This is a genomic window from Streptomyces hypolithicus, from assembly GCF_052934925.1.
Genome location: NZ_CM128811.1, coordinates 962,081 through 1,077,423, shown reverse-complemented (window position 1 = coordinate 1,077,423; position 115,343 = coordinate 962,081). Strand labels below are relative to the sequence as shown.

The 115,343-nt window shown below is 71.4% G+C and carries 69 protein-coding genes, 5 pseudogenes and 1 riboswitch (1 of these 75 cut by a window edge); of the genes and pseudogenes, 44 read left to right on the top strand and 30 right to left on the bottom strand.

Annotated features, from left to right (window positions below):
• The 4 genes from argH to ACU6WZ_RS04955 form a co-directional block, all read left to right on the top strand.
• A protein-coding gene (gene argH, locus ACU6WZ_RS04970) for an argininosuccinate lyase (RefSeq protein ID WP_447031893.1) crosses the window boundary here: on the top strand, positions 1-379 show its 3' portion. Its footprint begins 1,163 nt before the window's first position; only the last 379 of its 1,542 coding nucleotides appear in the window; its start codon lies beyond the left edge, outside the window; the stop codon is at positions 377-379.
• 46 nt (positions 380-425) lie between these two features.
• Positions 426-1,598 carry an argininosuccinate synthase gene (locus ACU6WZ_RS04965; protein ID WP_447031892.1) on the top strand — a complete coding sequence of 391 codons (1,173 nt, stop codon included), beginning with the start codon at positions 426-428 and terminating at the stop codon, positions 1,596-1,598.
• Positions 1,599-1,624: 26 nt separating this feature from the next.
• Complete coding sequence (locus ACU6WZ_RS04960) at positions 1,625-3,397, top strand: class I adenylate-forming enzyme family protein (RefSeq protein ID WP_447031891.1); 1,773 nt, start codon at positions 1,625-1,627, stop codon at positions 3,395-3,397.
• Positions 3,398-3,882: 485 nt separating this feature from the next.
• Entirely contained in the window at positions 3,883-4,521 is a 639-nt protein-coding gene (locus ACU6WZ_RS04955; RefSeq protein WP_447033865.1) for a helix-turn-helix domain-containing protein, read from the top strand.
• Here the strand turns inward: ACU6WZ_RS04955 and ACU6WZ_RS04950 are convergent.
• A pseudogene (locus ACU6WZ_RS04950) lies at positions 4,484-4,579 on the bottom strand (IS5/IS1182 family transposase); the annotation flags it as partial. The gene ACU6WZ_RS04955 and the pseudogene ACU6WZ_RS04950 overlap by 38 nt on opposite strands.
• A gap of 81 nt (positions 4,580-4,660) precedes the next feature.
• Between ACU6WZ_RS04950 and ACU6WZ_RS04945 the strand changes: the two are divergent.
• From ACU6WZ_RS04945 to ACU6WZ_RS04910, 8 genes and pseudogenes are all read left to right on the top strand, one after another.
• The gene (locus ACU6WZ_RS04945) at positions 4,661-5,992 is read left to right on the top strand and encodes a DUF4192 domain-containing protein (RefSeq protein WP_447031890.1); all 1,332 of its coding nucleotides are present in this window, start codon (positions 4,661-4,663) and stop codon (positions 5,990-5,992) included.
• A pseudogene (locus tag ACU6WZ_RS04940) lies at positions 5,989-6,327 on the top strand (glycogen debranching N-terminal domain-containing protein); the annotation flags it as partial. The gene ACU6WZ_RS04945 and the pseudogene ACU6WZ_RS04940, both read left to right, overlap by 4 nt.
• A gap of 81 nt (positions 6,328-6,408) precedes the next feature.
• A pseudogene (locus ACU6WZ_RS04935) lies at positions 6,409-7,452 on the top strand (glucosidase family protein); the annotation flags it as partial.
• A gap of 108 nt (positions 7,453-7,560) precedes the next feature.
• Positions 7,561-8,328, top strand: coding sequence for an NUDIX hydrolase (locus tag ACU6WZ_RS04930; RefSeq protein WP_447031889.1), 768 nt, complete (start codon positions 7,561-7,563; stop codon positions 8,326-8,328).
• 100 nt (positions 8,329-8,428) lie between these two features.
• On the top strand, positions 8,429-10,159 hold the full coding sequence (locus ACU6WZ_RS04925; RefSeq protein ID WP_447031888.1) for an ATP-binding cassette domain-containing protein: 1,731 nt from the start codon (positions 8,429-8,431) through the stop codon (positions 10,157-10,159).
• Positions 10,160-10,319: 160 nt separating this feature from the next.
• Positions 10,320-11,207, top strand: a complete 888-nt coding sequence (locus tag ACU6WZ_RS04920; protein WP_447031887.1) for a FadR/GntR family transcriptional regulator — start codon at positions 10,320-10,322, stop codon at positions 11,205-11,207.
• Positions 11,208-11,571: 364 nt separating this feature from the next.
• Positions 11,572-13,140 carry an RNA polymerase sigma factor gene (locus ACU6WZ_RS04915; RefSeq protein ID WP_447031886.1) on the top strand — a complete coding sequence of 523 codons (1,569 nt, stop codon included), beginning with the start codon at positions 11,572-11,574 and terminating at the stop codon, positions 13,138-13,140.
• Positions 13,141-13,294: 154 nt separating this feature from the next.
• The gene (locus ACU6WZ_RS04910) at positions 13,295-14,125 is read left to right on the top strand and encodes a S1 family serine peptidase (protein ID WP_447031885.1); all 831 of its coding nucleotides are present in this window, start codon (positions 13,295-13,297) and stop codon (positions 14,123-14,125) included.
• 107 nt (positions 14,126-14,232) lie between these two features.
• Here ACU6WZ_RS04910 and ACU6WZ_RS04905 read toward each other — a convergent pair whose 3' ends face one another.
• A complete protein-coding gene (locus ACU6WZ_RS04905; protein ID WP_447031884.1) occupies positions 14,233-14,463 on the bottom strand; it encodes a DUF7455 domain-containing protein in 231 nt (76 codons plus the stop codon).
• 432 nt (positions 14,464-14,895) lie between these two features.
• Here ACU6WZ_RS04905 and ACU6WZ_RS04900 point away from each other — a divergent pair, with 432 nt between their 5' ends.
• The 3 genes from ACU6WZ_RS04900 (at position 14,896) to ACU6WZ_RS04890 (ending at position 19,278) form a co-directional block, all read left to right on the top strand.
• A complete protein-coding gene (locus tag ACU6WZ_RS04900; RefSeq protein WP_447031883.1) occupies positions 14,896-17,016 on the top strand; it encodes a DNA gyrase/topoisomerase IV subunit B in 2,121 nt (706 codons plus the stop codon).
• 181 nt (positions 17,017-17,197) lie between these two features.
• Positions 17,198-17,674 carry a DUF485 domain-containing protein gene (locus ACU6WZ_RS04895; RefSeq protein ID WP_447031882.1) on the top strand — a complete coding sequence of 159 codons (477 nt, stop codon included), beginning with the start codon at positions 17,198-17,200 and terminating at the stop codon, positions 17,672-17,674.
• Positions 17,675-17,685: 11 nt separating this feature from the next.
• A complete protein-coding gene (locus tag ACU6WZ_RS04890; protein WP_447033863.1) occupies positions 17,686-19,278 on the top strand; it encodes a monocarboxylic acid transporter in 1,593 nt (530 codons plus the stop codon).
• A gap of 5 nt (positions 19,279-19,283) precedes the next feature.
• Here ACU6WZ_RS04890 and ACU6WZ_RS04885 read toward each other — a convergent pair whose 3' ends face one another.
• A complete protein-coding gene (locus ACU6WZ_RS04885; RefSeq protein ID WP_447031881.1) occupies positions 19,284-19,961 on the bottom strand; it encodes a response regulator in 678 nt (225 codons plus the stop codon).
• A complete protein-coding gene (locus tag ACU6WZ_RS04880; RefSeq protein WP_447031880.1) occupies positions 19,958-21,604 on the bottom strand; it encodes an ATP-binding protein in 1,647 nt (548 codons plus the stop codon). Before ACU6WZ_RS04880 ends, ACU6WZ_RS04885 begins: the two co-directional genes overlap by 4 nt.
• Positions 21,605-21,678: 74 nt before the next feature.
• On the opposite strand from ACU6WZ_RS04880, the gene ACU6WZ_RS04875 reads away from it, so the two are divergent.
• Positions 21,679-22,755, top strand: a complete 1,077-nt coding sequence (locus ACU6WZ_RS04875; RefSeq protein WP_447031878.1) for a CobW family GTP-binding protein — start codon at positions 21,679-21,681, stop codon at positions 22,753-22,755.
• Positions 22,756-23,199: 444 nt separating this feature from the next.
• On the opposite strand, the gene ACU6WZ_RS04870 is transcribed toward ACU6WZ_RS04875, so the two are convergent.
• A complete protein-coding gene (locus ACU6WZ_RS04870; protein ID WP_447031877.1) occupies positions 23,200-25,653 on the bottom strand; it encodes a DNA gyrase/topoisomerase IV subunit A in 2,454 nt (817 codons plus the stop codon).
• A 273-nt stretch (positions 25,654-25,926) separates the two neighbouring features.
• Between ACU6WZ_RS04870 and ACU6WZ_RS04865 the strand changes: the two genes are divergently transcribed.
• The 4 genes from ACU6WZ_RS04865 (at position 25,927) to ACU6WZ_RS04850 (ending at position 30,872) form a co-directional block, all read left to right on the top strand.
• The gene (locus ACU6WZ_RS04865) at positions 25,927-27,312 is read left to right on the top strand and encodes a M16 family metallopeptidase (protein ID WP_447033861.1); all 1,386 of its coding nucleotides are present in this window, start codon (positions 25,927-25,929) and stop codon (positions 27,310-27,312) included.
• Positions 27,313-27,332: 20 nt separating this feature from the next.
• Positions 27,333-28,715 carry a M16 family metallopeptidase gene (locus ACU6WZ_RS04860; protein WP_447033859.1) on the top strand — a complete coding sequence of 461 codons (1,383 nt, stop codon included), beginning with the start codon at positions 27,333-27,335 and terminating at the stop codon, positions 28,713-28,715.
• Positions 28,716-28,944: 229 nt separating this feature from the next.
• Positions 28,945-29,115, top strand: a riboswitch (cyclic di-AMP (ydaO/yuaA leader).
• 13 nt (positions 29,116-29,128) lie between these two features.
• On the top strand, positions 29,129-29,986 hold the full coding sequence (locus tag ACU6WZ_RS04855) for a M23 family metallopeptidase (RefSeq protein ID WP_447031876.1): 858 nt from the start codon (positions 29,129-29,131) through the stop codon (positions 29,984-29,986).
• 196 nt (positions 29,987-30,182) lie between these two features.
• Complete coding sequence (locus tag ACU6WZ_RS04850; RefSeq protein WP_447031874.1) at positions 30,183-30,872, top strand: GntR family transcriptional regulator; 690 nt, start codon at positions 30,183-30,185, stop codon at positions 30,870-30,872.
• A gap of 187 nt (positions 30,873-31,059) precedes the next feature.
• On the opposite strand, the gene ACU6WZ_RS04845 is transcribed toward ACU6WZ_RS04850, so the two are convergent.
• Entirely contained in the window at positions 31,060-31,341 is a 282-nt protein-coding gene (locus ACU6WZ_RS04845; protein WP_447033858.1) for an HPr family phosphocarrier protein, read from the bottom strand.
• A gap of 149 nt (positions 31,342-31,490) precedes the next feature.
• Between ACU6WZ_RS04845 and ACU6WZ_RS04840 the strand changes: the two genes are divergently transcribed.
• The 8 genes from ACU6WZ_RS04840 (at position 31,491) to ACU6WZ_RS04805 (ending at position 41,848) form a co-directional block, all read left to right on the top strand.
• Complete coding sequence (locus tag ACU6WZ_RS04840) at positions 31,491-34,427, top strand: bifunctional acetate--CoA ligase family protein/GNAT family N-acetyltransferase (protein WP_447031873.1); 2,937 nt, start codon at positions 31,491-31,493, stop codon at positions 34,425-34,427.
• A gap of 205 nt (positions 34,428-34,632) precedes the next feature.
• Entirely contained in the window at positions 34,633-35,220 is a 588-nt protein-coding gene (locus tag ACU6WZ_RS04835) for a DUF5998 family protein (protein WP_447031872.1), read from the top strand.
• Complete coding sequence (locus ACU6WZ_RS04830) at positions 35,220-36,410, top strand: alkaline phosphatase family protein (protein ID WP_447031871.1); 1,191 nt, start codon at positions 35,220-35,222, stop codon at positions 36,408-36,410. The genes ACU6WZ_RS04835 and ACU6WZ_RS04830 overlap by 1 nt, the downstream gene beginning before the upstream one ends.
• 122 nt (positions 36,411-36,532) lie before the next feature.
• On the top strand, positions 36,533-37,192 hold the full coding sequence (locus ACU6WZ_RS04825; protein ID WP_447031870.1) for a thymidine kinase: 660 nt from the start codon (positions 36,533-36,535) through the stop codon (positions 37,190-37,192).
• 400 nt (positions 37,193-37,592) lie between these two features.
• Positions 37,593-38,600 carry an AfsR/SARP family transcriptional regulator gene (locus ACU6WZ_RS04820; protein ID WP_447031869.1) on the top strand — a complete coding sequence of 336 codons (1,008 nt, stop codon included), beginning with the start codon at positions 37,593-37,595 and terminating at the stop codon, positions 38,598-38,600.
• Positions 38,601-38,724: 124 nt separating this feature from the next.
• Positions 38,725-39,144: a type II toxin-antitoxin system RatA family toxin gene (locus tag ACU6WZ_RS04815; RefSeq protein WP_447031868.1), complete on the top strand. Its 420-nt coding sequence runs from the start codon at positions 38,725-38,727 to the stop codon at positions 39,142-39,144.
• A gap of 11 nt (positions 39,145-39,155) precedes the next feature.
• Positions 39,156-40,403, top strand: coding sequence for an aspartate aminotransferase family protein (locus ACU6WZ_RS04810; RefSeq protein WP_447031867.1), 1,248 nt, complete (start codon positions 39,156-39,158; stop codon positions 40,401-40,403).
• Between the two features lie 215 nt (positions 40,404-40,618).
• Positions 40,619-41,848 carry an SDR family oxidoreductase gene (locus ACU6WZ_RS04805; RefSeq protein WP_447031866.1) on the top strand — a complete coding sequence of 410 codons (1,230 nt, stop codon included), beginning with the start codon at positions 40,619-40,621 and terminating at the stop codon, positions 41,846-41,848.
• 119 nt (positions 41,849-41,967) lie between these two features.
• On the opposite strand, the gene ACU6WZ_RS04800 is transcribed toward ACU6WZ_RS04805, so the two are convergent.
• The 4 genes from ACU6WZ_RS04800 to ACU6WZ_RS04785 form a co-directional block, all read right to left on the bottom strand.
• On the bottom strand, positions 41,968-44,841 hold the full coding sequence (locus ACU6WZ_RS04800; RefSeq protein ID WP_447031865.1) for a helix-turn-helix transcriptional regulator: 2,874 nt from the start codon (positions 44,839-44,841) through the stop codon (positions 41,968-41,970).
• Positions 44,842-45,263: 422 nt separating this feature from the next.
• Positions 45,264-47,018: an ABC transporter ATP-binding protein gene (locus ACU6WZ_RS04795; protein WP_447031864.1), complete on the bottom strand. Its 1,755-nt coding sequence runs from the start codon at positions 47,016-47,018 to the stop codon at positions 45,264-45,266.
• Positions 47,015-48,811: an ABC transporter ATP-binding protein gene (locus ACU6WZ_RS04790; protein ID WP_447031863.1), complete on the bottom strand. Its 1,797-nt coding sequence runs from the start codon at positions 48,809-48,811 to the stop codon at positions 47,015-47,017. Before ACU6WZ_RS04790 ends, ACU6WZ_RS04795 begins: the two co-directional genes overlap by 4 nt.
• A gap of 182 nt (positions 48,812-48,993) precedes the next feature.
• A complete protein-coding gene (locus tag ACU6WZ_RS04785; RefSeq protein WP_447031862.1) occupies positions 48,994-51,183 on the bottom strand; it encodes an MMPL family transporter in 2,190 nt (729 codons plus the stop codon).
• 262 nt (positions 51,184-51,445) lie between these two features.
• Here ACU6WZ_RS04785 and ACU6WZ_RS04780 point away from each other — a divergent pair, with 262 nt between their 5' ends.
• Complete coding sequence (locus tag ACU6WZ_RS04780; RefSeq protein WP_447031861.1) at positions 51,446-52,039, top strand: TetR/AcrR family transcriptional regulator; 594 nt, start codon at positions 51,446-51,448, stop codon at positions 52,037-52,039.
• A gap of 69 nt (positions 52,040-52,108) precedes the next feature.
• On the opposite strand, the gene ACU6WZ_RS04775 is transcribed toward ACU6WZ_RS04780, so the two are convergent.
• From ACU6WZ_RS04775 to ACU6WZ_RS04710, 14 genes are all read right to left on the bottom strand, one after another.
• Positions 52,109-54,619, bottom strand: a complete 2,511-nt coding sequence (locus tag ACU6WZ_RS04775; protein WP_447031860.1) for an SDR family NAD(P)-dependent oxidoreductase — start codon at positions 54,617-54,619, stop codon at positions 52,109-52,111.
• Positions 54,616-56,034 carry a cytochrome P450 gene (locus tag ACU6WZ_RS04770; RefSeq protein WP_447031858.1) on the bottom strand — a complete coding sequence of 473 codons (1,419 nt, stop codon included), beginning with the start codon at positions 56,032-56,034 and terminating at the stop codon, positions 54,616-54,618. The genes ACU6WZ_RS04775 and ACU6WZ_RS04770 overlap by 4 nt, the downstream gene beginning before the upstream one ends.
• On the bottom strand, positions 56,031-58,868 hold the full coding sequence (locus tag ACU6WZ_RS04765) for a KR domain-containing protein (protein ID WP_447031856.1): 2,838 nt from the start codon (positions 58,866-58,868) through the stop codon (positions 56,031-56,033). The genes ACU6WZ_RS04770 and ACU6WZ_RS04765 overlap by 4 nt, the downstream gene beginning before the upstream one ends.
• Complete coding sequence (locus ACU6WZ_RS04760; RefSeq protein ID WP_447031855.1) at positions 58,865-61,951, bottom strand: SDR family oxidoreductase; 3,087 nt, start codon at positions 61,949-61,951, stop codon at positions 58,865-58,867. Before ACU6WZ_RS04760 ends, ACU6WZ_RS04765 begins: the two co-directional genes overlap by 4 nt.
• Positions 61,948-63,327, bottom strand: coding sequence for an acyltransferase domain-containing protein (locus tag ACU6WZ_RS04755; RefSeq protein ID WP_447031853.1), 1,380 nt, complete (start codon positions 63,325-63,327; stop codon positions 61,948-61,950). Before ACU6WZ_RS04755 ends, ACU6WZ_RS04760 begins: the two co-directional genes overlap by 4 nt.
• Positions 63,328-63,368: 41 nt before the next feature.
• Positions 63,369-64,160, bottom strand: coding sequence for a 4'-phosphopantetheinyl transferase family protein (locus ACU6WZ_RS04750; protein WP_447031852.1), 792 nt, complete (start codon positions 64,158-64,160; stop codon positions 63,369-63,371).
• On the bottom strand, positions 64,153-65,538 hold the full coding sequence (locus ACU6WZ_RS04745) for a 3-deoxy-7-phosphoheptulonate synthase class II (protein ID WP_447033856.1): 1,386 nt from the start codon (positions 65,536-65,538) through the stop codon (positions 64,153-64,155). Before ACU6WZ_RS04745 ends, ACU6WZ_RS04750 begins: the two co-directional genes overlap by 8 nt.
• Before the next feature lie 26 nt (positions 65,539-65,564).
• Positions 65,565-67,445 (bottom strand): anthranilate synthase family protein, encoded by a 1,881-nt coding sequence (locus ACU6WZ_RS04740; RefSeq protein ID WP_447031851.1) that lies wholly within the window; start codon positions 67,443-67,445, stop codon positions 65,565-65,567.
• Entirely contained in the window at positions 67,442-68,110 is a 669-nt protein-coding gene (locus ACU6WZ_RS04735; protein WP_447031850.1) for an isochorismatase family protein, read from the bottom strand. The genes ACU6WZ_RS04740 and ACU6WZ_RS04735 overlap by 4 nt, the downstream gene beginning before the upstream one ends.
• A 120-nt stretch (positions 68,111-68,230) precedes the next feature.
• Entirely contained in the window at positions 68,231-69,019 is a 789-nt protein-coding gene (locus ACU6WZ_RS04730; RefSeq protein ID WP_447031849.1) for a 2,3-dihydro-2,3-dihydroxybenzoate dehydrogenase, read from the bottom strand.
• Complete coding sequence (locus ACU6WZ_RS04725) at positions 69,016-70,500, bottom strand: amidohydrolase family protein (protein ID WP_447031848.1); 1,485 nt, start codon at positions 70,498-70,500, stop codon at positions 69,016-69,018. The genes ACU6WZ_RS04730 and ACU6WZ_RS04725 overlap by 4 nt, the downstream gene beginning before the upstream one ends.
• On the bottom strand, positions 70,500-70,823 hold the full coding sequence (locus tag ACU6WZ_RS04720) for a phosphopantetheine-binding protein (RefSeq protein ID WP_447031846.1): 324 nt from the start codon (positions 70,821-70,823) through the stop codon (positions 70,500-70,502). The genes ACU6WZ_RS04725 and ACU6WZ_RS04720 overlap by 1 nt, the downstream gene beginning before the upstream one ends.
• Before the next feature lies 1 nt (position 70,824).
• Positions 70,825-72,444 (bottom strand): (2,3-dihydroxybenzoyl)adenylate synthase, encoded by a 1,620-nt coding sequence (locus tag ACU6WZ_RS04715; RefSeq protein ID WP_447031845.1) that lies wholly within the window; start codon positions 72,442-72,444, stop codon positions 70,825-70,827.
• Between the two features lie 10 nt (positions 72,445-72,454).
• The gene (locus ACU6WZ_RS04710; protein WP_447031844.1) at positions 72,455-73,528 is read right to left on the bottom strand and encodes a ketoacyl-ACP synthase III family protein; all 1,074 of its coding nucleotides are present in this window, start codon (positions 73,526-73,528) and stop codon (positions 72,455-72,457) included.
• A gap of 285 nt (positions 73,529-73,813) precedes the next feature.
• Between ACU6WZ_RS04710 and ACU6WZ_RS04705 the strand changes: the two genes are divergently transcribed.
• Both ACU6WZ_RS04705 and ACU6WZ_RS04700 read left to right on the top strand, forming a co-directional pair.
• On the top strand, positions 73,814-75,124 hold the full coding sequence (locus ACU6WZ_RS04705) for a phenylacetate--CoA ligase family protein (RefSeq protein WP_447031843.1): 1,311 nt from the start codon (positions 73,814-73,816) through the stop codon (positions 75,122-75,124).
• A gap of 103 nt (positions 75,125-75,227) precedes the next feature.
• Positions 75,228-80,357, top strand: coding sequence for a type I polyketide synthase (locus tag ACU6WZ_RS04700; protein WP_447031842.1), 5,130 nt, complete (start codon positions 75,228-75,230; stop codon positions 80,355-80,357).
• 110 nt (positions 80,358-80,467) lie between these two features.
• Here ACU6WZ_RS04700 and ACU6WZ_RS04695 read toward each other — a convergent pair whose 3' ends face one another.
• Positions 80,468-81,157, bottom strand: coding sequence for a TetR/AcrR family transcriptional regulator (locus tag ACU6WZ_RS04695; protein ID WP_447031841.1), 690 nt, complete (start codon positions 81,155-81,157; stop codon positions 80,468-80,470).
• Between the two features lie 212 nt (positions 81,158-81,369).
• On the opposite strand from ACU6WZ_RS04695, the gene ACU6WZ_RS04690 reads away from it, so the two are divergent.
• From ACU6WZ_RS04690 to ACU6WZ_RS04640, 11 genes and pseudogenes are all read left to right on the top strand, one after another.
• Complete coding sequence (locus tag ACU6WZ_RS04690) at positions 81,370-82,920, top strand: MFS transporter (RefSeq protein ID WP_447031840.1); 1,551 nt, start codon at positions 81,370-81,372, stop codon at positions 82,918-82,920.
• A 249-nt stretch (positions 82,921-83,169) separates the two neighbouring features.
• Positions 83,170-83,229: pseudogene (locus tag ACU6WZ_RS04685) on the top strand (hypothetical protein); the annotation flags it as partial.
• An 81-nt stretch (positions 83,230-83,310) separates the two neighbouring features.
• The gene (locus ACU6WZ_RS04680) at positions 83,311-84,987 is read left to right on the top strand and encodes an AfsR/SARP family transcriptional regulator (RefSeq protein ID WP_447033854.1); all 1,677 of its coding nucleotides are present in this window, start codon (positions 83,311-83,313) and stop codon (positions 84,985-84,987) included.
• A 269-nt stretch (positions 84,988-85,256) separates the two neighbouring features.
• Entirely contained in the window at positions 85,257-85,523 is a 267-nt protein-coding gene (locus ACU6WZ_RS04675; RefSeq protein WP_447031839.1) for an acyl carrier protein, read from the top strand.
• A gap of 276 nt (positions 85,524-85,799) precedes the next feature.
• A complete protein-coding gene (locus tag ACU6WZ_RS04670) occupies positions 85,800-92,420 on the top strand; it encodes an SDR family NAD(P)-dependent oxidoreductase (RefSeq protein WP_447031838.1) in 6,621 nt (2,206 codons plus the stop codon).
• Positions 92,421-92,522: 102 nt separating this feature from the next.
• A complete protein-coding gene (locus tag ACU6WZ_RS04665; RefSeq protein ID WP_447031837.1) occupies positions 92,523-100,148 on the top strand; it encodes a beta-ketoacyl synthase N-terminal-like domain-containing protein in 7,626 nt (2,541 codons plus the stop codon).
• A 41-nt stretch (positions 100,149-100,189) separates the two neighbouring features.
• The gene (locus ACU6WZ_RS04660) at positions 100,190-101,824 is read left to right on the top strand and encodes a PfaD family polyunsaturated fatty acid/polyketide biosynthesis protein (RefSeq protein ID WP_447031836.1); all 1,635 of its coding nucleotides are present in this window, start codon (positions 100,190-100,192) and stop codon (positions 101,822-101,824) included.
• Complete coding sequence (locus tag ACU6WZ_RS04655) at positions 101,821-103,524, top strand: acyl-CoA dehydrogenase family protein (RefSeq protein WP_447031835.1); 1,704 nt, start codon at positions 101,821-101,823, stop codon at positions 103,522-103,524. Before ACU6WZ_RS04660 ends, ACU6WZ_RS04655 begins: the two co-directional genes overlap by 4 nt.
• Positions 103,521-105,314: an acyl-CoA dehydrogenase family protein gene (locus ACU6WZ_RS04650; protein WP_447031834.1), complete on the top strand. Its 1,794-nt coding sequence runs from the start codon at positions 103,521-103,523 to the stop codon at positions 105,312-105,314. Before ACU6WZ_RS04655 ends, ACU6WZ_RS04650 begins: the two co-directional genes overlap by 4 nt.
• Positions 105,315-105,345: 31 nt before the next feature.
• A complete protein-coding gene (locus ACU6WZ_RS04645; RefSeq protein ID WP_447031833.1) occupies positions 105,346-106,095 on the top strand; it encodes a 4'-phosphopantetheinyl transferase family protein in 750 nt (249 codons plus the stop codon).
• 66 nt (positions 106,096-106,161) lie between these two features.
• Entirely contained in the window at positions 106,162-107,451 is a 1,290-nt protein-coding gene (locus ACU6WZ_RS04640; protein ID WP_447031832.1) for an NAD(P)/FAD-dependent oxidoreductase, read from the top strand.
• Positions 107,452-107,552: 101 nt separating this feature from the next.
• Here ACU6WZ_RS04640 and ACU6WZ_RS04635 read toward each other — a convergent pair whose 3' ends face one another.
• Complete coding sequence (locus tag ACU6WZ_RS04635; RefSeq protein WP_447031831.1) at positions 107,553-108,500, bottom strand: AfsR/SARP family transcriptional regulator; 948 nt, start codon at positions 108,498-108,500, stop codon at positions 107,553-107,555.
• Between the two features lie 230 nt (positions 108,501-108,730).
• A complete protein-coding gene (locus tag ACU6WZ_RS04630; RefSeq protein ID WP_447031830.1) occupies positions 108,731-109,351 on the bottom strand; it encodes a MerR family transcriptional regulator in 621 nt (206 codons plus the stop codon).
• An 86-nt stretch (positions 109,352-109,437) separates the two neighbouring features.
• On the opposite strand from ACU6WZ_RS04630, the gene ACU6WZ_RS04625 reads away from it, so the two are divergent.
• Positions 109,438-109,863: a DUF3291 domain-containing protein gene (locus tag ACU6WZ_RS04625; RefSeq protein WP_447031829.1), complete on the top strand. Its 426-nt coding sequence runs from the start codon at positions 109,438-109,440 to the stop codon at positions 109,861-109,863.
• A 128-nt stretch (positions 109,864-109,991) separates the two neighbouring features.
• Here ACU6WZ_RS04625 and ACU6WZ_RS04620 read toward each other — a convergent pair.
• Together ACU6WZ_RS04620 and ACU6WZ_RS04615 are read right to left on the bottom strand one after the other, a co-directional pair.
• Positions 109,992-111,448 (bottom strand): annotated as a pseudogene (locus tag ACU6WZ_RS04620) (NF041680 family putative transposase).
• 475 nt (positions 111,449-111,923) lie between these two features.
• Complete coding sequence (locus ACU6WZ_RS04615; RefSeq protein ID WP_447031828.1) at positions 111,924-112,700, bottom strand: VOC family protein; 777 nt, start codon at positions 112,698-112,700, stop codon at positions 111,924-111,926.
• 239 nt (positions 112,701-112,939) lie between these two features.
• On the opposite strand from ACU6WZ_RS04615, the gene ACU6WZ_RS04610 reads away from it, so the two are divergent.
• On the top strand, positions 112,940-113,785 hold the full coding sequence (locus ACU6WZ_RS04610) for a sulfurtransferase (RefSeq protein ID WP_447031827.1): 846 nt from the start codon (positions 112,940-112,942) through the stop codon (positions 113,783-113,785).
• Positions 113,786-113,859: 74 nt separating this feature from the next.
• Here ACU6WZ_RS04610 and sepH read toward each other — a convergent pair whose 3' ends face one another.
• Positions 113,860-114,933, bottom strand: coding sequence for a septation protein SepH (gene sepH, locus ACU6WZ_RS04605; protein ID WP_447031826.1), 1,074 nt, complete (start codon positions 114,931-114,933; stop codon positions 113,860-113,862).
• Positions 114,934-115,343 lie beyond the last annotated feature (410 nt).

The following is a 115,343-nucleotide window of genomic DNA, read 5'->3' as shown; positions in this document are numbered from 1 at the left end:
CCACATCAGCGGTTCGCTCGTCTCCGCCCTGCTCAAGCGCGGTGCGACGCTGCGCGACACCGCTGCGGGAGCCGAGATCCTCGCCGAACTCGGCCATCCCGTCGAGGAGTCGGTCCTCGCCCACATCTTCTCCCCAGTGACCGCGGTGACCAGCTACACAAGCCCCGGTGGCACCTCGCCACAGAGCGTCGAGGCCGTCCGCGCCGAGCTGCGCCGTGCCGTGGACGGCCACGGCGAGTGGCTGGACGCGACGCGCCGGAAGCTCGACACCGCGCATGGCGCCACCTTGCGGGCCGCCCGCGAGATCGCCGCGGGCGCGGACCTCGCCAAGGTGCTCGAGTCCGTCGCGGCCGAGCTGCCCGCCCCCGCCCAGCAGTAGCTGCCAGGTCCTCACCCGCCACCCGACCCCGTACCCAGGAGAACCCATGAAGATTGTGCTCGCCTACTCCGGCGGCCTCGACACCTCCGTGGCCCTGCACTGGCTCAAGGAGCGCTACGACGCCGAGATCATCGCCTTCTGCGCGGACATCGGCCAGATCGAATCCCTGGAAACCGTCAAGGAACGCGCGCTGCGCACCGGCGCCTCCAAGGTCTACGTCGAGCCGCTGTCCGACCGGTTCCTCCGGGACTTCGCCCTGCCCGCCCTGCAGGCGCACGCCCGCTACGAGAACAAGTACCTGGTGGCCGCTCCCCTCTCCCGCCCGCTGATCGCCCAGCGCATGGTCGAGATCGCGCACGCCGAGGGCGCGGACGCGGTCGCCCACGGCGCGACCGGCAAGGGGAACGACCAGGTCCGCTTCCACACGAGCGTGACCGCGCTCGACCCGAAGCTGAAGGTGCTCGCCCCGGTCATCGACTGGGAGCTCACCACCCGCGAGTCGGAGATCGCCTATGCGCGTGAACACGGAATCGAGGTGTCGGTCAGCAAGGAGAACCCGTACAGCATCGACACCAACATCTGGGGCACGAGTATCGAATGCGGTGAGCTGGACGACATCGAGCAGGCGCCGCCGGCCCACGCCTGGCAGCTGACTGCCGACCCCAAGTCGGCGCCGAACCAGGCACAGCTGGTCACCATCGGTTTCGAGGCCGGTACGCCGGTCTCCCTCGACGGCGAGAAGCTGGAGCTGACCGAGCTGGCCGGCCGCCTGAACACGATCGCCGCCGCGCACGGCGTCGGGCGGATCGACATCGTCGAGAGCCGCATCGTCGGGTTCAAGACCCGCGGTATCTACGAGGCGCCCGCCGCTTCCGTGCTGATGAGCGCGCATGAGGAGCTCGAAGCGATCGTCCTGGACCGCGAGACGCTCCACCACAAGCAGGCCATCGCCGCCCGCTACGCCGAACTCGCCTACTACGGCTACTGGTTCTCCGACCTGCGCCGCGCATTCGACGGCTTCATCGCCAGCCTCCAGCCGCAGGTGACGGGCGAGATCACCATGGAGCTCTACAAGGGCTCCTGCACGGTCGTCAGCCGCCGCTCGCCGTTCTCCCGCTACAGCGCCGCGCTGGCCACGTACGAGGCGGGCGACGCCTTCGACCACAAGGCGGGCGCCGGCTTCGCCTACGTATGGTCCCTTCCGCTCACGCGTCCGTAACCCCTCAACCGGAAAGGCAGCACATCATGCGCGTCGTCTTCATGGGCTACCAGACCTGGGGTCACACCGTCCTCGAGGCGCTGCTGGCGTCAGAACACGAGGTCCCGCTCGTCATCACGCACCCGACGAGCAACCACGCCTACGAGACCATCTGGAACGACTCCGTCGTCCACCTCGCCGAGCAGCACGGCATACCCGTCCTGGAGCGCAAGTACGCCAACGACGACGAGGTCGCCGAGCGGCTGCGCGAGCATCGACAACCAGCGGACACTGCACGGCCGTACGGCGATCAGCGCGGGCGGCACCAGGGTCCTGTTCCGTGGCCAGCTGACGCTGTCCGAAGGGGCTGCCGGATGATCTACGAAGCGTTCCTGCGCCAGGCCGGCGCCCGACCGGACGGGACGGCGGTCCGTACGACGGGCGGCGACGTCCTGACGTACGGCGAACTCGCCGACCACGCCGAGCGCACAGCGGCCGGGCTCGAAGAGGCCGGGGTACGCCCGGGCGACACGGTGGCCACCTGGCTGGACAACGGCATCGGCTACGTCGTCACCATCCTGGCCCTGTGCCGGCTTGGGGCCGTCCACCTGCCGATCAGCCGGCAGGCCGACGGCCCGAGGATCCAGTGGCTGCTCGACCGCACCCGGGCGGGCTTCCTGGTGACGGAGGGCGCCGGTCCGGCCGTCGGCAGGCTGCCCCGGGTGGTACGGCTGGGCACACTGGCGGACGGCTCCGCGCGCGGCGACAGGGCGCCGCATCCCGGCGTGTTCCGCCTGCTGGAGACGTCCGGCTCGACCGGCACCCCTCGGCTGGTGAGCTGGCGGCAGGACGACCTGCTGACGGACCGGCGCAAGTGGATCCGGTGGACCGGTCTCTCCGCCCAGGACCGGGTGTGCTGCATGCACCCGCTGGACGTGGCTCACGGGACCGACGTCCACCTCTTCCCGGCACTGCTCTCCGGTGCCGAGCTGATCCTGGTGGAGTCCGCCACGCCCGAGACCGTGCTCGACACGCTCGCGGGGCACGGGGTGACGGTCTTCAGCGCGCTCCCGCGTCATTACGAGCAGCTGGTCGCGGTGTCCGAGACGCGGGGCGGGGTACGGCTTCCCTCCCTGCGCCTGCCGCTGTGCGGCGGGGCCTATCTGAGCGGCGCGACGGTACGCCGGGCGGCAGAGGTGCTCGGAATCCGCATCCGGCGGATCTACGGCTCCACGGAGTTCGGGATCGTCTTCGGCAACCTCGACGACGCCCCTCAGGAAGCCCGGGGCATGCGGCCGCTTCCCGGAGTGGAGGTGCGGCTGGACCCCCTCGACGCCGCGCATCCTCAGCAGGGCGAGATCGTCGCCCGGTCCTCCGCCACGAGCGTGGGGTACCACGATGACTCCGAGGCGACCGCCCGGGCGTTCCGGGACGGGTGGTACCGGACGGGCGACGTGGCGGAACTCGGGCCCGACGGTGAGTACCGGGTCGTCGGGCGTACCGGGGACGCCATCCCCGTGGACGGCCGCCCGCTCTTCGCCCCCGTGGTCGAGGAGCAACTGGCGGGAGCCCACCCGGTGGACGAGGTCGTGGTTGTCGCGGGTGCCGGGTCCGACATCCTCGTTCTCGCAGTGCCGTCGTCCGGCGCGGATCCGGATGCGGTCCGGGAGGGCATACGCGCGGCCATGAAGGCGTGGGGCGTGGCGGCGAGGGTCCAAGTCGTGGACGCGATACCGCACACTCCCGTGGGTAAGGCGGACCGTCCTCGTATTCGCCGGATGTACTCCACCGACCAGGAACCGGTGGCGACGGCACACTAGGCCGGCCGCGCTCCAGGCAGACGACGCGGGACGAAGGGCTGCGGCCTCTTCGTCCCGTTCGGCGTCGGGGAGGCCGAACGGCTCCAGGGCGTCCGGCGTCGGCTGCGCGAGGCGACCGCCATGGAGGAACGCCGCGCCTGCACCCGGGTCCTCGCCTCGTGGGACCCCCGGCAGCCCGGCCCGCCTTCCCCGACCTCGCGGCGCTGCTCGGAACGGACGCGGAGGAAGGGGTACCCGACGCCCTGATCGCGCTCAACTCGGGCGAGGCGCGGAGCATCGCGCTCCCCGACGTCGTCGCGGAACTCGGAGCGGCGGCACCCCGGTTCGATGAACATGTGCGCGGCCTGACCAAGCCGGGACCGGTCGGCTCGACACCGCGCCGTAGGAGGCGGTGGGGACCAAGCCATCGGGCGTGCTCAGCTGTCCCAAGTACTACCTGCCGGCGCTTGCGCCACACCTGTCGGCGCCTGGGCGTGACCCAGTTCATGGGCCGTGTCGGGTCGTACTTTGACGACGCTGTCAGCGAGGCGTTCACAGTGTGCTCAAGGTCGAGTACGTCCACCGGCACAACTTCGCTGCCCGCACCGGCCCGCTTGAAGATCGCGACCTGGCTCACCAGGTTCTACACCACGCACCGACTGCACAGCGTGGTGGGTTCCGAAGCCCGGTCGACTACGAACACGACCATCGAGCCAACTCCGGTCCGGGGCTGGCCGCTTAGAACATCTCTACGTTCGAGGGGATTGACAGTGATACGAGAACCAGCGCATGCCTCGAACGCAACCCAGCCTTCCCGCGAGGGTACCGACCGCAGACCAGCTGTTGGCGCTCCAGCGACGTTCGGGCAGTTGCTCCGGGCTCGCCGTCAGCAGCTGGGGCTGTCGCTCGCGCAGCTGGCCTCGCGGGTGCACTTCGACCGAGGTCACGTCAGCAAGGTCGAGACGGACAAGCGACCGCCCTCGGTGAGTTTCGCGGAGGCTTGCGACCGAGCGCTGAACGTCGGCGATACCTTCACAACCATCGCCACAGCTCTGGAAGCAGCCGCTCGTCAACAGCAAGGATGGATTCATCGAGCCTTTTCCAACCTCACGTTGAGGCGTGGTGAAGGGCCACTACGGCCTTGACGATGTCGGTGATGCGGTTGGTGCTGCAGCGGAGCTTGCGTAGCAGGCGCCAGCCTTTGTGCGAATGCGACCCCAACCCTGTGGATAACTTTATCCACAGGGTTGGCGGACCAGGCGGTGTATGCGGGACCGTCGAGCCATGAACAAGCACCACGAACCCACAGGCCCTTCCTCCGGCGACCAGATCACCCTGCGTGGTCCCGCGGAACTTGCAGACGCCCTCCCGTACCTCATGGGCTTCCACCCGAACGACAGTGTGGTGATGGTCGCGCTGCACGGCCGCCGGGGCCGGTTCGGCGGGCGCCTCAGGCTCGGCATCCCGGGCTCGCCGAGGGAATGGGCGCCGGTCTCCGACCAGCTCGCCGAGTGCCTGGTGACCGGTAGTGAGCGCCGCGGCCCCCGCCCCGAGGGCATCGTCGTCTTCCTCTGCCAGGACCCGGCGGACGGAGAGTCGGGCAGGCAGGTGATGGAGCGGCTGCGCCCCTTCGCACAGAGGTTGCGTACCGCGTGCGGCGCGCTTGACGTCCCTGTGGTGGAAGCGCTGTGCATCTCCGACGGCCGGTACTGGAGTTACTGCTGTCCGGACGACCGCTGCTGCCCGCCCGACGGCAACGCGCTGGCGCTGCCCGGCACCTCCGTCATGGCGGCGGCCGCCGCCTACGCCGGTATCCAGGTGCGCGGATCCCTGCGGCAGATGGAGGAGCGGCTGTCACCCCACCGGGATCCGGTCGACGAGGAGCAGGTACGGGCACTGGACGCGGCGGGCCTGGCGCTCGTGCCGAGGATTCTCGCCGGGGCAGAGCGTGAGCAGGTCGGGGCCGAGACGCTCGGCCTCGCGCGGACGCTGATCCGGCGTCTTGGCGAGTGCCGTCCGGCAACGGCGAGCGCTCCCGACGCGGACGCGGCCGACGACCGGCTCATCAACTCTGACGAGGCGGCGGCAGTCATCCTCGGGCTTCAGGACCGGGAGACCAGGGACCGCGCCGCCGAGTGGATGGAGGGCGCCGACGCCGAGCCGGCTCTGCGGCTGTGGCGGGCGCTGGCCCGCCGGTGCGCCGGAGCGTACGACACCCACGCCGCCGCCCCGCTCACCCTCGCCGGCTGGGTCGCGTGGTCGACCGGGGACGAACCGGCCGCCAGGGTCGCTCTCGGCCTTGCCCTGCGGATCGACCCGGAGTACACCTTCGCGCAGCTCCTCCATCAGGCGTGCAACGAGGGCATCGACCCGGAAGCCTTGCGGCGCTGTCTGCGGCAGGAGCGCGCGCAACGCAAGCGGACCCACCCTTCGCGCCCCGTCGGCAGGCGGTCCGCCACGAGCTCGGCGTCGCGGACGCAGGCCGCCCGGCACGTTTCCCCGCCCGCCGGGGCTCGGCCCGGCGCGGCCGCCCGCACGCGCACCCGCACACGGCGACGCGGCGGTCAGGCGGGTCAGAGCGGTCGCAGCAGTCACGGTGAAAGGAGCGGCCAGTGACAGCCGTGACCAGGGCGCCCGCGTGCGCGTTCACACGAGTGGCGGTACCGCCAACGCCGCGCGCCGCCCCGACCGGTGCCGTCGGCACGAGCGCACAGGAGGCACCGTATGACTGTCGCCGTCACCGCCCCGTCCGTTGCCTCACGGAGAAAACCTTGGTGGGAAGGGGCGCGGGCCCGGCTGAGTTGCCTGCCGCACATGCCCTCCTGGTCGCCGTGGACCTGCCCGGGCTCGCACTCTCGGCAGCGCAGGGGCAGCTGATTAGTGACGGGCTCGAGGGCTTCTACCGCTCCGGCCGCCGGCTGCTCTCCCGCTGCCACCTGCGGGTGGCGGGGCGGGAACCCGTCGCGGTACAGGGACGGCTGGTCTCGGCCGGGCGTGACCGCTTCGTGGGCGTGGTGCGTACACCGGCCAGTCCGGGCCCGCTGAGGGACGCGGGACCGCACCTCCCGCCCAGCTGCACAGGGGTGGAGGCGACGCTGGCCTTTCCCGTGGTGCTGGCCGAGGCGCGGCGCTGGGGCCTCGCGGACAGGGACCTGGAGGAGCTGCTGCCTGCGGCGGAAGGATGCCTGCGCTGGCTGAGTGCGGCAGCGGACGCCGACTGCTCTCTGCCGGAACAGGGCCCCTCCCGTCTCCGTCGCAGCGAGACCCAGGCCCACGCGCACCCTGCGGCGGTGCTCGGCGCCGACCTCCTGGCGGAGTGCGGCAGGCCGGGGGCCCAGGGCTGGCGGGAGTGGGCGGCCGCGGCGCGCCGTACCTTCCGGGACGACTTCTGGGTCGACGACCGCGCCGGCGGTCGGCCTGCCGCAGCCGCAACCGCCGCCGGGCGGCGCGTGCCGCACCTGGGCGGCGCGGTAGCGCACCTCCTGGACACCGGCTTCCTGGGCGCCGGCCGGCTGGCACCTGGCCTGCTGGACAAGGCGCAGACCGAGCAGGTGGCCAGACTCCTGGGCGGCCCCGCGATGGACTCCGGCTGGGGGCTCAGGAGCCTCGGCACCAAAGAGCCCGGCCACAACTCGTTCGGCCACCGCGGTGGCGCGGTGCGTGTCCACGAGACGGCCGTCGCCGTCTCGGGACTCTTCGATGCTGGGTACGAGCGGGAGGCGACCAGCCTGCTGCGCGGCGTCCTCGATGCCGCGCAGTCGTTCGGGTACCGGTTGCCCGAGATGTACGCCGGCGAGCAGCGTACGGCCGGCAGTGCTCCGGTACCGCACCCGTCCGCGTGCAGACCCGCCGCGGTGGCCGCCGCAGCCGGGATCCATCTGCTCACCGCTCTGGCGGGCGTCCGCCCCGACGCCCCGGCGGGCACCGTGGCGCTCTTCCCGGTGCGCGGCGCCCCGCTCGGCGAGGTCCAGCTCCGCGGACTGCGTGTGGCCGGGGAGCCCTTCGCCGTACGGATCAGCAGGCTGGGCCTCGGCATGGTCGAGGAAGCCGCCGCCCGGCTCCAGTTGGGCGGCTGAACCATGGACGTCCACGAGCGGTTCGAGGGGCGCGACAACGGTGCGGCGGGCAGCGGTTTCCCCGTGGGAGGGACTGTTTATCGTCAAGGAGACGACTATGATCGCGGCATGTCGCCCTACGACCCATCGGCCTTTCCCCCCTTCGCCGTCACCGTGGATCTGGTCGTGCTCACCGTGCGACGGCACGCACTCTGCGCCCTGGTGGTGCGCCGCGGCGAGCAGCCGTACCAGGGAAGGTGGGCGCTGCCTGGCGGCTTTGTGCGGCCGGAGGAGGACCTGGGGGCGGCGGCGGCGCGCGAGCTGTCGGAGGAGACCGGGCTCTGCGCGCACGACCCCACCGCGCCCTCGACAGTAAACGGAGCGCATCTCGAACAGCTTGCCACCTACGGAGCCCCCAAGCGTGATCCCCGTATGCGGGTGGTGAGCGTCGCCCATCTGGTGCTCGCTCCCGACCTGCCGGCGCCCCGCGCAGGCGGGGACGCGCACAGCGCGCGCTGGTCGCCGGTGGAAGCCCTGCTCGGCCAGGAGGAGGGTGGTTACGCCCGCGAGGACGAGCACCCGGCGCAGCTCGCCTTCGATCACGCCCGGATTCTCGCCGACGGCGTGGAGCGCGCACGCTCCAAGATCGAGTATTCGTCTCTCGCCACCGCCTTCTGTCCTGCGGAATTCACGGTCGGTGAGCTCCGCAGGGTCTACGAGGCCGTCTGGGGCGTCGTTCTCGATCCCAGGAACTTCCATCGCAAGGTGACGGGCACGCCGGGCTTCCTCGTCCCATCCGGCGGAACCACGACCAGACAGGGCGGCCGGCCCGCCCAGTTGTTCCGGGCCGGCGGGGCGACGCTGCTCAACCCGCCGATGCTCCGCCCCGAGGTCTGACACCCGGCAGTCCCTCGATGCGCCGAAAGTCCGATATGTCGCGCTATCTTGCTGCGGTACGCCCTGCCGCCGAGCGGTCTCACCTTCCGCGAGAGAAGCGATGCTCCAGGCCATCGGACTCACCAGCGCCCCCCGCCGACAACTCCCGCCCGCCGTCGACGATCTGACCTTCGAGGCCAGGCCGGGACACGTCACGGCCCTGCTCGGCGCCGCCGGTTCCGGCAAGTCCGCGGCACTCAGGCTGATGCTCGAACTCGAACCCGGGCGCGGTGTCACGTACTTTCGAGGCCGCCCCCTGCACCGGATCGCACACCCGGCCCGCGAGGTCGGGGCGCTGCTCGGTGATGTGCCCGGCCATCCAGCGCGCACGGCCCTCGGCCAGCTCCGGATGCTCTGCGCCGCGGCCGGTGTGCCCGTCGTCCGTGCGGGCGCCATGCTCGAACTCGTCGGCCTGGCCGGACTCGGGGACCAGCGTCTGAGCGTGCTCTCCCTCGGCATGGACCGCCGACTCGGCCTCGCGTCGGCCCTGTTGGGCGACCCGCACACACTGCTCCTCGACGAACCGGCCAAGGGGCTGACGCCGCGCGAGAACGGCTGGCTCTTCGGGCTGCTGCGCGGCCACGCCGCCCAGGGCGGCACCGTGCTCTACACCACCAGTGACGCCAAGGAGGCCGCCCGCGCGGCCGACCGGGTCATCACCCTCGTTCAGGGCCGGATCGTCGCCGACCAGGACGCCGCCGACTTCGCCAGGACCAGGCTCCGCCCCCGCGTCGCCGTGAGAACACCGCACGCTGCCCGCCTCGGGGCCGTCGTCACCCGCGAGGCTCGCGCTGCCCGGCGCTCCCTCGAGGTAGTGGCCGAGGACGGCAGCCACCTCTCCGTGTACGGCAGCGACTGCGCGCAGATCGGCGAGACCGCCTTCCGGCACGGCATCCCGGTCCACCGCCTCGCCGACGAGATCGGCGACACGGGTCCCACCGCCGTCCGGGAACGGCCGACCGCGCCCGCCGCCCCACCGGCCGGGCAGCAGCCCCTGCCCCGGCTGCCCCTCCGCCCGGTCCGCAGCCCCCTGCGTCCGCTGCGCTACGAACTGCGCCGCCTTCTAGGTACGAGGACGACCGCCACCGTCGCCGCCGCCGCCCTCGTCGCCTCCGTGGTGATCTCCGTGGTGCTCGCCCGCACAGGCAGCACCCCCTTGCCGAGCCTGCTCGCCGCGTGGCCGGACATCCTCCCCCTGCCGCCCGCCGCGTTCGGGGCCGGAGTGCTCGGTGCGCTCGCGTTCGGCGACGAGTTCCGGTATCCCGCTCTGGCGGCAGCCCGCGGAACGGTTCCCCGCCGCGTCGGCCTGCTGCTTGCCAAGCTGGCCGTCTCCGCGGCCGCCGCGCTGCTCCTGGCGTTGGCGGCCGTACTGGCCGACGCTGAGGCCCTGCGCCTCCTGTACGGCCACGACTTGTTGCAGGTGCCGGACAAATGGGTCTCCATGGCCGCCAGTTGGTCCGGGCTCTCGGTCGGTTGCGCCTGGGCCGGGCTCCTCGGCGCCGGGGTGTTCCGAGCCACGGCGCCCGGCGTGGCCGCGGTGCTCGCGGTTCCGGTTCTGGTGGCCCCGGTCGTCCAGCAGATGGTGGTGAGACCGTCCGCGCGTTCGATCGTCGGACTCCCGAGCCGCCTGCGCGACGTGGCCTGGCTGCAGTGGCCCGACGAGATCGACCGGTTGGCGGTGGCGGTGATGAGGGTCGTGGCGCAGCCGGTCGGCACGGCGCTGGCGTTGTCACTTGCTGCCCTGCTGTGCGCGTATCTGTTCACTGGCCTTCGCCGCAGGGCGCGTTGGTGACCGACGTGTGAGCGAAGGTCGCCCATCAGTTCGCAACTCCCCTGAGTACGCCCCTCTATTTCCGATAAGTCGTCAATTGGGGAGTGAGCGGCGATCACCCTTTCGTGTGCTTTTCACCAAAGACCTCAAGGGGCGCCTGAGTCACGCCGACAAAGGATCCGTGAGTACCCTTGCGCACACCATGATGACCGCCGCCCGCCCCGCCGACTCCGGCCTCGCCGGGCCGGGTGAGCTCGACCGCTACCCCTACGCAGAGGCGCCCGGCGCCGATCGTGTCGGCGTGCCCGCCTGGGACGGCGCCGATACGGATCTGGGCCGGATGGGCCGTCGCTCGGCGGGCAGCCGTGGCCGGGGGCTGCACGGCCAACTCGTCCAGCAGCTCGGCCAGATGATCGTCTCCGGCGACCTGGGCGCCGACCGGCCGCTGGTCCCCGAGGAGATCGGCCAGCGCTTCGAGGTCTCCCGCACCGTCGTACGCGAATCACTGCGCGTCCTCGAAGCGAAGGGCCTGGTCAGTGCCCGTCCCAACGTCGGGACGCGGGTCCGTCCCGTCAGTGACTGGAACCTGCTGGATCCCGACATCATCGAATGGCGGGCCTTCGGTCCGCAGCGCGACGACCAGCGGCGCGAACTGGGCGAACTGCGCTGGATGATCGAGCCGCTCGCCGCCCGTCTCGCGGCCGGGCACGGACGCGAAGATCTGCAGCAGCGCCTCAGCGACATGGTCGAGATCATGGGCCACGCCCTCACTCAGGGCGACTCCCTGACCTTCTCGCGAGCGGACGCCGAATTCCACTCCCTGCTCATCCAGCTCGCAGGCAACCGCATGCTCGAACACCTCTCCGGGGTCGTCTCCGCCGCCCTTCAGGTGTCCGGCGGCCCTGTCACGGGCTGCGACCACCTCACCGAGGCCGCGCTGGTCCACCACTCCCGCACCGTCGACGCGCTCGCGGCGGGTGACGCCATGGCCGCCGAGAGGGCCATGCGTCAACTGCTCATCGTGCACCCGGAAGTGGAGCGTGTGGTGCCGGCGCCCCGCGAGCACTGACCGCGGACCACGGCGGTGTGCGATGTGCCGCCCAAATGCTCGGATGAATTCGTGTCGCCGGCCCCCAAGGGGCCGGCGACACGGCTGTGAACAGCCGTCCGCGGCCAGCAGGCCGGGGGCAGGCGCGGTGCCTGGTGGGCACATCGTGTGACTCGGGCCACGGAGATTGGGCGTAACACTCCACGGAACTGTGCGATGACCTAAGAGGTGACAGCCGAAGAGGGAATACAGTCGCCGAGCCCGGCGCTGTAATCAGTCCGAGGTTCAACCTGCGCCGTCGGTACATCCCCAGCCGATGTCGTCGGTCGTGGCCCGTACTCAGGGCGAGGCCGGAAGCCGTTTCCATCGTTCCGAGAGGTTGTTCGTGTCGGCCAGCACATCCCGTACGCTCCCGTCGGAGATCGCCGAGTCCGAGTCTGTGATGGCGCTTATCGAGCGGGGAAAGGCTGATGGGCAGATCGCGGGCAACGATGTGCGTCAGGCGTTCTTGGCCGACCAGATTCCGGCAGCCCAGTGGAAGAACGTTCTGCGCAGCCTCAACCAGATCCTCGAGGAAGAGGGTGTGACGCTGATGGTCACTGCCGCGGAGTCGCCCAAGCGCCCCCGCAAGAGCGTCGCAGCGAAGAGCCCGGCCAAGCGCACCGCGACCACGTCCGTCGCGGCAGGCCAGGCCCCTGCCAAGACTGTCGCGGCCGCAGCCGCCGCACCGGACTCCGTGGACGCCACGACCGACGCCGTCGCCGCCCCCGAGCCCGCGAAGAAGCCGGAGCCGGCGAAGAAGACCACGGCCAAGAAGGCCACGGCGAAGAAGGCCGCGGCGAAGAAGGCCGCGGCCAAGAAGACGACCGCGAAGAAGACCGCGGCCAAGAAGGACGGCGACGAGGCCCCGGAGGGCGAGGAGCCCACCGAGGAGACCTCGGTCAAGGCCGGCGGCGAGGAAGAAGAAGGCGGAGAGAACAAGGGCTTCGTCCTCTCCGACGACGACGAGGACGACGCCCCCGCGCAACAGGTCGCCGTCGCCGGTGCCACCGCGGACCCGGTCAAGGACTACCTGAAGCAGATCGGCAAGGTGCCGCTGCTCAACGCCGAGCAGGAGGTCGAGCTCGCCAAGCGCATCGAGGCGGGTCTCTTCGCCGAGGACAAACTGGCCAACAGCGACAAGCTCGCGCCGAAGCTCAAGCGCGAGCTGGAGATCATCTCCGAGGACGGCCGCCGCGCGAAGAACCACCTGCTCGAGGCGAACCTGCGCCTGGTGGTCTCGCTCGCCAAGCGCTACACGGGCCGCGGCATGCTCTTCCTGGACCTGATCCAGGAGGGCAACCTCGGCCTGATCCGCGCGGTCGAGAAGTTCGACTACACCAAGGGCTACAAGTTCTCGACGTACGCCACCTGGTGGATCAGGCAGGCGATCACCCGCGCGATGGCCGACCAGGCCCGCACCATCCGTATCCCGGTGCACATGGTCGAGGTCATCAACAAGCTGGCCCGCGTGCAGCGCCAGATGCTCCAGGACCTGGGCCGCGAGCCCACCCCGGAGGAGCTGGCCAAGGAACTCGACATGACCCCGGAGAAGGTCGTCGAGGTCCAGAAGTACGGCCGCGAGCCCATCTCGCTGCACACCCCGCTCGGTGAGGACGGCGACAGCGAGTTCGGTGATCTCATCGAGGACTCCGAGGCGGTCGTGCCGGCCGACGCGGTCTCCTTCACGCTCTTGCAGGAGCAGCTGCACTCGGTGCTCGACACCCTCTCCGAGCGGGAGGCGGGCGTCGTCTCCATGCGCTTCGGTCTCACCGACGGTCAGCCGAAGACGCTGGACGAGATCGGCAAGGTCTACGGCGTGACGCGTGAGCGCATCCGCCAGATCGAGTCGAAGACGATGTCGAAGCTGCGCCACCCGTCGCGCTCGCAGGTCCTGCGCGACTACCTCGACTAGCACGCCGGGTGGGACGGATCCGCCGTCCGCCGTCCGGTCCGAGGGCCCGGAGTCTCCCTGGGAGGCTCCGGGCCCTCGGCGTTGTGCGGGTGCGGCCCGCGCGGGTCCGGCCGACTCTGGGGGTGTCATGTGCAGCACTGAGTCAGGAGGCCGTATGCGTCGCTCTTTTGCCAGATCACTGACGGGGATGCTCGCCCTGACATCTGCGGCCCTTGTGGTGCCGCCGACCGGGGGTGGGCAGGCCCTCGCGGACAGTGTGGTCATCGGAGGACGCCCGGTGCAGGCGTCGGAGACTCCCTGGGTGGTGGCACTGTCCAGCCGTGACCGGTTCGGGGGTAAGCGGGCGGGGCAGTTCTGCGGGGGAGTGGTGGTGGCGCCGGACAAGGTGCTGACAGCTGCCCACTGCCTGAGCCGGGAAGTACTGGGCGCACCGCACAGCCGGGTGCGCGACCTGGAGGTCATCTCGGGCCGCAGCGAGCTGCTGGGCTCCGGAGGCCGGGAGATCGCGGTGAGCGCCGCACGGATCAACCCCGCATACGACACCCTGACCAATTCGGGGGACTTCGCCGAGCTGACCCTGGCGATGCCGTTGCCTGCGGATCACGTCATCATGGCGGCCCAGCCCGGTGACGCCGCGTACGCGGCGGGCACCGCCGCGTACGTCTACGGCTGGGGCGATACGACCGGGACCGGGACCTACGCCACGGACCTTAGGGCGGCGCCGGTCGAGGTACTGCCGGACAGCGCCTGTGAGCGGGCCTACCCAGGGGGCGTGAACGGGACGTACAGCGCCGACACGATGCTGTGCGCCGGGGATCCCGCTGGGGGCCATGACGCCTGCCAGGGGGACAGCGGGGGGCCGCTGGTGGCCGACGGGCGGCTGATCGGGCTGGTCTCCTGGGGGACCGGCTGCGGGCAGGCAGAGAATCCGGGCGTGTACGCGCGGATCTCGGCAGCTCTGGTTCTTGGGGCCGCCGACCGCTGATTACGCTGACAGCGTACGAGAACGGGCGGTCTACCCCGGGGTGCCGGGATAGACCGCCCGTCGACCGGTTGATAACCGGCCCTTGGCTCGTCGTGGGTCGCGAGGTGTCAGCGTTCCTCGTCGTCCGGGGACGGGGGAACGGGGGTCAGCCGGTCTGTCTCGTCCTGTATTTCAGCGGCGATCTTCTTGAGTTCCGGCTCGAACTTGCGACCGTGGTGGGCGCAGAAGAGCAGTTCGCCGCCGCTGGCCAGGACGACACGCAGGTAGGCCTGGGCGCCGCAACGGTCGCATCGGTCAGCGGCCGTCAGCGGGCTCGCGGGGGTCAGAACAGTAGTCACGTCGCCTCTTCTCTAGCTCGACGAGCTGTCGTACCAGGGTCAACATCCAACCAGGCCGAAAACGTTCCCGCTCGCGGCTTTTCCTTGAAAATTCTTCCGAGGTGGCTGTCTGTTGCCGGTTAGCGGCGAAGGAGCCGTATTGCGTCGCTCTACGGTTTCGCGTCGATTATTGGGGGTTTGCCCTCCCGGCTGGCTGCCGGTTGTTGAGGAGGACGTGCCCGGAGCCTAAATGGTTCATGCGCGGAAGGGAACGTGATGTGTCTGTCACCCCTTCGAGGGATCGAACGTGCATACGACTCTGGACTAGCATGAGTTTGCGTGAGGGTGGCGTTACATCGGCTCTACCAGGCCTCGGTACCCTCTGAGCGGCGACCGACGCCGGTCCCGTTTCCCCACCGGGACACAAATGAAATTCAGCGAGGAGCGAACTGCGTGACCGCCGAGACGTCCGTGCCTTCCACTGCGCTTCTGACGGGTGCAGACCGTGACGGCTCCAACTACACAGCGCGGCACCTGCTCGTACTCGAGGGGCTCGAAGCTGTCCGTAAGCGACCCGGCATGTACATCGGGTCCACCGACAGCCGCGGCCTCATGCACTGCCTCTGGGAGATCATCGACAATTCCGTCGACGAGGCCCTGGGCGGTTACTGCGACCACATCGAGGTCATCCTCCACGAGGACGGCTCCGTGGAGGTCAGGGACAACGGCCGCGGCATCCCGGTCGATGTCGAGCCCAAGACCGGGCTGTCCGGCGTCGAGGTCGTCATGACCAAGCTGCACGCAGGCGGCAAGTTCGGCGGCGGCTCGTACGCCGCCTCCGGCGGTCTGCACGGCGTCGGCGCCTCGGTCGTCAACGCGCTCTCGGCCCGGCTGGACGTCGAGGTCGACCGCAACAGCGCCACGCACGCCATCAGCTTCCGCCGGGGCGTCCCCGGCATGTTCACGGAAGCGGGCCCCGACGCTCCCTTCGACCCGGCCAACGGCCTGATCAAGGGCAAGCGCGTACCCAAGGCACGTACCGGCACCCGGGTCCGCTACTGGGCCGACCCGCAGATCTTCCTCAAGGAAGCCAAGCTCAACCTGGAGACGCTGTACCAGCGCGCCCGCCAGACGGCCTTCCTCGTGCCCGGCCTGACCCTCGTCGTCCGCGACGAGCGCGCCCTGGGCGGCGAGGGCAAGACGGAGGAGACCTTCCGCTTCGACGGCGGCATCAGCGAATTCTGCGAGTACCTGGCGCAGGACAAGGGGGTCTGCGACGTGCTGCGGCTGACCGGTCAGGGCACCTTCAAGGAGACCGTGCCCGTCCTCGACGACCGCGGCCACATGACGGCCACCGAGGTCACCCGTGAACTGGGCGTGGACATCGCCCTGCGCTGGGGCACGGGGTACGACACCACCGTCCGGTCCTTCGTCAACATCATCGCCACCCCCAAGGGCGGCACCCACATCAGCGGCTTCGAGCGATCCGTCACCAAGACCGTCAACGAAGCCCTGCGCTCGGCCAAGCTGCTGCGCGTCGCCGAGGACGACGTCGTCAAGGACGATGCCATGGAGGGTCTGACAGCGGTCGTCACGGTCCGGCTTGCGGAGCCGCAGTTCGAGGGCCAGACGAAGGAAGTCCTCGGCACGTCTGCCGCCGCGCGCATCGTCGCCAATGTGGTCGCCAAGGAGCTCAAGACCTTCCTGACCTCCACGAAGCGCGACGCCAAGCAGCAGGCGCGCTCGGTCATGGAGAAGATCGTCGCGGCCGCGCGCACCCGCATCGCAGCCCGCCAACACAAGGACGCGCAGCGTCGTAAGACCGCACTGGAGTCGTCGTCGCTGCCGGCCAAGCTCGCCGACTGCCGCAGCGACGACGTGGAGCGCAGTGAGCTCTTCATCGTCGAGGGAGACTCCGCTCTCGGTACGGCCAAGCTCGCCCGGAACTCCGAGTTCCAGGCCCTGCTGCCCATCCGGGGCAAGATCCTCAACGTTCAGAAGTCGTCGGTCTCCGACATGCTCAAGAACGTCGAGTGCGGCGCCATCATCCAGGTCATAGGGGCGGGATCGGGGCGGACCTTCGACCTCGACGCCGCTCGTTACGGAAAGATCGTGCTGCTCGTCGACGCCGATGTCGACGGGGCGCACATCCGCTGCCTGCTGCTGACGCTGTTCCAGCGTTACATGCGGCCGATGGTGGAGGCTGGACGCGTCTTCGCCGCCGTACCGCCGCTGCACCGGATCGAGCTGATCCAGCCGAAGAAGGGCCAGGACAAGTACGTCTACACCTACTCGGACAGCGAGCTGCGGCAGACGCTTCTGGAGTTCCAGCGCAAGAACGTCCGCTTCAAGGACTCCATCCAGCGCTACAAGGGCCTCGGTGAGATGGACGCCGACCAGCTCGCGGAGACGACGATGGACCCGCGTCATCGCACGCTGCGCCGGATCAACATCGGAGACCTGGAATCCTCCGAGCAGGTCTTCGATCTCCTGATGGGCAACGAGGTCGCGCCCCGCAAGGAGTTCATCACCAGCTCGGCGGCGACGTTGGACCGCTCGCGCATCGACGCCTGAGCTTTCGGCTACCGAACTTTCGGGCGCCCGAGTTTGCAGTCTCTCGCCGGCTCCCGGGCTCCCGTTCCCAGATCCGTCACCTGATGGGGTGAAGAGACGGGATTGAAGAGTCCGGGATCTTCCCACTCTGTCCATCCTTGGGTACGCGAACAATTCGTTCGCGGACAAGGAGAGTTGTTCGGTGGAGAAGCACGAAGGGCGTGAGGCCGCAGCGGTGCGGTTCGACGATCCCTGGTACGACGCGCTCGCTTCCGGGTGGGGCGAGCTGGACGGCACGGGCGCCCCCGCGCCCCTCACGCCGCCCGCGCCCGGAGGCCCCGAGCCCGGTCGCAGCGCCGCCGAGATCTACCTGGAGGTGCAGCGCAGCGCCGCCTTCCAGGAAGTGCGCAGCCGCTACCGGCGATTCGTCGTCCCCGCGACCCTCGCCTTCTTCGCCTGGTACGTCGTCTACGTCGTCGCGGCGACCACCGCGCACGGCCTGATGGCCCGTCCCGTCGTGGGCGCGGTGAACGTCGCGATGCTGGCCGGGCTCGGACAGTTCCTCACCACCTTCCTGCTGACCTGGGCGTACGCCCGCCATGCGCGGCTGCGCAGGGATCGCGCGGCGCTCGACCTGCGCTGGGACACCCAGGAACTGACGCGGGGGATCAACAGATGACCGGCGAGACCATGACCACGCAGCACCAGACACTGGCGCTCGTGCTGTTCAGCGTGTTCGTCGTGACCACGCTGGCGATCACCACGTGGGTGAGCCGCAAACGGCACGGCTCCGCAGAGGAGTTCTACGCGGGCGGACGCCTCTTCTCGCCCATGGAGAACGGTTTCGCCATCGCCGGCGACTACATGTCCGCGGCCTCCTTCCTCGGTATCTCGGGGCTGATCGCACTCTTCGGCTACGACGGCATGCTGTACTCCGTCGGCTTCCTCGTCGCATGGCTCGTCGTCCTGCTGCTCGTCGCCGAACTGGTGCGCAACTGCGGGCGCTTCACCCTCGCCGATGTCGTCGCCGCCCGGATGAGCGAACGGCCGGTCCGTATCGCCGCGGGAACTTCTTCGGTCACCGTGTCCGTTCTCTATCTGGTGGCGCAGATGGTCGGGGCGGGCAGCCTGGTCGCGCTGCTGCTGGGCGGGAGCAGCGAGGCCGCGCGCACCTGGACGGTCATCGGCGTCGGCGCGCTGATGGTGATCTACGTGTCGCTGGGAGGGATGCGGGCCACCACCTGGATCCAGATCGTCAAGGCAGTGCTGCTCATGGCCGGCACGGTCGCGCTCACCGTGCTCGTACTCGTGCGCTTCCACGGCGACTTCAACCAGCTGTTGCTCAAGGCCGCGGAGCGCAGCGGCCACGGACTGGACTTCCTTTCGCCCGGACTCAGATACGGGGGCGACTGGATCGCCCGCTTCGACTTCATCAGCCTCGGTCTCGCGCTCGTCCTCGGCACCGCGGGCCTGCCGCACATCCTGTCCCGCTTCTACACGGTGCCGACCGCGCGGGCCGCCCGCCGTTCGGTCGTCTGGTCCATCGGGCTGATCGGCAGCTTCTACCTGATGACGATCGTCCTCGGCTTCGGCGCTGCGGCCGTCGTCGGAACGGCCGAGGTGCGGGCGTCGAGCGCCGCGGGGAACACGGCCGTTCCGCTGCTCGCGCTCGATCTCGGGGGCGGCGCCGGCTCCGCCGGCGGAACGGTTCTCTTCGCCGTCGTCGCGGCCATCGCCTTCGCGACCATCCTCGCGGTGGTGGCGGGCATCACGCTGGCTTCGTCGGCGTCCGTCGCCCACGACCTGTACGCCTCGCTCAGGCGCCGCCACGCCAAGCAGCGCAGCGAGGTCGCTGTGGCCCGGGTGGCGGCGGCCGGTATCGGGGCCGTGGCCATCGCACTCGGACTGCTCGCGCGCGACCTGAACGTCGCCTTCCTGGTCGGCCTGGCCTTCGCGGTCGCAGCCTCCGCCAATCTGCCGGTGTTGCTCTACTCGCTGTTCTGGCGCAACTTCACCACCCGCGGCGCGGTCTGGTCCGTGTACGGCGGCCTCGTCCCGGCCGTGCTGCTCGTGCTGCTCTCACCCGTCGTCTCCGGCAGCCCCGAAGCGCTGCTCCCGAGCGTCGATTTCCAGCTCTTCCCGCTGCAGAACCCCGGCCTGGTCTCGATCCCGCTGGGCTTCCTCGCGGGCTGGGTCGGCACGGCGCTGTCGCCCGAGCCCCCGGACGGGGCCAAGCACGCGGAGACCGAGGTACGTGCGCTGACGGGCGCGGGGGCGGTCTGACGGCCTCAGCGGCGGGCCGTCCACGCGTACCGGTGCTCCGGGCGGCCTGTCTCGCCGTACCTGAGGCCGAGCCGCACCCGGCCCGTCCGCTCCAGCAGTTTCAGATACCGCTGCGCGGTCTGCCGGCTGATGCCGCCCCGCTCGGCGATCTCCTGGGCGGACAGTGGCCCCTCGGCGGCCAGCAGCACCTGGCGGACGACTTCAGCCGTGGTCGGCGAGTGCCCCTTGGGGAGGTCGGGGGAGCCGGGCACCGACAGCGCTCCGAAGATCCGGTCCACTTCGGCCTGTTCCGCCTCCCCGCCCCCGTCCAGCGTGGCGCGCAGTGCGGCGTACGCCTCCAGCTTGGTCCGCAGTCCGGCGAAGTTGAACGGTTTCACGAGGTACTGGAGCGCGCCCTGGCGCATCGCCGCCTGCACGGTGGCGATGTCCCGGGCCGCCGTCACCATGATCACGTCGGTCTGGAGGCCCAGCCCGCGCAACTCCCGCACGAGGGCGAGCCCGTTGCTGTCGGGCAGGTAGTGATCGAGGAGCACCAGGTCGACGCGGCCGGCCCGCAGCGCGGCCAGTGCCTCGGCCGCGCAGTGCGCGACCCCCACGACGCGGAAGCCGGCGACCTTGGCGACGTAGGCGGCGTTGATCTCCGCGACGCGGACGTCGTCGTCCACCACCAGCACGTCGATCATCGAGGCTCTCCCGCTGTGTCGAGCTCCGCCGCGGTCAGGGCTTCCGGCAGTACGACGCTGAACTCGGCGCCGCCCCCGGCCCCTTCGCCGACCCGCGCGCTCCCGCCGTGGCGCTCAGCGAGCCTGCGGACCATCGCGAGCCCCAGGCCGCGCCTGCCGTGCGCGGGCAGTTCCTTGGTCGACCACCCCTCCGTGAAGATCACGTCGCGCTGGTCGGCGGGGACCCCCGGCCCGCTGTCGCTCACCCGTAGCTCGACCGTACGCCCCTGGGCCCGCAGCTCGACCTCGATCCGGGCGTCGGCGGACCCGGCCGAGGCATCGAGGGCGTTGTCGACGAGGTTGCCTACGACGGTCACCAGACCGCGCGGATCCACCAGACGGTCGGGCAGGAGGGCCGAATCCGCCAGCCGCAGCGTGACCCCGCGTTCCGCGGCGACGGTGGCCTTTCCGACCAGCAGCGCCGCGAGCAGCGGGTCGTGGATCCTCTCGGTGATCTGCTCGGCGGTGGCCCGGTGCACCTCCGCGACCTCCGTCACGAACGCGACCGCGTCCTCGTACATGCCCAGCTCCAGCAGCCCCAGGAGCGTATGCATCCGGTTCGCGTGCTCGTGGTCCTGGGCGCGCAGGGCGTCGATCAGGCCGCGGGTCGAGTCCAGCTCGCGCCCCAGCTGCTCCAGCTCGGTACGGTCGCGCAGAGTGGCCACGGCGCCGCCGTCGTCGGTCGGCATCCGGTTGGTGACGAGCACCCGCCGCCCGCGCACCGTCAGCAGGTCGTCGCCGGTCACCCGCCCCGCGAGCACATCGGCGGTACGGCCCTCGCCCAGCATCTCGTCGAGCGCCCGCCCGGTCGCCTCGGCGCCGAGGCCGAGCAGCCGCTGGGCCTCGTCGTTCATCAGCCGGATCCTGCCCTGGGCGTCGAGCGCCACAACGCCCTCCCGGATGCCGTGCAGCATCGCCTCGCGTTCGGCCAGCAGCGCCGAGATGTCGGAGAAGGCCAGGTCATGGGTCTGACGCTGAAGTCTGCGGGAGATGAGATACGCCGCCACCGCGCCGACGGCCAGCGCGCCGCCCGCGTAGGCCAGCAGCCCGGGGATCGCGGCCAGCAGCCGGGCGCGGACGCTGTCGTACGCGATACCCACCGACACCGCGCCGGTGATCTCCCCTTCCGGCCCGCGGAGCGGGACCTTGCCGCGGGCGGAGCGGCCGAGCGTACCGTCGTCGATCTCCATGACCTCACGGCCGGCGAGGACCTCGCTCGGGTCGGTGGACACGACCCTGCCGATGCGGCGGGCGTCGGGGTGGGACCAGCGGATGCCGCGCTCGTCCATGATCACGACGTATTCGGCGCCGGTGGAACGTCTGATGCGGTCCGCCTCGGCCTGTACGGGGCCGCTCGGTGCCGGCCCGGACTCGTTCAGCGCGCTGGCGAGCCGCGGCTGGGCCGCGGTGGTCTGCGCGATCGCGAGCGCGCGGCGCATCGCCTCCTGGTCGAGCTGGGCGCTGAGCGGGGCGAGGAAGAGCCCGGTGGCGAGTACGGCGACCCCGGTGGCGATGGCCAACTGCATCAGGAGGACCTGCGAGAAGACGCGCTGGGGCCAGCCCAGGCGAAGGCGTCTGCCGGAGGAGGTCGGTGCGGCGCTCATGGATACCGACGGTAAGGCGCCGGGAGCGACATCCCGAAATCCCGGTCCCTGCGGGGGCCGCCTACGATCGGGCCATGGCCAGGCAACCGATTCCAGTCATCATCCTCGCGGGCTTCCTGGGCTCAGGTAAGACCACCCTGCTCAACCATCTGCTGACGCGGAGCAGGGGCACGCGGATCGGGGCGATCGTCAACGACTTCGGCGCCATCGAGGTCGACGCCATGGCGGTGGCCGGGCAGCTGGGGGACTCCACCGTCTCGCTCGGGAACGGGTGTCTGTGCTGCGCCGTCGACGCGAGTGAACTCGACGAGTATCTGGAGAAGCTGACCAGGCCCGCCGCCCGGCTCGACGTCATCGTGATCGAGGCGAGCGGCCTCGCCGAGCCGCAGGAGCTGGTTCGGATGATCCTGGCGAGCGAGAACGAGCGGATCGTCTACGGAGGGCTGGCGGAGGTCGTCGACGCGGCCGAGTTCGAAGCGACGCGGGAACGCCATCCCGAGATCGATCGCCATCTGGCCGTCGCCGACCTCGTCGTCCTGAACAAGACGGACCGGGTGGGGGAGGAGCGGCTGGAGGGGGTTCTTGCCCTGCTGAAGACGCTCAGCGGCAGTACGGCCCTGGTGCGGGCGGCGTACGGGCGGATCGATCCCGAGCTGCTCTTCGACCCCGTGGTGCGGCCGGACGGGGAGGAGAAGGCGCGGCAGCTGTCGTTCGACGACCTGCGGAGTGCGGAGGGCTCGGTGTGTGGTGGTCATGGCGGTGGCTGTGACGGCGAGCATTTGCACGCGGCGTACGAGAGCGTGTCCTTCGCCTCGGACGTGCCGATGGATCCGCGGCGGCTCATGGGTTTCCTCGACACCAGGCCGGAGGGGCTCTACCGGATCAAGGGGTACGTCGACTTCGGGGCGGCCGACGCGCGCAACCGGTACGGGGTGCATGCCGTCGGGAGGTTCCTGCGGTTCCACCCGGAGCCCTGGGGGCGTGATGAGGCGCGGGTCACGCAGCTTGTGCTCATCGGGTCCGGGACCGATGCGGGGGCGTTGCGGGAGGAGCTGGCGGGGTGTCGGGGCGGGGGTGGTGCGGATGGGGGTGCGGGTGCGGATGAGCGTGGGATGTGGGGCGTGCTGCGGTATGTGCAGGGGGTGGGCTAGCGGGCACCCTGCGGGGCTGTTCCCCTACCCGCCCCTTCCCGAACCGGGGCTCCGCCCCGGACCCCGGTCCTCAAACGCCGGACGGGCTGAGTGGGGGCTCCGCCCCGGGGCCGGGTCCTCATGCGCCGGACGGGTTTGAGTGGGGGGTTGAAATGGGGCGCCGGACTTGCGCGCTTGGCCGCGGGGGCCTGCGGGTGGGCTCCGGGAGTGGGAGCCTGCCCGCAGGGGCGGGTTTGCCGTTAGAAGCCTGTTGTCCAACTCCCGCTGGATCAGCTCGGGGCGTCTGGTGCGGTCGATCGCAAGGCGCCCGAGTGTCCTCAGGTGGGGTCTCCCCTGCTCGAACGGAGTTGAGAGCTTGGGGAAGGAGCTATTAGGGCATTTCGGCAACGCCGCGAGCGGCCGTGCCAGACGCCCCGAGCCCAGCGGGAGTTGGACAACAGCTTCTTACACCGGGCCCGCCAGGGCTGAGACCGCTGTGGTGAGCGGGGTGCCCGAGCCGTCGCGGCGGGGGTCGGGCTCCGGCAGGTCGACCGGGGCGCCGTTCTTGCCGGCCGCCCGCGCCGGGGCCGTGCCCGACCAGGCCAGGACGAGGATGTCCTCACCTCTGAGGAACCGCTGGCAGCGCACGCCGCCCGTGGCCCGCCCCTTGCGCGGGTACTGGTCGAACGGTGTCAGCTTCGCCGACGTCTCCGAGTCTCCGAGCAGCGTGCCCGCGGCGCCGGCCACCGTGAAGACCACGGCGTCCGCCGCCGGGTCCACGGCCGAGAACGAGATCACCTTCGCGCCGTCGGCCAGCTTCATGCCCGCCATGCCGCCGGCCGGCCGGCCCTGCGGCCTGACCTGCGCCGCCGGATAGCGCAGCAACTGGGCGTCGTCCGAGATGAAGACCAGGTCCTCATCGCCGGTGCGCAGCTCGGCCCCGCCGACGATCCGGTCGCCGTCCTTGAGGGTGATGACCTCCAGCTCGTCCTTGTTCGCCGGGTAGTCCGGGACGACCCGCTTGACCACACCCTGCTCGGTGCCGAGCGCCAGGCCCGGCGAGGACTCGTCGAGGCTGGTGAGGCAGACCAGCGACTCGTCCACCTCCAGGTTCAGGAACTCCGCGACCGGCGCCCCGCCCGAGAGGTTGGGCGCCGAGGCGGTGCCCGGCAGCTGGGGCAGGTCGATCACCGCCAGCCGCAGCAGCCGGCCGGCGGACGTCACCGCGCCCACGTCCGCACGCGCCGTCGCCGCCACCGCGGAGACGATCACGTCGTGCTTGGCGCGCCGGGCGTCGTCCGTCGCCAGCGGTTCGCCGGTCGCCGTGCGGGCCAGCAGCCCGGTCGACGACAGGAGCACGCGGCAGGGGTCGTCCGCGACCTCCAGCGGTACGGCCGCGAGCGGCGAACTGCCCGACTCCAGCAGCACCGTGCGCCGGTCCGTGCCGAACTTCTTCGCCACCGCCGCCAGTTCGGCCGAGACCAGCTTGCGCAGCTCCGTGTCCGAATCCAGGATCCCGGTGAGCTCGTCGATCTCGCCGGTCAGCCGGTCGCGCTCGCTCTCCAGCTCGATCTTGTCGAACTTGGTGAGCCGGCGCAGCGGGGTGTCCAGGATGTACTGCGTCTGGATCTCGCTCAGCGAGAAGTGCCCGATCAGCCGCTCCTTCGCCTGCGCCGAGTTGTCGCTGGAACGGATCAGACGGATGACCTCGTCGATGTCGAGCAGCGCGACGAGCAGGCCCTCGACCAGGTGCAGCCGGTCGCGCCGCTTGGTGCGGCGGAACTCGCTGCGACGGCGCACGACCTCGAAACGGTGGTCGAGGTAAACCTCCAGCAGCTCCTTGAGACCGAGCGTCAGCGGCTGGCCGTCCACCAGCGCCACGTTGTTGATGCCGAAGGTCTCCTCCATCGGCGTGAGCTTGTAGAGCTGCTCCAGGACGGCCTCGGGTACGAAGCCGTTCTTGATCTCGATGACCAGCCGCAGGCCGTGCATGCGGTCCGTGAGGTCCTTGACGTCCGCGATGCCCTGGAGCTTCTTCGAGGAGACCAGATCCTTGATCTTCGCGATCACCTTCTCCGGGCCGACGCTGAAGGGCAGTTCAGTGACGACCAGGCCCTTGCGGCGCGCCGTCACGTTCTCCACCGTCGCCGTGGAGCGGATCTTGAAGGTGCCGCGGCCGTTCTCGTACGCGTCCTTGATGCCGGCCAGTCCGACGATCCGGCCGCCGGTCGGCAGGTCGGGCCCGGGTACGAAACGCATCAGCGTCTCCAGGTCCGCGCCGGGGTGCTTGATCAGGTGGCGGGCGGCGGCGACGACCTCGCCCAGGTTGTGCGGCGGCATGTTCGTGGCCATGCCGACGGCGATCCCGGACGCGCCGTTGACGAGCAGATTCGGGTACGCCGCCGGAAGCGCGACCGGCTCCCGTTCCTGGCCGTCGTAGTTCGGTGAGAAGTCGACCGTGTCCTCGTCGATCGACTCGGTCATCAGCGACGTGGCGTCGGCCATCCGGCATTCCGTGTACCGCATGGCGGCCGGCGGATCGTCGTTGCCCAGCGAGCCGAAGTTGCCGTGCCCGTCGACCAGCGGCAGCCGCATCGAGAAGGGCTGTGCCATGCGCACCAGGGCGTCGTAGATCGACGCGTCGCCGTGCGGGTGGAGCTTGCCCATCACCTCACCGACGACCCGGGCGCACTTCACATAGCCGCGGTCGGGGCGCAGCCCCATCTCGTTCATCTGGTACACGATGCGGCGGTGCACCGGCTTCATGCCGTCGCGGGCGTCGGGCAGCGCTCGCGAGTAGATCACCGAGTACGCGTACTCGAGGAAGGAGCCCTGCATTTCGTCGACGACGTCGACATCGAGGATCTTCTCCTCGAACGCATCGTCCGGCGGCGGGGTCTTCGTGCTGCGGCGGGCCATCGCGGCTGCGGCTCCTTCGGCATTCTGTGGGGCGAGTCTGAGGGGTCTGGGGTGCGGTCTGGGGTGCGGTCTGTGGGGTGAGTGGGTGGGGCGGGATCCGGGTGTGACGCCGACCATTGTGGACCGGGCCACTGACAACGCCGACCTCGACCCGTCCGTAGCGCCCGCCTCGGGCGTTCCCCGAGGGCGTACACCGGCCGGGAACTTCGCCAGGTGTCAGTGCGCTTGCATACAGTGGCAGGACTTCTCCACATCGCGATCGAAGGGACGTACATGCCCATGGGTCACACGGCCACAGCGCAGGCCGGTTCCGGCGGCCTGACAGCGACAGAGCACCGGCTGGCCAACGGCCTGCGCGTGGTGCTCTCCGAGGACCACCTGACCCCGGTCGCCGCGGTCTGCCTCTGGTACGACGTCGGTTCGCGCCACGAGGTCAAGGGCCGTACCGGCCTTGCTCACCTTTTCGAGCACCTGATGTTCCAGGGCTCAGGACAGGTCAAGGGCAACGGCCACTTCGAGCTGGTGCAGGGTGCGGGCGGTTCGCTCAACGGCACGACCAGCTTCGAGCGCACCAACTACTTCGAGACGATGCCCACCCACCAGGTGGAGCTGGCCCTGTGGCTGGAAGCCGACCGGATGGGCTCGCTGCTCTCCGCGCTCGACGAAGAGTCCATGGAGAACCAGCGCGACGTCGTCAAGAACGAGCGCCGCCAGCGGTACGACAACGTGCCGTACGGCACGGCGTTCGAGAAGCTGACCGCCCTCTCCTACCCCGAGGGCCACCCGTACCACCACACGCCGATCGGCTCGATGGCCGACCTGGATGCCGCGACCCTCGAAGACGCCCGCGCCTTCTTCCGTACGTACTACGCGCCGAACAACGCGGTGCTCTCGGTCGTCGGCGACATCGACTCCGAGCAGACGCTCGCCTGGATCGAGAAGTACTTCGGCTCCATCCCCTCCCACGACGGCAAGCAGCCGCCGCGCGACGGCTCCCTGCCGGACATCATCGGCGCGGAGCTGCGCGAGGAGATCCGCGAAGAGGTCCCGGCCCGCGCGCTGATGGCCGCCTACCGGCTGCCGCACGACGGCACCCGCGAGGCCGACGCCGCCGACCTGGCGCTCACCGTCCTCGGCGGCGGCGAGTCGTCCCGGCTGCACAACCGCCTGGTCCGCCGCGACCGGTCGGCCGTCGCCGCCGGCTTCGGCCTGCTGCGCCTGGCGGGCGCGCCCTCGCTCGGCTGGCTGGACGTCAAGACCTCCGCCGGCGTGGAGGTGCCCGACATCGAGCGCGCCGTCGACGAGGAGCTGGCCCGCTTCGCCGCCGAAGGCCCCACGCCCGAGGAGATGGAGCGCGCGCAGGCCCAGTTGGAGCGCGAGTGGCTCGACCGGCTCGGCACGGTCGCGGGCCGCGCCGACGAACTCTGCCGGTACGCCGTCCTGTTCGGCGACCCGCAGCTGGCCCTGACCGCCGTCCAGCGGGTCCTCGACATCACGGCCGACGAGGTCCAGGCGGCCGCGAAGGCCCGGCTCCGCCCCGACAACAGGGCGGTCCTGGTGTACGAGCCCACGCCCGCCGATGCCGAAGAGGCCGGCGCCGACGACGACACCGTAGCGGCCGCCGCCCAGGCCGGCCCGCAGGAAGGGGCGGACAAGTGACCGACACCGCAGCCGTGAGCATGACGTTCCACCCGCAGCCGCAGGCCGGCACCCCGACGCCGTGGGCCTTCCCGGCCCCCGAGCGCGGCTCGCTGCCCAACGGCCTGACCGTGCTGCGCTGTCACCGCCCCGGCCAGCAGGTGGTGGCCGTCGAGATCTTCCTCGCCGCGCCCCTGGAGGCCGAGCCCGAAGGCCTCGACGGCGTCGCCACCATCATGTCGCGGGCCTTCTCCGAGGGCACCGACAAGCACTCCGCCGAGGAGTTCGCCGCTGAACTGGAGCGCTGCGGCGCCACCCTCGACGCGTACGCCGACCATCCGGGCGTGCGGGTCTCCCTGGAGGTCCCCGTCTCCCGGCTGCCCAAGGCGCTCGGGCTGCTCGCCGACGCCCTGCGCGCCCCCGCCTTCGCCGACGGCGAGGTCGACCGGCTGGTGCACAACCGCCTCGACGAGATCCCGCACGAGACGGCCAACCCGTCCCGGCGGGCTGCCAAGCAGCTCTCCAAGGAGCTCTTCCCGGCCACCTCGCGCATGTCGCGGCCGCGCCAGGGCACCGAGGAGACGGTGGCTCGTATCGACTCCGCGGCCGTGAAGGGCTTCTACGCGGCGCACGTGCGCCCCGCGACCGCCACCGCCGTGGTCGTCGGCGACCTTGAGGGCACCGACCTGGACGCCGTCCTGGCCGACACCCTGGGTGCCTGGAAGGGCGACACGGCCGAGGCGCGTCCCGTACCTCCCGTGACGGCCGACGACTCTGGCCGTGTGGTCATCGTGGACCGTCCCGGCGCGGTGCAGACGCAGCTGCTCATCGGCCGGGTCGGCCCGGACCGGCACGACCGTGTCTGGCCGGCCCAGGTGCTCGGCACGTACTGCCTGGGCGGCACGCTCACCTCCCGCCTGGACCGGGTCCTGCGCGAGGAGAAGGGCTATACCTACGGCGTGCGCGCCTTCGGCCAGGTGCTGCGCTCCACCTCCCCTTCCTCCCCAGAGGGGGCGGCAGGCGCCGCGATGCTCGCGATCAGCGGCTCGGTCGACACCGAGTCGACCGGACCGGCCCTCGAAGACCTGTGGACGGTTCTGCGCACTCTGGCAGCCGGCGGCCTCACGGACGCCGAGCGCGATGTCGCCGTGCAGAACCTGGTGGGGGTGGCGCCGCTCAAGTACGAGACGGCTGCCGCCGTCGCCGGCACGCTCGCCGACCAGGTCGAGCAGCACCTGCCCGACGACTTCCAGGCCCAGCTGTACGCCCGCCTCGCCGACACGGGCACCGTGGAGGCCACCGCGGCGGTCGTCAGCGCCTTCCCCGAGGACCACCTGGTCGCGGTCCTCGTCGGGGACGCGTCGCAGATCGAGGAGCCCGTCAGGGCGCTCGGTATCGGCGACGTGACGGTGGTCACCGGCTGACTGGCCGACCGGCCGGTCAGGCTGCACACATCCCGCAAAGCGGGAGAAAGGAGGACCCCGGGGCCCATCGGGTCGCCGGGGTCCTTCCCGTATGTCCCCTTTGTTGTGGAGGCTGCCCGTCTGACCTGTGGGGTGCGTTACAAAGCCTCGTGTCTATTTGGTGATTGAAAGATGATCCGTTTAGCGTCTGTCCGGCTGTCCGTCAGCAGTGAGCCGTATCCGCGGCACCGGGCAGCCATCGCCGAGTCCCCGTCAGGCGCGAGCCTGGGGAGCCGGGGACCCGTGCAGTCCCTGGGGTGAATCGGACGTCCTGCGTGCGTACGTACTACGCAGGGGGTCCGTAGGAGACCTTCCTGCTCCGAACCCGTCAGCTAACCCGGTAGGCGAGAAGGAAGGAAAGGATCAGCCACTTCATGGCGTTCACCCGTGCCACCGGGAAGCACCGTCGTCCCAGCCGCCTGACGCGCACGAGCGCGAACATCGCGGGTGTCGCGGCCCTCACCACGACCGGCGTCATCGGCGGCCTCGCCGCGCCTGCTCTCGCCACCCCCACCGACGTCAGCGCCGAGGCGGCGCACTCGGTCGAGGACACCGGACTGACCCAGGCCATCGTCATCGGCGACTCCCTCGCCGACCAGATAGGCGCCCAGGCCGCGGCCCAGCAGCAGGCCGCCGACAAGGCGGAGGCCGAGCGCAAGGCCGAGGCGAAGCGCAAGGTGGAAGCGAAGCGCAAGGTGGAAGCGAAGCGCAAGGCCGAGGCGAAGGCCGCTGCGCAGGCGAAGAAGGAGCGCGAGGAGCGCGAGGAGCGCGAGGAGCGTGCCGCGGATGAGCGCGCGGCCCGCGCCGCCGAGCGCGAGCGCCTGGGCGGCTACACCCTCCCGGTGGCCGGCTCGGCGGTGACCACCGGCTACAAGTCCGGCGGCTCGCTCTGGTCATCCGGCAGCCACTCCGGCGTCGACTTCCGCGCCGCCTCGGGGAGTTCCGTCGTCTCCGTGGGCGCGGGCACCGTCGTCGAGGCCGGCTGGGGAGGGGCGTACGGCAACAACGTCGTCATCAAGATGAACGACGGCACCTACACGCAGTACGGCCACCTGTCGTCCATCGGTGTCTCCGTCGGCCAGGCCGTCACCAGTGGCCAGCAGATTGGCCTCTCGGGCTCGACCGGCAACTCCACCGGACCGCATCTGCACTTCGAGGCCCGCACCTCCGCCGAGTACGGCTCCGACCTGGACCCCACGGCCTACCTGCGCGGCCACGGCGTGAACGTCTGACGCATCGGCAGCACCTCTGCCACGAAGGCCCCGGCTCTCCTCTCTCCGGATGTGGATCGAGCCGGGGTCTTTCGGCGTGTCCGGAAGCCGACCGGGAATTCCCGCACGCCGTCGGAATTTCGGCACCCTTGCAATAGAGTCACCGCACAGGCTTCGATCGACCGCGTTTCGCGGGGATCAGTGCGGAGGTTCGGTCATGCGTATTCCCGCGCAATCGGTGTGCACGGCGATCCGTGACGACATCGTCTCCGGTGTCTTCGAGCGCGGAAGCAGGCTCACCGAGGAACTGCTGGCGCGTCGGTACGGTGTCTCGCGCGTCCCCGTGCGCGAGGCCCTGCGCACGCTGGAGTCCGAGGGGTTCGTCACCACCCGCCGACACGCGGGCGCCTGCGTGGCCGAGCCGACCGAGCGGGAGGCAGCCGACCTGCTGGAGATCCGTGCGCTGCTGGAGCCGCTGGGCGCGGCCCGCGCCGCCCAGCGCCGTACCGAGGCACACCTCAAGGTGCTCCGCGGCCTGGTCAGGCTCGGTCAGGACCGGGCCCGCCGGGGCGAGGGCGAGGACCTGCGGTCCCTCGGCGGCTGGTTCCACGAGACGCTGGCCCAGGCGTCCGGCAGCCCGGGCCTCACGACGCTGCTCACCCAGCTCAGGCACAAGATCGCCTGGATGTACGCCGTGGAACAGCCGGCCCGCCCGGCCAAGTCCTGGGCCGAACACGGTGCGATCGTCGATGCCGTGGCGCGCGGTGACGCCGAGCGGGCCCGGTCGCTGACGGCGCTGCACGTCGAACGGGCTGTGGTGGCACACCGGTTGCGCGGGTCCGGCCGGCAGCGCGCTCAGGTGAGGACTTCGCAACATCCCGTAAACACCATGGGTGGCCTTTATTAACAGCCGGGCCGTATACAAAGAAGGTGAATCGGCGGGGCTGCTTCTTGCTGCCAGAATTCCGCCACCAGAATTCCGCTGCCCGCATTCTGCCGCCCGAATGTCGGCCTCATCAACAAATAACCGCGGCGCCCGATTTCTTTCGGGCGCCGCGGTTCTTCGCGAGTACGGGAAGGTGTCGCCGGAGTCGTCAGACGGTCTCGGGAAGCTCGTCGAGCCCCTCGGAGACCAGCTTCGCCAGACGGTCGAGGGCGGCGTCGGAGCCGGCTTCCTCGGAGGCGAGCACGATCTCTTCGCCACCCTGCGCGCCCAGGCTGAGCACCGCGAGCATGGAAGCGGCGTTCACCGGCTTGCTGTCGGCCTTGGCGATCGTCACCGGGACGCCAGAGGCGGTCGCCGCGCGAACGAAGATGGAGGCGGGCCGGGCGTGCAGGCCCTCGGCCCAGCCGACGGTGACACGGCGCTCAACCATGGTGTTGCCCTTCATATGCTTACGGTTGTCTAGACCATTCTCTCATGTCGTCACGGCAGCCCCGACCCTGCCTCCCGCGCCCGGGGCGCCCACCGGCCATCCTCAGCCTGCCCCGCCCGCACCGCGCCCGCGACCCGTAGGCTTCCGTCATGCAGCCCCCGATGGAGCAGGCAGCGGTCGATGGGCACGGGAACCACGCGTACCCGGCTCACTGGGAAGCAGACGTCGTGCTGCGCGACGGGGGCACGGCGCGGATCCGCCCCATCACCGTCGACGACGCGCAGCGCCTGATCAGCTTCTACGAGCAGGTGTCGGACGAGTCGAAGTACTACCGCTTCTTCGCGCCGTACCCCCGCCTCTCCGACAGGGACGTGCGCCGGTTCACCCACCACGACTACGTGGACCGGGTGGGCCTCGCGGCGACGGTCGGCGGGGAGTTCATCGCCACCGTCCGCTTCGACCGGATCAACGCGGACGGGCGCCCCGCGTCCGGACCGGGCGCCGACCTCGCCGAGGTCGCCTTCCTCGTCCAGGACGCCCACCAGGGCCGTGGCGTGGCCTCCGCCCTCCTCGAACACATCGGGGCGGTCGCCCGCGAGCGCGGGATCCGGCGCTTCGTGGCGGAGGTGCTGCCCGCCAACAACAAAATGATCAAGGTGTTCACGGACGCCGGCTACACCCAGAAGCGCAGCTTCGAGGACGGCGTGGTCCACCTCGAATTCGACCTGGAACCGACCGACCGCTCCGTCGCCGTGCAGCGCGCCCGTGAGCAACGCGCCGAGTCCCGCTCCGTGCAGCGCCTCCTCGCGCCCGGCTCCGTCGTGGTCGTCGGGGCGGGGCGCGCGGAGGGCGGGGTGGGCCGGACGGTTCTGCGCAACCTGCTCGCCGCGGGATTCACCGGGCGTACGTACGCCGTGAACCGAGCCTTCCCCGAGGACGTCGACGCGCTCGACGGCGTGCCCGCGCACCGCTCCGTCGCCGGGATCGGTTCGCCCGTCGACCTCGCGGTGCTGGCCGTGCCCGCCGACCGGGTGCCGGAGGCTGTCGCCGACTGCGGTGAGAGCGGGGTCCAGGGACTGGTCGTCCTGTCCGCCGGATACGCCGAGAGCGGCGCGCAGGGGCGGGCGCGCCAGCGTGAACTGGTGTGCCAGGCGCGGTCGTACGGCATGCGCATCATCGGCCCGAACGCCTTCGGGGTCATCAACACCTCCGCGGCGGTACGGCTCAACGCCTCGCTCGCGCCGGAGCCGCCCGCGCGCGGGCGCATCGGCCTGTTCACCCAGTCGGGCGCGATCGGCATCGCCCTGCTGTCCGGCCTCTACCGGCGGGGGGCGGGTCTGTCCTCGTTCATCTCGTCCGGCAACCGGGCGGACGTGTCCGGAAACGACTTCCTCCAGTACGGGTACGAGGATCCGGACACCGATGTCGTCCTGCTCTACCTGGAGTCCATCGGCAACCCGCGCAAGTTCACCCGCCTTGCCCGGCGCACGGCCGTGGCGAAGCCTGTCGTCGTGGTGAAGGGCGCGCGGCACAGCGGGAGCGCGCCGCCGGGGCACGCGGTGCCGGTCACGCGCATCCCGGATGCGACGGTTTCGGCACTGCTGCGGCAGGCCGGGGTGATCCGGGTCGACACGGTCACCGAGCTGGTCGACGCGGGGCTGCTGCTCGCCGGGCAGCCGTTGCCGGCCGGGCCGCGGGTCGCGATCCTGGGCAACTCCGAGTCGCTCGGGCTGCTGACGTACGACGCGTGCCTGGCGGAAGGGCTGCGGCCGCTGCCGCCGCGTGACCTGACGACGGGGGCCACACCCGCCGATTTCCGCGCGGCGCTGGCTCAGGCGCTGGCGGACGGTTCGTGCGACGCGGTCGTGGTCACGGCGATCCCCTGGGTCGGGGAGAACGGTGCGATGGAGTCCGGCGACGGTGAGGTGCTGGCGGGGGCGCTGCGGGCGGCGGCCGGGGCGGGGCCGGCGAAGCCGGTGGCGGTGGTGCATGTGGAGATGGGCGCGCTGGCGGATGCGCTGGCCGCGGCGACGAGTACGGCCCGTCCGGGGACGCGGCGGCCCGTTCCTGGGGCGGGGACCGCGGACCCCGGTCCGCAAACTCGCCCAAGGCCTGAAGGACACGGGAGGGACCCCCTCGACGGGCCGGAAGCGGCCCCAGCTCCGGAAGCGACCCCAGCTCCGGAAACGCCCCCGGGGCCCGACGTGGCCGCCGGGCGGCGGATTCCTGCCTATCCCGCCGCCGAGCGCGCCGTCCGTGCGCTCGCCGAGGCCGTGAAGTACGCCCAGTGGCGGCGGCAGGCCGCCGAGCCCGGGAGGGTGCCCGAGTACGACGACATCGACGAGAGCGGCGCCGCCGCCCAGATCCGCGACCTGCTCGGGGAGCACACCGACCCCCGCGGCGCGCCCCTGACCGGCGAAGCCGCCCGTACGCTCCTCGCGCGGTACGGCATCGACGTGCACCCCACCCTGCCCGCGCCCGGCCCTGACGCCGCCGTCGCTGCCGCCGGGCGGCTCGGGTATCCCGTCGCGCTCAAGACGACCGCCCCGCACCTGCGCCACCGCCCCGATCTCGGCGGCGTACGGCTCGATCTCGGCGGCGAGCAGCAACTGCGCCGGGCCTACGGGGAACTGACCGGCGTTCTCGGCAAGCCGGAGGAACTCCAGCCCGTGGTCCAGGCCATGGCCCCCCGAGGCGTCGACACCGTCGTACGCGCGTCCATCGACGCGGCTGCCGGCGCCGTGCTGTCCTTCGGGCTGGCCGGGGCCGCGTCGGAGCTGCTCGGGGACACCGCGCACCGGCTGGTTCCCGCCACCGACCGGGACGCCGCCGAACTGATCCGGTCGATCCGGACCGCCCCGCTCCTCTTCGGCTGGCGCGGCTCCGACCCCGTGGATACCGCCGCGCTCGAAGAGCTGCTGCTGCGCGTCTCGCGCCTGGTCGACGACCACCCCGAGGTGGTCGCGGTCGCCCTGGAACCCGTGGTCGTCGCCCCGCACGGCCTGTCGGTGCTCGGCGCGACCGTACGCCTGGCCCCGCCACCCGCCCGCGACGACCTCGGCCCCCGCCGCCTCCCCAGCTACTGAGAAGCTGTTGTCCAACTCCCCCTGGGCTCGGAACGTCTGGCACGGCCGCTCGCCGCGTTGCCGAAATGTCCTAATAGCTCCGCTATGGGGACACTCCGGCGCCTTGCGATCGACCGCACCAGACGCCCCGAGCTGATCCAGCGGGAGTTGGACAACAGCTTCTGACCCGGCAAGGCGCCTCCCAGAGCCCCGTAGGATGGAGGGCATGGCGAAGACCGGTACGACGACCCAGGGGCTGCGCGCGGCGATCGAGCGCAGCGGCTACTACCCGGCCCTTGTGGCCGAAGCGGTGGAGGCCGCTGTCGGCGGCGAGCCGGTCGCTTCCTACCTGGTGCACCAGGAGACGACGTTCGACTCCAACGAGGTCCGCAGGCACGTCACGGTTCTCGTCCTCACCGGTGACCGCTTCATCGTCAGCCACACTGACGAGCAGGCCGCCGACACCACCTCCCCGGCGCCGTACGCCACCACCTCCACCGAGTCGGTCAAGCTCGACCGGATCTCCTCGGTCGTGGTCAGCCGGGTCGTCGCCAACCCGGAGAAGTACGTCCCGGGCACGCTGCCCCGCGAGGTCGTCCTGACCATCGGCTGGGGTGCGGTCTCCCGCATCGACCTGGAGCCCGCCGCCTGTGGCGACCCCAACTGCGAGGCGGACCACGGCTACACCGGCACCACCACCGCCGACGACCTGAGCCTTCGTGTCAGCGAGGCCGGCGACGGCCCGGACACGGTCCGCCAGACGCTCGCGTTCGCCCAGGCCCTGTCCGAGGCGACCGCCGCGGCCGACCGCTGATGGCGCAGCCCGCCGCCTGGTCCGACCCGGTTCCGCTCCCGCTCGACTCCGCGCCCGTGCCCGAGTACGGCAGCGGCTCGCTCGCCGACCTGCTGCCCACCCTGGCGGCCGGCATGGACGTACCCGGTATGAAAGCCGCGATCCCCGAGCTGACGCCCGCCGACCGGAACTGCGTCTTCCTGATAGACGGTCTCGGCTGGGAGCAGATCAAGGCCCACCCGGACGAGGCGCCGTACCTGCACTCCCTGCTCGGCAGCTCGCGCGGCGGTACGGGCCGCCCGGTCACCGCAGGCTTCCCGGCCACCACCGCGACGTCGCTCGCCTCCGTCGGCACCGGCCTGCCGCCCGGCGCGCACGGCCTGCCCGGCTATACCGTCCGTGACCCGGACACCGGCGCGCTGATGAACCAGCTGCGCTGGAAACCGTGGACGGACCCGCACGTCTGGCAGCCGTATCCCACGGTCTTCCAGCTCGCGGACGCCGCCGGGGTGCACACGGCGCAGGTGTCGTCCCCCGACTTCCAGCACACCCCGCTCACCAAGGTCGCGCTGAGCGGCGGCACCTTCCGCGGCAGACTCACCGGCGAGGACCGGATGGATCTCGCCGCCGAGCAACTGGCGGCGGGAGACCGCTCGCTGGTCTACACGTACTACAGCGAGGTCGACGGCAAGGGGCACCGTTTCGGCGTCGACTCCGACGCCTGGCGCGGCCAGCTGATGTACGTCGACCGGCTGGCCCAGCGCCTCGCCGAGCAGCTGCCGCCCCGCGCGGCCCTCTACATCACCGCCGACCACGGCATGATCGACATCCCCTTCGACGAACAGTCGCGCATCGACTTCGACGAGGACTGGGAACTGGGCGCGGGCGTCGCGCTCCTGGGCGGTGAGGGCCGGGCCCGCCATGTGTACGCCGTCCCGGGCGCCGCCGCCGACGTGCTCACCGTCTGGCGCGAGGTACTGGGTGAGCAATTCTGGGTGGCGGGCAGGGACGAGGCGATCGCGGCGGGCTGGTTCGGCCCGGCGGTCGACGAGCGGGTGTACGGGCGCATCGGGGATGTCGTCGCCGCTGCCCACGACGACGTCGTGATCATCGCGTCGCGGCGGGAGCCGAACGAGTCGGCGATGGTGGGCATGCACGGCTCCATGACCGCCGTGGAGCAGCTGGTCCCGCTGCTCGAAGTCCGCTCGTAGCCTCCCGAACCGCTCCCCCCTGCCCCACCGCGAACCACCGCGAATCCCCGCGCCCCATCGCGAACCACCGCTCCCCACGGCGAACCACCGCGCCCCACCATCCGAAAGGTCTGCAACTCCTCATGGCCGAGCTGGCGTTCTTCTCCGGGACGATGGATTGTGGTAAGAGCACCTTGGCGTTGCAAATCGGTCATAATCGGTCGGCCAGGGGTCTGCAGGGTGTGATCTTCACTCGGGACGACCGTGCGGGGGAGGGGAAGCTCTCGTCGCGACTCGGCCTGGTCACGGAGGCGGTTGAGGCTGCGCCCGGCATGGATCTGTACGCCTACCTCGTGGACCAGATGTCGAAGGGCGGGAAGGCCGACTACGCCATCGTGGACGAGGCGCAGTTCCTCGCTCCCGAGCAGATCGACCAGCTGGCGCGGGTCGTGGACGATCTGGGCCTGGACGTGTTCGCCTTCGGCATCACCACGGACTTCCGCACCAAGCTCTTCCCGGGATCGCAGCGGCTGATCGAGCTGGCGGACCGGGTCGAAACGCTCCAGGTCGAGGCGATGTGCTGGTGCGGCGCTCGTGCCACCCACAACGCCCGCACGGTGGGTGGCGAGATGGTCGTCGAGGGCGAGCAGGTCGTCGTCGGCGACGTCGGCGACGGCGGCCGGCCGGCCGAGGAGATCGGCTACGAGGTGCTGTGCCGACGCCACCATCAGGGCGGGATGACCAGTGCGGCAGCGCGCGCCGGAGCGCTGTCGCCGGACGTGTTGCCGGTCACCTCTGACTGACGCGCGGGGGCCGGGCGCGCGCGTACGTCTGAGTAACGGCCTGGTGTGCGATAGGGGCCGGGCCCGCGACGCCGGCTACGGCACCTCGCCGCGTTGGCGAAACGTCCTAATAGCTCCGCTATGAGGACGTTCCGCCGCCTTGCGATGCACCGCATCCGACGCCGCGGGCTGATCCGCCCCCTATCGCACACCAGGCCGTAACCGTTGTCCGTCTTCCCTCCGCCACTCACATTCGGCTGCCGTATGCCCGGCGGACACCGCCGATGCGGGGTGACAGTGCTCCGGCCAACTTTTCGGGTTGAAGGTTTGAGTACCTGAGTACTCATGAAGCGGACCACCGGCCCGTGATGACCTCGACACCGAAGCGTGGTGCAGACCACGACGACCGGTGGAGGGTGCGATGCAGTTCCGTGTTCTGGGGCCGCCCGAGATCTACGACGAGGTCAGGCAGCGGAGCGTCCAGCTGAACAGCCCCAAGCAGCGTGTGCTACTCGGGGTGCTGCTGGTCCGGCTGGGGTCCCCGGTGCCCACGGAAGCGCTGATCAACGAATTGTGGGGGCGCAACGCCCCCGACAAGGCGATCAACGCCCTCCAGGCACACGTCTCACGGCTGCGGCAGCAGCTGATCGAGGTGGAACCTGCCCGGGCGAACACGCCTCGCCTCGTCGCGCGCGGTTCCGGCTACCTGCTGCAGGCGCGCCCCGACGAGCTCGACAGCGTGCAGTTCCGACTGCAGGCGGCCCGCGCCCAACGGCAGATGGGGGCCGATCCGCACGCCGCTGCCGCCCTGCTGCGCAAGGCGCTCAAACTGTGGCGAGGTCCGGCCCTGGACGGCGGGTCCCAGGGGCCGCTGTGCGCGGGCGTCGCGGCCCGGCTGGAGGAGGAGCGGCTGCTCGCTCTGGAAGATCTCTGCGAGGCGTCGATCAACGCCGGTCGTCACCGGCACGTGGTCGGCCCGCTCGAAGAGCTGGTCGCCGCTCACCCGCTGCGAGAGCGCTTCCGTGACCAGTTGGCGCTCTCCCTCCAGCGCTGCGGCCGGCACGCAGACGCGCGTGCGGTACGCGAAACCGCGCGGCTGCGACCGGCTCTCGAGACCGCCGACGGGCCGGCGACGACGTTACGGGCCGCCGCCGCTTCGGTACGCCAGATCCACGATGCGGGACACCAGTGGCACGGTTACGGTGCGGCCGGACACCCGGCGGGTGAGCCGGCGGGCGAGACGGTGAGCGCCGCGGAGGACTGCCGCGACGGCGGAGGCGACGACCTCGAACTGCTGCGGCTGCGCCGCCGGGTGGACCAGCTGACGTCGGAACAGGACTCGCTCCGTTCGGAACTCGACCGGCTCGTTGCTCTGGTGGAGCAGGGAATCCCGGGGCAGCGGCAGAGATCGCCCGTGCGGGTGCGCTGAGGCCTGTTCGTCAGCCTGTCAATTGCCTGTCAGGTGTGCCCTCTTGGCGCATGACTGAGCGGCGCCGCAATCTAGGATGCGAATCGCCGACAAGTGGAATTCATTATTCTGAGAGGAGAATTCCGTGGCCGTACTGCACACCACGCACCGTGGCGCCGGAACAGCCGAGCAGCTGTGGAAGGTACTTCTGGACATCGAGGCTTTCCCTTCCTACATGGAGGGCGTCAACGAGGTGGAGCTCACCGGCGAGGACGGTGACCGCCGTTCCAGCAGCTGGGTGGTCGAACTCAAGGGCTCCGAGATGGAGTGGGACCAGGAGGACGTCGTCGATTTCGAGCGACGCCGGGTGGATTTCCGCCAGATCGACGGCGATCTCGCGAACTACGAGGGTTATTGGCAGATCGTCGATGACGAGGAAGGCGCCGGTCTCGAACTCAAGGTGGAGTTCGACATCGGTCTGCCGATGGTTGCCGAAATGATTCACCCTGCTGTGGCCAAGGCGCTTGAGGGCTACCAGCGGGGAATTGTCGACCAGAGTGCCTAGGAGGAATTAACATGAGTGATGACCTTCGCTCGGTTGACGCCAGGGAGACTTTCCGGCGGGTGAAGCGCCATTTCTCTCCTGCTCTTTCGGTCGCCGGCAAGTTCAGTGGGCAGGGGGCCGTCGAGGTCTCGTCCGAGGGCTGCCGGGTGACGCTGTCGGACGGCCGGTCCGTCCTGGACTTCGGCTCGTACGCCGTCGCCCTTCTCGGCCACCGGAACCCGGCCGTCCTCGGCGCGGTCCGCGCTCAGCTCGACGTCATGCCGACGTCGACCAGATCGGTCCAGAGCGCGGTGTCCCCGCTGGCCGCGGAGAAGCTGACGGAGTACTTCGACGGGGCCCTGAACCGCGTCTACTTCGGGTGCGGCGGCGCCGACGCGGTCGAGGTGGCCCTGAAACTCGCCCGTATGGCGACCGGCCGTACGACGGTCGTCGCCGTCGAGGGCGCCTTCCACGGCAAAACCCTCGGCGCTCTCGCGCTGACACACAACGAGCGCTTCCGCACCGGGCTGGAGTCGCTGCTGGGCGGTGTCGTCCACGTCGATCCGGACGACCCCGGGGCCGTGGCACGCGTCATCGCCGAGCAGGACGTCGCGGCCGTCGTCTTCGAGCCGGTGCAGGCCGAGAACGGCGTACGGCTGCTGGACGAGAGCGTTCTGGCGAGCTGGTGCCGCGACGCGCAGGAGCACGGCGCGTTCGTCATCTCCGACGAGATCCAGGTGGGCCTGCGGCGCTGCGGCGCCAAGTCGGTCGCCCTGGAAGCGGGTCTTCCGGTGGACGCCGTACTGCTGGGCAAGCCGCTTGGGGGCGGCATCGTGCCAGTGTCGGCAGCAGTCGGCAACGACCGGCTCTTCGAGCCGCTGCTGAGCGACCCGATGCGCCACACCGCCACGTTCAGCGGCCACCCGCTGGGCACCGGCGTGATCCCCACGGCGCTGGCCACCATCGAGCAGCACGCCGGGGACGGCGAGCGCATCGCCAAGGCGATGGCCGCGGGGCTGGCGGACATCCAGGACCAGCACGGGGACGTGGTGGTCGATACGCGCGGCCGGGGACTGCTGTGGGGCATCGACTTCACCACGGCCGAGATCTCCGGCAATGTCCTGGCCGGTCTCGCCCAGCGCGGGCTGGTCGTTTCCCCCTGCATCAGCCGTCCGACGACGGTGCGGCTGCTCCCGCCGATCGTCGCGACGGACGAGGACGTCGAAGAGGCACTGTCGCTGCTCGGCGGAGCGATAGCCCAGGCCGCCGCCGGCGCTTAGGGCCTGTCCGGCGGATCATCGCCGGGGCCGCGACGCCTGGCACGGCGCCTCGCGGCGTTGCCGAAACACCCGAATAGCTCCGCTATCAGGGCGCTCCGGCGCCTTGCGATGCACCGCACCAGACGCCGCGACCTGCCCGACCCTGATCACCGGACAGGCCCTAGCCGCGGCGACGAACCGGAGACAATGTCCCGGGGAAGGAACGAAGAGAGCAGATGACTTCGCTCACGCAATCAGAACCCACCAACGAGCCAGTCGAGTCCGGCGAGTCAGGCGAGTTCGACGAGTTCGCGGAGTTCGCGGAGTTCGCGGACGATGTCGTGCTGGCTGACGACATCACCGGCTTCGCGCCGAAGGACCCGAGCACGATCTCCGAGGTGTTCCTCACCGGCGCGACCGGGTTTCTCGGGGCGTTCCTGCTGAAGGAACTGCTCGTGCGAGGCCTGACCGTGCACTGCCTGGTACGGGCCGCGGACGCCGAGGCCGGTCTGGAGCGCCTGCGAGCCACACTCGGCACGTACGAACTGCTCGACGAACTGGATCTCGACCGCGTCCGAGTCGTCACCGGTGACGTGACACGGCCGCTTCTCGGCATGTCCGAGGAGGAGTACGCCGGACTGGCCGCGCGCATCGGCGCGATCTACCACTCGGCGGCCAAGGTCAACTTCCTCACCCTCTACAAGTGGCTGCGGAAGCCGACGATCGACGCCACCCACGGCATCCTCCGGCTGGCCTGCGCCGCCGAGGCCACACTGCACCATGTGTCGACCACCGGCGTCTTTGAACCGAAGGCGGCGCTGGGGGCGCGGGCTGAGCACGACCGCACGGGACCGCCGCAGACGCTGTCGCTCGGCTACACCAAGAGCAAGTGGGTGGCGGAGCAGTTGGTGCTGGAGGCCGGCCGCAGGGGGGTGCCCCTGACCGTCCACCGGCCCGGCCAGGTGTGGGGCGACACCAACAGCGGCGCCTGCCAGAAGAACGACTTCGTCTGGCGGTTCATCAAGGGATCCATCCAGGCGGGCCTTTATCCGCGGAAGTTCCGGCTCGACATGAACATGGTGCCGGTCGACTACGTGAGCTCTGCGATGGTCACCCTGTCCCGCGATCCCGGACGCGTCGGCGGGATATTCCACGAGGTGAGTCCGCGCTCGCTGGATTCTGATGAAATCCTCAGGCTCGTCCGCGGCTCGGGATACGAGCTGAAGGAAGTCAGCATCATCAAGTGGATGAAAGCCATTTCGGCCGACGTGAACAACTCGATGTTCCCGCTGATGCGGATGATCGTGGACCTGGAGAAAGTCGAGGTCGCGAGATTCGCGGACGATGCGACCCGAGAGTCTCTCGGCGGTTCCGGAGTCGACTGCCCGGACATCGACGAGAAGGTGTTCTCTACCTACGTCTCGTACTTCGTCCGCCACGGCATTCTGCCGCAGCCGCCGGCGTAAGGGCCTGACGCCCGGCGCCTGACGATGCACCGGTGTCCCGCGAGGAATTTCTCGCGGGACACCGGTGTGCCGGGCTCAGGGCAGCTCAGGGGTCAAGGCTCAGGGGGCAAGGCTCAGGCTCAGGAAATCGTACGGTCCGCCAGCCGGAGTTCGCCCGCGGTGCGGCTGCGCCGGTTCCCGTGGTCGGTTTCGGCGCCCGGCGGGCGCTGCGGCTCGTGCGTGCGGATCATCTGCAGCGGCAGCAGGCGGCCGCCGTCGGGGTGCGTCGCCTGCTCCGGGCCTCTGTGCAGAGCGTTTCGGGCCGTGATCCCCAACTTGTGGTAGATCCGGTGCAGATGGTTCTCCACCGTCCGTACCGACACGACCAGCCGGTGCGCGATGTCGCGGTTCGACATCCCGGTCGCGGCGAGCGCCGCCACCTCCCGTTCGCGCGGCGTCAGCGCGGCGATGTCGCTCTCCCTGCGGCTCTCGCTCACCATCCACGGCGGCAGCGTGACGGCGCAGCCGCGGAGCAGGTCCTGGCAGGCGGCCCAGGCCTCACGGCCCTTGCGGCGCTGCCCCGCGGCGCGGTGAGCGCGGGCGGCCTGCGCCGCCGCCTCCGCGGCGAGCGGCAGCGCGTTCATTTCACGGAACTGCCGGGAGACCTTGCTGAGCGCGTTTCCGTCGGCGTCGGCGAGCGCTTGGATGTGGTCGGCCATGGCCCGTACCAAGCCACTGCCGCACTGCGCGGCGAGCTGCTGGGCCTGGGCCTGGAAGCGGTAGGAGGAGTTCTCCTTGATCCGGGCGGCGAGATGCAGCGCCATGACGGCCGTGACCGTACGCCCGCCGGCGGCGGCGCGCTCGGCCAGTTCCAGCGCGCCGGAGGCCGCTCCCGAGCGGTCCCCGGTGTGGGCGAGCACCAATGCCCGGTCGTAGGCGATCTCGTCGTCGGCAATCGGGTGCGAGACCGAGTCGCCCTGGACCGAGCGGGCCTCGACGAGTGTCCGCAGCGCCTCCTCGTGCTGCCCCGACTCGGCCAGTGCGCCCGCCAGCTGGGCCAGTGGCCAGGCCCGGGTGGCCGGCCACTCATGGGCCGTGTCGACGGCGACGGCCTGCCGCAGCAGCGCGACGGCCCGCTCCGGCTTTCCGAGCATGCGCAGCAGGCGGGACCGGGCGACGACGGTCTGAAGCAGGACGGGCCAGCGGTCCGTGGAGTCGTAGCGGCGCCGGGTGTTCAGGGTGTCCGCCGCGTCCTTGAGGTTGCCGGTGAGGTACGAGCAGCGGGCCGCGAGGGCGTCCAGCAGGACCACCGCGTCGGTGTCCCAGTCGAAGGAGATGTCGCGGTAGTGGTTCAGCATCTCCAGTGCGCCCGCGAAGTCGCCGAGCTCGGTGCGGGCGAACGCCACGACGGGCACCAGCGACTGGGTGACGGCGAGCCCCGCGCCACCGCCGGAAAGCACCGATTCTCCGATGTCGACGGCGACCTGGAGCTGGTTGGACATCATGGCGATCACGGCGCGGCTGCCGTGCAGCACCCCCGCGTGGTCGGGGCCGACGGCCGTGATCGCCCCCTCCAGTACGGCGCCGGCGTCGTGGACGCGCTGCAGCCTCCAGGCGAGATTGATGACCCGGGTGTGCACGGCGCTGATGTACTCCGCCTGCGGCACGGCCACGCCGGAGTCGAGCGCCGTACCCAGGACCGCTTCGGCCTCGTGGTGGTGCCCCTTCCCGATGAGTACGCTGCCGAGCAGGAGGGCGGCCCGGACGCAGTCCGTGGGGGAGTCCGAGCGCTGTGCGGCGTACCACACCATCCGGCACAGGACCGCGCCGTACTCGGCGGAGTCGGGGACGGGACCGTAGGGCGCCGAACCCTCCGTGGGGGTGTCGCGCAGGGCCAGCAGGCACAGCCGCTCGGCGAGGGGGAAGTTGCGCCGCCGGATCGCGGTGCGGGCGGCTGTGAGCAACTGCTCCCGCTCCGGGACGAGTCCCGCCTCGATGCGCAGGGAGACGATGCGCAGGATGTCCTCGGGCCGGCGGGCGCCCGTACGCTCCACCGCGTCGGCGACCTGCCGGCGCAGCCGGTGGGCGGTCAGATCGGACATCCGGGAGGCGATCACGACCCTGCTGAGGGGCACGGCCAGGCGCAGATCTACGCGCGTTCCACTGCGTTCCACGGTCACGATGCCCCGCAGGTCCAGTGACTCCGCGGCGCGCGCGAGCCCCGACTCGGCGGCGATGTCGATCTCCAGCGGCTCGGCAACCGCGAGCATGTTGACCAGTTCGAGCTCGCCCTGGCTGAGGTCCCGCAGTCCCAGACGGATGACCTCGGAAAGTCTTCGGCCGGGCCGTTCGGTCAGGCCCTTCCACACCCAGGTGCCGTCCACACAGTGCAGCGACTCGTCATCGAGGGCGTGGTCGATGAGCTCGCGCAGCATCAGGGCGTTGCCGTGCGTGGCCGCCCAGAGCCGCTCCAGTGTCGAGGCGTCGGTGTGGCCGCCGAGGCGGGCCCGCAGGACGTCACCGAGCGCCGCGCTGTCGAACGGTGTCACTTCCACGTGGTCGATGAGCCGGTCGACCCAGAGCTTGTCGATGCCGGCGGGTGCGGACGCGTCCCTGCGGCTGGTGGCGAGCACACTGAGGCGTCCGGCTGCCACGAGGCGGTGGAGGCGGTGGCTCGACGCGGTGTCGACCAGGTGTGCGTCGTCGATGCCGACGACCGGGCGGTCGGATGCGGCGCCGCCCAGCGTGGACGGCTCCACGGACTCCAGGCACTCTCCGAGCGACGCGTATCCCTTGGCGCGGGCGCCGCTGCTCCAGCTCGCCCCGCCGACCGACAGGACGGTGCGGCCCTCGTCGGCCGCGCGCTCGAGCGCGGTGGCGAGCAGCAGGCTCTTGCCCACACCCGGTGCGCCGACGAGTATCGCGCCGCTGCCGCGCGCGAGGGACTTTGCGGCAGCGCGCAGTTCGGTTTCTCGTGCAGTTATCGGCCAGTGGAAAACAATATCTGTTGACATCTGTTCTCAAGCCCCCGCAGGAAGAGTGTCAGCGCCGTCGGTGAATATGCCCGCCCTCAGGTGTCTTTCTTGTGTCGGCCAATTGAACGGCTTGCTACCGGAATCGGGCGGAAGACTGACGCTGTCTTTGCGCCGTTCTGGCCTGATGGGCCAGTAGGACGGTTGCGAGTATAGACCGGCACACCGGAAGCCTGGCTGGAATGAACCTGACGGGCGTGAAAACGTTCAAACGGCCTGATGAGCGAATCATTTGGATTCTGTTGGGGAGGTGGAGCGGCAACATCGACCGGCAATTATGACTTCCGCAGGCTGCGTTGCCGTCCGGTACTCTTCCGGCCATCCATTGCCCATGGCGGAGCACTCGCCCCCGGTGCGGGGGACAGCCGGGGGCGAGTGGGTCGGGGGCGCCGTAAAGGTCGCTGTTACAAGGGCTGTCGGGCGAGCCTCCAGTGCTGGGCGCGGCTGCGCTGGGCCCAGAAGGCCGCGTATCGGCCATGTGCGGCGACGAGTTCGGCGTGCGTTCCCTGTTCCGCGATACGGCCCGCGTCCAGAAACACGATCTGGTCGGCCGCGGCCACTGTCTGCAGCCGGTGCGCGATGACCAGCAGGGTCCGGCCGGCGGTCAGATGGCTCAGCGCTTCCTGCACCGCCTGTTCGTTCTCCGGGTCCAGCGACGCGGTCGCCTCGTCCAGCAGCACGATCGGTGCGTCCTTGAGGATCGCCCGGGCGATCGAGACCCGCTGGCGCTCGCCGCCGGAGAGCCGTGCTCCGCCCTCGCCGACCTCAGTCTCCCAGCCGTCCGGGAGCCGTCGCACGATCTCCTCCACCCGGGCGAGCCCGGCCGCCGCGCGGACCTCGGCGTCGCTCGCGTCGGGCCGGCCCACCCGGATGTTCTCCATGATCGTGCCCTCGAAGAGGTAGACGTCCTGGAACACCACCGAGATCCTGGACATCAGGACCTCGGGGTCCATGTCCCTTACGTCGACACCGCCGACCCGCACCACACCCGAGTCCACGTCCCAGAAGCGGGGGATCAGCTTGCTCACCGTGGTCTTGCCGGAACCGGAGGGGCCGACCAGCGCGGTCATGGTGCCTTCCGGCATGGTCAGCGAGACATCCGACAGCGCCCGGGCGCCGTCGTAGCTGAAGTCCACATCGGCGAACTCGATGTCGTTGCCCACCGGCCGGCGCGGGTCCTCCCGCTGCGGGAGGCAGGGCTCCGCGAGCAGTTCGCCGACCAGGTCGAGCGCGGAGCGTGCGCCGCGCAGGGTCGAGCCGAGCACGGCGGTCTCCGCGATCGGCTCGGTGAACCGGGCGGCGAGGACGAGGATCGCCAGCAGGGTGGCCACGTCCAGTCCGCCGTCGAGCACCAGGTACGTGCCGGTCACCAGGATGACGGTGAACGCTGCCTGGATCACCAGAGCGAAGCTCACCAGGCCCGGGACGCCGGTGACCAGCACCCTGCGGGACGCTTCGTACTGCGTGCGCAGCGCCGCGTCCAGCGAGCCCGTGGAGGCCCCCGAGTCCGATTCCCCAGCACCGTCTCGGCCGAATACCCTGAGCACAGGCTGCAGTTGGGCGAACTCGACCACCCGGCCGCCGGTCACGGCGCGCGCGTCGGTGCGGACCTCGTCGGCCTGGCGGCTCAGCCCGGCGCTCCACCGGTAGGCGCCGACGATCGCGGGCACGGTGAGGGTCGCCGCGAGCGCGAGCCGCCAGTCGAAGGCGTACATGAGCACCACGACCGTGGCCGGTGTGACGAAGCTCGTCACGAGCGGCCGCAGCAGATGCGCCGGCACGCCCATGACGTCCATCACGCTCTTGGTGGCGAGCTGGCCGAGCTGGCCGACCCGCTCGGGGGCGAACCAGCCCAGCGGCAGCGAGGCCACCTGGTCGCCGATCCGGTTGTGCAGCGTCCTGGACAGCGTCGCCCCCGCCTGGAAGCCGGTGCGCAGCGAGTCGTAGTAGGCGACGCAGTAGAGCAGGGACACCCCGAGCAGGGTCCACAGCCACGGCCAGACGGAGTCCGGGTCGGAGCCGAGGAGCGCTTCGAGGACCGGGACGAGCAGAGCGAAGGCGACGCCCTGAAGGACGGCGCACACCACCAGAGCGGTGATCATCCGGCGTACGGGCCTGCTGTGCTCGGGCCCGACGACCTGGAGCAGTACGCGGATCATCGGCCGGTACCTCCGGTCACTGCGGCGCCGGCGGTCGCCGCCCGGCCGGGCCGGTGCGGCTGCCAGGCGGAACTGCTCTCATGGGCGCGCCACATGCGGGCGTACCGGCCGTCGCGGGCGACGAGCTCGGGGTGCGTGCCGCGCTCGACGATCCGCCCGTCCTCCAGTACGGCGATCTGGTCCGCGTCGACCACGGTGGAGAGCCGGTGGGCGATCAGCAGCACGATCTTTCCTCTCGTCAGCTCGGACAGGGCGTCCTGTACGGCGGCTTCGGACTGCGGGTCGGCGAAGGCGGCCGCCTCGTCGAGCACGATCACCGGGGTGTCCGCCAGGAGGGCGCGGGCGATCGAGACGCGCTGGGCCTGGCCTCCGGAGAACCGCGCGTCCTCGCCGACCACCGAGTCGTAGCCGCGGGGCAGCCGCTCGATGACGTCGTGTACGCAGGCGGCCCGCGCCGCGGCCTCCACCTCGGCCCGCCCGGCGTCGGGCCTGGCCATACGGATGTTGTCGGCGACCGTGGCTTGGGTGAGGCGGACGTCCTGGAAGACGAACGCGACCCGGCGGTACAGGTCCTGCGGCGACAGCTCGCGGACATCGACGCCGCCGATGCTGATCGTGCCCGCAGTGACGTCGCCGAACCGGGGGAGCAGCGTGGCCAGGGTGCTCTTGCCGGAGCCCGAAGGGCCGACCAGCGCCGTGACCGTGCCGGGAGCCAGCTCCAGGTCGACCCCGGCGAGTGCGTCCTTCTTGCCGTCGTAACTGAACCGCACGCCCCGGTAGCTGATGTGGTTGCCGGACGGGGTGCGCGGGGACTCGGCCACCGGGAGCTCTTCGGCGTTCAGTACCTCGCTGACGCGCTCGGCGGCGGCCTTGGCGAACCGCATTTCGTAGCTCGCGTAGAACAGCGCCAGGACAGGGGCGGTGAGACCGATGCCGAGGAGGGCGAACGGGAGCAGGTCCACCCCGGGGAGCCACCCGTTGGTCACGAACACCGCGCCGCCGGTGATGACGGCCACCAGGACGGCGATCGGTGAGAGGACGAGCTCGGCCGCCGCCTTGGAGTTGAGGGTGGAGCGGACCCAGGCGAGGAAGAACGCGGCGAAATCGTCCGCCGCGTCACGGAACTTCTGGTGCGCCCTGCCCGCCTGGCCGAAGGTCTTGACGACCGAGATGCCCTGCACGAACTCGACGGCGCTGCCGTTGATCGACCCCATCGCCCGGTCGTAGTCGGGCAGGTGCTTGGCCATCGCGGCCATCGTCACGCTGTAGAGCCCGAGGCCGACGACCAGCGGGGCGATGGTCACCAGGGTCATCCGCCAGTCGACCCAGAAGAGGTAGGCCAGTGAGGCCGCGGGGACGACGGTCGCGGAGGTCATCGCCAACAGGGAGTGGGCGATCATGTGGTGCATCGCGTCCACGTCGTCCTGCACGACCTTCTTGACCGTGCCGGAGTTGCGCTCGGAGAACCAGCCCAGTGGCACCCGGGCGAGCCTCGCCACCAGTCCGCGGCGGATGTGCAGCTGCAGTTCGTTGTCCGCGAAGTGGGAGAGGGCGCCGGCTGCCAGCATGAAGATCAGCCGGATCAGCAGGGCGCCGGCGCCGATCGCGGTGATCGTCCATGCCCGGTCCGAGCGGTCGGGTTCGTCACCCAGCAGCACCCGGCCGAGCTCGGCGATGGCGATGAAGGGCACGACGCCGGCGATCGCCGAGATCGCCTGGGCGGCCACGGCCAGCCGCAGCCTCCCCTTGATCGGGCGAAGAATTTCGCCAAGTGCGGCCTTTTCCGCGGCCATCCGGTCCTCCACGACCTCAGTTAGACGGTGTCTAATAGATGGAACGACTGTACCTGATGCGCAACTCGAACCGTCAAGGAACCAGTTGGACTGCCTCGGTGGGACGGTGTCAGTCGGGTGGTGCCGGGTGAAGTGCCGCCGCCGACTGCGGCACTTCACCCTGTCCAGGGCGGGCGAACCGGTCAGCCCGCGACGGGGACACGCTCCTTGGGGGTCTCCTCCTCCAGAACCGCATCGCCCTCCTTGATGCCGTACCGCGCGTACAGTTTCTGCAGCGGTCCGGGAGCCCACCAACTGGCGTGGCCCATCAGCTTCATGACGGCCGGCACCAGCAGGATGCGGACCACGGCCACGTCCAGCAGGATGGCGATCACCATGCCGACACCGAACAGCTTCATGGTGAGTACGCCGCTGGTCGCCATGGCCGCGAGCGGCACGCACATCAGCAGTGCCGCGCTGACGATCAGCTTGCCGATGCTCTGCAGGCCGGTGGCCACCGCGGCGGTGGGCTCGCCGAGCGTGTCGTACTGCTCCCGGATCCGGGACACGAGGAACACCTCGTAGTCCATGGAGAGTCCGAAGATCAGCGCGAACAGCATGATCGGCATGTTGGGCTCGATGTTCCCCGTGGGGTCGAAGCCGATCACGTCGGTCAGGTGTCCGTCCTGGAAGATCCAGACCAGGATGCCGAACGTCGCCGACAAGGACAGCAGGTTCATCGCGATCGCCTTCAGCGGCAGCAGCACCGAGCCGAAGGCCAGGAAGAGCAGGATGTACGTCGCGACCGCGATGTAGACCAGCATCCACGGCAGCGTGTCCGCGAGCGCGTCGAGCGTGTCGTCGAACACCGCGGTCTCACCGCCGAAGTACGCCGTGGCGCCGGGCGGCGCCGGTGTCTCGCGGAGCTCGTTGACCAGGTCGCGGCTCTCGGCGGAGACCGCGACACCGTCGAAGGTGACCGAGATGCGCGCGGTGGTGCCTTCGGCGCCGCTGATCTGGGCGTCCTTCGCGCCGGGTACCGCGGCGAGCCGGTCGGCGTATGCCTGTAGCGCGGCGCCCTGCTCCTGGGACTTGGCGTCGCCCGCCAGGGTCAGCAGGGAGTCGATGGCCTTTACGCCGTCGCCTTCGAAGCCCTTCTCCATAATGTTGTGGACCTGCCGGCCCTCGGCGCTGTTCGGCAGCTGGCGTGCGTCGTTGGCGCCGAACTCGATCCGCAGGAACGGCACGGCCAGCGCGACCAGCACACCGAGCGTGACCACCGCGACCGCGACCGGACGGCGCATCAGGGTGTGGGCCAGCTTGAACCAGGCGCCCGTGCCCGCGGCCTTCGCCGGGGCCTGGGCCCGCTTCTTGCGGCGCAGGGAGAGCGAGTTGACCTTCGGCCCCATCACGGCCAGGGCCGCGGGCAGCGCGATGATCGAGAAGAACACGGACAGGACGACAGCGGCGACGCCGCCGTAGGCCATCGACTTGAGGAACGCGAACGGGAAGAAGGTCATACCGGCGAGAGCCACGGCGACCGTGATGCCGGAGACGACGACCGTCCTGCCCGCCGTGGCGACGGTACGTGCGAGAGCGTCGGCCCCGGTGCGGCCGGCGGCCAGCTCCTCGCGGTAGCGGCTGACGATCAGCAGGCCGTAGTCGATGGCCACGGCCAGGCCGAGCACGGTCACGAGGCTCATCGCGAAGACCGACACGTCGGTGAACTGTGCGATGACCCGCAGGACCGCCATGGAGCCGATGATCGACAGACCGCCGACGAGCAGCGGAAGGCTGGCCGCGGCCAGCCCGCCGAAGACCACCACCAGCAGGAGGAAGAGGATGGGGAAGGAGAAGCCCTCGGCGGCGCCGAGATCCTTGCCGATCTCCTCGCCGGCCTGGTGGCCGGTGGGGACCGGGCCACCGCGCAGCGTGTCGAACCCCGCCACGTCCAGCTTGTCCTTGATCTGCTTGTAGGACTCTTCCTTGGCGTTGTCGTCGCTGCCGCGCAGGTTCATGACGACGTAGGTCGCGTGCCGGTCCCGGCTCACCTGCGCCGGCATCTTGGTCATCCAGAAGTGCGCCGATCCGGTGACCGCCGTGCTGGGCAGTGACGAGATCTTGCCTACGACCGCCTGCTGGAACTCCGGGTCGTCGACGGTCTTGTCGTCGCTGCGGTAGACCACCACCGCGTCGGGTGCCCGCTGCGGGAACGCCTTCTCGGCGAGCAGGGCCGCCTTGCGGCTCTCCGAGCCCGGGTCCTCGAAGCCGCCGGGCTTCATGTCGCCGAAGACGCCGACGCCGTAGACCCCGGAGAGCGCGGCGAACACCAGCGTGAGGATCAGCAGGGGCTTGCGCCCCCGGTGGATGAACCGCCCCAACCTCTCGAACATCCCAACTCCCTAGATCATTACGAGCGTTCCGTGTGGCACGCCCTGAAGCTACGGCAACAGTAACGCTGTTATCAATGGGGTTCTCGCCGAAGGGAGGTGGATTCAGGGTCGGCGTGATCGCCGTATGGCCCGCCTGACCTGGGTAAACGTCTGCATTAGACAGTGGATAAGATTCTCGGGCGGTGTCAGCGCCGTGTCAGCATGCGAGCTCTTGGGCTGCTGTCCACGTACTTGTATAACGCTGTTGCGTTACATTTGGCGCATGGCCCGGCTCAAGACTCATGACGAAGCGCTCCGCCTCAAGCTCATCAACCGCGCCGCCGCGACGGTCTTCGACCGCGGCACGTCGGCCCTGAGCCTGCGGCGGCTCGCAGCCGACGTGAAGACCTCGACGACGGCGGTCTATTCGCTGTTCGGAAACAAGGCCGGGCTGCTCGACAGCCTCTACCGGGAAGCGGTCAGCCTGTTCGTCGCCCGCCTGGCCACGGTCGACTCGTCGGACGACCCCGCCACCGACGTGATCCGACTGGGCGTGGCCTATCGCGAGTACGCGCTCGCGAACCCTCACCTGTACGCGATCATGTTCGCGGACCGCACGGTCGACTACGAGCCCACGCCCGAGCGCAGGAACGAGGCCGGCTCGACCATCCAGCCGCTCGTCGACGCGGTGCTCAGGGGGCAGGCGGCCGGCCAGTTCCTGGACGCCTCGCCCGACGTCATCGCGCTCTCCTGCTGGGGCGCGGCCCATGGCCTTGTGTCGCTTGAGCTGTCCGGGAACGAGCCCCCGGGGCTCGACATCGGTGAGGCCTACGAAGCCACCCTGCGGGCCGTCGTCACCGGCTGGGGCCGCGACTGAGGCGGTGTCGAAACCGTCCCTGCCGCGGCCTCGCCCGGCGTACGCCCCCGGGGTCAGTCCGTGAGGGTGTCAGTCCGTGAGGGCGACGCCCTCCGCGAGGAGTACGCCGACTCCCGCCCGGGTCCCCGTCCACCGGCCTGGCTCCGCGCCGGTATGCAGGCGCTCGACCTGCTGGGCTCCCGGGCTGAGCACCAGCCGTCCCACCGTCAGGACACCGGCCGACTTTCGCGGCGTGCCGCGGTCCGTCTCCCGGACGATCGTCTCGATCGCCGTGGGGGAGACCGTGGGATCGGGCGGAAAGGGTGCTGTCCACAGATCGGCGGGCAGAACCGGCTCCAGGTCGAACAGCAGCCCACCGTCGGCCGTACCGGCCGGCCGGGCCTGCGGGAAGACGACTCCGGCCCAGTCCAGCCGCCCTGACGCCGTTGCCGTCGACGTCGGCGCCGGCGCCGGCGGCCCGTCGCAGGGCGTGCCCGCCGCCGGGACCTGCGGGTTCTCGGAGGCGTCGGGACCGTAGACGAGAGTGGCGGCCGCGATCTCGACGCCCCCCTCGCCGCGGACCGTGACCTTCACGCACCACTCGCCGTCCTGGTAGCCCCCGTGGGCTTCACGGTGCAGCGTGCGGTGACCACCGGTGAAGCGCAGCTCGTCGAGACGGACCCGCAGCCGGCGCAGCTCACGCAGGTGCAGCAGGGGCCAGCCCTCGGGCACCACCCAGTCGCCCGCGGCCACCGCGTGTTCCAGGACCACACTGACCGGGATCGCCCCCCGGCCGCCGACCCGTACCTCCGACAGGCACGGATGCCGCCCGGCGCTCAGCCGTCGCGTGGTGCGCATCGACCGGAAGATCTCGTACTCCTCCACTTCACCCAGGTGATGGTCGAGCGCGTGCAGGCGCGGCAGGTCCGGGTGGCCGGTCAGCATGCCGAAGCCGCGCAGCTGCCCCGGCGCCAGGACGGCCCCGATCCGGCCCAGGAAGACGGCCTCGTCGGTGTGGCCGGACGCGAGCTCCGCCACCCAGCGGCGGGCGCCTTCGCCGGGGTCGAGCGTGGAGACGTAGCGGACCGCCGCGGAGTAGTTCGCGATGACCCCGAGCCGTTCCCAGGTCGGCCAGCACAGGGTCTGCACGGGCAGGCCGAGGTTGTCGCGGGCCCAGAACCCGAGCCGGGCGAGGGCCTCATTGCCGGCCGCGTAGTCGATCTGGCCGACCATCCCGCCCATCCGGCCGGCGAGCGAGCCGACGTTGCTGAGCAGCCGCAGCCTGGAGCGCCGTTCGGGGTTGGCGAGGATCGCGGAGACCAGGTTCGCGAACCCGGTGACCTTGACGTCGACCGTACGGAGTACGGACTCGGGGGACTTGCGGTCGAAGCGGGCCGGGTCGTCGATGCCGGCGTTGTGGACCACGAACTCGGGGCCGTCGCCGAGCGCGGCGAAGGCCCGCTCGACCTGCCCGGCGTCCGTGCAGTCACAGCGCAGGTAGTCGATGCGCAGTCCGTCGGCGGCTGCCCGCGCCAGGTTGCGGTGGACCGTACGGTTCTCCTCCGTACGCTGGATCTCGCGCCGGATCGTGCCGAGGTCCCCGGGCGTGCGCGCGCCGGAGAGTCTGCGGCGCCGCCACGCTGCGAACTCCTCGTCCCCGAGGGCGTGTTCCTCGCTCGCTTCCGGGCGCTCGCCCCGGCCCGTGACGACGACCCGGCAGCCGAAGGACTCGGCGAAGGCGCGCGCCGCCGCGAAGCCGACACCGCGCGCACCGCCGGTGATCAGCACGGTGTCACCGGGTCCCGGCGGCGCCGCCCCGCCCGGCGGGCCGAGCGGCGCGGGGCGGCCCGCCAGTACGTGGCGGCGGCCGCCCAGGTAACCGACCTCGAACTGGTCGGGCCGTACGTACTCCCGCTCGACCGCGTCGGCGACCGTCGAGGCGTCCGCACGGTCCAGGTCCACCACGACGATGCCGGCGGCCGGCAGTTCACGGGGCAGACACTTGGCGAGACCGGCCCAGATGCCGCCCAGCGGCTGCGGCACCCGCCCGTCGCCGTGGCCCGCGAGCCCGCCGAGCCGGGTGAGCGCGAGATAGACATGCCGGCCGAATCGGGGCTCGGCGGCCCAGCGCGCGTAGGCCGCTCGGACCGCTTCGGTGGTGCGGGTGAGCGCCGACTGCCAGCTGGTGTCACCCAGTTCGTACGTGTCGCCGAGGACGTTCAGGTCGACGATGCCGTCCCAGCCGTCGAGGCGCAGTGGCGTGTCCGGGTCGGACCGTACGACCAGGGCGCCGCGCGCGCCGAGCTCGGCGGCCACGGCCGCCACCAGGCCGGCGGACTCGCCGACGAGCAGCAGCCGGCGGCCGGCGAGCGGGCGCTGCGGCAGGGGGCCGGCGGTAGGCGCCCCGGCGGACGCTGTGTCGGTGTGCTGGGAGCCGGCGTGCCGGGAGTCGGTGTGCGGCGCCTCGACCGGCTCCCAGACGAACCGGTCGACCGGGCGCACGAAGGCGTCCGGGTCGAACGAGGACAGGTGCGGGCGGACCGCCGGCCACGGGGCCGCAGCCGGCGTTCCGCTGGTGGTAGTGGTGGTGATCGTCGTCATCGGTGGCGCTCCTCGGCCTTCACCTGGATGCCGCCCTTGGGGAACAGCGTGATGAACGCGCCCGCGCGGGACCGGTCGCCGGTGGGTGAGAGCCGGAACCGGCCGGACACGGCCGCGACCGTCTGCTGGAGCAGCGCCAGCCCCATGCGCTTGCCGATGCACTGGCGGCGCCCGCCGCCGAACGGCAGATACGCCGACCGGTCCTGGCTCGGGGTGCCCCCCGGCCGGAACCGCTCGGGGTCGAACCGCTCGGGCTCGTCCCACTGCTCAGGGTTGTAGTGCGCCCCGTACACGGAGACGAGCAGGGGGGTGCCGGCGGGAATGTGGTGGTTGCTCAGCACGTCGTCGTCGATCGCCTCGCGGGTGAACTGCCAGACCGGGGGATGCATCCGCAGCCCCTCGTCGACCACCATGCCGGTGTAGGTGAGGTCGTCCAGGTCCTTCGCGGTGGGCATACGTCCGCCGAGTAGCCGGTCCGCCTCCTCCGCCAGCCGGTCGCGGACGGCCGGGGCGCGCGCCACCTCGTACAGCGTCCAGGTCAGCGAGAGCGCGGTCGTCTCGACGCCGGCGAGGAAGAGGGTGACCAGGTCGGCCCACAGGGCGTCCTCGGGAAGATCCGACTCCCGTATGAGAGTGGCTACCTCGCCGCCCGCGCCGAGGTCGACGTTGTGGGCGGCCTCCGCCACGACCCGCTCCAGGGTGCGCCGCGCGCGGGCCACCCGGCGGCGGTAGGGGGTGGGCACGAACGACGGGATAGCCTTGTCCACGGAGCCGACGTTCTTGAAGATCGCCTCCAGGGCCACCGAGACGGCCTCGGCGAACTCCCCGCCGTCCTGGGACAGGTCCTTGCCCACCAGGGCGAGGCCCATCACCCGGCACGTCAGCTTCATCGACTCGGCGAAGAGATCGAAGGGGCGGCCGGTGCGGGCGTGTTCGGCCCACCGGTCGAGCAGGTCGGCGACGGCGGCATCGCTCTGGGCCCCGCGCGCGGCGATCGCGTTCGGTGTGAAGGCGGGGTTGACGACCTTGCGGTGGCCGCGCCAGTCGCCGTCGTCCAGGGTGAGCAGGCCCCGGCCCATGAACAGCTCGAACGCCTCGTAGTAGGCGCCGCGCGCGTAGTTGTCGGCGTTGCCCTGCAGCACGCGCCGGATGCCGTCGGGTGCCGAGATCTGCACGGTCGGGTTGTGGGGCAGTATGGGCAGTCTCACGACGGTGCCGTGGTTGCGCTGGGCGCGCAGCGTGTAGCCCGGCGGGTCGGTCGCGTAGGCGATGGTGGAGATGACGGGCGAGGACAGCGGGAAGCTGGTCGGCCCCTCCACGGGTTTGGCCCGTGCCCCGGTCACCGGGCAGACGCCCTCGGGCGGCCGGGGCGGTGCGGCGCTGGAGGTCTCGGGTGTCTGGGGTGTCTCGGTCATGCTCTTGCCTCCTCGGCAGGGCGCCGGCGTTCGCGGTACTCGCCGGTCCGCTGGTTCACATGGCCGAGCACCACACCGGTCATGTCCTTGATCTGCAGGACGACGTCTCCGTCCGCCGTGACCGCCAGGGCCCGGTTGTCCTCCTCGCTCTCCAGGTCGAGGCGGGAGGGCAGGGAGTAGAGCTCGACCGGGGTCCCGGCGGCGGCCAGGGTCGCGTCGGTGTGGCCGCCGTACAGGTCGATGCGGCGGATCGTGCGGGGTACGGCCAGCGGGGTCCAGTCGCCGTCGCTGCGGTCGAGCACCGACACCCGCGCCAGGCCGTCCAACAGGACGGACGGCACCACGAGCCCGGAGAACCACCGCTCGATGCCGGGCCTGTCGGGTGCGTACCTGGCCCGCCTGCCGTGCGGGTGGACGCGGGTGTCGGCGGTGGATACGAACACCCCGCTGAGCAGCACGGCCGGATTGGGCACGTGGTACGGGTCGGCCATCCGCTCGGCGCCCTGGTCGTCCCAGTGGTCCCAGCGCGGCGGCGCGACCGGCTCGTCCCGCAGCCGGATGCGCGCGGAGAAGTGGCGGCGGCCCTTGACGAGCAGCCGCCCGTTCGGGGCGAGCACATCGCCCGTCACCTCCACGGCGACGACGGACTCCCGCGGCCCTTCGTCGACCAGGCGGGCCGTGATGCGCTTGGTCTCGTCCCGGCCCGGCTTGTAGACGCGCAGGAACGAGTCGAGCCGGATGTCCTCGATCACGGCCGGCACCCGGCCGGGCACGAGGTGCATGGCCGCCTGCGCGGCGAGTTCGGGCACGAAGGTGCCTGGCAGGGTGGGATAGCCCGCCACCACGTGCTCGTGCAGGTACGCGTCCCGCTCCTGGTTGAAGGTGCGGACGACGGTGAGCCTGCCGGGACCCCGGTCCACGATGTCGTCGACGAAGAAGTCCGGAAGGGACGCAGCGGTGGCCGGGGCGGGCCGAGCGATGGATGTGGGGGATGCGGGGGATGCGGGCACGGCGGACGCCGGTCCGGTACGGCAGAAGTCCAGGTAGCCGGGCACGGCCGCCTCGATGGCCGCACGCTCCGGATCCCCGAACAGCACGGTGACCGGGGTGTGTTCGGCCTGGTCGAGCTCGTGCAGGAAGTGGTGGACCCCCTCCGCCGTGGGCATGGCGGTGAACTGCGCGCTCTTCGCCAGGAACGTCCGCATGATCGGCGTCGAGCCGAGGCCGACATCGCGCCACAGCGTCCAGCCGATGGTGAACTCCCTTGCGCCGTGGGAGGAGTGGTGAAGAGCCGCCGTGTTGAAGTAGTCGTTCGCCGCGCCGTAGTCGGTCTCGCCGGTCTGGCCGGTGAACCCGACGAACGAACCGAAGTTGCACCAGCGGCGCGGCTGCCGGTCGCCGAAGGCCGCCTTGAGGTTGCCGTAACTGCGTACCTTCAGATCGCGGACCGTACGGAAGTCGTCCAGGCTCTTCTGGTCGACCGAGGCGGCGCGATTGGTGCCGGCGATGTTGAGCAGCAGGTCCACCCCGTCGTCCGAGGCCGCCGCGATCCGAGCGACGACCGCTTCCACGGCCGCACGCTCACGTAGGTCACAGGAGTGATACGTGACCCTGCCCGGGCCGCAGATCTCCTCCAGGGCGGTCAGATTCGCCTTCACCTCGACAGCGGCCGACAGCCGGTCGTAAGCGGCGTTCGCCGCCCGCACGGTGAGCGGCTCGGAGCCGGCCGTCCGCGCGCGGATGAAGTCCTTGCGGCTCAGCCGGGCGTCGTCGGCCGTCACCCCGTCGAGGCGGGTGGATCCGATGACGTGGAGCCGGGGCCGGTCACGCCGGGCCAGCGCCGTGAGCAGCTCGGCGCCGATGCCACGGCCGCCACCGGCCGCGACCACGGTGTACCCGGTGGGTGAGGAGGCCCGCGGCGGGCGCGCGGCGCCGGGGTGCGGGGCGGCCTGCCACAGCAGCCGGGTGCCGCCCGCGAAGGAGACGACCGGCAGCAGCTGCTCGGCCAGGATTTCCGCGGCCGCGTCCTTCTCGGCGGACGCGAGATCGGTCGCGTCGTGGACGACGGCCACCACCGACGACCCGGCCCATTCGAGCGCGAGGCTCTTGGCGAACCCGGTGAACAGGCCGGTGCACGGATGGGGTGTGCGGGCCGCGTCGATGCCGCCGAGCACGACGACGGCGAACGACTCGGGCCGCTCCGGCAGTTCCGCGCAGGCCTTCGCCGTACGGAAGACCGCGTCGTGCAGCCGCAGCAGCCCCTCGGACGGCCCGGAGCGGGGGTCCTCCCGCGACAGGTCGACCAGCACCCGCACATGCCGGGGCCGCGCCCCGAGCACGGCGGCCTCCACCGCTTCGTCCTGGAGCGAGGTGAGCAGGATGGCGTTGGCGGGCAGTTCCCCGCCGCCGCGCACCACATGACGGTCACTCAGAACGACAGTGGCCGGCGGGAAGAGGGGCGGGACGGATCGGTCGGAAGCCACCGGCCGGGGGGCGGGTGCGAGGCGCAGGACGTGCCGGTCGAGGAGGTGGGGTTCGTCGTCGGGTACGGGCCGGAGGGGCCGGGGTTCGGTGGCGCGCGGGGCCGCCTCAACGGTCGAAGGCGCGTCGGCCCCGGCAGTCGTACGCGCGGGTTCGGCGTCCTGACGCTGCCCGTCCGGGTGGCGCAGGCGCAGCCGGTGGACCGGGCCGCCCGCCTGGACGGCGCGTTCGATCACCGCCGTGCCGTGCCCGGCGGGGGCCCCGGCGGGAACGCCCGCCGTGAGGAAGGCGATCAGTTCCCGGGCGCCCTCGGCGCCCAGCAGGGTGGTGGAACCCTGGTGCGGGGCGCTCACGCTGCCACGCTCCTCTCCATGACGGCCAGCACGGGCAGCCCGGCTTCTTCGGCGAGTGACCTGCGGGTGACGACGAACAGGAAGGCGCCCTCGGCGGCGCCGCGCCCCGCGGTGTCGTTCCAGCCCGGCAGGGCCGTTCCGTTGACTCCCGCGACCAGAGCGACGTCGATCTCCCGGAAGTCCAGGTACGAGCCGGCCACGTCGAACGCCTCCAGCAGCGACGCCTCGCCCGCGTCGACCGTGATGTTGAGGCCCCGCAGATCGAAGTAGTTGGACAGCCGGGCGGCGATGACATTGGGCATCTCGCCGGGGAACGAGTCCTCGGTCGGTGCGGCGATCAGGCCGGTGGCCCGCTCCTCCAGGCGCTGGAAAAACTTGGCCGTGGTGGCTTCGTCGTCCGTGCCGGCCACGGTGTGGGCGATCTCGTCGAGGTAGGCGCGGGTCTTGTAGAGCAGGGCGTTGCGGGTCGCACCCGTGTGTCCGACCACGACCCCGGTGGTCCTGTGGTGGCCTAGGCACAGCTCGCGGACCCGCTCGTCGAGCCGTTGCATGCACCGGACCATCATCAGCTGGGTACGGTCGGTGGTGCGCGCGGTGGGCGGCGGCATGCGCAGTTCCTGGAACGGCGGCAGCGGGTACGCCGTACCGAACGACGGCTCGAACCCCTCGTGGGCCCCGTCGGGACCGGCCGCGGCCCAGGCCGTGACCTCGTCGGCGTCCGGACCGCCGGGCAGCTGCGCGGACCAGCCGACGATCACCAGGTCCTCGCCGAGCGGTGCGGGAAGGGCGGAGGGACGGCCGGACCACGAGCCGCGGTGGTCCTCGGAAATGATCATGTGGGCGTTGGTGCCGCCGAAGCCGAACCCGGAGACCGCCGCGCGCCGCGGGCGGTCGTTCCCGCCGGGCCACGAAACCGGCCGCTGCGGCACCACGAGCCCCTCGGCCCGCCCGGCGAGCGCGTCCGGCAGCCGTTCGAACCGGTACTGCGCCGGGATCGATTCGTGCCGCAGCGCCAGCAGGGTGTGGATGACGGAGACCACGCCCGCGGCCCAGCCGCAGTGCCCGACCAGGGACTTGTTGGAGGTGACCAGCGTCGTGCGCTCCCCGGTGTAGCGCTGGGCGAGGCTGGTGAACTCGGCCTCGTCGCCCGCCGGGGTGCCCGTGGCGTGCGCGACGATCCAGTCGACGTCGTCCGGGCCGAGCCCGCTGCGCTCGAAGGCCCGCTCGACGGCGAGCTCCTGGCCGGCCGGTGCCGGGGCGTAGATCGCCTTGCCCCGGCCGTCCGCCGACAGCCCGATCGCCGACACGATGCCGAGGACCTGGTCGCCGTCCGCGTGGGCGCGCGAGAGCCGTTTGAGTACGACGAGCCCGGCGCCGTCCGAGAACAGCGCGCCGTCCGCGCCCGCGTCCAGCGCCCGCACGGCCCCGCCCGTCGACAGCCCGTTGAGCTTCGCGAACAGGATCGAGCCGCTGGGCGCCAGCGCGAAGGAGCCGCCGCACACCGCGATGTCGCTCTGCCCGGAGAGCAGATCGCGCACGCCGAGGTCCATCGCGTAGAGCGAGGACGAGCAGGCGGTGTCCACCATGTGCAGCCGGGTGTCGGGCGGCAGGATGCCGTGCATCGCGTCCTGCCCGACACGGTGGGGCAGATAGGCGGCGCGGGGGTCCTGGCCACGGCTGAACCGTTGCCGCAGGGCGTCCCCGACGGGACCGTTCACGGCGTCGTCGCCGTCCTCGGCGAGCACGTCGAGTGCGGAGCCGAGGACGAAGGCCTCCTCCAGGTGCTGACTGCCGTCGGGGGTGTAGCCGACACAGAAGGAGAAGCGGTCGCCGGGCTGCCGCCGTACACCGTCGAGCGCCTGGTGGAGGCTGTGCCGCAACCAGAGCGCGGTGTGATCGAGCCCGGCCTCGTCCAGGCCCTCCGCCGTGAGCTTGTCGTGCGGCCGGAAGTCGGTGATGAACCCGGAACGCCGCTGATACGTCTTGTCGGGCGCGCGACGGTCCTCGTCGTGGAAGCGCGCGATGTCCCACCGGTCGGCGGGCGCGTCGACGAAGAGCTCCGCGCCCTCGGTCAGCAGCCGCCAGAACTCCTCAGGAGAGGACGCCCCGGGGATGGCCATACCCATGCCGACGACGGCGATCGGGTCGTCGGCCGGGTCGTTGGCCGTGTCGGCCGTGTCGGCCGTGTCGTCGTGGGGCTCAGGAACGCCGGCCTCCGCCGGGGTCTGTACGGAGGGTTCGGGGTCCTCCGCCAGCTCCGCCCGCTCCGCCGCCGGGGTGGGGGACATCGCGGAGCGCAGCAGCGTCAGCCCGCCGTCCGCGAGGACCGTCTGGCCCGTCACCCAGCCCGAGCGTTCGGAGCACAGGAACAGGACCACCTCCGCCAGGTCCTCCGGGCGGCCGAGACGCGCCAGCGGCGTCGCCGCCACCGTGTTGGCGCGGACGTCCGCGAAGTCCGGGAACATCTGGCCGACCGGGTTGTCGATCAGGCCGCAGGACGCCGCGTTCACCCGGATGCCGTCCTCGGCGAGCTCCGCCGCGAGGTAGCGGGTCAGCGCTTCGAGCGCCGCCTTCGAGACGCCGACCGGCAGGTAGTTGGCGGGCGTCGTGGCCGAGCCCAGCGAGGACACGTTGACCACCGCGCCGCCGCCCCTGCCCTGCGCCGCCGCGAGCAGCGGACGGGCATAACGGGCGCACCACAGCGGCCCTTTGACGTTCGTTGTGTACGTCCGGTCGAGCAGGTCCTCGGTGATCTCGTCGAAGGGTACGAACGACCCGGCCGCCGCGTTGTTGACGAGGATGTCCAACCGGCCGTGCTCGTCGGCGATCTCCGCGAACATCCGCTCGACCTGCGCCGGGCGGGCCACCGAGGCACGCACCACGCGTACATCGAGCCCACGGGCGACGAGAGCGCGGGCCTGCTCCTTGGCGGCGTCGTACGAATGGAAGCAGTTCAGCAGTACGGTGGCGCCGCGCTCGGCCAGGCGCTCGACGATGACCCGGCCGACGCTCCCGGCTCCGCCGGTGACCAGGGCGGTCCGCCCGGCGAACTCGCCTTCGGTGTGGGGGTTTCGCTGGCTCACCGGGCCGCCGCGCTTCCCGTGAAGGCACCTTCGGTGACACCGGCGGCCACGAAGTCGACCACCTTGCCGAACGTGTCGTAGTCGGCGACCCGCAGTCCGGCGGGCGGGACGCCCAGCCCGAAGCGCTCGCCGAGCCGGCTCAGCAGCTCGGTCTGCTTGACGGAGTCGACGCCGAGGTCCGCCTCCAGCAGCACGTCGTCGGTGAAGACCTCCTCGGGGTACTCCATCGCTTCCGCGTACAGGGCCCTGACCCGGCCCGCGACGTCGTCCCGGTCGACGGCGGCCGGCGCGCTCCGCGCGACGGTGAAGGCCGCGTCGACATCGGGCTCGTCCGCCTCGATACCCGCCGCGCTGTCGTCCGCCGCGATACGGTGCGAGACCGCGCCGGCGCCGGCCAGCGGGGAGCGGAGCGCGTCGGCTGCCCGCGCGAGCCCCGCCTCGTCGTCACGTCCGGCCAGTGGCGCCACCACGTGCGCGCCCGGCAGGGCCTCCGCCACGAGCGCGGTCAGCACCCGGCCCGCGCCCGTCTCGACGAACACCCGCGCACCCCAGGTGTGCAGGGCCGCCACCGACGCGCCGAACTCGACCGGTGTCACCAGGTGCAGCGCCAGCAGCTCGGCCAGGTCGTCGCCGTCGCGGTAGAACCGGCCGAGGATCGGCGAGTACACGGGGACGGTGAGCGGACGGGTGGGGAAGGCGGAGATGCGGTCGGCCAGTTGCCGGCGCGCGTCGGCCAGCAGCGGGTTGTGGAAGGGGTGGGGGGAGCGCAGCCGGGTCGCCGCGATGCCGAGCTGCGCGGCGATCGCCGCGGCCGTGTCGATCGCACCGGCCGGACCGGAGACGACGCTCTGGCGCGCCCCGTTGTCGACGGCGAAGACCAGATCGGGGTCGCCGATCAGTGCGATGACCCGCTCGGCGCGTTCGCGCGAGCAGCCGAGGGCGAGCATCCCGCCGCCGCTGCGGTCGTGAGCGCGTACGACGGCGATCCGCTCGCACAGCACGGCGGTCGCGTCCGCGAGTTCGTAGGCGCCCGCGCACGTCAGGGCGGCGAGTTCGCCCAGGCTGTGGCCGAGGTGGACACCGGCCCGGGCGCCCCGCTCCACGAGAAGCCGGTGGGTGGCGACGGCGGTGGTGAAGACGGCGAGCTGAAGGGTGTCGGGGGCGGTCTCCAGCAGCGTCGCGGGGCTGGGCGGCGAGGGCTGGAACACTGTCGGTGACACCGCGCGGCCGGACTTCTCCTTGGCGATGGCGTCCACCTCTTCGAAGGTGGCGCGCACGGTGTCGTCGCCGCGCTCCCAGAGGCCCTTGAGGGTGCCGGGGCGGTAGGCGCCCTGCCCGGGGAAGAGAGCGACGGTCAGGTCCAGTTCTCGGTTCATTGTCTTCCCAATCGTGAGGGTTCGGATACGGCTCGGGGCGCTCAGCCGAGCCAGGTCTGCTGCACCGCGCCGGACCGCGTGCCCTCGACGGCGAGAGCGAGGACGTGCTGCGGGCCGGGGCGCAGCAGCTCGAAGGACCAGTGGCCGGACCACGCCGGCTGCTCGGCGTCGTACACGCTGATGCGGCCTGCTCCGCCGGGCTGCCCGCCGGCGCCTTGTCGTCCGTCCGCCGTCCGTCCACCCGCCGCGAAGGAGAAGCCGGCGAGGCTCCGGTGCAGACCGGTGCCCAGTGCCTTGAGGTACGCCTCCTTGAGCACCCACAGCTCGCCCACCCGGCCGACCAGCGCGGCCGGTTCGAGCGCGGCCAGTTCCAGGAGTTCGTCGGAGGCGAAGAACCGGCTGATGTAGTGCGCGGAGGCGGCGGAGGCGGCCGTCTGCTCGACGTCGACGCCGCACACCCGCCCCTGGCTGACGGCGCAGACGGTCAGCCCTTCGGTGTCCGAGAGGCTGAACCGCACCCCGTCCGCGTCCGGTCCGGGTTCGGGACGCCCGTACCGGCCGGCCGTGAACCGCCAGTGGTCCAGGGGCCTGCCGGTCCCCTCGCTGAGCGCGTAGCGGCACAGCAGCCGCCGGGCGAGGAAGCGCCGCCGGGCCGCCGGTGTCACCAGCCGCGCCCCGCGCGCCCGTTCGTCCTCGGTCAGCAGCCGGTAGCCTCCCAGGTCGGCGGCGAAGGAGGTGACGGCGTGCGCGGGCAGCAGCCACAGCCGGGTCAGCCCGGCGGCGACGGGCCGTTCGGTGACGGCCTGTTCGGCTACGGCGCCGGCCTCAGCCATGCCGTTCCCCCCAGTACCCGCCGGGCAGGGGCCGCGGGCCGGCGGACCCGGTGGTCACGCGTTCGGCGAGGCGGAACGCGAGGTCGAGCGACTGCTCCCGGTTGAGCCGGGGGTCGCAGACGGAGTGGTAACGGCCGGGCAGGTCGTCGAAAGTGAGGCCGGACCCGCCGCCGACGCACTCGGTCACGTCGTCGCCGGTCAGTTCCAGATGAACACCGCCAGGGTGTATGCCGAGTCCCCCGGTCACCTCGAAGAACCCGGTCACCTCGTCGAGGATGTCGTCGAAGCGGCGCGTCTTGCGCCCGCACGGCGCCCCGATCGTGTTGCCGTGCATGGGATCGCAGACCCAGCCGACGGGCAGTCCCTCCGCCGTCACCTTCGCCATCAGGTCCGGCAGGACGTCACGTATCCTGCCCGCGCCCATGCGCACGATCAGGGTGAGCCTGCCGGGTTCGCGCCCGGGGTCGAGTCTGTCGATCAGCTGGAGCAGTTCGTCGGAGCTGATGGACGGACCCACCTTGACCGCGACGGGGTTGCCGATACCGGCGAAGTACTCCACATGCGCGCCGTCCAGCTGCCGGGTGCGCTCCCCGATCCACAGCAGATGGCCGGAGGCCGCGTACGGCCTGCCGGTCTCCTCATCTGTCCTGGTCAGTGCCGCCTCGTAGTCAAGGATGAGCCCCTCGTGGGAGGTGAAAAGCTCGCCGGGGCTGTGCGGGCCGTCGGTTCCGGCGAAGCCGCGCGCCTGCTCGATCCGGGTGGTGAGTGCCTCGTACCGCTCCCGGAAAGGAGACCCCGAAGCGAACTCCTTCACCCGGCGCAGAGCGGGGGCGGCGCCGGCCTGCTCCCCCGCGCCGAATGTGCTCATGAGGCCCAGGGTGGCGGCGGAGGCCTCGTAGACGCGGACGAGCCGGTGCGGGTCGGGGGTGCGGGCCGAGGCGGTGAAGGCGAACCCGTTCACGGCATCGCCCCGGTACACGGGCAGTTCGACACCGTCACGGGTCTCGGTGGCGGCGGAGCGCGGCTTCGCGTACTGGCCGGCCATCCGCCCCACCGTGACCACCGGCAGGGACATCGCCCACCCGAGTACGGTGGCCAGCTCCTGCAGCGTCCCGGCGGTGCGGCCGACCGAGTCGGCGCCGCCCGCGTCGAGGGACTCGGCGCAGTCTCCGCCCTGCACGAGGAAGGCCTCGCCGCGGGCGACCGCGGCCAGCCGGCTCTTGAGGGCGTCGCAGCCACGCGGCAGGACCAGGGGCCGACTGCGGCCCAGGGTCTCCACCGCGGATTCAAGTGCACGGGCGTCCGGCCACTGCGGCTGCTGCCGGGCCGGCAGGGAGCGCCAGCTCTGCTCCGCGTGCAGGGAAGGGACGTCGGCCAGGGACGGGACGCCGGCCAGGGGAGTGGTCACGCCGTGAGCTCCACTCTGTGAGGCACCGGAGCGAGCGCACCGGTGACCAGGTTGTCCAGGATCGCCGTGCCGTGACGGGTCATCACGGACTCCGGGTGGAACTGCACCGAGGCGAAGCCGGGCCCGCGCAGGGCGTGCACCTCGCCCGTGAGCGGGTCGCGTGCGACATCGATGTACTCCGCGACCAGCGGGCTCTCCAGCAGATCGCTGTCCGCGTGGGCGGCGAAGGTGTTGTAGTAGTAGACCTGCTGCTCGGCCCCGAACAGGTCGATCGTGCGCCGTACGCCCTGGTGGGGGAAGTCCAGCTTGCGCAGCGGAAGTCCGAGCAGGCCGCACAGGACCTGGTGGCTCAGGCACACCGACACGAACGGCACCCGCAGATTGAGCAGGCTGCCGGTCACCGCGCGCAGATACGCGATCTTGTGGTGATCCTCCGCGCGCGGATCACCGGGCCCCGGGCCGAGCACCACCAGGTCGTATCCCATGAGCCCGTGCGGTTCGTCGAACCGGCGGACGGTGACGTCGAAGCCCAGTGAGCGCAACTGCAGGGCGCCCATCGCCGTGAAGGTGTCCTCGGCGTCGAGGATCAGCAGCCGGCCGCGGGTGCGGGGCCGCCGGGCGGCCGGCGTGAGCCAGAAGTCCGCCAGCGGACGGTTGCGCTCGGCGAGTGCGGCCCTGATCCGCGGGTGTTCGCCGTGCCCCGCGGGGCGCCTGCGCTCGGCGACCCGGTGCAGCGCGTCGAGCAGCCCGGCCGCCTTCGCCGCGGTCTCCGCCGCCTCCTTCGCGGGATCGGAATCGCGCACCAGCGTCGCACCGACGCCGATCCGCATCCGTCCCCGCCGGTCCACGTCCGCCGTCCTGATCATGATGGCGGAGTCCATCCGCCGCCCGCCGCGGGCGTCCCGCCCCAGGAGCGCGACGACGCCCGAGTAGTAACCCCGGGCGCCGGGCTCGAACTTGGCGATCACCTGGCAGGCGCTCTGCACCGGGCTGCCGGTGACGGTGGGCGCGAGCAGGGTTTCGTGCAGGATCTCCCGTACGTCCCGCGTGCTGTGGCCGACGATGCGGTACTCGGTGTGGGCGAGGTGGGCCATCTCCTTGAGCTGCGGACCGACCACGCGCACGTCGTCGCAGACCCGGCTCATCATCTTGAGTTCCTCGTCGAGGACCATGTACAGCTCGTTGGTCTCCTTGCTGTCGGCGAGGAACTCCAGCAGGCCGTCCGTGGTCACGCCCCCGGCGGGATAGCGGTAGGTGCCGCTGATCGGGTTCATCACGGCCACGCCGTCGTCGAGGCTGACATGGCGCTCGGGGCTGGCGCCGATGAAGGTCCGCTCGCCCGTATGCACCAGGAAGGTCCAGTACGCGCTCGGCTCGCCGCGCAGCAGCCGGCCCCAGAACGCCAGCGCGGTGCGCACGGACCACTGGGGAATCTCGGTGACGAAGGTCCGCTTGAGTACGAAGTTGGCGCCCGAGCCGTGGCCGATCTCCTCGGCGAGCACCCGGCGCACCAGGTCCGCGTACGCCGCGTCGTCCAGGTCGAAGGAGCCTTCGCCGATCTCGATCGGCCACCCCAGCACCTGGCCGAGCACCTCGTCCACGAGCAGCCGCGACTGCTCCCGGACGGTCATCGCCAGCAGCGGCTCGCCGTCGTCCACATGGTCGTAGCCGCGCTCGCCGATCACCCGGTAGGGCAGCAGGACGAGCGTCTCGTGCCGGTCGGGCCCGCCGTCGTCCTGGACCGGCAGACACGCCGTCGTGGCGTGCTCGGTGAATTCACCGAGCAGCAGGTCTACCGTGCCGGGCAGGTCGCTCTCGGGGCGGTGCAGCAGCGCGAAAGGCCGGTCGCCCCCGGTCAGTTCGTCGAGGGGGGTCATATGGCGTCTCCTGCGGACACGTGGGAAACCGTCGCGAGGGCCTCGTGCACCGTCGCGGCGGAGACGGTCATGGCGCACCGGCTCGCCGCGTACTCCAGTGACATCCGGTGGAACTCGGGCGAGAAGTCGGCGATCGCGTCGGCCACCACGAACGCCTGGATGCCGTGCGCGAAGGCGTCGCTGGCCGTGAGCAGAATGCCCACATGGGCGTAGACACCGCAGATGATCAGCTGGTCGCGGCCCCTGGCGACGAGCAGGTCGAGCAGACCGCTGCGGTGGAACGCGCTGGCCCGCCACTTGGTGAGCACCGTGTCGTGCTCCCCGGGCGCGATGGCGTCCGGGATGCCGCTCTCCTCGGGGGCCGCGGACATGCCCGGTCCCCAGAAGTCCCGCAGCAGACCCCGCTCCTCAGGGGTCATGTCGCCGGGCTGGGCGGAGTAGACGACGGGGACGCCGGCCCGCGCACAGCTCTCGCGCAGCGCGGTGACGCCGGCGATCAGACTGGTCCGCGGCTCGCAGTCCTCGGCGAACGGGGCGAGGAAGTAGTGCTGCATGTCGTGGACCAGCAGCACGGCCCTGCGGGGGTCGAGGCTCCACGCCGCGGTGTTGGCCGGCAGTTCGGCGGACCGCGGCATGGGATAGGAGTCGATCGGCGCAATCGCCACTGTCGTGTCCTGTTCTCACGGGGTCGGTTCTCACGAGGTTGGTCAGGCACGTCGGTCAGGCACGTCGGTCAGGCACGTCGGTCTGGCATAGCGGTCAGGCACGCCGGTCAGGCACGTCCGTCAGGCGCCGAGCGCGGCGCCGCCGTCCACGGTCAGGTCGTGCATGGTGATGTGGGCCGCCCGCTCCGAGAGCAGGAACAGCACCGCGTCGGCGATGTGGGCGGGTTCCGCGATCCGGCCCAGCGGGATACCGACCCGGTAGGCGGCGGGCACCCCGTCGACCGAGGCGCGCTCGGCGGCGTCGCCCTGCAGGGCGGTCAGCATCGGCGTCCGGGTCGAACCGGGCGCGACGACGTTGCACCGGATGCCGTGCTCGGCCAGTTCGAGGCCGAGGCACTTGGTGAACATCGCCGACGCCGCCTTGGAGGCCGCGTAGGCGGACATCGACATCCGGGGTGTCGCCGCCGCGTTGGAGGCGACCGTGACGATCGCCCCCCGGCGCCGGGGCACCATCACCCGCGCCACCGCACGGCTGGTGTGGAACACCCCGCCCGCGTTGACCGCGAACGTCGTGTCCCACTCCTCGTCGCTGAGGTCGGCGGCCGGGCCGCTGCGCAGCACACCGGCGGCGTTGACGAGGTACTCGATCGGCCCGAGCCCCGCCTCCACCTTGGCGACGGCGGTGTCCACGTCCGTACTGTCGGTCACGTCGGTGGCCACCGCGAGGATCCGGCCGCCGCCCCCTTCGAGTTCGGCCGCCAGTTTCCACAGCGCCGGCACGTCACGGTCGATCAGCGCGACCGGCGCCTCGGCGCTCACCAAGGCGCGTGCGACCTCGGCGCCGATGCCCCCGGCCGCCCCGGTGACCACGGCGACCCCGGACAGCGGGCCGGACAGCGGGCCGGTCATCGGGCCCACTGGCCGAGCACACGCCCGACCACCTCGTCGGGCACCCGCAGGGCGCGCGTGGTGAACGTGCCGAGCGCGCTGAGATAACGCTCCTGCAGACCGGCCTCGTCGATCCCGACACCCCGGCCGCCGGACAGCAACGTGCGGCCGCCCACGATCACGGTGTCCACATCGGCCGAACCGGACAGCCACAGGAAGCTCTCCAGCGGCCGCGGGTTGAGCAGATAGCGCCAGTCGTCGGCCCGTACGAGCACCAGGTCGGCCTGCTTGCCCGCTTCCAGGCTGCCCACCTCGTCGTCCCAGCGGAGGCCCTTGGCCGCGATCCGGGTGCCCATCGCCAGCGCGTCGCTGGGCAGCACCTCCGTCTGGTCGGCGCTCATCTCGTTGTACATCTGCCAGGCCGCGCGCATCGTCTCCGCGATACCGGCGCTCGGCATCGACGAGCCGTCCGTCGACAGCGAGACGTCCAGGCCCTGCCGGCGCAGTGCCGGTACGACACCGGTCTCGGTGAGCGAGGACTCGCCGGAGGGGCCGTACTTGCCGGGGGAGTGGCTGATGTGGGCGCGGCCGGCGAGCAGCAGCTTCTGCTCGTGCTCGTCCAGGAAGGCGCAGTGCCCCGCCATCAGCCGTTCGTCGACCAGACCGAACTCGGCGAGCCGACGCACACCGGTCGTGCCGTAGTACGTGCGCATCATCTCGACCTCGTTGCGCAGAGCGCCGACGTGGGTCGCGAAGCCCAGGTCGTGGCGGGCGACCAGGTCGGCCATGCCGCGCGCCAGCTCGTCGGTCATGTTGGTGACGTACGCGATGCTGGGCCGGCACCGGATGCGGCCCGACGTGTCCTCGGCGGTCAGCCGCAGCAGCGACTCGACGTGTTCGAGGACCCCGTCGGCGTCCCGGGTGCGCACGAAGCGGCCCTGGTCCGCCGGGCAGACGGCGTCGCTCGCCCAGGTGCTCGCCGAGAAGCGGATGCCGAGGTGCTGCGCCGCGGCGACCATCGCGTGCGGACGGTTGAGTGAGCCCATGTCGCCCAGGGTGGTGACACCGCCGCGCAGCTGGGTCCACATCGAGTACTCGGCGATGGCCTGCGCCTCGTCCGGCGTCATCGCCTCGATGAGGCCGTCGAACCGGTCGAAGGTGGCGGATATCTGGTGCATGTCGCCGCCGCCGCCCATGAAGGCGACCTGGTCGTCCCGGTCGGAGACCGGCCGCAGCGCACCGCGCATCGGGAAGCGCATCGCGAACATCTCGTGCCAGTGGGCGTTGACGAAGCCGGGCAGCACCATCATGCCGCGGGCGTCGCGCCTGGTGAGCACGGCCTGTTGGGCCGGTTCGAGGGCGGCGGCGGCCTGCTCGACGGCGGCCGCGGAGCCGACCGCGGCGATCGCGCCGTCCACGATCAGGACGGCGCCGCCGGCGTGCACGCTCTCCTTGGCGTCCGCCGTGTAGACGGTGCCCCCGGTGATCAGTTCGGCGCTCATCAGGCCACCCCGGGCCCGGTCGGGGCGGCTGCGGAGCTCTCGGCCGCCTTCGTGGACAGGTGCGCGAGCCAGCCGTTCAGCGTCGGCGCGGCGACCAGCGCGTCGAAGTCGACCGGGATCCTGTTTTTGCGCCAGCGGCTGACCAGCCGCATGATCTCCAGCGAACTCAGTCCGAGCACCACCAGATTGGCGTCCGGCTCGATCGCGTCGGGCTCGACGCCCAGCAGTGGCGCGACCGTCGCGCGCAGGTCCTGCTCCGTCGGGATCGGGGTCGGGATCGGAGTCGGGATCGAGGGCGGGATCGGGGTCGGGGAGATGTTCACATCAGCCTTCCTGCTCGGACGCCGCCGTTGCGGCCAGCGCCTTCTTGTCGACTTTGCCGAGGGGGGTCAGGGGGAGTTCGGACACGTACCGCACGGCGTCGGGCAGCTTGTAGTCAGCGACCCCCCGCGCGTGGATGGCCTGCTTGAGGTCGGTGAGTGACAACTGCGGTCCGTCTGTGACGATGTAGGCGCAGATGCGCTCGCCGAGAAACTCGTCGGGTACGCCGATCACGGCTGTGGCGGCGACCGTGCCGAGCGCGAGGATGTGGTCCTCGACCTCGCCCGCGGAGATCTTGTCGCCGCCCCGGATGATCATTTCTTTGATGCGGCCCTCGATCACCAGGTCACCGTCCTCGGTGAGCCGGGCGAGGTCACCGGTGCGGTAGAAGCCGTCCTCGGTGAACGCGCGCTTGTTGTACTCGGGCACCCCGTAGTAGCCGCGCAGGGTGTACGGGCCCCGGGTGATCAGCTCCCCGATGCCGCCGACGGGCAGATCCTCGCCCCGCTCGTCCACGATGCGCAGTTCGTCGGCATCGGAGATCGGCTTGCCCTGGGTCGTCAGCACCGACTCGGCCGGATCGTCCGCCCTGCTGAAGGTGAGCAGGCCCTCGGCCATGCCGAACACCTGCTGGAGCGAACAGCCGAGGGTGGGCCCGATGCGCTCGGTGAACTCGCGCACCATGCGCGCCCCGCCGACCTGCACCAGCCGCAGGCTGCTCAGGTCGTCCTCGCTCCACTCGGCGGCCTCCAGCCACAGCTGCATGATCGAGGGCACCATCGAGGTGACGGTGACCCCGTGCCGCTCGATCAGCGGGAAGCAGTCCAGCGGGTTGGGGGTGTCGGCGAGCACTACGGTGCCGCCGGTCAGCAGGGTGCCTATGACACCTGGGCATCCGTACGCGAAGTTGAACTCGATCGGCAGCACCGCGAGATAGGTGTCGCCGGCCGTCAGCTCGCACACCTCAGCCGCTCGCTTCGACTGGTGGACGTAGTCGTCGTGGGTGCGAGGGATCAGCTTCGGGAGGGCCGTGGTCCCGCCCGAGAGCAGGAAGAAGGCCACGTCGGCCGGGTCCTGCTCCGGCAGCGGCCCGGCGTCCGCACCGGCGAGCTCCAGTTCGGACACCGGGACGAACCCGTCGCTCTGCGCGCCGAGTACGAACAGGGTGCGCAGCGTGTCGTTCCCGGCCCGCACCTGCCGTGCCATCTCACGGTGGTCGAACCCGCGGTGGGTGTCCGGCATGACGTAGCCGGTGGCGCCGCTGAGCTCGACGAGGTGGCTGATCTCGGTCGCGCGGTGGGCCGGCAGCGAGAAGACGAGCTTCGCGCCGATCCGCATGAGAGCGAACGAGATCGCCACGAATTCCGGCACGTTGGGCAGCTGCACCACGATCCTGTCGTCGGCGCGCACCCCGTGCTGGAGGAAACCGGCGGCCAGGCGGTCCGACCAGCGGTCGAGTTCGGTGTAGCTGATACGGCGGCCCCCGTGCACCAGCGCGGTGGCGGCGCCGTACTGCTTCGCGGCGCCGCGCAGCATCGCGCCGAGCGTTTCGCCGCTCCATATGCCCTGCTCGCGGTAGCGCGCGGCGACATCGGACGGCCAGGGAGTGCATCCGGCAAGCACGGTGGCTCTCCTACTCGGATTCGGGGGCGGCTGCGGCGTCGGCTGCGCCTTCGGCTTCGGGTGCGGCCTCAGTGATACGGACGACCGCGGCGCCCGCCTCCATGCCGGTGCTCGCGCCGATCAGCAGCACGTGGTCGCCAGGCCCGACCTGGCCGGTGCGCCAGATGTGCTCCAGGCCGAGGAAGAGATCGGCGGCCCCGGTGTGCCCGATGGTGCTGACGTACTCCCAGACGTCCTTGTCCTCGGGGACGTCCAGCGGCAGCAGGAACATCGCCTCCAGCGCCGGCCGGCCGAAGCCCACGTGGCAGACCCGGGTGATCTGGTCGAAGGTGAGGCCGGCCTCCTTGAGCGTGCGCTCGGTGATCTCCGCGACCCGGTCGCCGAAGTTCTTGATCGGCGGGGCCTGGCCTGCGGCCCACTGCTCACGCACCTTCTCGGCGCGCTCCGCGAAGTTCAGGCCCCGGCCGCGCGTGACACCCGGCGGGAAGAGGTCCTCGCCCGCGCGGTGCAGGATCTCCATCGAGGAGTCCGACAGGGAGCCGACCGCGAGCATCTCGGCGAAGCCGCCGCGCCGCGACAGCACCACGGCCGAGCCCGCGTCCGCGAGCACGAAGAGCCCCGAGGCCCGCCAGCGCTCCACCCCCGGCGTCGAGTAGTTGTCCCCGGTTGTGATCAGCGCCGCGTCGTGCGTCGGGTTCGCGGTCAGCCGGTTCGCGGCCACCTCCACCGCGGCGAGCATGCCGAGGCAGCCTTGCTTGATCTCGACCGCCGGCACCGGCCGGCCGACGGTGTTGTTCAGGATGTAGTGCACCGCCGACCAGCCGTCGGGGCCCTGGTGGTGGGTGTAGCTGTGCAGCAGGATGCCGATGTCGTCCGGGCCGTGGCCGGAACCGGACAGCGCGGCGCGGGCCGCGTCGATCGCCATGTCGGGGGCGGGCGTCGACTCGCTGACGGCGACGGAGACCATGCCCGACGCCTGCCGGCTCGCCTCGTCGTACAGACCGTCCTCGACCGCGCGCCCGGCCGGGTACAGGGGCGGCAGATGACTGCCGATCCCGGCGAGATACAGGTTCTCGGTCCTCATCGCGCCGACTCCTTCATGGGGGATGGATGGGGCTGGTTGCGTTGGCGGCAAGCACAGCAGCTGTGATCCAGGCCCTCATGAGTAGGCGGTACTCAACCCCCTTGTCTTAGACGGCGTCTATCGCGCACCGCGCTGTACAGCGACGATGCCCGCCCGGCCGGTCACCGGCGCCAACTGAATTGAGTACCGACTACTCGGGCCCGTCCGCGCGGCGCGGTGCTGTGCTGGGCGCGTAGCCGCCGCGTGCCGCAGCCCGCGGCCCGTGGCACAGACGAGGGAGATCCGATGTCGTGGTCGCGTCCGGAACCGGGCGACTGGTCAAGTCCCGCCGAACTCGCGTCGCTGCAGAGGGCGCAGCTGCCGAGGGTGCTCGCCCAGGCGATGCGCTCGCCCTTCTACGCCGCCCGCTACCGGGGCCGCAGCGCGCCGGTCGGCGCGGACGACTTCACAGCCGTCGAACTGACCACCAAGCAGGACCTGCGTAACCAGTACCCGTTCGGGATGCTCGCGGTGGAACGCGAGCAACTGGCCACCTACCACGAGTCGAGCGGCACCGCCGGCGACCCCACCGCCTCGTACTACACGGACGACGACTGGACCGACCTCGCCGAACGGTACGCACGCAAGTGGGTCGGCATCCAGCCCTCGGACACCTTCCTCGTCCGCACCCCCTACGGCCTTGTGATCACCGCACACCTCGCCCAGGCCGCCGGCCGGCTGCGCGGCGCCACCATCGTGCCGGGCGACGCCCGTTCCCTCGCCACGCCGCTGCCGCGCATGGTGCGGGTGATGCGCGCCCTGGACGTCTCACTGACCTGGTGCAACCCCACCGAGATCATGATGCTCGCGGCGACCGCCAAGGCCGCCGGGCTGCGCCCGGACAAGGACTTCCCCGCGTTGCGGGCGATGTTCACCGCCGCCGAACCGCTGACCGAGGTGCGCCGCCGGCGGCTCAGCGAGATCTGGGGCGGCATCCCGGTCGTGGAGGAGTACGGCTCCACCGAGACCGGCACCATCGCGGGCCAGTGCCCGGACGGTTCCCTGCACCTTTGGGCGGACCGCGCGATCTTCGAGGTGCTGGACCCGGCGACCGGCACGCTCTCGGACTCCGGGCGCGGCCAGCTGGTGGTGACCCCGCTCTACCGCGAGGCCATGCCGCTGCTGCGCTACAACCTCGCCGACGACGTGGAGGTGTCCACCGACAGCTGCACCTGCGGCTGGCTGCTGCCCACCGTGCGGGTCCTGGGCCGCGCCGGCACGGGCCACGCCGTCGGCTCCGCCACGGTCACCCAGCAGCGGCTGGAAGAGCTGGTGTTCAGCCTGCCCTTCGAGTACGACGTGATGTTCTGGCGGGCCATGGCCCACCCGGACGTACTGCGGTTGGAGTTCGAGGCGCCCGACGCGAGCCGCGAGCGGGCGGTCAAGGAGCTGACCGCGCTGATCGACCGCGAACTCGGCGTACCGCACCGCATCACCGGTCTTCCGCTCGGCACCCTGGTGCCCTCCGAAGCACTCACGGCCCAGCGCGACATCCTCAAGGCCCGCTATCTGTTCGGCGAGGGCGAGGACTGGGACAAGGCGGTCATGTACGCATGAGCCCCGCTCCATGATCCGCCCCGCCCCGGACAGCACTTCCCAACCCTCCGTCGCCCACAGCGGGCGACGAACGACCCGTAAGCGGTGACCCATGGTGAGTGAGATGCCCCCCCTGCCGTCGAGCCCCGAGGACCGGATCGCCATCGTCGGCATCGGCTGCCGCTTTCCCGGCGGCGCCGACTCCCCGCAGGCGTTGTGGGAGTTGCTGATGGACGCGGGCGACGCGTCCGGCCCGATACCCGAGGACCGGTGGGCGCCGCAGCGCGCCCAGTCCCGCGAGAACGCCGCCGTGCTGTCGAGAGTGATCTCCAACGGCGCCTTCCTGGACGACATCAGCGGCTTCGACGCCGCCTTCTTCGGCATATCCGCCACCGAGGCCCGGCAGCTCGACCCGCAGCAGCGCATGGCGCTGGAGGTGGCCTGGGAGGCCCTGGAGCACGCGGGAATCCCCGCGTCGAGCCTCGCAGGCAGCGACACCGGCGTCTTCGTGGGCATCGGTACCGACGACTACGGCCGCCGGCTGCTGGAGGACCTGCCGGGCGTCGAGGCATGGACCGGCATCGGCTCCTCCCTGTGCGGGGTGCCCAACCGGATCTCGTACACCCTCGACCTGCGGGGGCCGAGTGTCGCCGTGGACACCGCCTGCTCCTCTTCGCTGGTCGCCCTGCACCAGGCGTGCGCCAGCCTCCAGCGCGGCGAGGTGCCCGTCGCGCTCGCCGGCGGCGTCATGCTGATGGCCGGCCCCGGACTGACCACCGTCCTCGACATCGCGGGCGCCATCTCGCCCGACGGCCGCTCCAAGGCGTTCGACGAGGCCGCCGACGGCTACGGCCGCGGCGAGGGCTGCGGCATCGTCGTACTCAAGCGACTCGCCGACGCCCGGCGCGACGGTGACCGCGTCATCGCGCTCGTCCGCGGCACCGCCGTGCACCAGGACGGCCGCACCGACGGCATCATGGCGCCCAGCCCGACCGCGCAGGCGCATCTGTTGCGCAAGGCGTACGAGGCGGCCGGTGTCGCGCCGGGTGAGGTCGACTACGTCGAGGCGCACGGCACCGGTACGAAGGTCGGCGACCCCATCGAGGCCGCCGCGCTCGCCCAGGTCGTGGGCGACCGCGCCGAGGGGCATGGCCCCTGCCTGATCGGCTCCGTGAAGACCAACATCGGCCACTGTGAGGCTGCCGCCGGCGTCGCGGGCCTGATCAAGACCGCGCTCGCCATGCAGCACGGCGTCATCCCGCCGACCCTGTCCGTCGCGGGACCGCGCAAGGACATCCCGTGGGCACAGTCGGGTCTGAGCCTGGTCGCCGAGGCGACACCGTGGCCCGAGACGGGCCGTCCGCGCCTGGCGGGCGTGGCCAGTTACGGCTACGGCGGCACGATCGCGCACGCCGTCCTGGAACAGGCCCCCGCCGAGGACGCGGCGGACACGGATGAGACGTACGAGCAGCCGCCGGGCGCCGGCGTCACCCTGTACCCCGTGTCGTCCGCCAACGAGGCCGGGCTCGCGGCGCAGGCCGCCCGGCTCAGCGGGGCCGTCGGTGCGCACGACCTGCGCGACATCGGGCACACCCTCGCCCACCACCGGGGCCACCTCGCCGGGCGGGCGGTCGTCGCCGCCGGCGACCAGGACGAACTCATCGCCGGACTCACCGCGTTGGCCACTGGCGAGCCCCACCCCACCGTGACCACGGGGGAGGCGTCGGGCCCGCCGCGCCCGCCGGTCTGGGTGTTCGCCGGACACGGAGCCCAGTGGTCGGGCATGGGACAGCAACTGCTGGACGAGGAACCGGTGTTCGCCGCGACCATCGACCGGCTCGGCCCCATCTACGCGGAGGAGCTGGGCCTCACCCCGCGCGAGGTGCTCACCAGCGGCGAGCTCGGCTCCGTGGACATCATCCAGTCCATGCTGTTCGCCATGCAGATCGGACTCGCCGAGGTCTGGCGGCGGTACGGCGTCGCACCGGGCGCGATCATCGGGCACTCCGTCGGTGAGATCGCCGCGGCCGTGGTGGCAGGCGTGCTGTCGGAGTCCGACGGCGCCCGGCTGGTGTGCCGCCGCTCCGCGCTGCTGCGCAAGGTGGCCGGCAACGGCGCCATGATCATGGTCGACCGCCCCTTCGACGAGGTGCGGGCGCTCATCGGCAGTACCGACGCGCTCTGCGCGGCCATCGCCGCAGCCCCTTCCTCGACCGTGGTCGCCGGAGACATCACCGCCGTCGACGAGGCCGCCGAGCAGTGGGAAGGCCTCGGCTGGACCGTACGGCGGGTGGACTCCGACGTGGCCTTCCACAGCGCCCACATGAACGAGATCAGCGCCGACCTCGCCGTCGCCGTCGCCGACATCGAGCCGGGGACGGCGCGGGTGCCGCTCTACCTCACCGCGCTCGACGACCCGAGGTCCACCCGCAAGCAGGACGCGAGCTACTGGGCGGCCAACCTCCGCAACCCCGTGCGGTTCGTCGACGCGGTCAAGGCCGCCGTCGAGGACGGGCACCGGCTCTTCCTGGAGGTCTCCGCGCACCCGGTGGTCAGCCACTCCATCACGGAGACCACCGCGAACGTGCCGGGCGCGCTGGTCACCCCCACCCTGCGCCGCAACAAGCCGGAACGCGCCACGCTGCTCGCCTCGCTGGCCCGCCTGCACTGCGCGAACGTACCCGTCGACTGGTCGGTCCTGCAGCCGGCGGGACGGCGCACCGATCTGCCGACGACGGCCTGGCAGCACGACAGGCACTGGGTCGACGCCCGCGGACTCACCGAGTCACCCGTCGACACACTGCTGGGCACCGAGACCGCGGTGCACGGCTCGCGACTGCGGGTCTGGCAGACCACTCTCGATCTGCGCACCCGCCCCTACCCGCGCAGGCACCCCGTCCTCGGAACGGAGATCGTCCCGGCCGCCGTACTGGTGAACACCTTCCTCACCGCGGGACGCACCGACGTGCTCACCGACATGCGCCTGCGCCAGCCCGTCGTGGTGGCCCAGCAGGAGACCCGGGAGGTGCAGATCGTCCGTGACGAGGCCGGCCTGCGGCTGGCCTCGCGCAAGCAGGGCGCACCCGACGCGGCCTGGGCCACGCACACCCTGGCCACCGTCGGCGGGGGAGAGCCCGTCGAGCCGGTGGGCGACGCACCTGCCAGGGAGGTGCTGGAGCCCGGCCATGTGATCGAGCGGCTCGCCGAACTCGGCGTCGCCGACATGGGCTACCCGTGGCGGATCGAGGAACTGCGCCGCGGCGACGGCACCCTGACGGCCGTGGCGAGCTCCGGGCTCGACCGCAGCTGGGCGGCCGTCCTGGACGCCGCGCTGTCGATGGCGTCGGTCGTCTTCCCCGGCCCCGGCGTCCTTCGGATGCCCGCCCACATCGACCAGGTGACCCGCTGCGGGCCCCCGCCGCGCACGGCGGCCATCACGGTACGGCTCGATCCGGACCGCCCCACGACCGTGCACGTCGACATCCGGGGCGCCGCCGGCAACGCGGGCGGCGCCGAGTCCGCCCTCACCCTGCGCGGTCTGCACTACGGCGAACTCGACCGGGACCTCTCCGGGCAGGAGGCCAGCACCAGCGGCCGCTTCGAGCTGGAGTGGCGCCAGTTCCCGGTGGACACCGCGGCGCACACCGAACGGCCCGACCGCACCGTCCTGGTGCTCGGACCGGCCGACCTCGCCCGCTCGCTCGTCCCGGCGTGCGCGGCCCACGGCGCCACGGTGAGCGTCGATGCCACCGAGATCGCCGATGTCGACCACGTCCTCTTCGCGCCCACCGCCGGTGACCCGGCGGACGCCGCGGCCGAGTTCACCCGGGTCCTCGTCGAGATCGCGGCTCTGCCCGGCCGAAAGCCCCGGCTCTGGTGCCTCACGAGCGGCGTACGCGACGCGGCCTCCGTCACCGACCTCAGTGGCTCCCCGCTGTGGGGCATGGGCCGGGTGGCGGCGAGCGAGCACCCCGAGTTCTGGGGTGCGGTCGTGGACCTGCCGACCGGCCCGCTCCAGGGCACGACCGCCGCCCTGCTGCTGAACCTGCTGCACCTTCGCCCGGGCGAGCCGGTGTTGTCCGTCGCCGACGGCGCGGTCCACGTCCCCCGGCTCGTGCCCGCCGCTCCGGCGCCGGACGGTGAACCCTTCAGCTGCCGCGCGGACGGTACGTACCTGATCACCGGCGGTCTCGGTGTGCTGGGCCTCGAACTGGCCGAGCACCTGGCCCAGCGCGGCGCCCGCCGGATCGTGCTGCTCGGCCGGACCGCCGTGCCCCCGCGCGCCGAGTGGGCCGCGCGGTCCGAGGACGACCGACGGATCGGCGCGCTGCGCAGACTGGAGGCCGCAGGTGTCACGGTGAGCACCGTCGCCGTCGACATCACCGACCTGGCGGCGACCCGGGCGGCGCTGGACGCGCTGGGACTGCCGCCCGTACGCGGCGTCGTACACGCCGCCGGTACGGTGCACAGCGCCCTGCTCCACCGGCTGGACGCTGGTTCGCTGCGCGAGGTCATGCGGCCCAAGACCGAGGGCGCACTGGTGCTGCACGAGCTCTTCCCGCCGGGATCGACGGACTTCTTCGTCCTCTTCTCGTCGGCGGGCCCGCTCCTCGGCCTGCCGGGCCAGGGCGCGTACGCGGCGGCCAACGCCTACCTGGACGCCCTGGCAGCGCACCGGCGGAGCGGTGGCGCCAAGGAATCGGTCAGTATCGCCTGGACCAGCTGGCGCGGGATGGGCATGGCGACGGCGGCCGAGGCCACCGACGTCGAACTGGCCGCCCGAGGCACCGCTGACATCGCCCCCGACCTGGCGCTGCGGGCCTTCGACCAGACAGCGGCCGGCGCCCCAGGCGCCCTGGTCGCCGTCATCGGTCTGCTGTGCGGCCACACCGGCCCGCGGCCCTCGCTGCTGGCGGAGCTGGCCGCAGGCGACGCCTCGCAGCCCACGGAGGTGCCCGACTGGGTGGGTCTGACGGGCGACGAACTGGCTGCCTTCCTGCTGGACGACGTACGCCGACGGGTCGCCACCGTGCTCGGTGTGCAGCCCACCGCGGTCGGCGTCCACCGGCCGCTGACGGAAGCCGGCGTGGACTCGCTGCTGGCGTCGGCGGTACGGGTGGCCCTGGAGCGCGACCTGGGAGTGGCGCTGCCCGCCACCCTGCTGTGGAACTACCCGACGGTGAGCGAGATCGCCGGGTTCCTGGCGGGTGTGCTGGCCGATACGTCACCCCACGCGTCCCGCGCCACGGCCTGACCCGGGGCCCGCGCCCGGAGCTCCTGACCACGGGGGCTCCGGGCGCGGGCAGCCTGCCAGGGGCTGTCCGGTTGATCTCCGCGGCGTCGCGGGGCTCGGCCGGACAGCCCCTACGGCTTCAGCAACGCCTGTGCGCCGTCCAGCGAGCGCTCCACGGTGAGCCGGAAGAACGCCAGATCCTGCGCGCCCGGTTCCGCGCTCCGGGCGACCGCCTGGGCGCCCGCCGCCGCCAGACCGGGGCGCGTGGTGTCCGCCGCGAACGCGGCCATGGCGCGCCCCATCTGGGCCCGCGCGTCCGGGAAGAAATTGCTGCGGTCGTCCTCGACCGCGACCAGCATGAAGGCGCTGTTGAGCAGATAGCGGTAGATCTCGGTGGCGTGGTCACCGAAACCCGCCAGCAGGAGCACCTTGATGCCCTTGTCGATGGTCGGCAGCGCGGAGGGCACGTTCGGCCCGACCACCACCATGCGCCGTGCCACACCCGGGAACTGCTTGAGTACCGCGCGTCCTTCGAAAGTCAGCGTGGTGAACCACTCGCGCCACGGTACGTCCGCGTCGGGCACCGGTATCCGGGCGATCACCCGGTCCGTGACGGCCATGACCACCGCCTCCCGGTCACCCACGTGATGGGCGACCACACCGGGCCAGACGTCCAGCTTCGTCGCGATCTGCCGGATCGACCAGCCGTCGAGGCCGTGTTCCGCGGTCAGTTCGACGGCGGCATCGATGATCTTGTCCGCCGTGATGGGGGGCAGGCCTGCCCCCGCGCGGGAGCGGCGGCGCGGCGCTGACTGAGACATGACGAAAAGCCTAACGCTGAGGGGAAGTCGCCGGAGCGACTTGACGCCCGGTGACCATCGGGGCGTAGAGTCACCCTAACCTCTTAGTCACTGTCTAAGAGGCCCCCTGACGGCCCCGGACGGGCCCCTGGCGGCCACCGCCGGCCCCGGACGGCCACCGCCGGTGCCGCAGTTCCGTCCCCCTTGGCTCGCTCCCCGAGAGGCCCCGCGTCATGCGCAAATGGATGCCACTGCTGGCGGTCTGTCTGGGCACCTTCATGCTGCTGGTCGATGTGACCATCGTCAGCGTGGCGTTGCCCCAGATGACCGACTCGCTCGACGCGTCGTTCACCGCCCTGCAATGGGTGGTCGACATCTACGTGCTGGTGCTCGCCGCACTGCTGATGGCGATCGGTTCACTGTCCGACCTCACCGGCGCCAAGCGCGTGTACGTAGCGGGCCTGGCCGTGTTCGCACTCGCCTCGCTCGCCTGCGGCCTCGCGGACAGCAGCGGCCTGCTCATCGCCGCGCGCGGTGTGCAGGGCCTGGGCGCGGCCGCGATGTTCGCCACCAACACCGCGCTCCTGGCGACCCATTACCAGGGCAAGGACCGTGGGATCGCGTTCGGCCTGTGGGGCGCCGTCAACGGAGCCGCCGCGGCCGCCGGGCCGATCCTCGGCGGGCTGCTCACCGAGCACCTGAACTGGCGGTGGATCTTCCTGGTCAACTTGCCTGTCGCGGCCGTCGCGCTGTTCGTCGGGCACACCTTCCTGACCCGCTCACAGACCAGGACCGATCGCAGGGTGGACGTACCGGGCACGCTCAGCTTCACGCTGGCCGCCACACTGCTTGTCTTCGGGCTGATCCGGGCCGGTGAGGACGGCTGGGGGGCGGGCACCCCGCTCGCGCTGTTCGCCGGGACGGTGGTCTCCCTGGTCGTCTTCGTACTCGTCGAACGGGGCCGTCGCGATCCGATGCTCGACCTGAAGCTGATGCGCACGCCGTCGTTCGGCGGGCTGATGGCCGGTGCGGTGGTGTTCAGTGCCGCGGCGTTCGCCAACCTGGTCTTCGTCTCGGTGTGGGCTCAGTCCGTGCTCGACTTCAGCCCGGTCAAGGCGGGCCTGATCCTGATGCCGCTCAGCGGCATGTCCTTCGTGGCCGCCGGTCTCGCGGGCCGGTTCCTCGCGGACGTCGCGCCGCAGTGGCCGATCGGGGCGGGGCTCCTGCTGATCGGTGCCGGCACGCTGTCGGAGATGCTGCTCACGCCCACCTCGGGCTGGACCGCGCTGCTTCCCGGACTGCTGCTGACCGGTATCGGCGTCGGCATCGCCTCACCGATCCTCGCGTCGGCCGCACTGGCGGCGGCGCCCGCGAGCAGGGCGGGCATGGCGGGTGGCGCGGCGAACACCTTCCGGCAGCTCGGTTTCGCCGTCGGCATCCCCGTGGTGGGCGCCATCCTCTCGGGCGCGATCGGGCGGGAGCTGGCAGCCAGCGGCGCCTTCGACGACTCCGACGCGGCGGCGGAGCTGGTCACCGGCGGCCAGTCGGCGAGCGTCGTGGCCGAACTCCCCGCGCAGGCACGGGCCGTGGGCGCGCGGGCGGTCGAGGACGCCTACGCCGCCGGCCTCGATCTGGTCTTCCTGGTGAGCGGAGTCGCGGCCCTGGCGGCCGGGGTGCTCGTCCTGCTCCTGGTGCGCCGCTCGCCCGAAGACCCCGAGGGCCGCGGCTCCGGCAGCGACCCGCAGGCGGAGACGGCGCGGGACGGGGCGCTGCGGACGGTCTGATTCGTCCGCATTCTCCGAAATCGGATGACCTTCCAGGCGCCTGCGCGCCTGCTAAGTTTTGGAAATTTCCTAATAGGAATGATCGCTTCCCATGTATTCTGCGCAATAGAGTGATCGCGAGTGGAATGCATGTCTGCTTTTTGTGCCGGCTTCGCCAGGCCGGCTTGAAGGTGGGGGGAATGGTTGAGGATTGTACGGGGTGCTGCACTGCGCGCCGCGCGTATCAGAGCGGGGTTAACGCAGGAAGAGGTGGCCCAACGGGCCGCCGTCAGCGTACGCACGGTTCGCCATATCGAGCGCGGGCAGGTGAAAAATCCACGCTTCGGTACGCTGGCCCGTTTGGCCCAGGTCGTCGGATGTGACATCGCTTCCGCGAACTGTGAACCGGATATGGATACCCGCGGTGAACCGCAGTTATTCGCCCAGGAGATACGGATTCTCGGGCCGCTCACCGTCCTGAGCGCCGACGAGCCCGTCTCCATGCCGCTCAAGCAGCGAGCCCTGCTCGGTCTGCTCGCCGTGCAGCAGGATCAGACGGTCAGCCACGAAGAGATTGCCGACATTCTGTGGCCCGGTGACGCGCCGCCCGCATATCCGCAATTGGTCCATACTTATGTCGCCCGGCTGCGCCGGATCATCGAGCCGGCTCCGGGCGGCGGCCCCAGTGGATCGCTTCGCAGGATCAGCACCGTCCGCGGCGGATACGCCTTCAACAGCGGCGCGATGCGACTGGACCTCGCACGTTTCGAGGAACTGGCCGCCCTTGCCGCCCGGAGCGCGGCGCACGAGCCTGCCGCCGCACTGGACTTCTACCAGCAGGCCCTGCGCTGCTGGCAGGGCCGGCTGCTGCAGGACCTGCCCCAGCTCTGGCACCACCCCTCGGTGGCCAGGGTGGCCCAGCGCCACATCGACGTGGCCATCGAGTTCGCCGATCTGGCCCGGCGGCTGAACCGGTCCGCCTTCGCCGTCGAATACCTCAGAGTCGCCTCGTACGAGGAACCGCTGCACGAGGCGCTGCAGGCGCGGATCATGCTGGCGCTCGCCGACTCCGGCCGCAGGGCAGCCGCCATGAGGCTTTTCACCGACCTGCGCATGCGGTTGAAGAGAGAGCTCGGCGTGGAGCCGAGCGCCGAGATCTGGCAGGCACGCAACAGCATCCTGACGCAGGACTCCTCGGCGGACCGAGGCCGCCCGGTGAGCGGCGAGGCGGCGGGCGCGGCGAGCCCGGCGCCCGGACAGCAGTACGGTCCGCCGGCCCACGGGTGGAACTGGCGGCCAATGCCCGGTGTACCCACGCAGCCCTCCGCCCGCTCCCGAAGCCTCGCGCCACCCGCGCAACTCCCCGCCGTGATCTCCCCCTTCGTCGGGAGAGAGCCACAACTGGCCGCCCTCGACGCCCTGCTGGCCCCTCGGCGCGAGCGCTGCGCCGCTATGGGCATCGCGGTCATCCATGGCCCGCCGGAGATGGGCAAGACGGCGCTGGCCGTACGGTGGGCCCACCAGCGGCACGAGGACTTCCCCGACGGGCAGCTCTACGCCGACCTGCGGGGCAGCGCCGTGCCGTCGGACGGTCCGGTGCACCCGCGGACCGTACTCACCCGGTTCCTGCGTTCCCTGGGCGTCCCGGGCGGGCGGATGCCGGACACCCTGGAGGAGGCGTCCGCCCTTTTCCGCAGTCTGCTGGCCGGCCGTCGTTTCCTGGTGGTGCTCGACGACGTGGTGGACGCGGCGCAGGTCCGCTGCCTCCTGCCCGGCACTTCGGGCAACGTGGTGCTCGTGACCAGCCGGACCCCGGTCATGGACCTGGTGACTCGCGAGGGTGCCGTGTCGATGGCCCTCGACGTGCTGTCGGCCACCGAGGCGTACAAGCTGATCGAGACGCATCTCGGCCCCGAGCGTACGGCCGCCGAGCTCGAGGCCACCAGGAATCTGGTCGCGGTCTGCGGGCAGTACCCGCTCGAACTGCGCATGGCCGTCGCCCGGCTCGCGGCCAGTCCGCATGTCTCCATCCAGTCTCTCGTCGCCGAACTCGTCCGGATTCCCGGCAGTCTTCAACGGCTGACATGAGCGCTGACAGCCTTACGCCAGGCTGACAGGCAGTTTCCTCTCGTCCTCTCCAAAGGAATCACCGCAGCTCAGCGCATATATTGTGCGGCGGGCAGCTTGACGGGCCGAATAGGCGGACGCGTATCGGCCTTTCGGGCGGCGGAGTTCGGTTGCCCCGCAAGGGGGGCCGACCTAGGGTCACGAATCGCGGGCAAGACCCGAATAGCTCTTCGGGGAGAAGTCCCACATTCCCCGAAGGTATGCAAAAAGTCGTTTGGAGAGGATGGGAAATGGCGAACGTGACGGCCGAAGAAGCCCAGAAGTGGCTGATCGAGGAGATCGCTCAGCGCCTGGGCGTGGCGCCGACCGAGGTTCCGCCGGACCGGTACTTCGACGAGCTCGACCTGGACAGCACCCAGGCGCTGATCATTGCCGGTGAGATGGAGAGCTGGCTGGGCTTCGAGCTCGGAACGACGGCTCTCTGGTACCACCCCACGATCGAGGCCCTCGCCGCGCACATCGCCGAGGAGAGCGAGAAGCACACCGCCGTCGCGTAGCGCCACGGTGTACCGGGCGGCCGCTGCTGGCCGGTGCACCCCGGTGGGCGAGGCCCACCGGTTACGTACCGCTGATGCCCGGCAAGGCCCGAGCAGGACCCCCAGGGGCCCGTGCCGTGCCGTCCGGTCCGATCGGACCCGCCGCTGACGGCCTTGCCGCACCCATCGCACCAGGCCGCCCGGTTCGGCGCCGGCGGCCTCGGCCCCCCCTCCCGGCCCGAGAGCCGTGGCGCCGGGACCGAAGTCCCCGTTCGCCCAGATCCAGAGAGACTTGCCGTGAACCCTTCGCAGGAATCCGACCTCGACCGTCGGCTCGCCCGGGACCCCATCGCCATCGTCGGCCTCTCCGCGCTCTACCCCAAGTCCAGCAACCTGCGGGACTTCTGGGCGAACGTCGTCTCGGCCGCCGACTGCATCGACGATGTTCCCGCCGGGCACTGGGACGTCGACGAGCACTACGACCCCGACCCCTCGGTGCCGGACAAGACGTACTCCAAGCGCGGCGGCTTCATACCCGACGTGCCGTTCAACCCGCTGGAGTTCGGGCTCCCGCCGAACACGCTCGAGGTCACTGACGTCCTCCAGCTGCTGAGCCTGGTGGTCGCGCGCGACCTGCTGAAGGACGCCGGCGCCGACCAGCCCTGGTACGACGCCTCCCGCACCGGCGTGGTGCTCGGTATCACCGGAGCCAACCAGCTCACCCAGCCGCTGACCGCGCGACTGCAGAGCCCGGTGCTCAAGGAGGTCGTCCGCAGCTGCGGCCTGTCCGAGAAGGACGCCGAGGAGATCGTCGCCAAGTTCCGTCTCGCGTACGCCCCGTGGGAGGAGAACTCCTTCCCCGGCATGCTCGGCAACGTGGTCGCCGGACGGGTCGCCAACCGGCTCGACCTCGGCGGCATCAACATGACGATCGACGCCGCCTGCGCCAGCTCGCTCGGTGCGGTCAGGACCGCCGTCAGCGAGCTGCTCGAAGGCCGCTCCGACACGATGCTGGTGGGCGGCTGCGACGCCGAGAACACCATCTTCATGTACCTGTGCTTCAGCAAGACGCCCGCGCTGTCCAAGTCCGGGCGCATCCGCCCGTTCGACAAGGACGCCGACGGCACCCTGATCGGCGAGGGCATCGGCATGCTCGCCCTGCGCCGCCTCTCCGACGCCGAGCGCGACGGCAACCAGGTGTACGCCGTCCTGCGCGGCATGGGCACCTCCAGCGACGGCCGCTTCAAGTCCATCTACGCGCCGCGCAAGGAGGGCCAGATGGTCGCCCTGCGGCGCGCGTACGACGACGCCGACTGCTCGCCGTCGAGCATCGAGCTCTTCGAGGCCCACGGCACCGGCACCGCCGTCGGTGACGCCACCGAGCTGAGCGCCCTGTCGGCGGTCGTCTCCGACGGCAACGACGGCCGGCAGTACGCGGCGGTGGGCAGCGTCAAGTCCCAGATCGGGCACACCAAGGCCGCCGCCGGCGCGGCCGGCCTGATCAAGCTCGCGCTCTCACTGCACCACAAGGTCCTGCCCCCCAGCATCAACGTCGACGAGCCGAACCCCGCCATCGACTTCGCCTCCGGCCCGTTCTACGTCAACACCGAGGCACGCCCCTGGATCCGCGACCCGGAGCGCCCCAAGCGCCGCGCCGCGATCTCGTCGTTCGGCTTCGGCGGCACCAACTTCCACATGGTGCTGGAGGAGCACGGCGACGGCGACGACCTGCGGGTCTCCTACCCCGTCGCGGCCGTGCACCTGTGGCACGCGCCCGACACCGCGGCCCTCACCGAGCTGCTCGCGGCCGGCGCCCCCGCCACCGGTGGCCCGGCCCCCGAGGGCCACGCCCGCGTGGCGCTGGTGGCCCGCGGCGAGGACGAGCTGAAGACGCTGCGAGAGCTGGCGCTCGGCGAACTCCGGGCCCGGCCACAGGCCGATGCCTGGTCGCACCCCAAGGGCGTCCACTACCGCAGCGGCGCCGCGAAGGCCGGCAAGGTCGGCGCGCTCTTCGCCGGCCAGGGCAGCCAGTACGTCAACCTCGGCCAGAGCGCCGTGATGGCGCTGCCGCCGCTGCGCGCCGCCTTCGACCGGGCCAACGTCCACTTCGAGGGCGCGGCGCCGCTGTCTCGCGTCGCGTTCCCGCCGACGCTGTTCGGTCCCGACGTGCGCACGGCTCAGGAGAGCGCGCTGCGGGCCACGGCGTACGCCCAGCCCGCCATCGGCGCCCTGTCCGCCGGTCAGTTCCGCTACCTGACCGAACTCGGCTTCACCGCCGAGGGGTTCCTCGGTCACAGCTTCGGTGAGCTGACCGCGCTGTGGGCCTCCGGAGCCCTCGACGACGACGCCTTCTTCGCACTCGCCAGGGCCCGCGGCAAGGCGATGGCCCCGCCCTCGGAAGCCGGCTTCGACGCCGGGGCGATGGCCGCGGTCTCCGCCCCCGAGGAGCGGGTCGCCGAACTGCTCGCCGAGCGCACCGGCGTCGTGGTCTGCAACCGCAACGCCGCCGACCAGATCGTGGTCGGCGGCGCCACCGACGAGGTGGAGCGCCTGGTCGCGGCGGCCAACGAAGCGGGCCTGCGGGCCAGCCGCCTTCCGGTGTCGGCCGCGTTCCACACCCCGTTCGTCGGCCACGCAGTCGACGCCTTCCGGGGCGACGTCGAGCGGGTCGAGGTCGGCCTGCCGGACGGAACCGTGTTCGCCAACACCCGCGGTGCGGTCTACGGCGACGACGTCGCCGCCAACCGGAAGGTCCTGGCCGAACAGCTGATCAACCCGGTGGACTTCGCCGCCCGCGTGGAGGAGATGTACGCGGCCGGATTCCGCTGCTTCGTCGAGTTCGGCCCGAAGAGCGTCCTGACCCAGCTGGTGCGCCGGATCCTCGGCGACCGTGAGCACACCGTGGTCAGCCTCGACGCAGGCCCCGGACGCGACGCGGACATGGCGCTCAAGCAGGCCGTCGCACAGCTCGCCGTACTGGGTCTGCCGCTGGCCACCGCCGACCGCTACGTCGCCGAGCCCGTCAGGAGCGAGCCCGCCAAGGGCATGTCGATCCTGCTCAACGGCATCAACTACGTCTCGCCCGAGCGCCGGGCCGCCTACCGCGACGCGATCGACAACGGTTACCGCATCGCCGTCCCCGCCACCCCCGCGGCTGTCGCCGCAACGACCCCGTCACCGGTGGCTGTGCCATCCCCGGCCCCGGTGACGGCCCAGCCGTCCGCCCCCAACGGCCGTCCTGCCCCGGCGCCTGTCGCCGCGCCCGCCGCGCGGCCGGCGGCCGCTTCGGCCGTACCGGCAGCAGCGGCACTGGCCGTTCCGGCTCCGGCCGCGACCGCCACCGCGGTGCTGCCCGCGCCCATGGCCGGCCCGGCCGTGCCCGCCCCCGCCCCTGCTCCCACCGTCACGGAGGCACCCCACGTGGACAGTGATCGCCTGGCCGGTCTGGTTGCCGACCACCTCGCACTGCACGACGACTACCTGAGCGGCCAGTTGCAGAGCGCCGAGCGCCTCACCGGCCTGCTGGAGCGCGCCGCCGACCAGGACCGGCTCGGCCAGGTGCTGGCCGGGGTGAACGCGGTCAAGGAGCACGGCCTGGACATCGGCCGCAGTCACCTGCGGGCCAACGAGATCCTGCGCGACCTGGCCGGCCTGGAGCTGGGCGTCGCCCCCGCGCCGGCCGCGCGCACCACGGCGGAGAGCATCGCACCGGCAGCCCTCGCACCAGCAGCCCTCGCACCGGCTCCGCAGGCGGTGGCGCCCTCGCAGGTCCCCGCCGCTCCGGCCGCCGCCCCGGCCCTCGTACCGCAGGCTCTGACCGCCGCACCGGTGGCCGGCGCCCCCGCCCTCGCCGCCCCGCCCACTCCGGCCGCACCGCCGGCCACCCCCGCCCCCGCCCCCGCCCCCGCCGGCCTGGACGCGGCGACGGTGGAGGCCGCGTTGTTGGACGTGGTCGGCCTGAAGACCGGCTATCCGGCGGACATGCTGGAGCTGGACATGGACATCGAGGCCGATCTGGGCATCGATTCGATCAAGCGTGTCGAGATCATGGGTGTGTTGCAGGAGCGGTTCGAGGGTGGTGTGTCCGCGGGGCCCGAGCAGTTGGCGGAGCTTCGTACGCTGCGTCACATCGTGGAGTTCATGAGCGCGAGCGCGGTGGCGCAGGCCGTGCCTATGGCCGCGCCTGCGGCCGGTCCGGACGCGGCTCGTGTGGAGTCGGTGTTGCTGGAGGTCGTGGGTCTGAAGACCGGCTACCCGGCGGACATGCTGGAGCTGGACATGGACATCGAGGCCGATCTGGGCATCGATTCGATCAAGCGTGTCGAGATCATGGGTGTGTTGCAGGAGCGGTTCGGCGAGAGCGTCGCCGCCGGCCCCGAGCAGCTGGCGGAGCTTCGCACGCTGCGCCACATCGTCGACTTCATGAGCGGGGGCGCCACCACGGCAGCCGGCGCCCAGGCCCCCGTGGTCCCCGCCCCTGCGACCGGTGAGCCCGCGCCCGCCGCCGCCAAGCCCGGTAGCGGCATCGGCCGGGCCCAGGCCGCACTCGTCGATCTGCCCACCCCCGACCTGCTGGTCGGCGCGTACGCGGAGGGCTCCGGCGCGCTCGTGGTCGACGACGGCGCCGAGCTCGCCCCGGCGGTCGTGTCCCGCCTCGTCGAGTCGGGCCGCCACGTTCATGTCCTGCGGCTGCCCGGTGTCGCCCAGCGCGTCAGCGGCGTCAAGGACCACGCCCTGACCGGCTGGGGCGTGACCGAACTGGCCGAACAGATGGAGGAGATCCTCGCCGATCGCGTCAGCCTCGTGCTCGACCTGTCGGCAGCACGCGGCCAAGACTGGTCCGAGGGCGTACGCCGGCTCGCCCACACGCTGCTCGCCGCCAAGCACGCGGTCGAGCCGCTGACCACCGCCGCCGCCTCCGGCCGCGCCGCCTTCGTCACCGTCACCCGCCTCGACGGCGTGTTCGGCCTCGGGGGAGTCGCGGAGGAGCTGACCCCGGCCGGGGGAGCCGCAGGGCTCGTCAAGACCCTCGCCGTGGAAGCCCCGGCGCTGTTCTGCCGGGCCGTCGACATCGCCCCCGCGCTCAGCGCTGAGGCCGCAGCGGCGCTGCTGCTCGACGAGGTCGACGACGCCGTCACCGACACCGTCCAGGTGGGCCTCGACGGCTCCTGCCGCGTCGGCCTCACCCTGGCCGAACAGTCGCTGACCGCATCCGACACCGAGACCGCCCCTCAGCTCACCTCCGACGACCTGATCGTCGTCACCGGCGGCGGACGCGGCATCACCGCCGCGTGCGTCACCGAGCTGGCCCGGCGCCACCAGCCGGGCCTGCTGCTCCTCGGCCGTACCCCGCTGGGCGACGAGCCCGCCTGGGCGCAGGGCGTCGAAGCGGCGGCCCTCAAGGCCGCTGCCGCGGCCGAGTTGAAGTCGGCGGGCGAGAAGCCGACCCCGAAGCGGGTCGAGCAGCTCTACCAGGGCGTCGTCGGCGCCCGCGAGATCCGCAAGACCCTCGACGACGTACGCGCCGCAGGCAGCCACGTCGAGTACCTGGCCGTGGACATCACCGACCCGGCCGCCACCGCCGCCGCGCTCGCCCCGCACAAGGACCGCGTCACCGGTCTGGTGCACGGCGCCGGAGTCCTGGCCGACCAGCTCATCGCCAACAAGAAGGCCTCCGAGGTCGACCGCGTCTTCGCTCCCAAACTGACCGGACTGCGCACCGTCACCGCCGCCCTGAACGCCGCGACCCTGCGCCACGTCGTCCTCTTCTCCTCGGTCGCCGGATTCTTCGGCAACCGGGGCCAGTCGGACTACGCCATGGCGAACGAGGTCCTCAACGCCTGGGCTTCCTCATGGAAGCAGCGCCACCCGGCCGCCCGCGTCACCTCCCTCAACTGGGGCGCCTGGGACAGCGGCATGGTGTCCCCGGAGGTCAAGGCCGTCTTCCAGGAGCGCGGCATCACCCTGATCCCGGTGGACACCGGAGCCCGGATGTTCACCGAGCAGTTCTCCCCCGAGCGCGCGAGTGACGTGGTCACCGTCCTCGGCCCGACGACGCCGCTGTCGGAGCCCGAGCGGGCCGTCACCACGGCCACCGTCACCGTCGAGCGTCCGCTGTCCGCTCTGGAGGGCGATCCGCTCCTCGCCGACCACGTCATCGGCGACTCCCCGGTACTCCCGGCGGTCGTCGCACTCGGCTGGGCGATCGGCGCGGTGGAACGGGCTCACGGCGCCGAAGTGCGCCAGGTCCGGGACTTCTCCGTCCACAAGGGCATCGTCTTCGACGGCGCCCAGCCCGAACGCATCAGCCTGGCGATGACCCCCGAGGGCGACACCGTCCGTACCGCGATCCGCGCCGTCGACGCCCAGGGCGTCGTACGACCGCACTACGCGGCCGTCGTCGCCCCGCAGGCCGCGCTCACGGAGGCGGCCGCCGTCGGCGGCCTGCCGGCTCTCGGCACCGGCCGCGACGCCGCCGAGTTCTACAGCGACGGCACGCTGTTCCACGGCCCGTCCCTGCGCGGTGTGCGCCGGGTGCTGGCCGAGGACGAGTCCGGGTCCCGGCTCGTCCTGGAGTGCGAGCTGAGCGAACACCGCCCGGCCGGTGGCGCGTTCGCCGGCTCCCGGTTCGCACCGGGCACGGCGGACCTGCTGCTCCAGGCAGGCCTCGTGTGGGTACGGCTGTTCCGCGGCACCGCCGGACTGCCCCTGTCGGTCGGCCGGGCCGACCTGCACCACCCGCTGCCCGACGGAGAGCCGTTCGTGATCGTGGTCGAGCCCGCCCCCACCGGCGGCAACGGCTCCGGCGCCTCGCTCACCATCACGGCGTGCACACCCGACGGACGGGTGCTCACCCGCTTCGACGGCGTATCCGTGGTCTCGGCCCCTCAGCTGGCGGCCAAGTTCATCAGCGGCTGATTCCGCTTCGTACCCGACGTAAGCGATCGGGTCGGCCCGGACGGCGCACCTCGCGCCTGTCCGGGCCGGCCCCGCCCCTTCAGAAGGGACCCGAAAGCTCTCATGAGCAAGTACGCCATTGTTGGCCTCTCCTGCCTGTTCCCGGGAGCGGAGAAGCCGGCCGAGTTCTGGCAGAACCTCCGTGCCGGTACGGACAGCCGCGGGGAAGGAGGCGAGCAGGTCTTCGGCCCCGCTCTCGACCCCAGGGACACCGACCCGCAGCACGGCATCTACTGCACGCGGGGCGGCTTCATCACCGGCTTCGACTTCGACCCGTCCGGCTACCTCCTCGACCCCGGACACCTCTCCGGGCTCGACCGGATCTTCCACTGGTCCCTGCACGTCGCCAGGGAGGCCCTGCGCGACAGCGGGCACCTGGACCGTCCCGAGATCCTGGGACGCACCGGCCTGATCCTCGGCAACTACTCCTTCCCCACCCCGACGTCCGCCGAAGTCAGCGTTCCGCTGGTGCAGGAGGCCGTCCTTGAGGGGCTGCGCAGGGCCGGCCACCCGGCGCTCGGCGCACTCGCCGCACAGGACCGGCGGATCGACCACGCGGGCCTGAACCCCGAGGACCTGCGGGTCAGCGGCTCACCCGCGTCGCTCGCCGCCACCGCGCTCGGCCTCGGCGGCCCCCGCTACGCCCTCGACGCCGCCTGTTCCTCCGCGCTGTACGCACTCAAGCTGGCCTGCGACCACCTCGCCGCCGGCCAGGCCGACCTGGTGCTGGCGGGCGGCGTCTGCGCGCCCGACCCGACACTGATCCACCTCTCGTTCTCCGATCTGCAGGCCTACCCCCACGACGGCTTCAGCCAGCCCTTCGACGACCGGTCCGGAGGAATCCTCACCGGACAGGGCGCGGGCATGGTCGCCGTCAAGCGGCTGGCCGACGCGGTACGCGACGGCGACCGCATCCACGCCGTCGTCGACGGCATCGGGCTGACCAACGACGGCAGCGGACGCCATCTGCTGGTCCCGCAGGGCGGCGGTCAGCTCCAGTCGTACGAGCTGGCCTACGAGCAGGCCGGGGTCGACCCGGCCACCGTCGACTACGTGGAGTGCCACGCCACCGGCACTCCCATCGGGGACTCCACCGAGGCCGAGTCCGTCGCCGAGTTCTTCGGCGGCGCGGGCGCGGTGCCGCTGATCGGATCGGTGAAGGGCAATATCGGCCACCTGCTCACCGTCGCCGGCCTGAGCAGCCTGCTCAAGGTCATCCTCGCCATGGGTAACGGCCACATCCCGCCGACCATCGGGGTCGAACAGCCCGTCGTGTCCAAGGACGGACGGGTCGGTGACGCGACCCTCGTCCGCGTCGGCCGCCCATGGCCGCGCGGCGAAGGACCGCGCCGGGCGGCGGTCTCCGCGTTCGGCTTCGGCGGCACCAACGCCCATGTGGTGCTGTCCGAACCGGCCGCCGGCCTCACCGACGCACAAGCCGACGTGCAAGCCGACGCACAAGCCGCGGCCCAACCCGATGCCGCCACCGGCCCCGCCGCGGCGGTGCCCACCCTCGACATCGTCGGACTCGGCGCGCACTTCGGCTCGCTCGGTTCCCTCGACGCCTTCGAGCGCGCCGTCCACGACGGCAGCGACGTCCTGGTCCCGCTGCCCGAACGGCGCTGGCGAGGCCTCGACCAGACCCGTGGCGGCTCGCTCCAGGACGCCACCGGCGTCTCGCCCGACGCCCTGCCCAGCGGCGCGTTCGTGGACGGCCTCGGCATCGACCCGGTCGACCTCAAGATCCCGCCGGCGGACCTGCGGACGTACAACCTCCAGCACGCCCTGGTGGCCAAGGTGGCCGACGAGGCGCTGCGGGACGCGGGCTTCAGCCGCGCCGTGCCGAAGGGGCAGAGCGCCCCCGCCCCCCGGCGGATCGCGGTCGTCGTGGGCATGGAGATCGAGCCCATGACCCACCTGCGGCTCACCCGCCGCACCCTCGGCGCCTTCGTACGCGAGGAGTTCGCGCGCGCCGGGGTCGAGGTGGCCGAGGAACAGCTGGCCGCGCTGAGCGCCGTCGGCCGGGACGCGGTGGTCGACCCCATCGTCGCCAACGAGGTCCTCAGCTTCATCGGCAACGTCATGGCCAGCCGCATCTCGTCCCTGTGGAACCTGACGGGGCCCTCCTTCACCGTCTCATCCGACGGCTCGGGCACCGCGGAAGCGCTGGAGGTCGCCCGGCTGCTGCTGCTCGACCCCAGCATCGAGGCGGTCCTCGTAGGAGCGGTCGACCTCGCCGGCTCCGCCGAGAACCTGATGCTGCGCCCCGACGTCGTCGCCGACGCCGGACTGACCTTCGGCGAAGGGAGCCGGGGACGCCGGATCGGTGAGGGAGCGGGCGCGCTCGTCGTCACCAGGACCGGCCGGCCCGCCCGGACCGGCGAGCCCGCCAGGACGGTGTACGCACGCCTGGACGCGGTCGCCATCCGCCACGCCGCCCCGGTGGACGGCGCGGTGCCCGAGGCGGACTCGGCGACCCTCGCGGCAGCGGCCGGGGAAGCCCTGGCCGCCGCCGGGGTCACGGCCGGCGACATCGGCTACATCGAGGCCCACGCGGGCGGCACCGCACTTCAGGACCGCGCGGAGATCGCCGCCCTGGCCCGCGTCTACCCGGCCACCGGCGACGGCGTCGCCCTCGGCAGCGCGAAGGCCCAGATCGGTGACGCCGGCTGCGCGGCCACCATGGCCGGGATCATCCGCTCCGTGCTCTGCCTGCACCACGGCTACCTGCCCGGCACCAGCGGCTGGACCCGGCCGGCCGGTGAACTGGCCGACGGCTTCACCGCCTCCGCGCTGTACGTCCCGGACGCCTCCCGGCCCTGGATGCGCCGGACCAAGGGGGCCCGCAGGTACGCCGCCGTCAGTTTCATCGGAGCGTCCGGCGCGCACGGCCACCTCGTGCTCTCCGCCGACGCCACCCGGGGCCAGGTCACCCCGACCGACTGGCAGCGGGCCCGCGGGCCCGTCGTACTGCCCCTGTCCGCGGACTCCTTCGACGCGCTGCACGCCACGATCGAGCAACACCTGGAGCTGCTGGCCGTCGCCGACCCGTACGCCCTCGCCCGCGAGGCGGCGCGGGTGCTGCCGGGGAGGAAGCTGCGCGCGGTGTTCGTGGGGCGGGATCGCGCCGAGCTTCGCGCACAACTGGGTCTCGCCGTACGCGACTTGGCGGCCGTACACGCCAAGGGCGGTGAGTGGGCGACCCCGGCAGGCAGCTACTTCACCGCCCGCCCCATCGGGCCCGACGGCAAGGTCGCGCTGGTCTACCCGGGCGCCTTCAACTCCTACCCCGGGCTCGGCCAGGACTTCTTCCGTGCCTTCCCGAGCCTGCTCGACCGGTTCGAGATCCAGGCGGACGAACCCGAAAGGCAGCTGCGCGCCACCTCGCTCTACCCCCGCAGCCAGAGCGCCCTCGGGCGGCGCGAGCTGATGGCGCTGGAGGCCGGCCTCGGCGACGACGTACCGTTCATGCTCGCCACCGGCACCAACTTCGCGATCCTGCACACCGACCTGGTACGCGAACTGCTCGGCGTCAAGGCCCACGGCGCGTTCGGCTACAGCCTCGGCGAGTCGAGCATGCTGTTCGCCACCGGCGGCTGGCAGCTCGGCGGCCGTCGCGACGACCTGATCAGCAACACACCGATCTTCAAGGACCGGCTGTGCGGCGCGCGGCGTACCGTGCGCGAGCTGTGGGACCTGCCGGCCGACGCCCCGGACGCCTCGCTGTGGGCCAGCCACGTGCTGCTCACCGACGCCGACTCGGTGCGACAGGCGCTCCCCAGGTACGACCGCGTCCACCTCACCCACATCAACACACCGGCCGAACTGGTCATCGCCGGTGACCCGGTCCAGTGCCGCGCCCTCGTCAAGGAGCTCGGCTGCCCCGCGGCCCGCTCGCCCGTCAACGTCGTCATGCACTGCCCGGCGGTGGACGCGGAGCTGGACGGTCTGGCCGGGCTGAACGACTACCCCACGGGCTCCTTCGGTGATCTCCAGCTGTTCAGCGCCTACGACTACGAGGCCCTGCCCGCCCTGGACCGCAAGGAGATCGCCCGGCGCATCGCCTGGACCCTGCGCTCCACGATCGACTTCGCACGCCTGGTCCGCGACGCACACGACCGGGGCTTCCGCTACTTCCTGGAAGTCGGTCCCGGCGCGACGTGCTCGCGCTGGATCCACGACACGCTCGGCGACGCGGCGCACGTCGCCGTGTCGGTGGACCGGCGCGGTGTGCCGGCGGCCAAGTCGGTCGCGCAACTGGTGGCCCGCCTGGTCGGCAACGGTCTCGAAGTGGACCTGACACCGCTGCTGGGCTCGCCGGAGTCCGCGGCGCAGACCTCGCGCGCCAGTCGTTTCCGGGTGGGCGGCGGCGAACCGGTCCCGGCCCGCGTGGCCCGGGACATCGCGGCGACGGTGTCCGGCGGCGCGGCCGTGTCGTCCGGCGTCACCTCCGCCGCGGGCGCGTCCCTCGCGTCATCGGCCGCCGCGCTCGCCGCGCCCGCGGCCGTGCTCACCGCACCGGCCGGTGGCCCCGGGCCGGTGCCCGCCGTCGTCACCGTGTCCGCCTCGCCCCCCGGCGCCGCCGCTTCGGCGGGTGCGCCGGGTACGACTCCCGCCGCCGGCGTGAGCTCCCCGGCTCCCGCCGGGCCACCCGCTTCCGGCGGCGCGCAGGCCGGCGCCGCCACCCCCGGGGCTCCCGCCACCCCCGTGGCTTCCACCGGGCCCGCGGGCTCGCGCCCCGCCCCGCCGTCCGCCCCCGTTCCGTCCGCCCCCGTTCCGTCCGTACCGCCGGAGGATCCCGTCATGCCTGCCGATCCGACTCTCGCTGACGTGGAGGTCATAGCCTTCGACGGCACCCCGATCTCCTTCCTTCCGTGGGCGCCCGCGCCCGGGCAGGCCGAGGCCGCACCGCCGCCGGTCACCGCCGAAACCGGGCCGACACCGACACCCGCCGCCCCCGGCGTCGTGGTGGCGCCGCGCGGCGCCACCACGGCCACCAGCGCGAGCACCGACTCACCGGCTGCCGCCGCCGATCTAGTCCGTGAGATCCGTCAGCAGATGGTCGCCACGCACTCGGTGGTGATGGAGACCCAGCGCATCCTCCAGGGAGCCACCCTCTCCCGGATGGAGGCGCTGCTCGACGGAACCCGCGCCCCGTCCGCCGCCGCCCCGTCCCCCGCCCCGGCCGAAGCCGTACAGCAGCCGGCCCTGCCCGCACCCGCGTCTGCCGCCGCCCTGCCCCCGGTCCCGGCCGCCGTGACCGAAGAGCCCCAGGCAGTGGAGCGCGAGGTCAAGGAGGGGGTGATCTGGGACGAGGCGGACCTCCTGGAGTTCGCCGTCGGCTCCGTCGCCAAGGTCTTCGGCCCCGAGTTCGGTGTCATCGACGGGTACGCCCAACGGGTACGACTGCCCGCACCGCCCTACCACTTCGTCTCCCGCGTCACCGAACTCAGCGGCACGACGGGCGAGTTCAAGCCCGCCACCATCACCACCGAGTACGACGTACCCGAGGACGCCTGGTACGCCGTGGACGGCGGCGTCCCGCCGGCCGTCACGGTCGAGGCGGGCCAGTGCGACCTGCTGCTCGTCAGCTACCTCGGCATCGACTTCCGCAACAAGGGCGAGCGCGTCTACCGGCTGCTCGACAGCACGCTCATCTTCCGCGGCAACCTGCCCCGGACCGGCCAGACCCTGCGCTACGACATCTCCATCGACCGCTTCGTCCACCAGGGCGACACCACGCTCTTCTTCTTCAGCTACAAGTGCTACGCCGACGGCGAGCTGATCCTCGAACTCCACGACGCCTGCGCCGGTTTCTTCAGCAAGCAGGAGCTCGACACCCCGCTCGGCGTCGTCATGACCGAGAGGGAGAAGGCGGCCCGCGCGGCGCTTCCCAGGGGTTACTTCAAGCCCCTCGCGTACACCGAGAAGAACCACCTGACCGCCGAGGACCTGGAGGTGCTGGCGCAGGGCCGCCCCGGTGACGTCTTCGGCCCCGACCACGCACAGGACCCCGGCGTCAACCCCGCGATCCGGCTGCCCGACGCCAAGCTGCGGATGGTCGACGAGGTCACCATCGACCGCAAGGGCGGCCCGCGCGGTCTCGGCACGCTCAGCGCGACCAAGCGCCTCACCCCCGACGCCTGGTACTTCATCTGCCACTTCCCCGACGACCACGTGCTGGCCGGCTCGCTGGTCGCCGAGGGGGCGGTGCAGCTGCTCCAGATCTATCTGATGCACCAGGGCATGCACCTCACCCTGCCGGACGCGCGTTTCCAGTGCGTGACCGACGTACCCATCGAGGTCCAGGTCCGCGGCCAGATCACCCAGGCCCACGAGGAGATCCGCTACGAGGTCGAGGTCATGGAGCTCACGCTCCTGCCGCGCGCCACGGTCATCGCCGACGTGCTGATCTACCTGGGCGACAAGCCGGTCATCCGGATGAAGGGTCTCGGCCTGCAGGTCCGGGAGAAGGACGGCTCGCCCTACCGTCCCGAGGCCGGCGGGGTGCCCGAGTTCCTCGGCCGCCGCAACAAGAACGGCGAAGCCGCCATGATCAACGAGATGCACCTGGCACACGCCGCCAAGGGGAACCTCGACATCGCCATGGGCCCGGAGTTCGAGGTCTACCGCAACAGCCGCGCGCCCTACATCCCCAACGGCGACTTCCAGTTCGTCGACCGCGTCATGTCCCTCAAGGGCACCCGCGGCGACCTGCGCAGCCCCGGCTCGGAGATGGTCACCGAGTACGACTCCCCGGCCGACGCCTGGTACTACGAGCAGAACTCCTACCCGCACATGCCGAACGCGGTCTACATGGAGACCTCGCTGCAGGCCGCGATCTTCCTCGGCTACTACCTCGGCGCCACGCTGGAGCGCCCCGAGGAGCAGTACGCCATCCGCAACCTCGACGGCCGGGCGACCCTCGTCAAGGACATCGACCTGCGGGGCAAGACCATCCGGCACCACTCCAAGCTCCTCATGACGAGCGCGGTCACCGGCGCGGTCCTGCAGAACTTCAGCTACGAACTCTCCGCCGACGGCGAGGTGTTCTACGTCGGCGAGTCCCTCTTCGGCTACTTCAGCGACGCGGCCCTCGCCAACCAGGTCGGCCTCGACAACGGCACGTACGTCGCCCCCTGGCTGGAGACCGCGAAGCCCGCCGCCGAACGGGTCCGCCGTATCGAACTCCCCGAGGGAGCGCCGGCGTTCAGCGACCCGTCCGGCGGGCATCTGCACCTGCCCGGCGGCCAGTTCGCGCTCGTGGACCGGGTCGACCTCGTCGAGGACGGCGGGCGGCACGGACGCGGATACCTCCACGGCCACCGCGAGATCCGGCCCGACGAGTGGTACTTCGACTGCCACTTCCACCGCGACCCGGTCATGCCCGGATCGCTCGGCGTCGAGGCGATCCTCCAGGCCATGCGCCTGTTCGTGCTGGAGCAGAACCTCGCCGACGGCATGGACTCGCCCCGCTTCGCGATGGCCACCGACGTGGAGACGGCCTGGAAGTACCGCGGCCAGATCCTGCGCCACGACCGGGAGCTGCGGTTCGACGTCCACATCAAGGAGGTCAGGCGCGAGGCGGACCGTCTGCTGGTCATCGCCGACGCGGATCTCTCCAAGCCGGGCCTGCGCATCTACGAACTCACCGACGTGGCCATCGAGGTCCGTCCCGTCGGGGCCTGACGGCCCGCACCAGCGCTCAGCCCAAGGAGCTTCGTTTCCCCATGGATATTCGCGACACGCCTCTCCGGTGGTCCGGACAGCGGTACCCCAGTACGGACCCGGCCGGGATATACGACGCGCTGGCCGACCTCGACCAGCCCTGCTTCATCGTCGTCACCCCGGCGGGAGTCGGTGCCGTCTCGGGCGGCACCGCCACCGCCGGCGGCCCCGACGCCCCCGGCCTGCCCCTGCTCGCCGCCGCCCAGCCGCTGCTCCCGCAGCGGCTGGGATCGGCCGCCTTCCTCGCCGCGCACGGCGTGCGCCAGCCCTACATGGCGGGCGCCATGGCCGGCGGCATCGCGTCCGCCGACATGGTCGTCGCGCTCGCCCGGGAGGGCTTCCTCGCCTCCTACGGCGCGGCCGGGCTGCTCCCGGAGACGATCGAGCAGGCGCTCGGCCGGTTCGCCGCCGAGATCCCCGGGCTGCCGTACGCCGTCAATCTCATCCACAGCCCCAGTGAGGACCGTCTGGAGCGGGAGGCCGTCGAGCTGTTCCTGCGGCACGGAGTGCGGTGCGTGGAGGCGTCCGCATACATGGACCTCACCCCGCACGTCGTCCGGTACCGGCTGGCCGGGCTGTACCGCGAGGCGGACGGCAGGGTCGTCGCGGCGAACCGGCTGATCGCCAAGATCTCCCGGTCCGAGACGGCCGAGCGGTTCATGCGTCCCGCGCCCGCCACCCTGGTCAGCGCGCTGCTGGAGCAGGGGCTGATCACGCACGACCAGGCCGCTCTCGCCCACCATGTGCCGCTCGCCGACGACATCACCGTCGAGGCGGACTCGGGCGGTCACACCGACCGCAGGCCGCTGCCCGCGCTGCTGCCGACGATCCTGCGGCTGCGGGACACCGTCCAGCGCGAGCACCGCTACACCGTGCCGATCCGGGTCGGAGCCGGCGGTGGACTCGGTACGCCCGTCGCGGTGGCCGCGACCTTCGCGATGGGCGCCGCCTACGTCGTCACCGGCTCGGTCAACCAGTCCTGCCTGGAGTCCGGTGCCTCCACGCCGTCCAAGGCGATGCTCGCGGAGGCGGGCATCGCCGACTGCGAGATGGCCCCGGCAGCCGACATGTTCGAGATGGGGGTGGAGCTCCAGGTCCTGAAGAAGGGCACCCTCTTCCCGATGCGGGCCAAGAAGCTCTACCACCTCTACCAGGCGTACGACGGACTTGAGTCGATCCCGGCGCCCGACCGGGCCAAGCTCGAGCAGCAGGTGTTCCGGCGCCCGCTGGAAGACGTCTGGCAGGAGTGCGTCGGCTACTTCGAACGCCGCGACCCGGAGCAGCTCGCCCGGGCGTCCGGCAACCCCAAGCGCCGGATGGCCCTCGTCTTCCGCTGGTACCTGGGCATGTCATCGCGCTGGGCGGTCACGGGCGACAAGGACCGGGCGATGGACTACCAGATCTGGTGCGGCCCGGCGATGGGCAGCTTCAACGACTGGGTGACCGGCAGCTACCTGAAGACACCCGGCAACCGGCGGGTCGCCGACGTCGCCCACCACCTCATGCGGGGAGCCGCGTTCCACACCCGGCTCGCCCAGTTGCGCAGCGCCGGTGTGCACATCCCCTCCACCGCCGGCGACTACCGCCCGGTCCCGCTGGAGACTCCCGCCCACGGCTCACCGGCGGGCATGCGATGAGCGTACTGACTCCGGAGCAGCTGGAGGAGCTGCTCGGCGACCCCGGCGACGACACCAACCCGCACGGCTTCGCGGCCGCCGTCGGGCGCGACGAGCGGGACGAGTTCCCGACCGCGCTGTGCGAGGCCCTCGTCGAAGCCGGGTTCCACCTGAACTACCTGCCCAAGGAGTGGGGCGGCACGTTCGAGTCCTTCGACCGCAGCCTCACCCTGGTCCGCTCCGCGGCCCGCCGGGACGTCAACATCATGCCCGGCACGATGTTCAGCATCATCGCCGCGACCTGTCTGCAGCTCCACGGCACACCGGAGCAGCAGCGGCACGCCGCCGAGATCCTGGCCCGCGGCGGCGCGGTGGCCTTCGCGCTCACCGAGGCCGGGCACGGCAGCGACCTGCTGGCCGGCGAGGTACGCCTGTCCGACGGCGCCCTGGACGGCGAGAAGTGGATGGTCGGCCTCGGCATGCGCTGCGAGGCGGTCTACGTCGTCGCCCGCACCGGCGGCCGCGGCCCGGCGGCCTTCTCCGCGGTGCTCCTGGACCTCGCGGACGTACCGGGGGAGCAGCTGGAACGCGTGCCCGCCGTACGCACCGGCGGCATGCGCGGCATCGACCTGGCCCGGATGCGTTTCACCGGGCTGCGGGTGCCCGAGAGCGCGCTCGTGGGCCGGCGGGGGGAGGGGCTGGAAGCAGCGGTCAAGGCCCAGCAGGCCGTACGGCTGATGAGCATGGCCGGCAGCCTCGGCATCGCCGACACCGCCGTACGCCTCGCGCTGGACTTCGCCTCGGTCCGCAGGGTCGGCCGTACGGTCCTCACCGAGGCCCCGCACTCCGGCCGCGAGCTGTCGGTGGCCGCGGCGGCCCTGCTGGCGGCGGACGTGGTGTCCCTGACGGCGGCGCGCGGAGTCCATGTGCTGCCCGAGGTGTTCAGCGTCTGGGCGCCGGCGGCCAAGCACGTGGTGGCGGAGGCCTGCGACGAGCTGATCCGCCGCTGCGCCACCGTGCTCGCGACCCGCTCGGTGCTGCGCGAGGGCGAGCGGGGCGCGGGGCTGTTCCAAAAGCTCCAGCGGGACTCGGCCGTGGTCCGGGTGATCGACTCCAGCACGCTGGCCAACCTGCGGTCGTACGCCGGCCAGCTGCCCACCCTCACCGGCAGCGCCGCCGCTGTGGACCAGGATGCCCTGACCAGCGTGTACGACCTCGGCGCACCGCTGCCGGCGTACGAACCGGCCCGGCTCGACATGTTCGCCCGTGGCGTCGACCCGGTACTCGCCGGGCTGCCGGACGTGGCCGCCGAGACGGCGGCCGCGCTGGAGGACGAGCGGACAGCCGGGCTGCTCGGGCAGCTGGCCCGGGCGGTCGCCGGACTCGGCGAGCTGACAGAGGCCGCGCAGCAGCCCGGCGCCGACCCCAACGCCCTGGTCGACACCGCCGAGCGGTACGCGTGGCTGCACGCCGCCGCCTCCTGCGTCCACCTGTGGCACGCCAACCGGGACCGCTCCCTCTACGGCACGGAGCCCGGCTCCACCGGCTGGCTGGGCGCCACGCTCGGCTACCTCATCGCCCGCGCCGACGGCGTCGACCCGCGCCGGCACGGCGCCCTGCTGACGCCCGCGCTGACCGCCCTCACGGCCCTGCGGGAGACCGACCGGCTGTTCACCGCCCTCCCCGTGCGCCTGGCGCCCACCCCATTGGAGTCACCGTGACCAAGAACGAAGTCAACTCCCTCGCAGAGGAGTTGGAGCAGTACCTCGGGGACCCGCACGACCCGAACAGCCGCATCCCGTTCGCCGGCGTGCTGGAGCACGACGTACGCGGCGAGTACCCCGTGCAGTACGTGAGCCTGCTGCGCCGCTGGGGCCTGCACCTGCACTGTCTGCCCGGCGAGTGGGGCGGCAAGGCCGGCAACGTGGAGACCGGCATCTCCCTGATGCGTCTCGTCGCCCGCCGCGACCCCTCCACCGCCGTGGGCCTGGCCCTCAACAGCCTCGGCTTCATGCCCGCCTGGACCCTCGGCACCGACGAGCAGCGCACCGCCCTGATCGCCGACATGAAGCGCGGCAGCTCGGTGGCATGGGGCCTGTCCGAGCGCGAGCACGGCAGCGACCTGGTGGCCAACGAGGTGTCGGCCGAGAAGGTCGAGGGCGGCTACCGCCTGACCGGCTCCAAGTGGCCCATCGGCAACGCCTCGATCGCCGACAAGATGGTCGTCTTCGCCCGCACCGGCAAGCGCCTCGGCCCGGCGGCGTACTCCCTGTTCCTCCTCGACAAGTGGCAGGCCGAGCCCGGCGCGGTCGACGACCTGCCCTTCGAGGACCTGTACGGGGTGCGCGCGCTGGATCTGAGCGGCGTGCGGATGAACGGCGCCTTCGTCCCCGACGACGCGCTCATCGGACGCGAGGGCCAGGGCCTGGAGATCGCGCTCAAGACCAGCCAGACCGCCCGCGTCGTGCTGCTGCACCTGGCACTGTCGGCCGTGGACACGAGCCTGCGCCTGGCGATGGACTTCGCCGAGCGGCGCGTCCTGCTCGGCAGCACCATCAGCGATGTCCCCTACACCCGGAGGCAGTTGACGGAGGCCTTCGCCGACCTGATGGTCGCGGACGCGGTCGTCCTCGGCGCCGCGCGCTGCCTCCAGAAGGCCCCCGACCAGATCAGCGTCTGGTCCTCGGTCGCCAAGTTCCTGGTGCCTACGCTGTTGGAGAAGACCATCTCCCAGCTGACCGTGGTGCTGGGCGCGCGGACCTTCATCCGCGACCACCCGCACTACGGCATGCACCAGAAGATGCTGCGGGACATCCTCATCACCAACCTCGCCGACGGCAACACCGTGGTGAACCTGCGCAACCTGGGACAGCAGCTGAACGGACTGCTGACCACGGCCCGCGACGCTTCCGCGGAGACCCGCGCCACCGCCGCGGTCCGCGCCGAGACCCTCTTCGGCATGGACCGCGAACTGCCGGTCTACGAGCCCTGGAAACAGGAGCTGTTCTGCCGCGGCATGGACGACGCCGTACTCGCCGCACCGGACGGGCTGCGCAGGCTGCGAGCCCTGGCGGAGGCGGCCGATGGCACCGAGCGGGACCGGCTGGAACGGGCGGCGGACGTCGCCGAGGACATGCTGGGCCGGGCGGACTCCCTCACCGAGCGGGCCACCGCCCTCAAGGCCGAACTCGGCCCGGCGTACCCGCAGTCGCCGGAGCTGTTCGACCTGTCCAAGGAGTACTGCCTGCTGCACGCCACCGCGGCCTGCGTCCTGACGTACGTGCACTCGCACGACGTACTGGAGCGCCCGCTGCCGAGCGGAGCCCTGCTGCTGCTCCAGCTGGAGCGGCTGCGCCGGCACCTGTACCCGCACGAGGCGGTGACGGACCAGGCGGTGGTCGACGAGGTGATGGAGGTACTGCGCCATCTGCACCGGGAGGGCCGCCTGTTCTCGCACTGGCAGTTCCGGCTCGCCAAGAGCTCCGGCGACCTCGCCGGGGCCGGCCTCTGACCTGCTGAGCCTGTCGAGAGGAGTGCCGCCGATGCCTGGAGATCCCACGTTCCTGTGGCTGCTGCCCGAGCGGGCCGTGGACGTCTTCGCGACCGCCCTCGGCGGTACCCGGCTGCTCACGGAGGCGGAGCGGGCCGGGCTCGGCCGGCGGCTCACGGAAGGTTCCCGGCGCAGGTATCTGGGGGCGCGGCTGCTGTGCCGTTACGCCCTCAGTGCCCGCACCGGCCGGCCGCTGGACCAGTGGCGTTTCCGTCTCGGGGAACACGGGCGCCCCGAACCCGAACCGCGTGCGGAGGGTGTGCGGTTCAACCTCTCCCATGCGGAAGGCCTCATCGCCTGCGTCGTCACCCAGGGCCGCGGCTGCGGGGTCGATGTCGGCCCGACACCGGCCAAGGCCGCTCTGCTGACCCACCTGGGCAGCCGGCTCGCTCCGGCCGAACGCGACCGGCTCGCAGCCTCGGCACCCGGCGTGCGGGCGGCCGTCGCCGGCGAGCTGTGGGTGCTGAAGGAGGCGTATCTCAAGGGCCTGGGCACCGGGCTGGCCCGCGGCCTCGGGGGGTTCTCGTTCGGCCCCGGTGCGGCCGGCCGTATCGCCGTCGACGACCCGCAGCAGCCTGCGGGAGCCGCCGACCGGTGGTGGTTCGACCTTCTCTACCCCGGCCCCCGGCACGTGGTGGCCGTCGCCACCGAGGACGGGCAACCGGGGGCGCTGCGCCGCACCGACCTCTCCGACCTCTCCGAATTCCCCGACCTCTCGCTCCGTGACCTCTCCTCCGCATGAATGTCTCCCGGCATGAATCGCCTGAATCCGACGTACGCATCAAATCCGATCCTGAAGGACATCCCCATGTCGCAGCCCACCCGTCCGAGTGTCGCCGTCGTCGGAGCCGGTGTCGCCGGCCTTTCCGCCGCCTACCACCTGCGTGACCGCGCTCGTATCACCCTCTTCGAGCGGGAGGACCGCCTCGGCGGTCACGCCAACACCGTCGAGGTGGTGGAGAACGGCAGGACCCTCGGCATCGACACCGCGTTCGTCGTCTTCAACCGGCCCGCCTACACGAACCTCTGCGAGTTCTTCGAGGAGCTGGGTGTCGACGCGGTCGAGCACCGCGGTGCCTTCAACTTCTTCGACCTCGACTCCGGTCTGGAGTACGGCACGAAGGAACTCGACATGAGCGAGGAGGACGTGTCCGCGCGCTACTCCGAGGAGTTCCTGACCATCTGGCGCGAGGCGCGGCGCTTCCACGTCGAGGGCCGCAAGGACTTCGTGCGCAAGAAGGCCGACATCCCGCTCGGTGAGTACCTCGACCGGGGCGGCTACAGCCAGGCCTTCCGCCACTCGTACGTGATCCTGCTCTGCTCGGCGGTGTGGTCGATCCCCGCCGAGCTGATCTGGGAGATGCCGGCCAGCACCGCGATCGCCTTCTTCATGGGGCACGACGAGGGGGGCCTCGGCGGGCGCGAGGTGGACTGGCGGACGGTGGGCGGCGGCTCGATCTCCTACGTACGCAAGGCGATCGCCGCGATCGGTCCCGAGATCCGCACCGCGGAGCCGGTCACCGCGATCCACCAGGAGGACGACGGCGTCACCGTCACCACCGCCCGGGGCAGTGAGCGGTTCGACTACGTCGTCATCGGCGCCCACGCCGACGAGGCGCTCGCCCTGCTCGACAACCCGACCGAGCGGCAGAGCGAGGTGCTTTCCAAGGTCGCGTACAACGGCTCGACCGTCGTCCTGCACACCGACCCGTCGGTGGTGCCGGCCGACCGCGACCGCTGGGAGGCCTGGAACTACGGCAAGGTCGAGGTCGGCGGACAGCCGAAGACATACGTCGCGTACTACATGAACAAGCTCCACGGATTCTCCGCGGAGAAGGACTACTTCGTCACCCTCGACTACCCGGGAGAGATCGACCCGGAGACGGTCATCGCCGAATTCCCGTACACCCACCCGATCATCAATGTGGCCGTACGTGAGATGCAGAAGGACATCTACGACGTCAACGAGGGAACCCGCGTCAAGCTGTGCGGCTCCTATTTCCACGCCAAGCGCCACGGGGTGGACCAGATCGGTTCGCACGAGGCCGGATACTCCTCGGGCATGGAGACCGCCGCCCAGCTGATCGGTGAACTCTGACCCCGGTCGAAAAGGGCCCTTGAGAATCCTGGGCGGATTCTCAAGGGCCCTTTCTCGCACGCGTTTTCACACAGGCGCGTTCTCGCGCGCTGCGGACCGCGTCACACGCCGCCGCGGTGCAGAGCCTGACCGCTGAGGAGTTGCGTCAGATAGCCCGAGGCGGAGCGAGCGGCCGGCTCCTTCTGTTCGTACTGCTTGACCTTGAACCGGATGTGCTTGAACTCCCCACCGCGGGCCGGCGGCGGCTGTGTTTCCACTCGCGCCCAACTGCCGTGGATGTCCGTCTCGCCCCCGTGCAGCGCGGGGGACTGCAGGCTGATCTGCTCCAGCCGGGCGGAGAGCAGCGGGGTGTGGCCGTGCTCCGCGGTGAGCCGGTGCCGGGCCCGGATGTAGACGCCGATCGCCTCACCGCCGCGGCCCGCGCGGCACAGCGCCAGCATCAGCTGGTCATGGAAGCGCTCGCGCAGGGGATGGGCGGCGACGACCTCCTCGAGTTCGGGGATGATCCGCCGGTGACGGCCGGTACGCAGCGCGGAATCGAAAAAGATCTCCAGCGCCTGCAGCCGCTCCTCCTCCAGCCGGGCGACCAGCGCGGCGCTGAGGGGACCATGGGGACCGCCCTCCAGCGCGGTGCCGCGCCACAGCCCGAGCGCACCGCGCAGCATCGCGTACGCGCCCTGCGGATCCGCCGCGGCCGTCCGCTGGGCCTTGGCGACGGCCAGGCAGAACTGGCCACTGTCGGTCTCCGCGGGCCGGGCCCGCAGTAGATATCCGCTGCTGTGGGAGACCAGGCGCGAGGTGTCCCGTCCGGGTTCCGCCTCCGCCAGCGCCCTGCGCAGCAAAGAGACATGGGCGTTGAGCGTATTGCGGGCCTTCTTCGGCGGCAGGGCGCCCCACAGTTCCCGGACCAGTCGTTCCCTCGGAACGGGGGAATTGGCGCGGGCGAGCAGTGCGCCGAGCAGCATGCGCTGCTTGCAGCCGGCCAGCGGCAGGCGCCGCTTCTGCGTCTCGTCGTACAATTCCGGCGATCCCAGAATCCTGAATTGCATCCTCTTTCCTCCCCGTGCGCCGTCCACGGCGTATTCACCGTGCTGTATTCAGCACACGAGGAAACCACTCAGACGTCGGGGCAGTCCTGAGTTGCGGCTACTCAATTCCGGACTTCCGCTCCCGCTTTCCGCACTGCTGCCGGGGCGCCAGGTCTGTACCTAGGTGAGTACTGATCACTCACGTACGCATCCGCGTTCCCGTGGTCGAATGGGCGCCGGCGAAGGTGCGGTCAGCCGCGGTGGCGGATCGTCGACTCGGCTTCCTGGGCGAGCCGCCGCAGCGCGAGCAGCGCGGGCTCCAGGATGAAGGTCAGCAGCACCGCCCGCTCGGCCTTCTCCAGCGGGTCGTCGGGGCCCTGGAGCTGGTCGAGATCCAGGGCGGCCGTCTTCTCGGCGAGTTCGGCGTAGGGGATGAGGTCGTGCCAGTCGTAGTTCATGCCGAGCGAGCGCAGGGTCTCCAGGGTCTGGGTTATGACATGGCGGGCGGGATTGTGCTCGGTGACCTTCCAGCCCATCTCCGCCACGAGCGCCCCCACATCGGAATGGTCCTGCTCGCCGGCGCTGTCCTTGACGCCGCCGGCCGGCGACACGCCGAAGACGAGGCCGAGGAGTTCGTGGGTGTCCGTCTCGACCTCGGAGATGGTGTCGAGAACGTCCTTGGTGGCACTGACGGTCAGACCCCGGGCCCCGATGAGGGCGCGGATCAGTCTCAGCCGGCGCACATGCGGCTCTCCGTACTCGGCCTGGGTCTGCGCGGTGGCGCGCCCGGGCGGCAGCAGCCCCTCGCGCAGGTAGTACTTGATCGTCGCCGTGGACACACCGCTGCGGCGGCTCAACTCGCTGATTCTCACCCTGGTCCCGCTTCCCACTGGCAATTGGGCAGCACTACTGTCTAATATAGATACTGCCACTCACCAACTGTGGATGCGAGGATACCGTGCCGACTCTTCCCTGGACCACGCCGAACCCGGCCCGGCCCGACACCACCGCGTTCGTCATGGCCTCCCGTCTCGACGTGAGGTCCGCCAAGGACGTTCCGCGCTTCTTCCTGAAGTCGCTCTCCGCCTGGCGCCAGGTACGCAAGGCGCCCGGGGCGCTCGGGGCCTCCCTGGAGGCGCAGCTGCTGAAGGGGGTCTTCTTCACCCTTTCCGCCTGGGAGGACAAGGAAGCCCTCTACACGTACGCGAAGGCCGAGCCCCACAAGAGCATCATGACCGGGCTGCGCTCCGTCATGAGTGAGTCGACGTTCACCTTCTGGGAGGTTCCGGTGGCGGAGCTGCCGATCTCCTGGAAGGACGCCAAGCGGCGCATCGAGGACCAGGCGCGCTCGAACGCCGCGAACGGCGAGGGCGCCCCTCGCTGACCCATGAACCCCCGGCCCGGGGACTCCCCCGCCCCCGGGCCGGGTTCAACGCTTTGGGCCGACCGGCAGTCAGGGGGAGCGGCGTCGCGCCCGCTCCCCCTGACTGCTGGCCTGTCCTAGCTTGATCTTTAACCTGTGCGGCGTGGTCGTGGGGCCGTTGACTTCTTCTGTCTCTGTTTCGCTGTGCCTGGTTTGCGGACGGTGTGCACGTCGTGGCGTGGGGTGGGGCGGGTGTTTTTGCGGCCCGGTGGCCGTCCCGGTCCGGGGCGGGAGGGTTTCGGTGCCTGGGCCGGACAGGCAGTCTGCGGGCGGAGGTGCCGAAAAGCGCGGCGGACCCGGGCGGGAGTGAGCCTGTCGGGCGGGCTCGGTTTCTCCCACGGCCGCCGGAGGTCGGCTGCCAGCGGGCGTGCGAGACGGAGCTGGGTGAAGACCGCGAGGATCAGCCAGGTCCAGCGGTCTGCCGCCTCCGGGGTGCGGATCTTGGGGCAGGTCCAGCCCAGCGTCTGCTTGAACAGGCGGAAGGTGTGCTCGATGTCGAAGCGCCGCAGGAATGCCTGCCACAGCATGTCGACGTCGGTTGTGGTTGCGTCGGTGCCCGACCACCACAGCCAGACGGGCTTCGGGGTCGCGCCGCTGGGCAGGTGGTCGACCTGCAGACGGATCACGGTGCCCTCGATCATCGGGAGGGAGCCCAACTGGGCAGTCCAGGCCGAGCGGTGAGTCAGCCTTGGGTGGAGCCGGTCCCAGGCGCGGGCGACTGCGGTGCCGTAGAGGCGGGTCTCGGTCACCGTGTGCGCGTCCGGGGTGTTCCAGGTGGCCGGGTCCCCGAAGACGAACTCGCCTCCGTGGCGGGGCGGGCGGCCCCGGACGCCGGGCTCGCGGGGCGGGGCAGCCCGGCGCAGGACGCGGTCCGAGCGCATCCGGCCCAGCACCTGCACCGGCAGATCCTTCAGCAGGAAGGCCAGGCGGGGCACGTCGTATCCGGCATCCACCACGATCAGGATCTCCGGGTCGCCTTGTTTCCACTGCCCTGCGGTGATCAGCCGCTCGATCAGCTCGCGCATCTGCCGGCCGTGACGGTCGCGGCATCGTCTCCGGGAGCCAGACGCAGCGCGTCCAGCGGTGCGGTCCACGAACTGCGGCCCGTTTCCAGCGCGCAGATCACCGAGTACGGCCAGCCGGGAACCGGAATGTGCTGGTCCTTGCCCCGTCCGTAGGTGTGGCACAGGATCCGCTGCGGTGAGGTGTGCGCACTGGGCCGCAGCCAGCAGGTGATATCGGCAGCCAGGACCAGCCGGCCGTCAGCCGCCCGCGGCAATGGCACCGCGGCCAGGGCCCACCGCAGCCGGGCCACATCGACCCGCCCCGCGGCCAGCGCGTCGTAGAGCCCACCGTGCCCGCGACGGTGTTCACCCACCAGCGACAGCTCCACCAACGACCGGACCGGACCATCCGCACACAACACCGCATCCGCCAGCTCGAACAACGCATCCGCACGCCTCGCCAGACAGGAGTAGAACGCACCCCGGAAGCGTGACAGTTCCGCAAACGGATCCTGACGGACAGCGTGATGCAACAGACTCATCCCCACGGCCTTCGTGCTGAGCTTGTGTGTTCCTTGGTCGGATCACATGCTCAGCCGAAGGCCGCCCCCACGTACGGCCGTTGCCAATCCGAGTAATCAAGTACGAGGAGCCGTTCGACCTACGAGGTTAAAGATCAAGCTAGGGGGTGTCTGACAATTCCCCGCGGCGTCGCGACGCCCGGCACGCACGCTGGCAGCGTTGCCGAAAAGTCCTGGTAGCTCCGCTACGAGGACTGTCCGGCGCCTTGCGATCGCACGCACCGGACGCCGCTCCTTGACCCACGGGGAATTGTCAGACACCCCCTAGCTTGAGATTTAACCTCCGGATTCGAACAGCTCCGACCAGCCCTTCCTGCCGCACGAGCAGGCTCCGCAGCACAGTCGGAGATCTAAGCAAGTCGGGACAAAAGGTGCGCATGCTGGTTCCGTGAAGCCGACTTGCGGTCGTGTTCGAGCGGCGAGGTAAAAGCTCAAGCTAGCCTTCGGCGGTCCGTACGACCGTGAACACGGCGCCCTCCGGGTCGGCGACCGTCGCCGCCCGGCCACCGGCCCGCTCCTCGGGGGCCACCAGCACCTGGCCGCCCAGTTCCGTGACGAGGCCGGCCGACGCGCCGGGGTCCTCGACCTCGAAGTACGTCATCCAGTGCGGCCCCCGGTCGCGCGGCAGCGCCCGGCCCACGCCGCGCACCGATGCGACGGGCCGGCCGGCGAGGCGCAGGGTCAGCTGGTCCGGGCCGTCGGCGGCCGCCTGCGCCTCGTAGCCGAAGAGCGCGGCGTAGAACTTGCCGACCGTCGCGCTCTCCCGCGTCACCAGCTCGTTCCAGACGGGCGTGCCAGGGGTTCCGGCGAGCGCCGTGCCCGTATGCTCCCCGGCCTGCCAGATTCCGAAGACGGCGCCCGCCGGATCGGAGGCGATCGCCATCCGGCCGGCGTTCCCCGCGTCGAGCGGGCCCACGCCGACGGTCCCGCCGTAACTGCGGACCGCGTCCGCCGTGACGTCGGCGTCCTCGGTGGCGAAATACGGGGTCCACGCGATGGGCAGATGCCGGTCCGGCGGCAGCTGTCCGATGCCGGCGACCTCCTTGCCGTCGAGCAGAGCGCGTACGTACGGCCCGAGCTGCTGCGGGCCGGGGCGGAACTCCCAGCCGAACAGCGCTCCGTAGAAGTCCTGGGTGGTGGTCAGGCCGTGCACCATCAGGCTCACCCAGCAGGGCGCACCGGGCGTCTGCCGCGGGGTCGCTGCCTCGGTCATCGTCGCTATCTCCTCGGACCATCGGGGTGGTCGTGCGGGAACCGGGCGAGCCGCCGGAAAAGGGGGCACGCCCGTGCAGATGCTTGCACCACCTGTGGTGGCGCGCGCCCCGGCCGCGCCGCGCGCCGGGCCTTCTCGCAGGAGAACGCCGGAAATGACATCCTCTGTCCGTTTCCGGATTGTTTCCGAGGCTGTCCTGCGGTGCCGACCGCACCGGCCGCTGCGCGAGGATGGCACCCATGAACGCCACCATCACCGCAGTCGAGCTCGTGAGCGAGTCCGCGGGCCCCCGGCCGCCGGTACTCCTGGACGTCCGCTACGAACTGGGCGGCCCGCACGGGCGCCCCGCCTATGAGTCGGGGCACATCCCCGGAGCCGTCTTCGTCGACCTCGACGCCGAACTGGCCGCTCCGCCCGGCTCCGGGGGCCGCCACCCGCTCCCCGACGTCGAGGCGTTCGGCGCGGTGATGCGCAGGGCGGGCGTCCGCCGGGACACCCCCGTCGTCGTGTACGACGCCGCGAAGGGCTGGGGTGCCGCCAGAGCCTGGTGGCTGCTGCGCTGGACGGGTCACCCCGATGTCCGGGTCCTGGACGGCGGCCTCGCCGCGTGGGAGGGCCCGCTCGAAGCCGGCGTCCCGGCACCGGCCGCCGGTGACTTCGTGCCCGTTCCCGGCGCGGCGGCGCTGCTCGACGCCGACGGCGCCGCCGAACTGGCCCGCAGCGGACTGCTGCTCGACGCGCGGGCGGGGGAGCGGTACCGGGGCGAGGTCGAGCCGATCGACCCGGTCGCCGGCCACATCCCGGGCGCGGTCAGCGCGCCGACCACCCAGAACGTGGCGCCCGACGGTCGTCTGCTCCCCGCCGCCGAACTGGCGGCCCGCTTCAGGGCGCTCGGCGCCGGCGAGGCCACGGCGGTCGGGGTCTACTGCGGCTCGGGCGTGTCCGCCGCCCATCAGGTGCTGGCCCTGGAGGTCGCCGGCATTCCGGCGGCGCTGTACGCGGGTTCGTGGTCGGAGTGGTCCGCCGACGCGTCCCGTCCGGTGGCCACCGGCGGGGGCGCGGACCAGGCGGAGCAGGCCGAGTAAGCGGAGCGGGCGGAACAACTCCCCATGGGCAGGGGCCCGTACGCCATCCGTACGGGCCCCCGCGCGCAACGTGTCTAGTCCTGCTTCTTGCGGCGCGTACCGAACACGATCTCGTCCCAGCTCGGCACAGCCGCCCGCCGCCCGGGACGCACCCCGTCGGCCTCGGCCTGACGGTCCGTCGTGCCCGTGAGCCGGTCGCGGTGACCGGCGACCGCGCGCGGCATGAGCACATCGGCGTACGCCGCACCCGCGCCGGACGCGGCCGGCTCCTCGGCCTCGGCGGGATCCTGCGCGCCGTCCGGCTCGGTCGTCGAAGGCTCCGCCGGCAGCGCGAGCCGCTCGGGCACCACCATGTCGCCGCGGAAACTCGGCACCGCCTCCAGCAGGCTGGTCAGCGAATCCCGCTCACTGCCGGTGCTCTCCACCGGCTCGGGCGCGGGCACGGCGGGCCGCTCCGGCTGCCGGTCGAGCTGTCTGTCGAGCGCGCGGTCCAGCGGCCGGTCCCGTGGCAGCCGGGCGATGCGCGGTACGAACGGGAAGCTCGGCTCCGGCGGGGCCGACATCGCGGTGTCGTCGCTCTCGCCGATGAGCGCCCGCGCCTCGTCGTCCACGGCCTGCACGAGCCGCCGGGGCGGGTCGTAGGTCCAGCTCGCGGAGTGCGGTTCGCCCGCGACGCGGTAGACGAGCAGCACTTCCCAGGTGCCGTCGTCGCGCCGCCAGGAGTCCCAGAGCACGGCCTCCTTGTCGGCGCCGCGCAGCAGCAGCCGCTCCTGCACGGCCTCGCCGAGCTGCGGGCCGGTCCCGGTGTTCTCGCCGGGGCGGCGCACCGGAGTCTTCCTGGCGCGCTCGGCCATGAAGGCGCGCTCGGCGAGCACGGGGCCTTCGAAGCGGCGTACCCGGTCCACCGGGATGCCCGCGTGCTGGGCGACCTCCTCGGCGGAGGCGCCGGCGCGTATACGGGCCTGGATGTCGCGAGGGCGGAGGTGGCTCTCCACCTCGATCTCGATCTGGCCGAGGCGGGCGCGGTCGTTGCGCACGGCGGCGCGCAGCCGCTCGTCGATCGGAAGCGTGTACTCCGTGCTGTCAGCAGCCTTCAGCACCAGTCGTGTGCCGTCGTTGGAGACGGCCACGACACGCAGTTCGGGCATGGGAACCTCCCGGGTGGTGCCTGCCGACGTCACGTGCGTCGCTGCTTACCGCTAGTCGAGTGTGGCCTGCCCGGTGCGGCCCGCCACAACCTTGCCGAGTTGCCCGGCGTGTCGGGCATCAGCCCTGGATCGCCGGTGTGGCACGGTTATCGGTTGACCACCCAACGTGACCGACTCGTCACTTTGGGTGGCGGATGCCCGCGCTGGAGGCCGGACCCAGGGCTCGCCACAGTACTCCATTCGGGCCATGAGGGTGGACCGGCGCGCCACTGAAGTTGTCTCCGGGTGCGGGAGTTGAGCGGGTGGGGTTCACCGGTTCGGGGCCCCGGACGTGTCCTGCTTCACACAATCCCCGGAATCGGAACCATTCACTTCGCCCAAAAGTCTCTTCCTGGTGCAAGGTGGACCAG

Bases quoted from the DNA above. Each gene is read 5' to 3' on its own strand.
- ACU6WZ_RS04965 (WP_447031892.1), top strand. From the start codon at position 426: ATGAAGATTGTGCTCGCCTACTCCGGCGGCCTCGACACCTCCGTGGCC.
- ACU6WZ_RS04960 (WP_447031891.1), top strand. From the start codon at position 1,625: ATGCGCGTCGTCTTCATGGGCTACCAGACCTGGGGTCACACCGTCCTC.
- ACU6WZ_RS04955 (WP_447033865.1), top strand. From the start codon at position 3,883: ATGGGCCGTGTCGGGTCGTACTTTGACGACGCTGTCAGCGAGGCGTTC.
- ACU6WZ_RS04945 (WP_447031890.1), top strand. From the start codon at position 4,661: ATGAACAAGCACCACGAACCCACAGGCCCTTCCTCCGGCGACCAGATC.
- ACU6WZ_RS04930 (WP_447031889.1), top strand. From the start codon at position 7,561: ATGTCGCCCTACGACCCATCGGCCTTTCCCCCCTTCGCCGTCACCGTG.
- ACU6WZ_RS04925 (WP_447031888.1), top strand. From the start codon at position 8,429: ATGCTCCAGGCCATCGGACTCACCAGCGCCCCCCGCCGACAACTCCCG.
- ACU6WZ_RS04910 (WP_447031885.1), top strand. From the start codon at position 13,295: ATGCGTCGCTCTTTTGCCAGATCACTGACGGGGATGCTCGCCCTGACA.
- ACU6WZ_RS04890 (WP_447033863.1), top strand. From the start codon at position 17,686: ATGACCACGCAGCACCAGACACTGGCGCTCGTGCTGTTCAGCGTGTTC.
- ACU6WZ_RS04885 (WP_447031881.1), bottom strand. From the start codon at position 19,961: ATGATCGACGTGCTGGTGGTGGACGACGACGTCCGCGTCGCGGAGATC.
- ACU6WZ_RS04880 (WP_447031880.1), bottom strand. From the start codon at position 21,604: ATGAGCGCCGCACCGACCTCCTCCGGCAGACGCCTTCGCCTGGGCTGG.
- ACU6WZ_RS04875 (WP_447031878.1), top strand. From the start codon at position 21,679: ATGGCCAGGCAACCGATTCCAGTCATCATCCTCGCGGGCTTCCTGGGC.
- ACU6WZ_RS04870 (WP_447031877.1), bottom strand. From the start codon at position 25,653: ATGGCCCGCCGCAGCACGAAGACCCCGCCGCCGGACGATGCGTTCGAG.
- ACU6WZ_RS04865 (WP_447033861.1), top strand. From the start codon at position 25,927: ATGCCCATGGGTCACACGGCCACAGCGCAGGCCGGTTCCGGCGGCCTG.
- ACU6WZ_RS04860 (WP_447033859.1), top strand. From the start codon at position 27,333: ATGACGTTCCACCCGCAGCCGCAGGCCGGCACCCCGACGCCGTGGGCC.
- ACU6WZ_RS04855 (WP_447031876.1), top strand. From the start codon at position 29,129: ATGGCGTTCACCCGTGCCACCGGGAAGCACCGTCGTCCCAGCCGCCTG.
- ACU6WZ_RS04850 (WP_447031874.1), top strand. From the start codon at position 30,183: ATGCGTATTCCCGCGCAATCGGTGTGCACGGCGATCCGTGACGACATC.
- ACU6WZ_RS04845 (WP_447033858.1), bottom strand. From the start codon at position 31,341: ATGGTTGAGCGCCGTGTCACCGTCGGCTGGGCCGAGGGCCTGCACGCC.
- ACU6WZ_RS04840 (WP_447031873.1), top strand. From the start codon at position 31,491: ATGCAGCCCCCGATGGAGCAGGCAGCGGTCGATGGGCACGGGAACCAC.
- ACU6WZ_RS04835 (WP_447031872.1), top strand. From the start codon at position 34,633: ATGGCGAAGACCGGTACGACGACCCAGGGGCTGCGCGCGGCGATCGAG.
- ACU6WZ_RS04830 (WP_447031871.1), top strand. From the start codon at position 35,220: ATGGCGCAGCCCGCCGCCTGGTCCGACCCGGTTCCGCTCCCGCTCGAC.
- ACU6WZ_RS04825 (WP_447031870.1), top strand. From the start codon at position 36,533: ATGGCCGAGCTGGCGTTCTTCTCCGGGACGATGGATTGTGGTAAGAGC.
- ACU6WZ_RS04820 (WP_447031869.1), top strand. From the start codon at position 37,593: ATGCAGTTCCGTGTTCTGGGGCCGCCCGAGATCTACGACGAGGTCAGG.
- ACU6WZ_RS04810 (WP_447031867.1), top strand. From the start codon at position 39,156: ATGAGTGATGACCTTCGCTCGGTTGACGCCAGGGAGACTTTCCGGCGG.
- ACU6WZ_RS04805 (WP_447031866.1), top strand. From the start codon at position 40,619: ATGACTTCGCTCACGCAATCAGAACCCACCAACGAGCCAGTCGAGTCC.
- ACU6WZ_RS04800 (WP_447031865.1), bottom strand. From the start codon at position 44,841: ATGTCAACAGATATTGTTTTCCACTGGCCGATAACTGCACGAGAAACC.
- ACU6WZ_RS04795 (WP_447031864.1), bottom strand. From the start codon at position 47,018: ATGATCCGCGTACTGCTCCAGGTCGTCGGGCCCGAGCACAGCAGGCCC.
- ACU6WZ_RS04790 (WP_447031863.1), bottom strand. From the start codon at position 48,811: ATGGCCGCGGAAAAGGCCGCACTTGGCGAAATTCTTCGCCCGATCAAG.
- ACU6WZ_RS04785 (WP_447031862.1), bottom strand. From the start codon at position 51,183: ATGTTCGAGAGGTTGGGGCGGTTCATCCACCGGGGGCGCAAGCCCCTG.
- ACU6WZ_RS04780 (WP_447031861.1), top strand. From the start codon at position 51,446: ATGGCCCGGCTCAAGACTCATGACGAAGCGCTCCGCCTCAAGCTCATC.
- ACU6WZ_RS04775 (WP_447031860.1), bottom strand. From the start codon at position 54,619: ATGACGACGATCACCACCACTACCACCAGCGGAACGCCGGCTGCGGCC.
- ACU6WZ_RS04770 (WP_447031858.1), bottom strand. From the start codon at position 56,034: ATGACCGAGACACCCCAGACACCCGAGACCTCCAGCGCCGCACCGCCC.
- ACU6WZ_RS04755 (WP_447031853.1), bottom strand. From the start codon at position 63,327: ATGAACCGAGAACTGGACCTGACCGTCGCTCTCTTCCCCGGGCAGGGC.
- ACU6WZ_RS04750 (WP_447031852.1), bottom strand. From the start codon at position 64,160: ATGGCTGAGGCCGGCGCCGTAGCCGAACAGGCCGTCACCGAACGGCCC.
- ACU6WZ_RS04740 (WP_447031851.1), bottom strand. From the start codon at position 67,445: ATGACCCCCCTCGACGAACTGACCGGGGGCGACCGGCCTTTCGCGCTG.
- ACU6WZ_RS04730 (WP_447031849.1), bottom strand. From the start codon at position 69,019: ATGACCGGCCCGCTGTCCGGCCCGCTGTCCGGGGTCGCCGTGGTCACC.
- ACU6WZ_RS04725 (WP_447031848.1), bottom strand. From the start codon at position 70,500: ATGAGCGCCGAACTGATCACCGGGGGCACCGTCTACACGGCGGACGCC.
- ACU6WZ_RS04710 (WP_447031844.1), bottom strand. From the start codon at position 73,528: ATGAGGACCGAGAACCTGTATCTCGCCGGGATCGGCAGTCATCTGCCG.
- ACU6WZ_RS04705 (WP_447031843.1), top strand. From the start codon at position 73,814: ATGTCGTGGTCGCGTCCGGAACCGGGCGACTGGTCAAGTCCCGCCGAA.
- ACU6WZ_RS04700 (WP_447031842.1), top strand. From the start codon at position 75,228: ATGCCCCCCCTGCCGTCGAGCCCCGAGGACCGGATCGCCATCGTCGGC.
- ACU6WZ_RS04695 (WP_447031841.1), bottom strand. From the start codon at position 81,157: ATGTCTCAGTCAGCGCCGCGCCGCCGCTCCCGCGCGGGGGCAGGCCTG.
- ACU6WZ_RS04690 (WP_447031840.1), top strand. From the start codon at position 81,370: ATGCGCAAATGGATGCCACTGCTGGCGGTCTGTCTGGGCACCTTCATG.
- ACU6WZ_RS04680 (WP_447033854.1), top strand. From the start codon at position 83,311: ATGGATACCCGCGGTGAACCGCAGTTATTCGCCCAGGAGATACGGATT.
- ACU6WZ_RS04675 (WP_447031839.1), top strand. From the start codon at position 85,257: ATGGCGAACGTGACGGCCGAAGAAGCCCAGAAGTGGCTGATCGAGGAG.
- ACU6WZ_RS04665 (WP_447031837.1), top strand. From the start codon at position 92,523: ATGAGCAAGTACGCCATTGTTGGCCTCTCCTGCCTGTTCCCGGGAGCG.
- ACU6WZ_RS04660 (WP_447031836.1), top strand. From the start codon at position 100,190: ATGGATATTCGCGACACGCCTCTCCGGTGGTCCGGACAGCGGTACCCC.
- ACU6WZ_RS04655 (WP_447031835.1), top strand. From the start codon at position 101,821: ATGAGCGTACTGACTCCGGAGCAGCTGGAGGAGCTGCTCGGCGACCCC.
- ACU6WZ_RS04645 (WP_447031833.1), top strand. From the start codon at position 105,346: ATGCCTGGAGATCCCACGTTCCTGTGGCTGCTGCCCGAGCGGGCCGTG.
- ACU6WZ_RS04640 (WP_447031832.1), top strand. From the start codon at position 106,162: ATGTCGCAGCCCACCCGTCCGAGTGTCGCCGTCGTCGGAGCCGGTGTC.
- ACU6WZ_RS04635 (WP_447031831.1), bottom strand. From the start codon at position 108,500: ATGCAATTCAGGATTCTGGGATCGCCGGAATTGTACGACGAGACGCAG.
- ACU6WZ_RS04615 (WP_447031828.1), bottom strand. From the start codon at position 112,700: ATGACCGAGGCAGCGACCCCGCGGCAGACGCCCGGTGCGCCCTGCTGG.
- ACU6WZ_RS04610 (WP_447031827.1), top strand. From the start codon at position 112,940: ATGAACGCCACCATCACCGCAGTCGAGCTCGTGAGCGAGTCCGCGGGC.
- sepH (WP_447031826.1), bottom strand. From the start codon at position 114,933: ATGCCCGAACTGCGTGTCGTGGCCGTCTCCAACGACGGCACACGACTG.